This window comes from Clostridium zhoujianii (genome assembly GCF_051590805.1).
Lineage (GTDB): Bacteria > Bacillota > Clostridia > Clostridiales > Clostridiaceae > Clostridium.
In genome coordinates this window covers 57,672-173,014 of the sequence record NZ_JBPUTF010000002.1, presented here as the reverse complement: position 1 = coordinate 173,014, position 115,343 = coordinate 57,672, and the positions used below count along the sequence as shown (strand labels likewise).

The 115,343-nt window shown below is 30.7% G+C and carries 96 protein-coding genes, 1 other RNA gene, 1 pseudogene, 1 riboswitch and 1 other annotated feature (2 of these 100 cut by a window edge); of the genes and pseudogenes, 79 read left to right on the top strand and 19 right to left on the bottom strand.

Annotation, left to right across the window (positions count from 1 at the left end):
* The 3 genes and pseudogenes from ACSYT2_RS14395 to ACSYT2_RS14385 form a co-directional block, all read left to right on the top strand.
* A protein-coding gene (locus ACSYT2_RS14395; protein WP_438385076.1) for a prephenate dehydrogenase crosses the window boundary here: on the top strand, positions 1–779 show its 3' portion. It extends 58 nt beyond the left edge of the window; only the last 779 of its 837 coding nucleotides appear in the window; its start codon lies beyond the left edge, outside the window; the stop codon is at positions 777–779.
* 198 nt (positions 780–977) lie between these two features.
* Positions 978–1,669: pseudogene (locus ACSYT2_RS14390) on the top strand (TIGR01906 family membrane protein).
* Between the two features lie 91 nt (positions 1,670–1,760).
* The gene (locus ACSYT2_RS14385) at positions 1,761–3,101 is read left to right on the top strand and encodes a GTP pyrophosphokinase (RefSeq protein ID WP_438385075.1); all 1,341 of its coding nucleotides are present in this window, start codon (positions 1,761–1,763) and stop codon (positions 3,099–3,101) included.
* Positions 3,102–3,192: 91 nt separating this feature from the next.
* Here ACSYT2_RS14385 and ACSYT2_RS14380 read toward each other — a convergent pair whose 3' ends face one another.
* Positions 3,193–3,735: a class IV adenylate cyclase gene (locus tag ACSYT2_RS14380; RefSeq protein ID WP_430856840.1), complete on the bottom strand. Its 543-nt coding sequence runs from the start codon at positions 3,733–3,735 to the stop codon at positions 3,193–3,195.
* Between the two features lie 214 nt (positions 3,736–3,949).
* Here ACSYT2_RS14380 and deoD point away from each other — a divergent pair, with 214 nt between their 5' ends.
* The 4 genes from deoD (at position 3,950) to ACSYT2_RS14360 (ending at position 8,500) form a co-directional block, all read left to right on the top strand.
* Positions 3,950–4,654, top strand: a complete 705-nt coding sequence (gene deoD / locus ACSYT2_RS14375) for a purine-nucleoside phosphorylase (protein WP_438385074.1) — start codon at positions 3,950–3,952, stop codon at positions 4,652–4,654.
* Positions 4,655–4,767: 113 nt separating this feature from the next.
* Entirely contained in the window at positions 4,768–5,532 is a 765-nt protein-coding gene (gene srtB, locus ACSYT2_RS14370) for a class B sortase (protein ID WP_438385073.1), read from the top strand.
* A 188-nt stretch (positions 5,533–5,720) separates the two neighbouring features.
* The gene (locus ACSYT2_RS14365; protein ID WP_438385103.1) at positions 5,721–7,313 is read left to right on the top strand and encodes a Na/Pi cotransporter family protein; all 1,593 of its coding nucleotides are present in this window, start codon (positions 5,721–5,723) and stop codon (positions 7,311–7,313) included.
* A gap of 131 nt (positions 7,314–7,444) precedes the next feature.
* Entirely contained in the window at positions 7,445–8,500 is a 1,056-nt protein-coding gene (locus ACSYT2_RS14360; RefSeq protein WP_430856837.1) for a nucleoid-associated protein, read from the top strand.
* A gap of 86 nt (positions 8,501–8,586) precedes the next feature.
* On the opposite strand, the gene ACSYT2_RS14355 is transcribed toward ACSYT2_RS14360, so the two are convergent.
* The 9 genes from ACSYT2_RS14355 to ACSYT2_RS14315 form a co-directional block, all read right to left on the bottom strand.
* Positions 8,587–9,057, bottom strand: a complete 471-nt coding sequence (locus ACSYT2_RS14355) for a hypothetical protein (RefSeq protein WP_430856836.1) — start codon at positions 9,055–9,057, stop codon at positions 8,587–8,589.
* 143 nt (positions 9,058–9,200) lie between these two features.
* Positions 9,201–10,064, bottom strand: a complete 864-nt coding sequence (gene fba / locus ACSYT2_RS14350) for a class II fructose-1,6-bisphosphate aldolase (RefSeq protein ID WP_430856835.1) — start codon at positions 10,062–10,064, stop codon at positions 9,201–9,203.
* Positions 10,065–10,192: 128 nt separating this feature from the next.
* Positions 10,193–11,119 carry an ornithine carbamoyltransferase gene (gene argF, locus ACSYT2_RS14345; protein ID WP_430856833.1) on the bottom strand — a complete coding sequence of 309 codons (927 nt, stop codon included), beginning with the start codon at positions 11,117–11,119 and terminating at the stop codon, positions 10,193–10,195.
* 22 nt (positions 11,120–11,141) lie between these two features.
* Entirely contained in the window at positions 11,142–12,293 is a 1,152-nt protein-coding gene (locus ACSYT2_RS14340) for an aspartate aminotransferase family protein (protein ID WP_438385072.1), read from the bottom strand.
* Positions 12,294–12,304: 11 nt separating this feature from the next.
* Entirely contained in the window at positions 12,305–13,159 is an 855-nt protein-coding gene (argB, locus tag ACSYT2_RS14335; RefSeq protein ID WP_430856831.1) for an acetylglutamate kinase, read from the bottom strand.
* A gap of 20 nt (positions 13,160–13,179) precedes the next feature.
* Positions 13,180–14,403, bottom strand: coding sequence for a bifunctional glutamate N-acetyltransferase/amino-acid acetyltransferase ArgJ (gene argJ / locus ACSYT2_RS14330; protein ID WP_430856830.1), 1,224 nt, complete (start codon positions 14,401–14,403; stop codon positions 13,180–13,182).
* Positions 14,404–14,475: 72 nt separating this feature from the next.
* On the bottom strand, positions 14,476–15,516 hold the full coding sequence (argC, locus tag ACSYT2_RS14325; protein ID WP_430856829.1) for an N-acetyl-gamma-glutamyl-phosphate reductase: 1,041 nt from the start codon (positions 15,514–15,516) through the stop codon (positions 14,476–14,478).
* Position 15,517: 1 nt separating this feature from the next.
* A complete protein-coding gene (gene argH, locus ACSYT2_RS14320; RefSeq protein WP_438385071.1) occupies positions 15,518–16,906 on the bottom strand; it encodes an argininosuccinate lyase in 1,389 nt (462 codons plus the stop codon).
* A gap of 1 nt (position 16,907) precedes the next feature.
* Entirely contained in the window at positions 16,908–18,131 is a 1,224-nt protein-coding gene (locus tag ACSYT2_RS14315) for an argininosuccinate synthase (protein ID WP_438385070.1), read from the bottom strand.
* 398 nt (positions 18,132–18,529) lie between these two features.
* On the opposite strand from ACSYT2_RS14315, the gene ACSYT2_RS14310 reads away from it, so the two are divergent.
* The 4 genes from ACSYT2_RS14310 to ACSYT2_RS14295 are packed head-to-tail and all read left to right on the top strand — an operon-like array spanning position 18,530 to position 22,311.
* Positions 18,530–19,252: an ABC transporter ATP-binding protein gene (locus ACSYT2_RS14310; protein WP_430856826.1), complete on the top strand. Its 723-nt coding sequence runs from the start codon at positions 18,530–18,532 to the stop codon at positions 19,250–19,252.
* 25 nt (positions 19,253–19,277) lie between these two features.
* Entirely contained in the window at positions 19,278–20,594 is a 1,317-nt protein-coding gene (locus ACSYT2_RS14305) for an ABC transporter permease (RefSeq protein WP_430856825.1), read from the top strand.
* A 12-nt stretch (positions 20,595–20,606) separates the two neighbouring features.
* Positions 20,607–21,944 (top strand): ABC transporter permease, encoded by a 1,338-nt coding sequence (locus ACSYT2_RS14300; RefSeq protein ID WP_438385069.1) that lies wholly within the window; start codon positions 20,607–20,609, stop codon positions 21,942–21,944.
* Positions 21,945–21,999: 55 nt separating this feature from the next.
* Positions 22,000–22,311 (top strand): DUF1540 domain-containing protein, encoded by a 312-nt coding sequence (locus ACSYT2_RS14295; protein WP_430856823.1) that lies wholly within the window; start codon positions 22,000–22,002, stop codon positions 22,309–22,311.
* Between the two features lie 54 nt (positions 22,312–22,365).
* On the opposite strand, the gene ACSYT2_RS14290 is transcribed toward ACSYT2_RS14295, so the two are convergent.
* On the bottom strand, positions 22,366–22,746 hold the full coding sequence (locus tag ACSYT2_RS14290) for a DUF4363 family protein (protein WP_430856822.1): 381 nt from the start codon (positions 22,744–22,746) through the stop codon (positions 22,366–22,368).
* On the bottom strand, positions 22,731–23,435 hold the full coding sequence (locus tag ACSYT2_RS14285) for a DUF421 domain-containing protein (protein WP_430856821.1): 705 nt from the start codon (positions 23,433–23,435) through the stop codon (positions 22,731–22,733). The genes ACSYT2_RS14290 and ACSYT2_RS14285 overlap by 16 nt, the downstream gene beginning before the upstream one ends.
* A 143-nt stretch (positions 23,436–23,578) precedes the next feature.
* Between ACSYT2_RS14285 and ACSYT2_RS14280 the strand changes: the two genes are divergently transcribed.
* Complete coding sequence (locus tag ACSYT2_RS14280; RefSeq protein WP_430856820.1) at positions 23,579–25,231, top strand: nucleoside kinase; 1,653 nt, start codon at positions 23,579–23,581, stop codon at positions 25,229–25,231.
* A gap of 76 nt (positions 25,232–25,307) precedes the next feature.
* Here the strand turns inward: ACSYT2_RS14280 and ACSYT2_RS14275 are convergent, their stop codons facing one another.
* A complete protein-coding gene (locus ACSYT2_RS14275; protein ID WP_430856819.1) occupies positions 25,308–25,787 on the bottom strand; it encodes a hypothetical protein in 480 nt (159 codons plus the stop codon).
* Between the two features lie 127 nt (positions 25,788–25,914).
* Here ACSYT2_RS14275 and sdaAB point away from each other — a divergent pair, with 127 nt between their 5' ends.
* From sdaAB to ACSYT2_RS14155, 24 genes are all read left to right on the top strand, one after another.
* Positions 25,915–26,595: an L-serine ammonia-lyase, iron-sulfur-dependent subunit beta gene (gene sdaAB / locus ACSYT2_RS14270; RefSeq protein ID WP_430856818.1), complete on the top strand. Its 681-nt coding sequence runs from the start codon at positions 25,915–25,917 to the stop codon at positions 26,593–26,595.
* A 1-nt stretch (position 26,596) separates the two neighbouring features.
* Positions 26,597–27,478 carry an L-serine ammonia-lyase, iron-sulfur-dependent, subunit alpha gene (gene sdaAA, locus ACSYT2_RS14265; protein ID WP_430856817.1) on the top strand — a complete coding sequence of 294 codons (882 nt, stop codon included), beginning with the start codon at positions 26,597–26,599 and terminating at the stop codon, positions 27,476–27,478.
* A 28-nt stretch (positions 27,479–27,506) separates the two neighbouring features.
* A riboswitch (TPP riboswitch) is annotated at positions 27,507–27,617 on the top strand.
* Positions 27,618–27,669: 52 nt separating this feature from the next.
* Positions 27,670–28,173, top strand: coding sequence for an energy coupling factor transporter S component ThiW (thiW, locus tag ACSYT2_RS14260; RefSeq protein WP_438385068.1), 504 nt, complete (start codon positions 27,670–27,672; stop codon positions 28,171–28,173).
* Positions 28,174–28,175: 2 nt separating this feature from the next.
* Positions 28,176–28,982: a bifunctional hydroxymethylpyrimidine kinase/phosphomethylpyrimidine kinase gene (gene thiD / locus ACSYT2_RS14255; protein WP_430856815.1), complete on the top strand. Its 807-nt coding sequence runs from the start codon at positions 28,176–28,178 to the stop codon at positions 28,980–28,982.
* 213 nt (positions 28,983–29,195) lie between these two features.
* Positions 29,196–31,265, top strand: coding sequence for a BglG family transcription antiterminator (locus tag ACSYT2_RS14250; RefSeq protein WP_438385067.1), 2,070 nt, complete (start codon positions 29,196–29,198; stop codon positions 31,263–31,265).
* 48 nt (positions 31,266–31,313) lie between these two features.
* Positions 31,314–31,616: a PTS lactose/cellobiose transporter subunit IIA gene (locus tag ACSYT2_RS14245; RefSeq protein WP_430856813.1), complete on the top strand. Its 303-nt coding sequence runs from the start codon at positions 31,314–31,316 to the stop codon at positions 31,614–31,616.
* A 44-nt stretch (positions 31,617–31,660) separates the two neighbouring features.
* A complete protein-coding gene (locus tag ACSYT2_RS14240) occupies positions 31,661–32,002 on the top strand; it encodes a PTS sugar transporter subunit IIB (protein ID WP_430856812.1) in 342 nt (113 codons plus the stop codon).
* A gap of 26 nt (positions 32,003–32,028) precedes the next feature.
* Entirely contained in the window at positions 32,029–33,348 is a 1,320-nt protein-coding gene (locus ACSYT2_RS14235) for a PTS sugar transporter subunit IIC (RefSeq protein WP_430856811.1), read from the top strand.
* A 153-nt stretch (positions 33,349–33,501) separates the two neighbouring features.
* On the top strand, positions 33,502–34,227 hold the full coding sequence (locus ACSYT2_RS14230; protein ID WP_430856810.1) for a glucosamine-6-phosphate deaminase: 726 nt from the start codon (positions 33,502–33,504) through the stop codon (positions 34,225–34,227).
* A 12-nt stretch (positions 34,228–34,239) separates the two neighbouring features.
* Positions 34,240–35,190 (top strand): aldo/keto reductase, encoded by a 951-nt coding sequence (locus ACSYT2_RS14225; RefSeq protein WP_430856809.1) that lies wholly within the window; start codon positions 34,240–34,242, stop codon positions 35,188–35,190.
* 13 nt (positions 35,191–35,203) lie between these two features.
* Complete coding sequence (locus ACSYT2_RS14220; RefSeq protein WP_438385066.1) at positions 35,204–35,980, top strand: sugar phosphate isomerase/epimerase family protein; 777 nt, start codon at positions 35,204–35,206, stop codon at positions 35,978–35,980.
* A gap of 44 nt (positions 35,981–36,024) precedes the next feature.
* On the top strand, positions 36,025–37,179 hold the full coding sequence (locus ACSYT2_RS14215; protein WP_438385065.1) for an iron-containing alcohol dehydrogenase: 1,155 nt from the start codon (positions 36,025–36,027) through the stop codon (positions 37,177–37,179).
* Between the two features lie 10 nt (positions 37,180–37,189).
* Positions 37,190–38,035, top strand: coding sequence for a class II fructose-bisphosphate aldolase (locus tag ACSYT2_RS14210; RefSeq protein WP_438385064.1), 846 nt, complete (start codon positions 37,190–37,192; stop codon positions 38,033–38,035).
* A 9-nt stretch (positions 38,036–38,044) separates the two neighbouring features.
* Positions 38,045–39,061, top strand: a complete 1,017-nt coding sequence (iolC, locus tag ACSYT2_RS14205) for a 5-dehydro-2-deoxygluconokinase (protein WP_438385063.1) — start codon at positions 38,045–38,047, stop codon at positions 39,059–39,061.
* 4 nt (positions 39,062–39,065) lie between these two features.
* Entirely contained in the window at positions 39,066–39,854 is a 789-nt protein-coding gene (locus ACSYT2_RS14200; protein WP_438385062.1) for a 5-deoxy-glucuronate isomerase, read from the top strand.
* 11 nt (positions 39,855–39,865) lie between these two features.
* Positions 39,866–41,797 carry a 3D-(3,5/4)-trihydroxycyclohexane-1,2-dione acylhydrolase (decyclizing) gene (gene iolD, locus ACSYT2_RS14195; RefSeq protein WP_438385061.1) on the top strand — a complete coding sequence of 644 codons (1,932 nt, stop codon included), beginning with the start codon at positions 39,866–39,868 and terminating at the stop codon, positions 41,795–41,797.
* The gene (locus ACSYT2_RS14190; protein ID WP_438385060.1) at positions 41,797–42,558 is read left to right on the top strand and encodes a formate/nitrite transporter family protein; all 762 of its coding nucleotides are present in this window, start codon (positions 41,797–41,799) and stop codon (positions 42,556–42,558) included. The genes iolD and ACSYT2_RS14190 overlap by 1 nt, the downstream gene beginning before the upstream one ends.
* 218 nt (positions 42,559–42,776) lie before the next feature.
* Positions 42,777–44,549 carry a DNA helicase RecQ gene (gene recQ / locus ACSYT2_RS14185; protein WP_438385059.1) on the top strand — a complete coding sequence of 591 codons (1,773 nt, stop codon included), beginning with the start codon at positions 42,777–42,779 and terminating at the stop codon, positions 44,547–44,549.
* 286 nt (positions 44,550–44,835) lie between these two features.
* Entirely contained in the window at positions 44,836–46,758 is a 1,923-nt protein-coding gene (locus ACSYT2_RS14180) for a PrkA family serine protein kinase (RefSeq protein WP_430856801.1), read from the top strand.
* A 6-nt stretch (positions 46,759–46,764) separates the two neighbouring features.
* Entirely contained in the window at positions 46,765–47,937 is a 1,173-nt protein-coding gene (yhbH, locus tag ACSYT2_RS14175; RefSeq protein ID WP_430856800.1) for a sporulation protein YhbH, read from the top strand.
* 2 nt (positions 47,938–47,939) lie between these two features.
* Complete coding sequence (locus ACSYT2_RS14170) at positions 47,940–49,325, top strand: SpoVR family protein (protein WP_430856799.1); 1,386 nt, start codon at positions 47,940–47,942, stop codon at positions 49,323–49,325.
* 47 nt (positions 49,326–49,372) lie between these two features.
* Entirely contained in the window at positions 49,373–49,909 is a 537-nt protein-coding gene (locus ACSYT2_RS14165; RefSeq protein WP_430856798.1) for a rubrerythrin family protein, read from the top strand.
* A gap of 18 nt (positions 49,910–49,927) precedes the next feature.
* Positions 49,928–50,218 carry a hypothetical protein gene (locus ACSYT2_RS14160; protein ID WP_430856797.1) on the top strand — a complete coding sequence of 97 codons (291 nt, stop codon included), beginning with the start codon at positions 49,928–49,930 and terminating at the stop codon, positions 50,216–50,218.
* Between the two features lie 137 nt (positions 50,219–50,355).
* The gene (locus ACSYT2_RS14155) at positions 50,356–50,715 is read left to right on the top strand and encodes a hypothetical protein (RefSeq protein WP_430856795.1); all 360 of its coding nucleotides are present in this window, start codon (positions 50,356–50,358) and stop codon (positions 50,713–50,715) included.
* A 44-nt stretch (positions 50,716–50,759) separates the two neighbouring features.
* On the opposite strand, the gene ACSYT2_RS14150 is transcribed toward ACSYT2_RS14155, so the two are convergent.
* The gene (locus ACSYT2_RS14150; protein WP_430856794.1) at positions 50,760–51,281 is read right to left on the bottom strand and encodes a CDP-alcohol phosphatidyltransferase family protein; all 522 of its coding nucleotides are present in this window, start codon (positions 51,279–51,281) and stop codon (positions 50,760–50,762) included.
* A 206-nt stretch (positions 51,282–51,487) separates the two neighbouring features.
* Here ACSYT2_RS14150 and ACSYT2_RS14145 point away from each other — a divergent pair, with 206 nt between their 5' ends.
* Together ACSYT2_RS14145 and ACSYT2_RS14140 are read left to right on the top strand one after the other, a co-directional pair.
* Positions 51,488–52,366 (top strand): YegS/Rv2252/BmrU family lipid kinase, encoded by an 879-nt coding sequence (locus ACSYT2_RS14145; RefSeq protein WP_430856793.1) that lies wholly within the window; start codon positions 51,488–51,490, stop codon positions 52,364–52,366.
* A 109-nt stretch (positions 52,367–52,475) separates the two neighbouring features.
* Positions 52,476–53,066: a hypothetical protein gene (locus ACSYT2_RS14140; protein WP_438385058.1), complete on the top strand. Its 591-nt coding sequence runs from the start codon at positions 52,476–52,478 to the stop codon at positions 53,064–53,066.
* Positions 53,067–53,179: 113 nt separating this feature from the next.
* Here the strand turns inward: ACSYT2_RS14140 and ACSYT2_RS14135 are convergent, their stop codons facing one another.
* The gene (locus ACSYT2_RS14135; RefSeq protein WP_438385057.1) at positions 53,180–55,132 is read right to left on the bottom strand and encodes a YgiQ family radical SAM protein; all 1,953 of its coding nucleotides are present in this window, start codon (positions 55,130–55,132) and stop codon (positions 53,180–53,182) included.
* 337 nt (positions 55,133–55,469) lie between these two features.
* Here ACSYT2_RS14135 and ACSYT2_RS14130 point away from each other — a divergent pair, with 337 nt between their 5' ends.
* From ACSYT2_RS14130 to ACSYT2_RS14100, 7 genes are all read left to right on the top strand, one after another.
* Positions 55,470–56,732, top strand: a complete 1,263-nt coding sequence (locus ACSYT2_RS14130; RefSeq protein WP_438385056.1) for a magnesium transporter MgtE N-terminal domain-containing protein — start codon at positions 55,470–55,472, stop codon at positions 56,730–56,732.
* A gap of 202 nt (positions 56,733–56,934) precedes the next feature.
* Positions 56,935–57,166 (top strand) — a binding site (T-box leader).
* 131 nt (positions 57,167–57,297) lie between these two features.
* Positions 57,298–58,200, top strand: a complete 903-nt coding sequence (gene cysK, locus ACSYT2_RS14125; RefSeq protein WP_430856789.1) for a cysteine synthase A — start codon at positions 57,298–57,300, stop codon at positions 58,198–58,200.
* A gap of 32 nt (positions 58,201–58,232) precedes the next feature.
* On the top strand, positions 58,233–58,817 hold the full coding sequence (epsC, locus tag ACSYT2_RS14120) for a serine O-acetyltransferase EpsC (protein WP_430856788.1): 585 nt from the start codon (positions 58,233–58,235) through the stop codon (positions 58,815–58,817).
* Between the two features lie 3 nt (positions 58,818–58,820).
* A complete protein-coding gene (gene queG / locus ACSYT2_RS14115) occupies positions 58,821–59,801 on the top strand; it encodes a tRNA epoxyqueuosine(34) reductase QueG (protein WP_430856787.1) in 981 nt (326 codons plus the stop codon).
* A 58-nt stretch (positions 59,802–59,859) separates the two neighbouring features.
* Positions 59,860–60,564: a lysophospholipid acyltransferase family protein gene (locus ACSYT2_RS14110; protein WP_430856786.1), complete on the top strand. Its 705-nt coding sequence runs from the start codon at positions 59,860–59,862 to the stop codon at positions 60,562–60,564.
* Positions 60,564–61,217, top strand: coding sequence for an endonuclease III (gene nth / locus ACSYT2_RS14105; protein ID WP_430856785.1), 654 nt, complete (start codon positions 60,564–60,566; stop codon positions 61,215–61,217). The genes ACSYT2_RS14110 and nth overlap by 1 nt, the downstream gene beginning before the upstream one ends.
* Positions 61,218–61,663: 446 nt before the next feature.
* The gene (locus tag ACSYT2_RS14100; protein WP_438385055.1) at positions 61,664–62,569 is read left to right on the top strand and encodes a D-alanine--D-alanine ligase; all 906 of its coding nucleotides are present in this window, start codon (positions 61,664–61,666) and stop codon (positions 62,567–62,569) included.
* Positions 62,570–62,678: 109 nt separating this feature from the next.
* On the opposite strand, the gene ACSYT2_RS14095 is transcribed toward ACSYT2_RS14100, so the two are convergent.
* Complete coding sequence (locus ACSYT2_RS14095; RefSeq protein ID WP_438385054.1) at positions 62,679–62,882, bottom strand: hypothetical protein; 204 nt, start codon at positions 62,880–62,882, stop codon at positions 62,679–62,681.
* Positions 62,883–63,034: 152 nt separating this feature from the next.
* Here ACSYT2_RS14095 and ACSYT2_RS14090 point away from each other — a divergent pair, with 152 nt between their 5' ends.
* The 15 genes from ACSYT2_RS14090 (at position 63,035) to gpmI (ending at position 79,399) form a co-directional block, all read left to right on the top strand.
* Complete coding sequence (locus ACSYT2_RS14090) at positions 63,035–63,640, top strand: NUDIX hydrolase (protein WP_430856782.1); 606 nt, start codon at positions 63,035–63,037, stop codon at positions 63,638–63,640.
* Between the two features lie 148 nt (positions 63,641–63,788).
* The gene (locus tag ACSYT2_RS14085; protein ID WP_430856781.1) at positions 63,789–64,496 is read left to right on the top strand and encodes a response regulator transcription factor; all 708 of its coding nucleotides are present in this window, start codon (positions 63,789–63,791) and stop codon (positions 64,494–64,496) included.
* Entirely contained in the window at positions 64,486–66,000 is a 1,515-nt protein-coding gene (locus ACSYT2_RS14080) for a sensor histidine kinase (RefSeq protein WP_430856780.1), read from the top strand. Before ACSYT2_RS14085 ends, ACSYT2_RS14080 begins: the two co-directional genes overlap by 11 nt.
* Before the next feature lie 65 nt (positions 66,001–66,065).
* Entirely contained in the window at positions 66,066–67,016 is a 951-nt protein-coding gene (locus ACSYT2_RS14075) for a glycoside hydrolase family 25 protein (RefSeq protein WP_430856779.1), read from the top strand.
* 205 nt (positions 67,017–67,221) lie between these two features.
* Positions 67,222–68,484 (top strand): VanW family protein, encoded by a 1,263-nt coding sequence (locus ACSYT2_RS14070; protein ID WP_438385053.1) that lies wholly within the window; start codon positions 67,222–67,224, stop codon positions 68,482–68,484.
* A 30-nt stretch (positions 68,485–68,514) separates the two neighbouring features.
* Positions 68,515–69,345 (top strand): Cof-type HAD-IIB family hydrolase, encoded by an 831-nt coding sequence (locus ACSYT2_RS14065; protein WP_430856777.1) that lies wholly within the window; start codon positions 68,515–68,517, stop codon positions 69,343–69,345.
* A 351-nt stretch (positions 69,346–69,696) separates the two neighbouring features.
* A complete protein-coding gene (locus ACSYT2_RS14060; RefSeq protein ID WP_430856776.1) occupies positions 69,697–70,158 on the top strand; it encodes a tRNA (cytidine(34)-2'-O)-methyltransferase in 462 nt (153 codons plus the stop codon).
* Positions 70,159–70,177: 19 nt separating this feature from the next.
* Positions 70,178–71,014 (top strand): DegV family protein, encoded by an 837-nt coding sequence (locus ACSYT2_RS14055; protein WP_430856775.1) that lies wholly within the window; start codon positions 70,178–70,180, stop codon positions 71,012–71,014.
* 139 nt (positions 71,015–71,153) lie between these two features.
* The gene (rpoN, locus tag ACSYT2_RS14050; protein WP_430856774.1) at positions 71,154–72,533 is read left to right on the top strand and encodes an RNA polymerase factor sigma-54; all 1,380 of its coding nucleotides are present in this window, start codon (positions 71,154–71,156) and stop codon (positions 72,531–72,533) included.
* Positions 72,534–72,882: 349 nt separating this feature from the next.
* The gene (locus ACSYT2_RS14045; protein WP_430856773.1) at positions 72,883–73,935 is read left to right on the top strand and encodes a sugar-binding transcriptional regulator; all 1,053 of its coding nucleotides are present in this window, start codon (positions 72,883–72,885) and stop codon (positions 73,933–73,935) included.
* Positions 73,936–73,974: 39 nt separating this feature from the next.
* Entirely contained in the window at positions 73,975–74,973 is a 999-nt protein-coding gene (gene gap, locus ACSYT2_RS14040; RefSeq protein ID WP_430856772.1) for a type I glyceraldehyde-3-phosphate dehydrogenase, read from the top strand.
* A 116-nt stretch (positions 74,974–75,089) separates the two neighbouring features.
* Entirely contained in the window at positions 75,090–76,265 is a 1,176-nt protein-coding gene (locus ACSYT2_RS14035) for a phosphoglycerate kinase (RefSeq protein WP_430856771.1), read from the top strand.
* Positions 76,266–76,356: 91 nt separating this feature from the next.
* A complete protein-coding gene (gene tpiA, locus ACSYT2_RS14030) occupies positions 76,357–77,103 on the top strand; it encodes a triose-phosphate isomerase (protein WP_438385051.1) in 747 nt (248 codons plus the stop codon).
* Positions 77,104–77,302: 199 nt separating this feature from the next.
* A complete protein-coding gene (locus ACSYT2_RS14025; RefSeq protein WP_430856769.1) occupies positions 77,303–77,746 on the top strand; it encodes an RrF2 family transcriptional regulator in 444 nt (147 codons plus the stop codon).
* 117 nt (positions 77,747–77,863) lie between these two features.
* Complete coding sequence (gene gpmI / locus ACSYT2_RS14020; RefSeq protein WP_438385050.1) at positions 77,864–79,399, top strand: 2,3-bisphosphoglycerate-independent phosphoglycerate mutase; 1,536 nt, start codon at positions 77,864–77,866, stop codon at positions 79,397–79,399.
* 129 nt (positions 79,400–79,528) lie between these two features.
* On the opposite strand, the gene ACSYT2_RS14015 is transcribed toward gpmI, so the two are convergent.
* Positions 79,529–80,842 carry a PTS sugar transporter subunit IIC gene (locus ACSYT2_RS14015; RefSeq protein WP_438385049.1) on the bottom strand — a complete coding sequence of 438 codons (1,314 nt, stop codon included), beginning with the start codon at positions 80,840–80,842 and terminating at the stop codon, positions 79,529–79,531.
* Positions 80,843–81,026: 184 nt separating this feature from the next.
* Here ACSYT2_RS14015 and ACSYT2_RS14010 point away from each other — a divergent pair, with 184 nt between their 5' ends.
* The 11 genes from ACSYT2_RS14010 to smpB all read left to right on the top strand — a co-directional run bounded on the left by ACSYT2_RS14010 (position 81,027) and on the right by smpB (position 95,707).
* Positions 81,027–82,379, top strand: coding sequence for a 6-phospho-beta-glucosidase (locus tag ACSYT2_RS14010; protein ID WP_430856766.1), 1,353 nt, complete (start codon positions 81,027–81,029; stop codon positions 82,377–82,379).
* A 168-nt stretch (positions 82,380–82,547) separates the two neighbouring features.
* Positions 82,548–83,213 carry an ABC transporter ATP-binding protein gene (locus ACSYT2_RS14005; RefSeq protein WP_430856765.1) on the top strand — a complete coding sequence of 222 codons (666 nt, stop codon included), beginning with the start codon at positions 82,548–82,550 and terminating at the stop codon, positions 83,211–83,213.
* Positions 83,214–83,223: 10 nt separating this feature from the next.
* On the top strand, positions 83,224–85,794 hold the full coding sequence (locus tag ACSYT2_RS14000) for an ABC transporter permease (RefSeq protein ID WP_438385048.1): 2,571 nt from the start codon (positions 83,224–83,226) through the stop codon (positions 85,792–85,794).
* A gap of 136 nt (positions 85,795–85,930) precedes the next feature.
* Positions 85,931–86,617: a response regulator transcription factor gene (locus ACSYT2_RS13995; RefSeq protein WP_430856763.1), complete on the top strand. Its 687-nt coding sequence runs from the start codon at positions 85,931–85,933 to the stop codon at positions 86,615–86,617.
* A complete protein-coding gene (locus ACSYT2_RS13990) occupies positions 86,618–87,871 on the top strand; it encodes a sensor histidine kinase (RefSeq protein ID WP_438385047.1) in 1,254 nt (417 codons plus the stop codon).
* Positions 87,872–87,957: 86 nt separating this feature from the next.
* Positions 87,958–88,584 (top strand): protein kinase, encoded by a 627-nt coding sequence (locus ACSYT2_RS13985; RefSeq protein WP_430856761.1) that lies wholly within the window; start codon positions 87,958–87,960, stop codon positions 88,582–88,584.
* Positions 88,585–88,822: 238 nt separating this feature from the next.
* Positions 88,823–90,118 (top strand): phosphopyruvate hydratase, encoded by a 1,296-nt coding sequence (eno, locus tag ACSYT2_RS13980; RefSeq protein WP_430856759.1) that lies wholly within the window; start codon positions 88,823–88,825, stop codon positions 90,116–90,118.
* 137 nt (positions 90,119–90,255) lie between these two features.
* A complete protein-coding gene (gene secG, locus ACSYT2_RS13975) occupies positions 90,256–90,489 on the top strand; it encodes a preprotein translocase subunit SecG (protein ID WP_430856758.1) in 234 nt (77 codons plus the stop codon).
* Between the two features lie 126 nt (positions 90,490–90,615).
* Entirely contained in the window at positions 90,616–92,640 is a 2,025-nt protein-coding gene (locus ACSYT2_RS13970; RefSeq protein WP_438385046.1) for a sodium-translocating pyrophosphatase, read from the top strand.
* Between the two features lie 336 nt (positions 92,641–92,976).
* Positions 92,977–95,202 (top strand): ribonuclease R, encoded by a 2,226-nt coding sequence (gene rnr / locus ACSYT2_RS13965; RefSeq protein ID WP_430856756.1) that lies wholly within the window; start codon positions 92,977–92,979, stop codon positions 95,200–95,202.
* A 37-nt stretch (positions 95,203–95,239) separates the two neighbouring features.
* Positions 95,240–95,707 (top strand): SsrA-binding protein SmpB, encoded by a 468-nt coding sequence (smpB, locus tag ACSYT2_RS13960; RefSeq protein WP_430856755.1) that lies wholly within the window; start codon positions 95,240–95,242, stop codon positions 95,705–95,707.
* Positions 95,708–95,869: 162 nt separating this feature from the next.
* Here the strand turns inward: smpB and ACSYT2_RS13955 are convergent, their stop codons facing one another.
* Complete coding sequence (locus ACSYT2_RS13955) at positions 95,870–96,157, bottom strand: hypothetical protein (protein ID WP_430856754.1); 288 nt, start codon at positions 96,155–96,157, stop codon at positions 95,870–95,872.
* 405 nt (positions 96,158–96,562) lie between these two features.
* Between ACSYT2_RS13955 and ssrA the strand changes: the two genes are divergently transcribed.
* The 6 genes from ssrA to ACSYT2_RS13925 all read left to right on the top strand — a co-directional run bounded on the left by ssrA (position 96,563) and on the right by ACSYT2_RS13925 (position 111,156).
* Positions 96,563–96,918, top strand: a transfer-messenger RNA (tmRNA) gene (gene ssrA / locus ACSYT2_RS13950).
* A 267-nt stretch (positions 96,919–97,185) separates the two neighbouring features.
* Positions 97,186–97,344: a hypothetical protein gene (locus ACSYT2_RS13945; RefSeq protein WP_430856753.1), complete on the top strand. Its 159-nt coding sequence runs from the start codon at positions 97,186–97,188 to the stop codon at positions 97,342–97,344.
* 105 nt (positions 97,345–97,449) lie between these two features.
* Positions 97,450–100,515, top strand: coding sequence for a type 2 lanthipeptide synthetase LanM family protein (locus ACSYT2_RS13940; RefSeq protein ID WP_438385045.1), 3,066 nt, complete (start codon positions 97,450–97,452; stop codon positions 100,513–100,515).
* A 768-nt stretch (positions 100,516–101,283) separates the two neighbouring features.
* On the top strand, positions 101,284–107,313 hold the full coding sequence (locus tag ACSYT2_RS13935) for a M60 family metallopeptidase (RefSeq protein WP_438385044.1): 6,030 nt from the start codon (positions 101,284–101,286) through the stop codon (positions 107,311–107,313).
* 63 nt (positions 107,314–107,376) lie between these two features.
* On the top strand, positions 107,377–110,529 hold the full coding sequence (locus ACSYT2_RS13930; protein WP_438385043.1) for an immunoglobulin-like domain-containing protein: 3,153 nt from the start codon (positions 107,377–107,379) through the stop codon (positions 110,527–110,529).
* 306 nt (positions 110,530–110,835) lie between these two features.
* The gene (locus ACSYT2_RS13925; RefSeq protein ID WP_430856749.1) at positions 110,836–111,156 is read left to right on the top strand and encodes a (2Fe-2S)-binding protein; all 321 of its coding nucleotides are present in this window, start codon (positions 110,836–110,838) and stop codon (positions 111,154–111,156) included.
* Positions 111,157–111,385: 229 nt separating this feature from the next.
* Here ACSYT2_RS13925 and ACSYT2_RS13920 read toward each other — a convergent pair whose 3' ends face one another.
* Positions 111,386–112,384 (bottom strand): 3-oxoacyl-[acyl-carrier-protein] synthase III C-terminal domain-containing protein, encoded by a 999-nt coding sequence (locus ACSYT2_RS13920; protein WP_430856748.1) that lies wholly within the window; start codon positions 112,382–112,384, stop codon positions 111,386–111,388.
* A gap of 286 nt (positions 112,385–112,670) precedes the next feature.
* Here ACSYT2_RS13920 and ACSYT2_RS13915 point away from each other — a divergent pair, with 286 nt between their 5' ends.
* Positions 112,671–114,137 carry a methyl-accepting chemotaxis protein gene (locus tag ACSYT2_RS13915; RefSeq protein ID WP_430856747.1) on the top strand — a complete coding sequence of 489 codons (1,467 nt, stop codon included), beginning with the start codon at positions 112,671–112,673 and terminating at the stop codon, positions 114,135–114,137.
* A 144-nt stretch (positions 114,138–114,281) separates the two neighbouring features.
* Positions 114,282–115,343 carry the 5' portion of an Nramp family divalent metal transporter gene (locus ACSYT2_RS13910; protein WP_438385042.1) on the top strand. The gene runs 192 nt beyond the window's last position, so the window shows 1,062 of its 1,254 coding nt (coding positions 1–1,062); it begins with the start codon at positions 114,282–114,284; its stop codon lies beyond the right edge, outside the window.

Genomic DNA, 115,343 nt, shown 5'->3' with positions numbered 1-115,343 from the left:
AAGAAGCAGGATATACCAATGTTTTTGGTGTAGATGTGGATGAGAGTACTTTAATAAAAGCAAAGGATCTTGGTATTATTAAAGACGGTTGTACTACAGGTGAGAAGTTTTTTAGAGAAGCGGACTTAACTATTCTTTCTATATACCCTAAATTAGTTATAGATTTTGTGGAGAGAAATAAAGAAAACTTTAAAAAGGGTTCTGTTATTACTGATGCCACTGGTATAAAGTGTATGTTCATTGAGGATATAGTAAATATATTACCCAAAGACATAGATTTTGTATTTGGCCATCCTATGGCTGGAAGAGAAAAAAAGGGAATTGATTTTGCAACAAATAAAGTATTTAAAGGTGCTAATTATATAATTACTCCTATTGAGGGAAATAAAGAAGAAAATATTAAGATGATTGAAGAAATAGCTCTTAATATAGGTTTTAGAAGAGTTAGGAGGATTACTCCAGAGCTACATGATGAAATGATAGGATTTACATCTCAACTTCCTCATACAATGGCTGTAGCCTTAATAAATAGTGATGAAGAAGGAAGAGATACAGGAAGTTTTATTGGAGATAGCTATAGAGATTTAACTCGTATTGCAAATATTAATGAAGAACTTTGGAGTGAACTTTTCCTGGGAAATAAGCATAATTTGTTGAAAGCAATCAATAATTTTGAGTTAGAACTAGATTTAATAAAAAAAGCAATATATGAAGACGATAAAGAAACTTTAGTGAAGTTTTTTAGAAAGTCTTCAAAGAGAAGAGAGAAATTAGACTAGAAAATATATGGGGTGTCGTATTACGACATCCCATATTTTTTCATATTTCTTTGGAATAGAAGTAGTATGTATATATGATTTAAATATATATGGAGCAAAAAAGTTCTCTATTACTAAAGAAAAATGTTGAAAAATATGTCTAGAATGTATTTTTGGTATAATATAGTATAGAGAAAGTTATTTATTAAGGAGAAGAGAATGAAATTTATATACAAACATAAAATAATGGATAGATGTATACAAATAGCTTTACCAGTAATTTTAGCATTATTTATTATACTAGCATCAGTTAAAATAACATTAGCATTTAAACCACTATATTACTTTGATATAGAATACTTAAATATAGTAGATAAAAGTGGGTATAATAAAGATGAGATAGAAGAAAATTATAATTATATGGTAGATTATCTATTAAGCTATAGTAAAGAGTATAGAGAATTTAAATTACCAACAATCGGATTTTCAGATGAGGGACAAGCCCATTTTGAAGATGTAAAAAAATATTTATTGGAGTGGATATTTTATTAATAATCACAGGGATACTGGGTTTTATTGGAATTATGATGAGCAAAAGAAGAGGGCAAGCTAACTATTTAAAGTATACATCAATATCATTAATAACTTTACCTATAGTAATAATGGGCTTTTTAGCTGTAGATTTTGATAAAGCATTTATATTATTCCATAAAGTATTCTTTAGAAATGATAATTGGTTATTTAATCCAAGGATAGATCCAATTATTAATATACTACCTCAAGATTTCTTTATGCATACTGCATTTATGATATTAATTATTATTGGGTTAAGTAGTATTATTTTTATGGTAATATATAAAATAATATTAAGAAAGCCTATCAAAACAGCATATGAAATACACAATCAATAGAGTTGTAAAGATTTATTTATGTAGGCTATGACACAATGTTGCCATAGTCTTATGTTATAATTTCAAATAATTAAAATCTGAGAGGATGATAATGATGACATTAAAAATGTTTGGATTTATAGATGAAATAATTTCAGAGTTAGAAAAAAATAGGGGATTTTTTGAAGATGTTAGTGAGGAAATTGAAGGATATTTTGAAGGTCTTGTTAAAGGTAAATGCGAAGGATATATAAATATTAGTACTAGGGTTAAATCAAGTAGTAGTTTGAAGGAAAAAATTATAAGGAATAATTATTATAATAAAAATCTATCGCCAAGAGAATTAATTTATGGTCTTTCTGATTTAATTGGGGTTAGAATAGAATGTAGATTTATTAAAGATGAAGAGGACTTATACCAAATAGTAAAGAATCACTTTGAACTAGTTAATAAAAATGATGACAGGATAATTCTTGATGTAAAAGGGATTCAACCTCAAAAACAAAAAAATGGGTACGATATATATAGGATAGATGGGTACTACAAGTATGATAGTATTAAAGTTCCTTTTGAACTTCAAATAAAGTCGTTGGTAGATGTGTTTTGGGGGGAAATAGAGCATAAAATTATATACAAGAATAATTCATATAGATTAATGGACTCATATTTAAAAGATACTATGAATTCAATAAAAAAGAATTTAATCATGATAGATAATCAATTATATGAAACATATAATCAATTTAATGAGAAAGGTAAAAATTTATATTCAGAAAGCAAAAGTAAATTTGAAATGATTTTGTCAAAAATTATTTATGATGCATATGCCTTAAAGATGAAAAATGCAATAGGGTTTGTAGTAGATTTTAAAAAACTTTGCGATACAATAATTAAATATTTTCTTAGAAATGAAGAGGCCTATGGGGATATGTTGATTATGACTCTTGAAAGATTAGATGAAATCAAGGAAATTGATACTAAGTTTGATGAAGAAATTAAATTTGAAAGAGATATAAATTTTAAAGATGATTTTTGTGAGAAAGTTGGTAAAACAATTTTAAAGTCTATAAATGAAGATTTTCAATGGAATTTGTTCTTTAGAATAATATTTGAAATTGAAGTGAAAAATAATGCAGAGGATTTTGAAGCTTTTATTGAATTCTATAGAGATAATTTTTCAAGGAACAGTAGTTTCTTAAAATTAAACTCAACCTTTGGAATTAATGAAGGTATGATGATAAAAAATGAATTTATGAATATAATTTCAACTGCCTTTGTAGATGGAAATTCAATTAATTTTGTTATTGATAATAATATAAAAAATATAAATCATATAATTAGTAATGAAATAGATAAAATTTGTAATAATATAGAATCCTATGAAGAGTGGGAAAGTAAGAAGGATATTTATTTAAAAAAGATTTACTTTGATATTTTAGAAAAAAATAAGTAGTTAAGTTACGTATATAAACAAAAAATATATGTAATAGAATATATGGTTTAAAAAAGCTATCAGTATATACTGATAGCTTTTTTATATGATTTTATACAGAATTTTTATTTTCTTCGATTAATTCATATATTGTTTTAGAAGTAGTATCATCCATAGTGTATCCAAGCAAATTAACTACTCTTTCTAGTTTCTCTTCAGAATCAGTTTCAATTTCTATATAAGGAAATGGACAGAAGTTTGTATCATTTATATCTATTTCTACAAGGCCATCTTCTAGCTGATAACTTTCTCTATATTTCTTTACAGAATGATTAAGTTTTAAGCCAAGGGCTGCAAAAATACCTTCAGCAGCTTTTTTATCATCTACTAAAACTTCATTCTCTTCCATTTCTTTAAATTTCTCTTGAGAAATCATCTTCTTTGTAGTCATATAGATTATTTCTTTATTATGAATTAAATCTTCAATTGTTCTTATTCTAGCATAACCTTTTGCTGATAGAAGTCTGCAATCTTCAAAGTCATATATATCATTTACTTGATTTTCTTCTTTAACTTTTTTGCCACCCTTTTCAATAAGAGTCTTTCTTATGTTAGCAACATCAATTTTAATTATTCGAGTTTCTAATTCCTTCATTTCAATCTCTCCAATTATTTAGTATTTAATTAATTTATTATACCATAGGTAAATATTTTTTGTTTTGTAAATATGTTGTCTAGAATTAATATAATTATACTCAATCAAAGAAAGTATAAATTATAAATCATCAAAAATAATTCAGCTTAATATTCATTTACTAATAGGATATAATATATGTATAAAAGGAAATGATATGAGGAGGCGAATCACAATGGCAAAACATCTACACATAATGGCCGAAGAAGGAGCAATAGCTGAAACAGTTTTATTACCAGGAGATCCACTAAGAGCAAAATTTATTGCAGAAAACTATTTGGAAAAACCAGTCTGCTATAATAATGTAAGAGGAATGTATGGTTATACAGGAACTTACAAGGGAAAAAGAATTTCAGTACAAGGAACAGGTATGGGATTACCATCTCACTCTATCTATGTTAATGAATTGATTAGATTCTATGGGGCAAAAAGATTAATAAGAATTGGATCAGCTGGTTCAATGAATGAAGATGTTAATGTTAGAGATATAGTATTAGCACAAAGCGCATCAACAAATTCAGGAATCAATAAAAGAAGATTCCATGGTATGGATTATGCACCTACAGCTAATTTTGATTTATTATATAAGGCTTATAATATTGCATTAAATAAGGGTTCAAATGTTAAAGTAGGTAGTGTATTATCCTCTGATTTATTCTATGATGATACAGATGTATCAATTAAGTTATGGGCTGACTATGGATGCTTAGCAGTTGAAATGGAGTCAGCGGAGCTATATACATTGGCAGCTAAGTATGGAGTAGAGGCTTTATCAATACTTACTATTTCTGATCATATATTTAAAGGGGAAGAGACCACTCCAGGAGAAAGACAAGAAAGTTTTACTGAAATGATGGAGATTGCGTTAGAATTAGGTTAATAAATAACTATATAGATATTAAAATGAAATTATGTAATATACTAATGGTGTGGAGTAATTCTCCTCACTATTTAAGATGAAAATATGTACAAGGTTAAAAGAGGGAGGTAGGAATGAAGGATAGTAAAGTATCAATAAAGGAGATTATAAGAAGAATTATTTTTGTAGTTGCATTAGTTGTATTTATAGTCTCAGCATTTAAAATACTAACTATTTTTAATGAATATAGAAAGAATTCCAAGAGTTATAAAGAAGTTCAAGAGTTTGCACCAGAGGTTGTAGTTGATGAAGGTACTGGTGAGGAGCAATTTGTATTTAATCAAGAAGACTATGACAAACTGTTTGCTATAAATAATGAGTTTAAGGGATGGATTAGAGTTCCTAATACAAAAGTTAACTACCCTGTAGTACAAGCTGTAGATAATGACTACTATTTAACTCATAATTTCAAAAAAGAAGTGAATGATGGAGGAGCAATTTTCTTAACTTATGAAAATAAAGCTCCATTTGAAGAGAGGAATACAATTATCCATGGTCATCATATGAAGGATGGCAGTATGTTTGCATCCCTTGAAGAGTTAAAGGATGAAACATTTTTCAGAGCAAATAATAGGGTGTATATAAACACAAGAGATGAAGTATTAGAGTATGAGATATTCTCTGTATACGCTGTAACGGCCAATGTAGATCCATATAGAGATGGATTTTCTTCAGATGAAGATTATATTAACTATTTAAACTCATTAAAAGGAAAATCTATGTTTAATGTAGATATGCCAGAGTTTAATAAAGATGATAAGATTATTACCTTATCAACATGTACCTATGAGATAGAAGATGGAAGATTATTAGTACATGGAAGGTTAGTTAAAAAGTAAGAATATAGGAAAAATATAAGAAACTAATGGTTATTATAATCATTAGTTTCTTTTGTTTTAACTTTATTGAAACGTAGTGTTAAAAATATGTTAAAAACCACACAATATGAATAATTCGTTATAAAATTTAAATGCAAGTTAAGATTATGTTACTAAATTGTTATGAAGGAGAGATATTTTTGGATACCATGAACATATTGATTCAAGTTATAGGTGGTTTAGGATTATTCCTATTTGGAATGAAGTTAATGGGAGACGGGTTAGAGAATGCAGCTGGGGATAAACTTAAGGGTATTCTAGAGAAAGTAACTAGTAATAAGTACATAGGAGTTTTGGTAGGAGCAATTGTAACAGCAGTTATCCAAAGTTCAAGTGCTACTACAGTTATGGTTGTTAGCTTTGTAAATGCTGGGCTTATGTCATTGATGCAAGCAGCAGGAGTTATAATGGGAGCTAACATAGGAACTACAATAACAGCACAAATGGTATCATTTAAATTAGATGCTATTGCGCCATTATTTATAGGAATAGGTGCTATTGCGTTATTAATAGTAAAGAAAAAAAGATCTAAAGATATAGCATCTATAGCTTTAGGATTTGGTATATTATTTATGGGTATGGGAGTTATGTCTAGTGCATTACAACCTATATCAGAGTCAGGAGCATTTAAGCAAGTAATTGAAGTAATAGGTGATAATAGAATATTAGGAGTATTAGCAGGTCTTGGAATGACTGCAATAGTTCAAAGTTCATCAGCTACAACTGGTATTTTGGTAGCATTAGCAACTACAGGGTCAATTAATATGGGTGTTGCATTACCAATTATATTTGGATGTAATATAGGTACTTGCGTTACAGCCTTATTAGCTTCAGCAGGAGCTAACAGAACTGCAAAGAAGGCAGCACTAGTACATCTATTCTTTAATGTTATAGGAGTAATTATTTTCTTACCATTTATGAATCCTCTTATATCATTAATAGAAAAGACTAATCCTATAGATGTAGCAAGACAGGTGGCAAATGCACATACAATCTTTAATGTTACTGTTACAATAGTATTGTTACCAGTTGCTAAATATCTTGTATTATTGGTTAATAAGATATTACCGGGTGGAGATGTTGTTGAAACAGAGGGAGCGATGTACCTAGATAAGAAATTATTGGATACTCCAATGATTGCGATTGGACAAGTATTCAAAGAAACTGTGAGAATGGGTGATATAGCTAAGGCTAATATAGAATCAGCTATGAAAGCATTCTTAGAAGATAATGAAGAGGCAATGAAGAGCGTTTTTAATCGTGAGAAGATTATAAATAATTTAGAAAGAGAAATTACAGATTATTTAGTTCAATTATCTGGATATGATTTACCAGATAATGATAGTAAATTATTAAGTGTTACTTTCCATGTTATTAATGATATCGAAAGAATTGGAGATCATGCTAAGAATATTGTAGAGCTTGCAGAAGAGAAGATTAATAATCATTTATCTATTGGAAGTGAAGCTAAAGAAGAATTAATAAACATGTATAATGAAACATTAGATGCCCTTAATCTTGCTTTAGAATGTTATGGAAATAATGATATTGCAGGTGCTAGAAATATAAAAGAAATAGAAATGAAGATAAATAGGTATGAAAAAGAATTAAAAGAAAATAATATTAGAAGGTTAAATGAAAGATCTTGTTCAGCAAATATAAGTACTATATTCTTAGATTTAATTAGTAACTTAGAGAGAATAGGAGACCATGCAACTAATATTGCAGAAACAGTAGTTTAAAATAAATAATGAGCCAATATGTAAAAGTATTGGCTCATTATTTTTTTGCAGAAAACTAAGATAGTTAATCTTGTTAATATAATTATTCATTGTTAGAATGGTATGAGGTAATAATTTTAGAGGTGAAATGAATGGATTATATTAGTGATATAAATGTAAATGAATCAATTATTCATATATTAGACAATAATAGTGCTGAACCAATATTGAATGAATATAAGTTAGATTTAGATGAGGATACATATAAGTTTTTATTTAAACATATGGAAAAATGCTTAAAGGATGAAGAGCTAAAGTATGCTCAGTTTAATTCTGAAAGAAATATAGTTAAGGAAATAGTTCAAGACTATCTAAATGGAATAGATGATGATTTAATAGGTCTTTCTAAGGAATTAGCAAGACAGTTATTTATGATACTTAAAGGAAACGTAAATATACCATCTTGTGATTTGGTAGTATCATCAATAATAACAGATCAGGGCCCAATGATAGCAATTCTAAAAATGGATTATGTAAAGAACTTTACCCATCAAGTTGAGTTTGTTGAAAATAAAATAGATATAGGAATAGTACCACAAGCAGCAGGTCTTCCAGGCAGTAGTCAGAAGATCCAAAAGGCTGCCTTTATAAAGCCGATAAGAGAAGATGATAGCTATAACCTAATGGTCTTAGATAAGCAAAAGAAGAGTAAGGAAGAAGATGAATATGGAGCTAATTACTTTATTAATAGCTTTCTTGGATGTACTATAATAACCAATGAAAGGGATATGACTAAAACTTTCTTAAAGGCTACAGAGAATTGGACTAGGAAAAACTTTGCTAATGATGCTGTAAAAGCTGAGACTATTAGGACAGCAGTTAAAGGTAAACTGAAAGAAGAAGATATGGTTAACATAGATGAACTTTCAGAGGAACTATTTAATCAGGAGCTATTTAGTGGTGAACCTCAAGCTAAGGAAGAGTTTACAAACTTCGTAAAGTCTCATGGTTTAAGTGAAGATGTTCAAGTAGATAAAGCATGGGTAGAAAAAAAGTTAAAGAGAGTAAGATTGAAGATTGATAAAACAATAGATCTTTATATAGATGAAGAAACTTATCATGATGATAGTAAGTTTGAGATCCAACGAAATGGAGATGGAAGTATTAATATGGTAATCAAACATGTTATGAATTATATTGAGAAATAGTTTTGAAATTAAATAAGTATAATTAAATAAGAAAAAATCTTGGGGAATTTACCCCCAAGATTTTTTTGGTATTATGACATGTAATACTAATATATAATTGAATAAAGTATAGTTTGTCCCAAATAGAATAGTACTGGATATAAATAAGTTGTTCCACCAATTGAACCTATTTTAGATAATAAAGCAACTTCATCTAGCCCAGGGTTCTGCATTTTCAACTTAGAGATCTCTCTTTCAGCATTCATAAGGAATATATTTGTACCAAATAGTCCCATTAAAATAAGTATTGATAAAGAGATTATTGGACTAACTAGGAAAGGCACTATAGTCATTAATGCAAAATTAACTGCAAAAAGAATTAATGAAGGAATAATAGCCTTTCTAAACATTAACCAATACATTCCTATAAAGAAAGAAGGCCAACTCCAGTTTGGGGAATTTGGATTCTCCATAAATTTGTTTAGGGTTTTAGTATAGAAAGGAGTATATGCTTTTTCACCAATATAAGCTTCTAACTCCATTCTAGATATGGTTTTATTTCTCTTGAAAATATTCATTATCTTTTGTACCTCCAATTTAGATTGGTATATAAGATGATTATAAAATACATATGCATTAAGAGTCAATCTAAATGAATTAAAATTCATTAAAAATCAAAAAAAGAGAGATGAATTAATCATCTCTCTCTTAAATGCTTAAATTAAGCCTTGTTTACTGAACCGAAAAGTTCCATCTTTTCTTTAACAGTAGCCTTGATAGCTTCGAAACCAGGAGCAAGAAGTTTTCTTGGGTCAAATCCCTTACCTTCTAAATCCTTACCAGCTTCGATGTACTTTCTTGTAGCTTCTGCGAATGATAATTGACATTCAGTGTTAACGTTGATCTTAGCAACTCCTAATGATATAGCCTTTTTGATCATATCTTCAGGAATTCCAGTACCACCGTGAAGTACTAATGGAGTTTCTCCAACAGCGTCTTTGATGCTTGATAAAGCATCAAAAGCTAATCCAGCCCAGTTTTCAGGGTATTGTCCATGGATATTTCCGATACCAGCAGCTAACATTGTAACTCCTAGTTCAGCAATTTGCTTACACTCAGCAGTATCAGCTATTTCACCAGCTCCTACTACTCCGTCTTCTTCTCCACCTATTGAACCAACTTCACATTCAACAGAGATTCCCTTAGCAAAAGCATCTTTGATGATTTGCTTACTCTTTTCAATGTTTTCGTCGATTGCATAGTGTGAACCATCGAACATTACTGATGAGAAACCAGCTTCGATACATTTGTAAGCTCCGTCAAAGCTACCGTGGTCTAAGTGAAGAGCAACAGGAACAGTAATGTTTAATCCTTTGATTAATCCATTAACCATACCAACTACTGCATCGTAGCCACCCATATACTTTCCAGCACCTTCAGATACTCCTAAGATAACTGGTGAATTATTCTCTTGTGCAGTTAATAAAATGGCTTTTGTCCATTCTAAGTTATTGATGTTAAATTGACCAACAGCATATTTACCGTCTCTAGCCTTGTTTAACATTTCTTTAGCTGAAACTAACATAACATGACCTCCAATAATATGAATTTTATAAAACTTAAGGGTGATAAATATACGAATATATATTTCCCCCTCTTATGGATATTATAACTTTTATTTGTACAAAAGGAAACCAATTTATGAAAATTTTCTTAGCCCATTTTCATAAGTTTAACTAAAACAGCTTTTTGCGCATGAAGTCTATTTTCAGATTCATCAAAAATTTCAGCAGCGTGATCCTCTAAAACATCAGCTGTTATTTCCTCACCTCTGTGAGCTGGTAAGCAGTGAAGCACAAGAGCATTAGGTTTAGCTAATGACAGAAGCTCTTTATTTATTTGATATCCTACAAAGGCTTCCTTCCTTTCTTTAGCCTCTTCTTCTTGTCCCATGCTTGCCCAAACATCAGTAATTATTACATCAGCATTCTTAACTGCCTCGGTAGGAGAGTGAGTTATAGTGAAATTAGTTCCTTCTAGAGCAGCAAGTTCATCTCCTCTTTTAAGATAGTTATCTTTAGGCATATAACCTTCAGGACAAGCAACTGAAATATTCATTCCAATCTTAAGTGTTCCTACAATTAATGAATTAGCCATATTGTTACCATCACCAATATATGCAACATTTAATCCTTCAAGGATGTTTTTATATTCTCTAATAGTCATTAGATCAGCAAGAACTTGACAAGGATGCTCATCATCAGTTAAGCCATTAATTATAGGAATAGAAGAATATTTAGCTAAAGTTTCTACTTCTTCTTGAGAGAAGGTTCTAATCATTATACCTTGAATGAATCTAGATAATACTCTAGCAGTATCTTCTATAGGCTCACCACGTCCTATTTGAAGATCTCTACTACTCAAAAATAGAGCATTTCCTCCAAGTTGATACATACCAGCTTCAAAAGAAACTCTAGTTCTGGTAGAACTTTTTTCAAATATCATACCTAGACTTTTTCCTTTTAGAGCTTCATGTGGTATATCGTGTTTTAGTTCATATTTTAATTGGTCAGCAAGATTTAGTATATCTAAAATATCATCTTTAGATAAATCATCCATCTTTAATAAATCCTTTTTCATAAAATAGCCCCCTTGAATTATATTAACTTAAAATTTTTATTAATATATTAATACCTTCTTCGATTTCTTTGTCCCCAATAACAAGTGGTGGAAGAAGTCTAATAACATTTGGGCCAGCAGTTAAAACTAGAAGCCCATTCTCTAAAGCTGATTGTTGTACATCAGCAGAATTACCTTTAATTTGGATACCTAGCATTAAGCCATTACCTCTAACTTCTTCAATATTAGATAAATTAGAGTCATTTAATAGCTTTTTGATAAGCTCACCTTTTTTTGTTATTTCTTTATATGATTTATCATTACATAAGGTATCTAGTACAACTAATCCGCCGACGCAAGAAACGGGATTTCCACCAAAGGTAGAACCATGGTCACCAGGTTTAAATACTGAAGAAAGTTTCTCATTACAAAGGACAGCACCTATTGGAAGACCGGCACCAAGACCTTTTGCCAGTGTTACAATATCTGCTTCAACATCAAAGTGATTATAGCCAAATAACTTACCAGTTCTACATATGCCACATTGAATTTCATCAAAAATAAGAAGAATATCATTATCTTTGCATATAGACTCTACTTCTTTAACAAAGTCCTTATCTATAGGATGAACCCCGCCTTCACCTTGGATAGCTTCCATCATAATTGCACAAACATCATTAGATAGATTATTTTTTAAATCATCTACATTGTTTGCTTCAATATAATCAAAACCTTCTGGGAAAGGGAAGAAGTACTTATGAAATTTTTCTTGACCAGTGGCTTTTAGAGTTGTCATAGTCCTTCCATGGAAGGATTGTTTTAAAGTTAGAATCTTATTTCTACCCTCGCCATATTTTTCAAAACTATATTTTCTAGCTAATTTAATAGCTCCTTCATTAGCTTCAGCACCTGAGTTTGCAAAGAATACCTTGCTCATATTAGCTATCTGAGTAAGCTTATTACTAAGATCAATAGTAATAGGATTTAAAAAGATATTTGAGCAATGTTGTAGATTATGAATTTGATTTGTGATAGCAGTTGTCCATTTATCGTGGTTATAACCTAATGAGTTAACCCCAATACCACTTGTAAAATCTATATATTTTTTACCTTCTGAGTCAAAAAGGTAAGATCCTTCTCCCTTAGTGATAGCAATAGGGAGCTGAGCATAAGAGTTCATGAGTGAATTATTCATATTTATACCTCCTAATAAATCATGGTACCAATACCTTCATGAGAGAATAGTTCTAGAAGTAAAGAATGAGGAACTCTACCATCAATTATATGAGCTCGTTCAACACCCATTCTAATGGCTTCAACACAGCAATTAATCTTAGGAATCATTCCACCTTTAATTACACCTTCGAAGGATAACTTTGGTATCTGGTGTAGCCTTAATACAGATAACAGGGATGATGAATCACTAGGATTTTTTAGTACTCCAGCTACATCTGTTAATAGTACTAGCTTTTCTGCTTTTAATGCAGCAGCTATCTTAGCAGCACAAAGATCTGCATTGATGTTATAAAGTGAATTATCCTCTTCCCCTAGGGCAACACTTCCTACAACAGGAATATATCCAGCAGATAGAGCCATAGTTAACACATCAGTATTAACAGAGGTAATTTCACCTACATATCCTAGGTCAACTTCACTTTGTAGTTTTTTTGCTTTTAGTAAAGAACCATCCATTCCACATAGACCGATAGCTTTACCACCAGCTTTTTCAATTAAAGAAACAAGGTCCTTATTTACCTTTCCACCTAAGACCATTTGAACAACATCTATTGTTGTTTCATCTGTGTAACGTAAGCCGTTAATAAATTCACTTTTTTCCCCTAATCTTTCAAGGAAAGATGATATGTTAGGGCCACCACCATGAACAACTATAGGTTGGAAGCCAACGCATTTCATTAAAACTATGTCATTTATTACAGTTTCTCTTAGTTCTTCACTTATCATAGCGTTACCGCCATATTTAACAACAATAATTTTTCCATTGTATTGTTGTATATATGGTAAAGATTGAACTAAGATGTTAGCACGATCATCAAGATTCATATATTTTTCCCCCTAAACAATTAGCTTCTGTAGTCTCCATTTATTTTCACGTAGTCGTAGCTTAAATCACAACCCCAAGCAGATACTTCAACGTCACCCATAAATAGTTCAACCTTAATTAGTATTTCATCTTGAAGTAAGATTTCTCTAGCCTTGTTTTCATCAAAAGGAACAGAAGCACCCTTATTACAAACTAGTAATGATCCAGAAGAACTTTCAAAATATACATTTATATTTTCAGGATCAAAATCAACGTTAGTATATCCTAAAGAACAAAGTATCCTTCCCCAATTAGCATCAGAGCCAAATAGAGCAGTTTTGACTAAACTTGAATTAATGACACTTTTAGCTAAAGCAACACCATCTTCTTCACTTTTTGCTCCAATAATTTTGCATTCAATTAGTTTGGTAGCACCCTCTCCATCTTTAGCAATTTTTTTTGCTAAAGATATATTAAGAAATTCTAATACTTTAAGGAAAGTGTAGTAGTCCTCATTCTTATCATCAATAATATTATTTTGAGCCATTCCATTTGCTAGGATAAGCACCATATCATTAGTGCTTGTATCGCCATCTACACTAACTCTGTTATAGCTTACTTTTACAGTTGTTTTTAAGGCTTCATCTAAAAGCTCAGGTGTAATAGCAAGGTCAGTAGTTATAAAGGAAAGCATAGTACCCATATTTGGCTCTATCATACCTGAACCTTTAGCAATGGCACCAATAGTAACAGTTTTTCCACCAATAACAAATTCGATAGCACATTCTTTATTAAAAGTATCGGTAGTCATAATAGCAGATGAAGCTTCATGATCACCGTCCTTTGAAAGTTTCTCTGTAAGTAAAGGAATTCCACATTTAATAGCATCTATGTTTAAAGGAACACCTATAACTCCTGTGGAGGCAACCAAGACCTCATCAGTTTTAATATTAAGTTCTTTTGCCTGTAATTGAGCTGTTTTTTTAGCTTTAGCTAGCCCATCTTCGCCATTACAGGTATTAGCGTTACCACTATTGCAAATTATTGCTCTAGCTTTTTTATTAACTAAATGCTCCTTAGTGATATAAAGGGGTGCCCCCTTTACTTTATTTTTAGTGTAAACCCCAGCCCCAATGCTAGGCACTTCAGAATATATTAAAGCTAGATCCTTTTTTAAACTATTCTTTTTAAGACCGCAATGTATTCCGGATGCTAAAAATCCTTTAGCTGCAGTTACACTACCTTTAATTATTTTAAAATCCATAATTGATCCCCCTTTTTACTTATATAAAGGGAAATAGTGTTGAAACACTATTTTCCTCTATATCTACTACTTTTAGAAGGATGGTGAAATAAAAGTTAGTCCCTCTGTTTCATCAAATCCTAGTATTATATTCATATTTTGTATTGCTTGCCCTGCAGCTCCCTTTAGCATGTTATCAATAGCACTAACTACAATAATTTGATCTTTTCTATGATTAAGGTGTAGTGATATGTCACAATAGTTAGAGTATCTTACATTTTTGGTACATGCTACTTCCCCAAGAGGAAGTACATTGACAAAAGGCTTATCTTTATAACAATTAGTATAGAGATTATGAATTTTTTCTAAATCTATAACATCATTGTTAGCTGGTTTACAATATATAGTTGAAATAATGCCCCTGTTTATTGGAAGTAGGTGAGGAGTGAAAGTAATAGTTACTTTATCCTTTGCCATAACTCCTAATATCTCTTCAATTTCAGGTGTATGTCTATGAGCCCCAATCTTATACGGTGCAAAATTTTCGTTCAATTCAGGAAAGTGGCTTGAAAGTGATAATCCACGTCCAGCACCAGTAGCTCCTGATTTAGAATCACAAATTATACCTTTAGTATCAATAATGGAATCTATAAGTAATGGCATAAGTCCTAATTCGATAGAAGTACAGTAACAACCTGGATTAGCAATAAGTTTAGAGTTTTTAATTTTATCCTTATTTAATTCGGGTAATCCATACACACTATCTTTATGTAGTTCAGGGTGAGAGAAACCTCTTTCATACCAGAACTTGTAGTCTTCTTCATTGGAAAGTCTAAAGTCAGCACCAAGGTCTATACATATTTTTCCTTGAGAGATACATTTAGCTGCTATATCCTCACTTAAGCCATGAGGTAGAGCAGTAAATATAACTTCAGAAGCCTTTAGAACATCATCCATTGTCCCACATATTAAATTTGTTTTATTAATAAAGTTTTTATAAATCGAATCTATTTCTTGTCCTTGGAAGGATACAGAACTTATAGCAGATACTTTAATATTTTTATGATTTAAAAGTATTCTAAGAAGTTCTGCACCAACATAGCCAGTAGCCCCAATGATACCGACTTTTATCATTTTAAAGCCCCCCTTTAATTTCCTTTATAAACATATCTAAAGCATCTAATTGAATTCTTACTGATTCCGTAGAAGGTCCCCCTATAACTTTTCTTTCTTCTACACAAGTTAGTAAATTAATTGCATGGTAGATATCTTCTTCAAATATAGGCGAGAAGCCTTTAAACTGTTCTAAAGAAAGTTCTTCTATTAGTTTATTTTCTTTTATACAATAAAGTACTATTTCACCAACGATTTCATGAGCATTTCTAAAGGCTAGGCCATGTTTTACTAGGTAATCAGCAACATCAGTTGCATTAGTAAAGCCACCAGCAGCTCCTTTTCTCATATTTTCCTTATTTACCTTCATAGTATCAAGCATTCCAGTGAAAGTTTTAAGGGAAAGAGTAACCGTATCTAATGCATCAAATAATGCTTCTTTATCCTCTTGCATATCTTTGTTGTATGCTAATGGAATTCCCTTCATTACAGTAAGTAGAGTCATTAGATCTCCATAAACTCTTCCTGTTTTACCTCTAACTAATTCTGCAACATCTGGATTCTTTTTTTGAGGCATTATAGAACTACCAGTACTATATTCATCATCAAGCTCTACAAAACTAAATTCGTTAGTACACCATAATATAATCTCTTCAGAAAATCTTGATAAATGCATCATTATTAATGATAGTGCAGATAGGGTTTCAATTACATAATCTCTATCTGATACTGAATCTAAACTGTTTAAAGTTACTTTTGAGAAGCCAAGTTCCTTTGCAACAAATTCTCTATCGATTGGATAAGTGGAAGTTGCTAAAGCACCTGAACCAAGAGGCATCTCATCAGTTCTTTTATATGCATCTTGTAGACGACCAACATCTCTTTTAAACATTTCAGCATATGCCAGTAAATGATGTGCGAGAGTAATTGGTTGAGCCTTTTGAAGATGAGTATATCCAGGCATTATAGTAGTGGTATTATCTTTAGCTTTCTTATATATAACCTCCTGTAAAGCCAATACATCAGATATAAGTCCTTTAATAGCTTTCTTAAGATAAATCCTTAAGTCCAAAGTAACTTGATCATTTCTACTTCTTCCTGTATGAAGCATTTTTCCACAAGGACCTATATAATAAGTTAATGTTCCCTCAGTAAAACTGTGGATATCTTCAGAAGAAGGGTCAATATCAATGACCCCATTTTCCATGCGAGTTAGAATTTCTTTTAATCCATCCGCTATCTTTTCACTAGATTTTTCAGGGATAATGCCTTGTTTGCCAAGCATTTTCACATGTGCAAGACTTCCTTCTATATCTTCTTTAAACATTCTCGAATCAACACTTATTGAAGAGTTGAAATCATTAACTAGATCATTTGTTCCTTTTTTAAATCTTCCACCCCAAAGTTTCATACTATTTTCCCTCGCTCTTAATTTTCGCATCCATCTTAGCTTTAACTACTAATGGAAGACCATATAGGTTAATGAATCCAGCAGAATCCTTTTGATCATAAACAGCATCTTCACCAAAAGTTGCATATTCTTCACTATATAGTGAGTAAGGAGAAGTCATACCTGCATTAACAATATTACCTTTGTACAATTTTAACTTAATTTCACCAGTTACTGTTTCCTGAGTTTGATCAATAAATGCAGAAAGTGCTTCTCTTAGAGGTGTAAACCACAAACCGTTATATACGATATCTGCAAACTTTAATGCTATTGTTTCTTTATAATGAGCTGTTTCTTTATCTAAACATAACTCTTCAAGATCTTTATGAGCTTTGTAAAGAATAGTTCCACCCGGAGTTTCATATACACCTCTTGATTTCATGCCAACAAGTCTATTTTCAACCATGTCTACTGTTCCTATAGCATTTTCTCCACCAATTTTATTTAATTCTTCTATTAAGGCAACTCCATTCATCTTTTCGCTGTTTAAAGCAACAGGAATACCTTTTTCAAAAGTAAGTGTTATATAAGTTGCCTTATCTGGAGCTGCTTCTAGAGTCTTAGATAGTTCTAATATTTTTTCATAGTTTGGTTCATTAAGTGGATCTTCAAGATCTAAGCCTTCATGGCTTAAGTGCCACAAATTCATATCTTTACTGTAGTTTGTTTCATAGCTAATTTTTATTGGAACTTTCTTATCAATAGCATATTGAATTTCTTCGTCTCTTGATTTGATATCCCAGATTCTCCATGGTGCAATGATAGGCATTTCAGGTGCATAAGCTTTTATTGCAAGTTCAAACCTTACTTGATCATTACCTTTACCAGTACAACCATGACATATAGCATCAGCTCCCTCAGCTTGTGCTATTTCAACCATCCTCTTACCAATTAAAGGTCTTGCAAAGGATGTTCCTAAAAGGTACTTTCCTTCATAAATTGCATTTGCCTTTATAGTTGGAAATACATAATCATTAACGAATTCTTCAGTTAAATCTTCTATATAAATTTTAGAAGCACCAGTGTTTAATGCCTTCTCTTCTAACCCTTCAAGTTCAGCTTTTTGTCCAACATTACCAACAACAGCAATAACTTCACATCCATAAGTGTCTTTAAGCCATGGAATAATAACTGATGTGTCTAATCCCCCTGAATAAGCTAATATAACTTTATTAAATTTTTTCATAATTATAGCCCCCTTAAAATATTAAATCTTCTATATTTTTCTAACTGTTTATAATTATACATGTATTTGAATAAATATGCAACATTTATTCATAAATTTAGGAAAAATATTCATATGCTATGTATAATTAAACTAAAATGAAGGATTTTATTAATTAAGGCAAAAGGATGTTATAGTAAGTGGTAATATAATGAAGTAATTAGCATTGAAAAGGTATATCATTTAACTTATTTGAATGAATATAATGATTTTTGACTATATTAAGGCTTGTTTATATTTTCCAAAGTAGGGCTATAATTATATGTATGATCTTTAAGGTTATTGTAAGAAAAGTGAAACATTAGATTAACTTGAGATGTATAAGATTAGTATAAAGTTTAAAAGAAGGAGAGTATAAGATGATTGAGGTAAGAGGAGTTTCTAAAATCTACAGAATGGGAAGAGAGCAAGTAGTAGCCCTTAATGATGTATCATTAAGTGTAGAAAAAGGCGAATTTGTTGCAATAATAGGACCATCTGGGTCAGGTAAATCAACTTTGATGCATATAGTAGGAGGTCTTGATTCACCTACAATGGGAAGCGTTATTATAGAAGGAAATGATATTAGTAAGCTTAAGGACAAGCAACTATCGAAATATAGAAATGAAAAGATAGGATTTGTATTCCAAGCATTTAATCTTGAAAATAGCCAAACTGCATTAGAAAATGTAATGATGCCACTTATATTCGCAGGTATATCTAAAAAAGAAAGAAAAGAAAGAGCATTAAAGGCATTAGAACAAGTTGGAATAGCTGAACTAGCTAAACATAAGCCAAGTGAAATGTCTGGTGGTCAAAGACAAAGGGTTTCAGTAGCAAGAGCCATAGTTAATAATCCTGAAATAGTTTTTGCGGACGAGCCAACTGGAAATCTTGATTCAAAGAGTGGTGAAAACATAATGGGATTATTTAGAGAGATAAATGCTAAAGGATTTACAGTAATAATGGTAACGCACAATCCTTTAGAAGCTAATAAGGCCAATCGTGTTGTTAAAATCAAGGATGGTAAAATAATTTCAGATGTTACTAAAGAAGAAGTTAATAGTGACGAAATTAGTTCTGATATTTCAATAGAAAAATAATTTGCCCTTAGGAGGAGGAACAAAAATGAAATTTAAAGAATATGCATTAATGGCCCTAAGGGATTTAGGAAAGAGAAAGGGAAGAACAATTCTTACTGCCCTTGGGATTACAATAGGAACATTATTAATTGTAACTATGGTTGGACTTGGAACTGGATTAAAGGACTTTATGGTAAGCACAGTTAATAGTGAAGGAAATTCAAAGAAGATTAGTATTCAACCATATAGGTATTTTACTGAAGAAGATACTATGGATTTTGATATGAATACTTTTGAGGAAGACTATTTTAAAAAGCTTGATGATACTTTAATAAAAGAAGTAAAGGATACTGGCAAAGTAGATACATTATCAGCTTATATCAATTTTACTGCATCTAAGATAAAAATAGATGGAAAAGCCTTTACAGGAATGGCTCAGATTACAGGATATAATACTGGTGCGGATGTTTTTCCAGAATGGTATGTTAAGGAAAAAAAGGATAAAGTAAAGGATGAAAATTTAAAACCAATAAAGTTAGGTAGAGATGTAGAAAAGGAAACTGGAGAGGTTCTAATTGGAGAAAAAATATTAAAGGGTTTAAATATTAATCCTGAAGATATTTTAAATAAGGAATTAGAAATAACAGTAGATAATGCAAATGGAATTACAATTACTCCATTAGTCAAGAAGTTTGCTATAGTAGGAATAATAGATGAGAACTTTAATGAAGGAGAAAAGTTTACTGTATCAGCAAAGGATGCAGCAGAGTTAAAAGGATATAGTTTCTTACAAAAGGATTACCTAAATAATAAAGGTTATGATGCTATTGATGTTATAGCTAAAGAAATTAGCGATGTAGAACCATTGACTAATAAAATTAAAGAGTTAGATTATTTTTCATCATCAACAGTTGATATGGCTAAAGAAGTTGAGGAAAGTTTAGGTGGAATAAGCATTGCATTTGCTGTACTAGGTGTAGTTGTACTAGTAGTTGCAGCTATTGGTATTGTTAATACAATGTCTATGGCAGTTTTAGAAAGAACAAAGAGCATTGGGGTTATGAAATCAGTAGGAGCAAATAGTGAAGCAATAAGATCAATATTCTTAGTACAATCATCAATAATTGGATTTATTGGGGGAGCTGTTGGTATATTATTGGCAACTGGTATAAATGCATTAATACAATTCGGAATTAACGCTTATGTAGAAAAACAAGGATTTACCATGAGCATATCAATTGGATTACCTTGGTTCTGGATTATAGGAATACTAGGTTTTGCAATAGTAATAGCATTAATATCTGGTATAGCACCAGCAATTAGAGCATCAAAATTAGATCCAATAGAAGCACTAAGAAGATAGGAGGGAAGACATATGAAATTAGTAGATAAAATAAAAATTGCATTTAGTGATTTAACACATAGAAAATTTAGAAGTCTCCTTACTATTATTGCTATATCTATAGGATCACTTTTATTAGTGGCTATGATGGGACTTGGAGATGGAATAATAAACCAGAGCAGGAAGATGATTGAAAGCTTCGGTGATACAAATGAAATAAGTATAATGCCAATCGATATAAATAAGAGTAAAGATATGGCAGGGGCAAATTTCAACGGTATGAGTATTGGCTTAAATGGTGAAGGTAGTGGTGATCTTAAAGAAGAGGATACTACAAAAACTGAAGAACCAAAAGATACAGCCAAGAAGTTAATTACAGATGAAGAGCTAGAAAAAATAAAGAATGTTAGTGGAGTAGATAGAGTAACTGCTTATATAAATGGAAAAATAACTGGATTTAAGTTAGAGGGTAATGAGTATATAGATAGAAATGTAACAGCTAAAGGAATAAACTTTACTTACAATAAGGATTTTTCAGAAGAATTAATTGCAGGAACTAATTTAAAAGATGAAAAAAATGATGTTTTAATTGGAGAAAATTATTTAAAGAAATTAGGAATTGAAAATAAGGAAGATGTAATAGGTAAAAAAATTACTATTAAAGCTGAATATCCTGAGATGAATGGTATTGTTATTAAACAACCACTAGAAGTTGAGGGAACAATAGTTGGAGTGCTTCAAAAGAAGACTTATGGAAATGAAATGATAATGAGTTCTAGTAAGTTAGCACCAATATCAAGTTATTTCACTGAATCATCTGATTATATTAAGGATAATGGATATGATAGTGCATCTGCTTTTGCTAAGGAAGGAGAAAAAGCAGGTGATGTTAGCAGTAAAATACAAACAGAAACTGGATTTTTAACAATGTCATTTGATATGATAGATAAAATGTTAGATATGTTATCTACAGTAATTAAAAGTATATTATCAATTGCAGGTATAATTGTACTAGTAGTTGCAGCATTAGGCTTGGTTAATACCATGACTATGACATTGCAAGAAAAGAGAAAAATGATTGGGGTTATGAGGTCAGTAGGTGGCTCAAGAGGAAATATTAGAATGATATTTATATTCCAATCAATATTACTAGGTATAGCTGGTGGAATATTTGGAGTAATATTATCTTCCATAGGTATTTGGTTTGTAAATGAGTATGTAACTAAAGCAAGTGGATTAGTTATAGCAGTAACAGGAAGCAATATAGGCTTTGCTTTAGGAATAACTATAGTTATTTCCGTAATAGCAGGATTAATTCCTTCTGGCAAGGCTGCTAAACTTAATGTGGTAGAGGCAGTAGCAGAGGAATAATAATGATTTAATGAACAAATACTATCCTTGTTAATAAAGAATTAGGAGGGATAGTATGACACATTTAAATTGTTGTGTAGAAAGTTGTGCTCATAATAAAGATGAATATTGTTGTCTAAGTTCTATAGAAGTTGGTGGAAGTAACGCAAGTAAACCTACATCAACTTGTTGTGATAGCTTTGCAGAAAATTCAGGCGGATTTACAAATGCAGCTGAGTCAGTAGAACCACATTTAGATATACAATGTAAAGCTGAGGAATGTGTCCATAATTCTAATTGTTATTGTAGTGCAGAACATGTGGATATAGCAGGAATATCAGCTTGCAATCCTGAAGAAACCCTTTGTGCAACATTTCATTGTGAATAGTAAATAAAGAGATAGGGATATTGAAAAATTTCAATATCCCTATCTCTTTATTTATTAGAATATATTTTCTATAGTAGGTTTATGAAGACTTTTAACATTATCTGCTGAATACTTAAGAAGATGGACGGAAACATGGCTTTCTGAAATATCATTAGACTTAACATATAGAGAGAGCTTTAGAGCTTCGTTAAGTAGATTATCAAAATCGCAATGATTAAGATATACAGAAGCTATAAAGTCTCTCTCTTTAATATTATCTATAAGATCTACAGTAATTAAGTATGCATCTTCCCATTGACTATTATCAATTAAAGCTTCGATTTTTTCACTTTCAATGTAAATAGAGTCACAAAGAGTCATTAATGAATTATTAACATAAGTGACAAAACCTAAAAGTGAGATGAAAATTACTACTGATATTATTGTGTTTCGCATTTATTACACTCCTTTTCATACTCATCATAAAGTTGGTATTTAAAGTTACCCCGAGTGTCGTACATTGCTAAGAGAACTTTGTTAATAGAATCAATATTATGATTCTTAAGTATATTTTCAACCCATTTTATATCCTTCCCTAAAGATGTTAGAGAATTTTTATTAACCTTTCCATCAGTTACTAAAATTTTAGGAATCATTGGTATATTAGGATTGGTTGAAACACTAGTTTTATTATTGTTGATAGAGTTAGCCTGAAGTATAGAAAGTTGACCGTTATTTTCTAATATAGCATATTGGATTTCATCTAAATCAAAATAACCAGCTAGACGAATTTCTTCCATAAGTTCATCTATATTTATTTGTTGTCTTTTCAATGCTTGATAGTTAATTTTACTCTTAAAAACTAAAATGGAAGGTTCACCATCAATGATCCTTCTAGCAATTTGACTTTTTAATTGTAGTTGAGAAAGTATGTTTTTTAAAAATAATAAGGTTACAATTGGAATAACACCAAGTAATAGGGGCAACCTTGTATCCTGCATAGGTAATGCAGCAAGATCAGAGATCATAATAGTTATTACGAATTCATAAGGTTGTAGCTCACCAATTTGGCGTTTTCCCATTAATCTCATTACTATAACTACCAATGTATATAAAATTGCAGTTCTGATAAAAACTATGAACATATTAAACACCCCTTACACATAATATTTGTTAAAATAGATACAAATATTCAATAAAAGATTAAGTTTTCAGGTTAGGTTCATTTCGGAATATAATGGGGTATGATATATAATATATAGTATATAATTGTGAGAGGAGAGAAAAAATGGAGACAATAAAATTAAACTTAATTGATGATAAAGAGATAAATATAAATAGAGGAACTACATTTAAGGAAGTTATTGATAAGTATTATGAAGATACTTCAATTGTCTTGTGCGAATTAGAAGGAAATTATTATGAATTAGGAAAAGAAATACCTTGTAGTGGGAAGCTTAATGTTATTTATGCAAATACTGAGATTGGATGGAAGGTGTACTCTAGAACCCTTCAATTCATATTTATAAAATCAGCATTAGAGTTATTTCCAAATTCAAAAATAATAATAGAACATTCTATATCAAAGGGATTATTTAGCGAAATACATAAGGATGAACCAGTAACAGTAGAAGAAATAAACGAAATTAAAGATAAAATGATTGATTTAATAAATAGAGATTGTAAAATAAACAAAGTTGAAGTCACTAGAAAAAAAGCTATAGAGATATTTGAAGACTATGAAATGAGTGATAAAGTAAAGCTTTTAAAACAAAGCAACTTTGAAACTGTAAAATTATATGAATTAGAAGGAAGATATGATTATTTCTATGGACAGATGGCATATTCAACAGGTGTAATAAAAGCCTTTGATTTAATTCCATATAATCATGGATTGGTTTTAAGAAATCCTACTGAAGAAGATGTTACAGTACTGCCAGAATTTAATGAGCAAAAAAGATTAGCAAGTATATTCTATGAAACAGAAAAATGGCTTAATATTCTAGGGGTAGGGGAAGTAGGTGACTTAAATCAAAAGGTTTTAAACAATGAACTTAGAGATCTTATACTTGTTTCTGAGGCATTACATGAGAAGAAAATTGCATATATTGCAGATAATATTGTGAATAGAGAAGAGGTAAAAGTAGTATTGATAGCTGGACCATCTTCATCTGGAAAAACCACTTTTGCAAATAGATTAGGAATTCAGCTTAGAGTAAATGGAGTAATTCCAATACCAATATCATTAGATGATTATTTTATAAATAGAGATGAAACTCCTAAGGATGAAAATGGAGAATATGATTTTGAATCTATAAATGCAATAGATTTAAAGCAGTTTAATTCAGATTTAAAAGGACTTTTAAATGGAGAAGAAGTAGAGATACCTTCCTACAACTTTAAGACTGGCAAGCGTGAGTGGATAGGACATAAGCTGAAATTACCAAGTAATGGAGTAATTGTAATTGAAGGAATTCATGGATTAAATCCATTACTTACAGGTGAAATATTAGATAAAAATAAATTTAAAATATATATTTCTGCATTAACACAGTTAAATTTAGATAATCATAATAGAATAGCAACTACAGATGTTAGAAAAGTAAGAAGAATAGTAAGAGACTTTCTATCAAGAGATTATGGTGCAGAAGATACACTTTTAATGTGGCCTTCAATAAGAAGAGGGGAAAAGAAAAATATATTTATATTCCAAGAAGAGGCAGATGTAATGTTTAACTCAACATTAGTATATGAGTTATGCGTACTTAAGACATATGCAATAAAAGAATTAGAAAAAATAAAGCCAGGAAGTCCAGTATATAACGAAGCGGTAAGATTAAGAGCATTTTTAAATTTCTTTGAGGAAATTAAATTTGAAGATGTTCCAGGAAATTCTTTACTTAGAGAATTTATTGGGGGAAGCTGTTTCTATAAATACTAGAGTATATAGATATGTAATATCTACCAGGGATGAACTAACTATAAATGTTACATTACATTTATAGTTAGTACATAATTTAAAGAGATTTATAAGACACCTCAAGGTTTTTATTATTAAAGTTAGTTTTCATAAATTCAATATCACTATTCTTAAGATAGTAGGTAAAAGCTTTAGATCTATTCTTAAGGGTTATAGTGAAAAATCTTTTAGACTTATTTTCATTTCCATCAATAGTTATACTATCAATATTCTCATAACTAATTTTATTTCCAAATAAAAGCATGCTATTTTTAGAAAAAATTATAAAGTTGAAATTAAATGAAGAAAATAATACTGTTAAAAAGAAAAGCATTCCAAGGAGATTAGGACCATTTAATACCATATAAATAAGTAATAATACAGCACAGAGGAAAGAAGTTTTATCTCTAAGAGTAATTATTGAGTTATGTTCTTTTTGAATTCTATAGAAATCGTACATATTCATTAAAAAATATATAAGGTATAAAAACCCCATAATAATAGCGAATATAAAAAGTATATTTAATATGTTATCCATTAGTTATCCTCCCATATTTTATGACATTAATTACTACAAGAACAGTATAACAAAATAATCATTGATAATACATAGAAAATTACTTAAACTAATATCAACAAAGTACTAAAGAATAAGGAGATAAATTATGAAGAATCCAGGAGTTTTCGATATATTAGGCCCAATTATGATTGGTCCATCAAGCTCTCATACAGCAGGAGCAGCTAGATTGGGAAAGGTTGCAAGGGCAGTAGCAAATGGTGAAATTGAAAGTGTAAAGTTCTTATTACATGGCTCTTTTGGAAAGACATATAAAGGACATGGAACAGATAGAGCATTAGTTGCTGGGATTTTAGGAATGGAGCCAAGTGATATTAGATTAAGGGATTCCCTTGAAATAGCTAAGGAAGTAGGTCTTAGGATAGAGTTTGAGGAATATGATTTAGGTGATGTACACCCTAATACAGTTAAATTTTTGATGAAAACTAAAAAGGGAAATGAATGTGAAGTCGTTGGTTCATCAATAGGTGGAGGAAGTATACAGATCAACGAGGTAAATGGAAATAAGGTTGAATTTACTGGTGAATACCCTACATTAATTATTTCACATCAAGATATTCCAGGGGCAGTATCAAAGGTAACCTCAACTCTTTACTTTGAGGGAATTAATATAGCATTTATGAAGGTATTTAGAAAGCAAAAAGGTAAGGGTGCTACAATGGTATTTGAAGTGGATAATAAAATTACAGAATCAATAGTAGATCAAATAAAAAATATAGAATCAATAAGTAGAGTAATTAGTATAAATCCAGTTACGGAGGAAGAATAAAATGAATATTGCAAGAAGTGGTGAAGAACTTTTAAAGATTTGTGATGAAGAAAATATTTCTCTAAGTGAATATGCAATAAGGCATGAGATGGAAAAGAGAGAAATAAGTAGGGAAGATCTTTTCAAAAAAATGAGGCATAACTTACATGTAATGATGGAATCGGCAAAGGGTGGAATGGAAAAGGAAGTTTATTCTGTAAGTGGTCTTATAGGCGGTGACGCATATAAGCTGCAAAAGTATATAGAGAAGGGCGAATTTTTAACAGGAGAAACAACAGTTTTAGCAATGGCAATGGCATTATCATCATCAGAAGTAAATGCAGCTATGGGTAAAATAGTAGCGTGTCCTACGGCAGGATCTTGTGGGATATTACCAGCAGTAATACTTTCAGCAGGAGCTAAGCTTAAAAAGAGCGAGGATGAATTAATCCAAGGATTATTCGCATCATCGGCAGTAGGTATGATAATAGGAATGAATGCAACAATGTCAGGGGCAGAAGGTGGATGCCAAGCAGAATGTGGTTCAGCAGCAGCTATGGGAGCAGCAGCAGTAGTTGAGATGATGGGTGGAACACCTAAAATGAGTTTAGATGCAGCGGCAATAGTATTTAAAAATATTCTAGGATTAGTATGTGATCCAGTAGCAGGATTAGTTGAAATACCATGTGCTAAGAGAAATGCTTCAGGGGCAATAAGTGCTTTATGTACAGCTGATTTAGTTATGGCTGGTGTTGATTCTAAAATACCATTTGACGATGCTTTATCAGCAATGTATAAGGTTGGGAAGAGTCTTCCAGCATCATTAAGAGAAACAGCCTTAGGAGGAGTTGCTGTAACTAAAGCTGGTCTTGAATTAAAGAAGAAGGTTTACGGAGAAGAATAAAAGTGGTAGAATAAAATAGAAAATTGTATAAATTTACTAGGGGTGCTAGTGTTTCTAGCTGAGAATGGAATAGTTGAATTCCTAAACTCTTGAACCTGATGTGGTTAGGACCACCGTAGGGAAGTAATAAATTAAAATTTATTAGTGTAGCCCTAGGCTACACTTTTTTGTTTTTAAAAGGGGGAATATATATGAATAAAAAAGATATATCTTATAAGCTTGCAATAAGTGGAATCCTTATTGCAATAGCAACGATATTTGGAACCTTTTCTATTCCTATATTTGGGGCTAAGATGTCACCAGTGCAGCATTTTGTTAATGTAGTTGCAGCAGTAGTATTAGGTCCCATTTATGCTGTAGGAAATGCATTTGTATCATCTTTTCTAAGAAATATTTTAGGAACAGGAAGTTTATTAGCATTTCCAGGAAGTATGATAGGAGCATTATTAGCTGGACTAGCCTATCAGAAGTTCAAGAAAATAGAGATAGCAGTATTAGGTGAGATTATAGGCACTGGATTATTAGGGGCATTAGTAGCTTATCCAATTGCTAAGTTAGTTTTAGGAAAAGAGGTAGCATTATTTGTTTATATAGTACCATTTTCTATTAGTTGTATTGGAGGGGCTATAATAGCCTATATATTACTTAAGGTACCATCAATAAGAAAAACATTACTATTAAGAGGAGGTAGATAGATATGAAAACAGCATTAACTATAGCAGGTTCAGATTGTTCAGGAGGAGCTGGAATTCAAGCAGATATAAAGTCTATGTCTGCAAATGGAGTATTTGCTATGAGCGTCGTAACAGCAATTACTGTACAAAATACAATGGGGGTATTTGGAATACAGGACGTAAACCCAGAGATAATAAGCGGTCAAATTAAAGCCATTTTTGATGATATTAAGGTTGATGCAATAAAAGTAGGTATGGTTTCAAAAATAGAATCAATAAAGGCTATAGGAAAATCTTTAAGGTCAGTTGAAAAATTGCCACCAGTTGTTGTTGATCCAGTTATGATTTCTAAAAGTGGATTTAAACTTTTATCAGATGATGCTAAGGAAACATTAATAGAAGAATTATTCCAAATATCAACACTAATAACACCTAATTTACCAGAGGCAGAGGAGATTTTGGGAATAAAAATTAGCAATCTAGAAGAAATGAAAGAAGCAGCAATCAAGTTAAAGGAGCTTGGACCAAAGTACGTATTAGTAAAGGGTGGACATTTGGAAGATGATGCAACTGATTTATTATATGATGGGAAAAATTTTATTTATTTAAAACAAGAAAGAATAGATACAAAGCATACACATGGGACAGGATGTACACTATCATCAGCTATAGCTGCTAATTTAGCAAAAGGTATGGATATAGAAGATGCTGTTAATGAAGGAAAAAGATATATTACAATAGCTATTGAGCATGGATTTGAACTTGGAAAAGGTGTAGGACCAACTAATCATTTCTATGAACTGTATAAAAGTAGCAAAGTGACAAAATAATAATAAGTTATTAACCGAGTTTATGTTAAGAGGAGTATATTAAAGTATCCTTTTAGTAAACTCGGTTTTGTTTTATTAAAGAAACATAAGATGTAAGATTTCGACATAAATTATTACAATTCTTTAACATGAAAGTTTTCGACAGGTTTTGTTGCGATTATTGATAATTGTTTTATAATTAGTTTAAAAGTAAAATGAAATCAGGTGATAGAGATGTATGTTAATAGTCGATTATTAAAAGTACTAGAGTTCTTAAAGAAGAACAACCAAACCTCCATTAAGGAGATTTCAGAAAAATTGAATATAACAGATAGAGTAATTAGATATGACTTAGATACAATTAATTTTTTGCTTAGAATAAATAAGTTGCCTCTAATAGAAAAAAAATCTAAAGGTAAATTAGCATTTCACAAATCATTAATAGGTAATCAAAAGATTGAAGAATTCTATAAGTTAAATAAACATTCTAAGGAAGAAAGAATAGATCTTATAAAAGCTAAACTTCTAATTGAGGGGAAAATTAACTTATCAGCAACATCAAAGAATTTAGATGTAAGCAGAACCTCTATTAGAAATGATATGAATGTTATTACAGAGGAACTTCAGGATCTTGGAATTAAAATAATTCAAAATTGTGTTTGTGAAGATGAACAATTTATTCGTAGCTACATTATGAAAACCTATTCAAAAAATATGATGAAATTTTATTTAAGAGATGATAATAATCTTGATGAAAACTTATTAGATGATTACTTTACAGAATCCTTTATAGATGTAGATAAAAATAAAGTGAAGAAAGCTATAAGGAAGTTGTTAGAAGAAACAAATAATAAGGAACAAAATTATTATGATGAGATATGGATTTACACTATGGTCTCTTATCTAAGGATAAATCAAGGAAAGTTCATAGATAAAGTAGATAATGAGGAATTTTTGAAAAATAGCGAGTATTACTTAAGTATCAATAGATATCTAGATAATATAGAAATGATATTGAATATAATGTATTCACAAAAAGAAAGATTATATTTAATAGATTATCTACTAGGAATTTTAAATCATAATTACAATGTAGATATTCTAGAAAATTGGGTAGATGTTGTATTACTAGCTAAACAAATGATTAAGGAAGTGTCTAATTATTCAGGTGTTAATATTCAGTCTGATGAGATATTAATTAATGGTCTTTTAAATCATATTAAACCAGCCATAAACAGATTAAAAAACAATATAACCATGGAAAATGATATTTATATGGATGTAATTGAACCCTATCCAGAATTATTTAACCTTATTAAGTCTCTATTGAGGCCACTTGAGGATATAGTTAATAAAGATATACCAAATTCTGAAGTTGCTTTAATAACACTACATTTTCTTGCTTCATTAGAAAGAAATAGAGTAGAAGAAATAGAAAAGAAAAAGGTTTTACTTGTTTGCGGAGGGGGTTATGGAACATCAGCAATAGTATCAAAGCAAATAAGTGAATTATATAATGTTGAAATTAAAGAAATATTATATTATGCAGAATTTGTAGATTACAATTTAGAAGATGTAGATGTTGTTGTAACAACACTAAAATTAAATGAGAGTATACATAGGGACAAGGATATACCAATTATTAAAATAAGTCCTTTTTTAACAATCAAAGATCAAAAGGTATTAGGAAAGCATTTAGCTAAAAGTGGATTAAAGAAAAGTAAATTATATGAAATATTAGATATTGTAAATGAAAGTGTGGAGTTGAAGGATTTAGAACAACTAGTTACTAGGCTAGAATCTGCTTTAATCAATAAACCTACAATGAAAAAAGAAACTATTCAACTTAGATTATTGGATTGGATAAGTGAAGAAAAGATAAGAGTTGTAGATAAAATTGAAAGCTGGCAGGATGCGTTAAGGATATGTGGTGAGCCATTAATAAAAAGTAAAGAAATTAAACCAGAATATATTGATGAAATTATTGAAGTAGCAGAGAATTTTGGAGTTCATTTTTTACTAGATAATGGTGTAGCAATTCCACATGGAGAAGTAGAAAAAAATGTTTACAAATCATCTATAAGTATACTTTATTCCAAGGAGCCTGTAGTCTTTCCAGAAGGAAAGAAAGCAGAATTATTTTTATTAATTGCAGCTAAAACAACTAAGGATCATGTTAAAAGCATTGAGGATATTATTAGTTTCGTTAGTAGCAAAGAGTTTGTAGATGAGGTAAAGAAGGGAAATACACCTTCAGAAATATATTTAAGATTAGAAAATGTGTTTTATAAATACATTTATTAAAATTTAAGATATTTGTAAACGATTTATACAATTTAGGAGGAAAAGGACATGAATATTGAACAAATTAGTTTTGGAATTATATCATTTGCAGGGGATAGTTTTTATCAAATGAAGGAAGCTATTCAAAGTGCAAAGAAAAAAGATTTTGATAAGGCAAATGAATTTATGGCTGAGGCTAAGAAATTATTAAGAGAAGCTCACGACATACATACAAAGATAATTGTAGGTGAAGCTGGTGGAGAGAAGGCAGAATACTCAGTTCTTCTATCACATGCACAAGATACTATGATGAATGCAGTATTATTTGAGACTATAGCTGAGGAATTAATAGATGTATACAAAACTAGATAGTTAAATATTAAGTCATAAAATAAATTTATAGGAGAGTGTTTAAAATGAAATTTGATAGATTACATATTTTATTATGCTGCAACTTAGGTGCATCAACAGGAGTTATGGTTAACAAAATGAGAGAAATAGCAATGAATAGTGAAAAGCTTAAAGGTGTTGATATAAAAATTGAAGCACATCCAGCTAGTGACTTAATTGAATATATTGATGACTTTGATGTAATTATGCTTGGACCACAAATTAAGCACAGATACAATGAATTAAAAGAAATATGTGATTCAAAGAAGAAACCATTAGAGGTTATTGACACAAGAGATTATGGAACAGTAAATGGTGCTAATATTCTTAAATCAGGAATACTTCTTAAAATGAAAACATTAGAATAAAACTAATTTGTTAGGAGGGTAAACAAATGACTAAAGAAAATTCAAAAATGGAGAAATTAGTTAGATTTCTTGAAAAGTATCTTAGTCCTATAGCATCCAAGGTAGAAAAACAAAGACATGTTCAATCTATAAAAAATGGTATGATGGCTCTTATTTCAGTATTAATGGTTGGATCATTTACACTAGTAATATCAGCAATTGGACAACTATTCCCTGAAGGATCAGCAATTAAAGAATTCTTTATTAATAATGGGGAAGTATTAAATTTACCATTTAACTTTACCTTTGGATTATTGGCACTGTATTGTGCAATAACGATATCTTATAACCACTCAAAACAATTACAAATACCATATGCACATGGAATATTAGGTGGGGTTTTAACAACACTTATACTGAATGTGAAAATAGTTGATGGTGTTATGGATACTCAATTCCTAGATTCAAGAGGCTTATTTGTAGCAATAATATCATCTTTAATTACAGTAGAAATAATGGCATTTTTTATAAAGAAAAAAATTACTTTAAGGTTTGAAGGCCTTCCAGAAATGATATCACAAACATTCGAATCAATAATTCCACTTATTACAGTATTACTATTAGCTTTAGGAGTTAGTTTAACAGTTGGTTCTGCAACGGGTGGACAAAACCTTCCAGAAGCATTTACAACATTCTTAGCTCCATCTTTAAGTAGTATTGATACTGTTTGGGCAGTAATGTTAATTTCATTCCTTGAAATGTTATTCTGGTTCGTTGGTCTAAATGGGTATGCAATTTTAGTAGGGTTTGTAATGCCATTTATGACTCAATACTTAGCAGCTAATGCTGCAGCATATCAAGCAGGAGAGATGATACCACATGTATTTGCACCAACATATTGGGATTACTTCTTAGGAGCTACAGGGTCAGGACTTACAGGGTGTCTTGTTATATTAGCAATTATGAGTAAGAGAAAGGACCTAAAAGCTGTAGGTAAAGCATCTATTTTACCGGCTATATTTACAATATCAGAACCAATGGTATTTGGATTACCAATAGCATTCAACCCATATTTATTCATTCCATTTGTTTTTGGAACACCACTAGTTGGAGCATTATCATTCTCAATATTTAAGGCAGGTATAGTTAGACCACCGGTTGTACATGTTGGAGGAACCCCAGTACCATTAGCTCAATATTTAACGACTATGGATTGGAAAGCAGTAGTTTTATTCTTTGCAATTATAGCTATTGGAGTACTAATGTATTATCCATTCTTTAAACTATATGAAAGAAGTCTAGAAAAGAAAGATGCATCAAATGATGAAAGACAAGCTGAATTAGATTCTTTAGATTTAGATTTCTAAAATTAAATAACATATGTAGGTGGCTTCTAAGTTAGAAAATCTAACTTAGAAGTTACCTAAATAGAAAGCGAAGTGCACTTACAGTAGGAAAAACCTTAAATAGTATAAGAAAAATATTTTTAACAATAACAAAAGAATTAAGGAGGCACTTAAATGAAAGTAAATGTGTTAGAAAACTATGAAAAAATGTCAAAAGCAGTAGCAGAATATATTATTGACTATGTGAATAATAAACCGGAGAGCTTATTATGTCTTGCAGGTGGTGATACTCCACTTTTAACTTATCAATATTTAGTAGAAGCAGCAGAAGAAGGTCAAGTAGACTTTTCTAAATGTAAATTTGTTTCTTTAGATGAATGGGTAGGTTTAGGAGAAGATGTAAAAGGAAGTTGTATAGAAACTCTATATAGAACTATATATGGGAAGCTTCCTATAGAAAAGGATCAGGTTTGTTTCTTTAATGGATTAGCTGAAGATCTAGATGAAGAATGTAAAAGAGTAGATAAGTTTATTTTTGAAAGTAATGGAGTAGATATAATGCTACTTGGTATTGGGATGAATGGTCACCTAGGATTTAATGAACCTAATGTTGATACAGATCTTTATTGTACTGTAATTCCATTAGACCCAGTTACTAAAACAGTTGGAGCAAAGTATTTTGACCAAGAGGTTAATGTAACATCAGGAATAACTTTAGGTATGAAACACATTATGGAATCTAAGAGCATTATTTTAATGGCTAATGCATTAAAGAAGGCTGATATAGTTAAGGCAACTGTTGAAGGAGAAATTAGTGTTAAAGTACCATCAAGCTTGGTTAGAGAGATAAATAATTCACAAATATTTTTAGATAAAGAAGCAGCTAGTAAGCTAAGATAGGAGGAAGACAATATGAGACATATTAATGTAAAGGGACATAAAGAAGGAAAGGAAATAGAGATAAAAGTATCATCATTACTTATGGGATCAGGCGATTTCTTAAGGATAGATAATATGGAATTTGCAGCACCAGTATTAGATAAGTTTATAGAACTTGGAGGTAATACATTTGATACTGCAAGACATTATAGACATAGTGAAAAAGCTTTAGGAGCATGGATGAGTGAAAGAAAAAATAGAGATAATGTTGTTATATTCACTAAGGGATGTCATCCAGTAAGAGAATTCCCAAATACCCCAAGAGTAAATCCAGAAGCAATAAATGAAGATGTAGCTACAAGCTTAGAGATGTTAGGAACCGATCATGTTGAAATGTTTGCTTTACATAGGGATGATGTAACTAAGCCAGTTGGTCCGATTATGGAGGCTTTAGACAAGTTAGTTAAAGAAGGAAAAATATATGCAATAGGAGTTTCAAATTGGGAACTAGATAGAATTATTGAAGCCAATGAATATGCAGAGGCACATGGATTAACTAAGTTTACATTTAATAGTCCTAATTTAAGCTTAGCAAAAACTCTAAAGCCAAGATGGCCTGGATGTGTTTCGGCTAATGAAGAAATGATTAAGTGGCATGAAGAAAATAATATGGCTATGATTTCATGGTCATCACAAGCAGGTGGTTTCTTCTCAGGAAGATTTACACCAGAGTATTTAGAAGATCAAGAAATGGTGGATGTTTTCTATTGTAAAGAAAACTGGGAAAGATTTGATAGAGCTAAGAAGATGGCAGAAGAGAAGGGGGTAACTCCGATTCAAATTGCTCTTGCATATGTTGTAAATCAAAAGTTCCCTACAGGTGCAGCTATAGGGCCAGAAAAAATGGAAGAATTATTATCTTCATATGAAGGATCAAATATTGTGTTAACAGAAAAAGAAGTTAATTGGTTAGATTTAAAGTAGGGGGATTAGAAATATGAAAGATAAAATTGCAGTTCAATTATATTCTGTAAGAAAAGAATTTGAAAAAGACTGTGAAGGAACTATTAGGAAACTTAAGGAAATTGGTTTTAATGCTGTTCAAGTGGATGGTATGAGAGGAAATGATCCTAATGTAGTAGCAGAATTATTAAAGAAATACGATATGAAGGTTATAGGGCTACATATAAAACATGACAGATTTTTTGATGATCTAGATGGAATTATAGAAGAGGCGTATCTATTTGACTGTAAGACAATTTATGATAAATATATCGAAGATGAGGATCAAAATGAAGATGGATATAGAAATACAAAGAAAGTTTTAATTGATGCTGCTCAAAAATTAAGTAACTTAGGATTTAGAGTTGGACTACATAATCCTGAGTACGACTTCAATAATGAAGTTGATGGAAGAGTAGTTATGGACTATATTACAGATCCTGTGAATGGGATTTCAGTATATGCAGAAGCTGATACATATTGGATAACTGTAGCAGGAAAAGATCCAGTTGAATTTATAAAGAGATATTCAGGAAGAACTCCAATAATACATATGAAAGATATTGATACTAGCCTTGATCTAAATGATATGGACAATAACTTAAGAGAAGTTGGATGTGGCGATGTTGATTTTGAAAGCATTATTAGATGGGGAGAAAAAAATGGTGTTGAGTATTATTGTATAGAACAAGATAGTTCAAAAATAGGAATGTTTGAGAGCTTAAAGATAGGCTTAGAAAACTTGACTAAGATCTGTGACAAATTAAAATAAAAAAAGTGGCGAAAGCCACTTTTTTAATAGGAGTGAGTAATAGTATGGCAAATTCATTTATAGTACCAAAATATATTGTAGCAGGAGAAGAGGCTTTAAAAGAATCAATTAGTTACTTAAAAGATTGTGGCAAAAAAGCTTTTATTGTAACAGACAAGATGATGGTGGAGTTAGGTTCTGTAACAAAGGTCATTAAAATATTAGATGAGGCAGATATTGAATATAGTATATTTAGTGAAGTTAATAGTGAACCAACAGATAAAATTATAATAGAAGGAATTAATGAATATAAGTTATCAGGCTGCGATTTCTTAATTGGATTAGGAGGGGGTAGCCCAATTGATGCAATGAAAGCAATTGGAGCTATGATAACTAACAATGGAGATATTACAGATTATGTAGGAAAAGTAATAGAAAAAGCACCTCCTAAGTTAGTAGCAATACCAACTACAGCAGGTACTGGATCAGAGGCAACTCAATTTACTATAATTTCTGATACTCAAAATGGTGTGAAGATGCTTTTAAAGGGATCTTATTTAATGCCATCAGTAGCAATTATAGACCCTATATTTACTCTTACAGCACCTAAAAATGTAACAGCTGCAACGGGGGTAGATGCATTAACTCACGCAATAGAGGCCTATACATCTAGAAAGGCACAGCCTCTATCAGATACTATGGCATTATCAGCTATTAAGAGGATATATGGAAATCTTTTGAAAGCATACAGTAATGGATCAGATTTAAAGGCTAGAGGGGAAATGGCTATAGCTGCATTGGAAGCTGGAATAGCATTTAATAATGCTTCTGTAACATTAGTTCATGGAATGAGTAGACCAATTGGAGCATTATTCCACGTTCCTCACGGATTATCAAATGCAATGCTTCTTAAAGAATGTTTAGAATTTGCTAAAGAAGGTGCGGTTGAAAGATTTTGCGATATGGCAAAGGCAATAGGAATTTACAAAAGTAGTATGACTTTAGAAGAGGGAGCAGAAGCTTTTTTAGAAGCAATAAAAGAATTATTAGTATCTTTAAATATAGATACATTAGAGGAGTTTGGAGTAGAGAAGGAAGAGTTTTTTGAAGTTATGGATAAGATGGCTGAGGATGCATTAATAAGCGGAAGTCCTCAAAATACAAGAAGATCACCATCAAAGAAAGAAATCATAGATATATACAAAGCTTTATGGAATTAGAGGTATAGATATGTCATTAGTTAATATGAGAGAGCTTATAAATAAAGCGGATAAAGAAGGATATGCAGTAGGAGCATTTTCAGTAGCTAACTTGGAAATGGTTATGGGTGCTATAAGAGCCGCAGAGGAATTAAATTCGCCAATAATATTGCAAATTGCAGAGGTAAGGTTAAATTATTCACCATTACATTTAATAGGACCCCTTATGATTGGTGCAGCAAAAAAAGCAAAGGTACCAGTTGCAGTTCATTTCGATCATGGTCTAACAGAAGAAAAAATTTCAGAAGCTTTAGAAATAGGCTTTACATCTGTAATGATAGATGGATCAAAGAATAGTTTAGAAGAAAATATTTCTATCACTAAAAAAATAGTAAAAAAAGCAGAAGCATATGGGGCAGCAGTTGAAGCAGAGATTGGAATAGTCGGCGGTAGCGAAGATGGCTCTGAAGATATAAAAATGAAATATACAGATGTATTAGAAGCTAAAAGGTTTTTTGAAGAAACGAAAGTAGATGCTTTAGCAGTTGCTATAGGAAATGCACATGGTCTTTATAAGTTTGAGCCAAAGCTTAATTTACAGAGGCTAAAAGAAATAGATAGCGTCATAGAGGTACCATTAGTTCTTCATGGAGGAACTGGCATAACAGCTGTAGATTTTAAAAATTCTATTAAATATGGAATAAGGAAAATAAATGTAGCAACGGCAACATTTAATTCAGTAGAATCTAAAGTTTATGATTTATACAAATCTAAAGAGAATAGAGATTATTTTAAACTTCATACAACAGAAGTTTTAGGAGCTTATGAAAATGTTAAAAAGCATATTGAAATATTTGGAAGTAAAATGAAAGCATAGGAGGAAAGTATGAATTACGTAAAGTTTGATAATAATAGACCAATGGATATAGTGCCAATAGGAAGAGTTGCAATAGATTTTAATCCGGTAGATATAAATATGCCATTATCAGAAAGTACAACCTTTAAGAAATATCTTGGAGGATCTCCAGCTAATATAGCGGTTGGTATGGCTAGATTAGGTAAGAAAGTTGGATTTATAGGCAAAGTATCAGATGATCAATTTGGAGAGTTTGTTGTTAATTATTTTAAAAATGAATCAATTGATACAACACAGATTTCAGTATGTAAAAATGGAGAATCTTTAGGATTAACCTTTACTGAAATTAAAAGCCCAACAGAAAGTAGTATATTAATGTATAGAACTGGAGTGGCTGATTTACAGCTTTCAGTAGAAGATATAAATGAAGAGTACATAAAAAATACAAAAGCTATAGTTATATCAGGAACAGCTCTTTGCGGAAGTCCTTCAAGAGAAGCAGCTTTAAAAGCTTTAGAGTATGCAAAAAAACATAAAACAGTAGTTATTTTCGATATAGATTATAGAAGCTATACTTGGAAGAATAAAGATGAGATTGCAATTTATTATTCAATGGTAGCTAAAAATAGCGATATTATCATAGGCTCAAGGGAAGAATTTGACTTAACAGAAGGTTTAATGGTAGATAGTTCATCAGATAATGAGACTGCAGAAAGATGGCTTGGCTATGGGAACAAGATAGTTGTAATTAAACATGGTAAGGATGGGTCAACAGCTTATACTAATGATGGAAAATCATTTAATATTAAGCCATTCCCAGTTAAGTTATTAAAGTCATTCGGTGGTGGAGATGCCTATGCTTCAGCTTTTATGTACGGATTATTAGAAGGATGGGATGTTATAGATGCACTTGAATTTGGATCTGCTTCAGCAGCAATGTTAGTAGCTAGCCATAGTTGTTCTGCTGATATGCCAAAATCTGAAGAAGTTAAGGATTTTATAAAGGCAAAGAAGGAAGAATTCGGAGAAATGGTTGCTAGGGGGTAAGGGTATGTTTGATTACTTAAATGAGATTAAATTTGGAGATAATATTATTTCAGAAATTAATGGTAAAAATAAAAACATGTTAATGGATACAAAGGTAGTTAAGATTAGCAAAGAAGATAAAGTTACTTATTTGGATACTAATAAAGAAACTGCAATTCTTCATATAAGTGGATCAATTAAACTTATATGGGAAGATAAGATTTACTTAAATACAAGAAAGTCATTATTTGATGAGGAACCAAGTTGTTTACATATATCTAAGGGTGTAGAAGTTACAATAGTAGCAATAGATGAAGCAGAGATATTAGTACAACAAACAGAAAATGATAGAACTTTTGAATCAAAGCTATACACAGAAAAAAATATTAGAAGTGATGTTTTTGGAGATGGAGTTGCAGGTGGAACATGTAGAAGAATTGTAAGGACAATATTTGATTATAATAACGCTCCTTACTCTAATATGGTGATGGGAGAGGTTATAACCTATCCAGGAAGATGGTCAAGCTATCCTCCACATCATCATCCACAGCCAGAAGTATACTTCTATAGATTTGATAAAGAACAAGGATTTGGAGCATGTTTCATAGGAGAAGATACTTTCAAAATAAAACACAATAGTGTTGCGAATATACCAGGAGGATTAGTTCATCCACAAACATCAGCTCCAGGCTACGGAATGTATTATTGTTGGATGATAAGACATTTAAAAGATAATCCATGGACATCTAGAATAGATGATGAGGCTCATACTTGGATTATGAAAGATGATGCGAAAATTTGGGAAGGTAAATAGGAGGAAGAACTATGGCAACAATTAGATTAACAACAGCACAAGCTTTAGTTAAATTTTTAAATAACCAATATATAAAGTTCGATGGAAAGGAGGAAAAATTTGTAGAAGGAGTCTTTACTATATTTGGACATGGTAATGTAGTTGGTATTGGACAAGCACTACAAGAAAATCCAGGAGAACTTAAGGTTCATCAAGGAAGAAATGAGCAAGGAATGGCTCACGCAGCTATAGCATTTGCAAAGCAAAAGAATAGAAAAAAAATATATGCTTGTACATCATCAGTAGGGCCAGGGTCAGCTAATATGGTAACAGCGGCAGGGACTGCAACTGCAAATAATATTCCTGTTCTTTTATTACCAGGGGATACTTTTGCAACAAGACAACCAGATCCTGTACTTCAGCAAATTGAACAGGTACATGATTTATCAATAAGTACAAATGATGCATTTAGACCGGTTTGTAAGTATTGGGATAGGGTAAATAGACCAGAACAGCTAATGTCAGCAATGATTAATGCTATGAGAGTATTAACTGATATTGATAATACTGGAGCAGTATGTGTAGCACTTCCTCAAGACGTGCAAGGTGAGGCTTATGATTTCCCAGAGTATTTCTTTAAAAAGAGAGTACATACAATTGAAAGAAGAATTGCTACTGAAGAGGCAATAAAGGAAGCAGTAGAATTAATTAAAAGTAAGAAGAAGCCAATAATAGTTTGTGGTGGCGGGGTTAAATATTCTGAGGGGGGTAAAGCATTAAAGGAATTCTGCTCCAAATTTAACATTCCCTTTGGAGAAACTCAGGCAGGAAAAAGTGCAGTTGAAAGTTCATTTGAATATAATTTAGGTGGCATAGGAGTAACTGGTGCATTATCAGCTAATCTTATAGCAGAAAAAGTAGATTTAGTAATTGGAGTAGGAACAAGATTTACAGATTTCACAACAGGATCAAAGAGTCAATTTAGAAATGAAGATGTAGAGTACTTAACTATAAATACTTCAAAATTCCATGCAGATAAAATGGATGCAACTAAGTTAGTTGGAGATGCTAAAGTTGTTTTAGAACAACTTGGGGAAGCTTTAGAAAAGTCAGGATATAAGAGTGAATATACAACTGAGATTAAAGATGCAAAAGAGGCCTGGGCTAAGGAATTGGAAAGATTATATTCAGTAGAATATAAAGAGGAATTTATTCCAGAAGTTAAAGGGCATAATGATAGTGCACCTAGAGAATTCTACGATTTACTTGGAAAGGCAATGCCTCAAACTCAAGTCTTAGGGGAGTTGAATAAATTCTTAGAAAAGGATTATATACTAGTAGGTGCATCAGGAAGCTTACCAGGAGACCTTCAAAGAGTGTGGTCTACAGAAGAGAAGGATAGCTATCATATGGAGTATGGATATTCTTGTATGGGATATGAAATCTCAGGAGGTCTTGGAGTAAAACTCGCAGAGCCTGAAAAGGAAGTTTATGTTATGACTGGTGATGGAAGTTACTTGATGCTTCATTCAGAGCTTATAACTTCGATTCAGGAGAAAAAGAAGATAAATGTAATTCTTTTAGATAATTCAGGATTTGGGTGCATAAATAATCTTCAAATGAATAATGGAATAGGAAGTTTCAATACAGAATTTAGATATAGAAATGAAAAAACTGGTCTATTAGATGGAGAGTATATAAAAATAGATTATGCTATGTGTGCTGCAGGATATGGGGTGAAAACATACAGCGTAAGAACTGTAAAAGAATTAAGAGAAGCACTTGAAGATGCTAAAAAGCAAGAAATATCAACTCTTATAGATATTAAAACCCTTCCAAAAACAATGACTGAAGGATATAACTCATGGTGGCATGTTGGAGTTGCAGAAGTATCTAAGAGTGAAGCTGTACACAATGCTTTTAAAGAAAAAGAAGAAGGATTAAGTAAAGCGAGAAGATACTAATGTATGTTAATGATGTGGTAAGACTTAATGAGCTAGCTAATGAGAAAGAAACATTGGCTAGTAATAATCCAATTAAGTTTATGCTGAGAGCAATGATGGCAGGATTTTATTTGATAGTTGCAATAATATTATCATATTCAATAGGTGCACTAACCCAAAGAATATCTCCAGAGCTTTCAAAAATATTAACTGCCATGACTTTTTCTATTGCTTTAGCACTAATAAGTTTTTTAGGTGGAGAGCTATTTACAGGGAATAATCTTGTAATGGGAATATCATTCTTCGATAAAAAAACAAAGATATTAGGACTATTGAAGGTATGGACATTAAGCTATTTAGGAAATCTTATAGGGAGTATTATTATAGGATTTATATTTATCAAAAGTGGTTCTGGCAAAGAAATATTTCCAGAATATTTAGCTACCATTGTGAATACAAAAGTTTCAATGACAGTAGTAGAACTTTTATTTAAAGGAATTTTGTGCAACTTTATTGTTTGTATTGCTGTTATGTGTAGCGTAAAGATGGAGTCAGAGATAGGAAAGATGGTGGCAATGTTTTGGTTAATCTTCGCTTTTGTATTAGCTGGTTTTGAGCACAGTATAGCCAATATGGGTATTTTTACACTAAGTTACTTTACTTTGGGGTCCTTACCCTGGGGAGGAGTCTTATTTAATATGTTTTGGGTGACTATTGGAAATATAATAGGTGGAACAATCCTTTATGGAGGAACTTTATATTTAATGAAAGTTGAAAAGTAATCTGACAATATTAAAGTAGTATAAGTAAGTTTAAAACTTTGAGTAGATAAAGTTAAGTTACAAGTCGTTATGACTTATAGCTTAACTTTATTTTATTTGAGTTAGTATGAAAAAGTTATAAACAATGAAAATTATATCTACAAGTCATTTCCATAAGTGATTAAAATATTGTAAAATAGATAAGAGTTATAGGTATTGAGTATAAAGAGGTGATGAAGTTGAATTATAGAGATAAGGCATTATATGCATTAAAAAAGTTTTATGGATATGATAATTTTAGAAATGGACAGCTTAATATTATTTTAAATATTTTATCTAATAGAGATGTATTTTGTATAATGCCAACAGGGGCAGGGAAGTCAGTGTGTTATCAGATTCCAGCATTGATAATGCAAGGAATAACAATAGTAATTTCACCACTAATATCTTTAATGAAAGACCAAGTAGATGGGTTAAAGGAAAATGGAATTAAAGCTGCTTATATAAATAGTACTCAAAATATGAATGAGATAAGAGAAATATTAAAGGATGCAAGTTTAGGATTATATAAACTTATATATATTGCACCAGAAAGGCTTGAGTCTAAGATTTTTGTGGAAATGATAAGAGAATTACATATTTCCCAGGTAGCAGTAGATGAAGCCCACTGTGTATCTGAATGGGGGCATGATTTTAGAATTAGCTATAGATATATTAAACCCTTCATAGAATCATTACCTAATAGACCTGTTTTATCTGCATTTACAGGAACTGCAACAGAAGAGGTAAAAGATGATTCAATGAAACTCTTAAACCTTAAAAGTCCATATATTTTTACAGGGGGTATTAATAGGGATAATCTAGCTATTAACATAATAAAAGAAGATGATAAGCTTGAGGGGATAAAGGATATTATAAAGAGTCATGAAGATGAATCTGGTATAATATATTGCCTATCTAGGAAAGAGGTAGAGAATTTATATCAATATCTAAGAGAATTAGGCTATAGCGTTGGTATGTATCATGGGGGATTATCAGATGAGGCAAAGGAAGTAGCACAAGAGGATTTCTTATTTGAAAGAATAAATGTTATGATTGCTACTAATGCCTTTGGAATGGGAATAGATAAGTCAAATGTAAGATATGTAGTTCACTGCACAATGCCTAAAAATCTTGAAAGTTACTATCAAGAAATTGGTAGAGGTGGTAGAGATGGAGAAGTATGTGACTGTTATTTATTTTATAATAGGGAAGATATAAGAAGAGTTGAATTTATTATAAATAAAAGTAGTAGTTTTAGTAGAAAAGAAATAGCTCTAAGAAAGCTTCAAGGGATAATAGATTTTTGTGAGGAAGCAGGATGCTATAGAAATAATCTAATAAAGTATTTCGATAAGAATTGGTCTAAGGAATACTGTGCAAATTGCAGTAATTGTTTAAATAATGAGGAACTTAGAGATTTTACAAGAGAAGCTCAAATGATCTTATCAACTGTATACAGGACTAGAGAGGCATTTGGAATATCAGTACTATGTGATGTATTAAGGGGGATAAGAGGTCCTAAAATTATTGACAATAAGTTGGATAAGGTGACAACTTTCGGATTAATGAAAGAATATAGCACTACTTTTATAAAAGGCCTAATCAAAGAGATGATTAATCAAGAGTTTGTAGCCTTAAAGGAAGGAACATATTCTATGCTTAGACTTAATCCAAAGTCAATGGATATACTATATGGAAGACAAAATGTATTATTATTTGTAAGAGAAGAAGAGCAGGCTATAAATAAAGAGTTATTTGCTATTCTTAAAAATTGGAGAAGGGAAGCTGCTAATAAAGAAGGAATAAAGCCATATATTATTTTTTCAGATGCAACTTTAATTGAGATAGTAAATAAATTACCAGATAAAAAAGAAGCACTATTAGATATAAGAGGTGTTGGAGAAAAGAAAGTTGATAAATATGGTGATGAGATATTAAAAATTTTACAGCTAAATAAGTTAGCCAACTAGGTTAAATTAGAAGACTATATCAAAATGGATATTAATTTATTTTGATATAGTCTTCTTTTTTATATAGAAAATAAGGAATATTACTGTGAGAGTTAGAATAAGAAAATAATAGAAATTATATTCTTAGAGTAAATAGCAACTTCTAAGAAAAACAAAATTAAATGGTTGTAACCTATTTACCATAGTTATAGATTATAGAGCCTATTAAAAAAACAACAAAATTATATTTAAAGTCATACTCTATAACTCAAGGTGAATATATTTTAAGTAAAAGGAGGGAGTATATATGAACTTCAAGGAATTTATAGAAAATGATAGAGAGAATAGAAATAAGGAGAAGTTTGAGGGTACTTTTTTAGAGTATTTAGAAATCGTAAAGCAAAACCCAGATGTAGTAAAACTAGCTCATAAGAGAATGCACGATATGATTTTAAGTAAGGGTGTAGAAATATTAAGAGCAGAGGATAATCCTAGAGTAAGAAAGATATATGGAAATGATGCAATAAGAAAGTATGGATTTTTCAAAAATGACTTTTATGGAATTGACAAGGTAGTTATGAAGCTTGTTAATTATTTTAACTCAGCAGCTATGAAAGGTGAAGAAGCTAGGCAAGTATTATATCTTGTAGGTCCTGTTGGTGCAGGTAAATCATCTTTAGTTGAAAGCTTAAAGAAGGCTTTACAAGGATGTGAAGCTATTTATTCAATTAAGGGATGTCCTATGCATGAAGAGCCATTACATCTTATACCTAAACATTTAAGACCTCAGTTTGAAGAATTATTAGGTGTTCAAATTGAAGGGGACCTTTGTCCAGTATGTAGATATAAACTTACTCATGATTATGAGGGGAAATATGAAGAATTCCCAGTAGAGAAAAAGACATTCTCAATTAGATCTAGAAAAGGTATAGGGGTAGTACCTCCTGTTGACCCTAATAATCAGGATACATCAATACTAACTGGATCAATTGATATTTCAAAGATGGATATGTATTCAGAGGATGATCCAAGAATATTCTCACTTAATGGAGCATTCAATGTAGGTAATAGAGGTTTAGTTGAATTTATAGAGGTATTCAAAAATGATGTTGAATATCTTCATACAATTATAACAGCAACTCAAGAGAAATCAGTTCCATCTCCAGGTAAGGGATCTATGATTTACTTTGATGGAGTAATAGTTGCCCACTCAAATGAGGCAGAATGGAATAAGTTTAAATCAGATCATACAAATGAAGCTATTCTAGATAGAATAGTTAAAATTGAGGTTCCATACTGCTTAGAACTTGATGAAGAAAAGAAAATTTATGAAAAGATAATTAATAGAAGTAATTTTAAAGCACATATAGCACCACATACAATAGAAGTTGCTGCTATGTTTGCAATTCTATCAAGATTAACACCTTCAGCTAAAGTTGACCCTATGACTAAGTTGAAAATTTATAATGGGGATGAAATAGTTGAAAAGGGCACTACAAAGAGATTAGATATTATGGAGCTTAGAGAGGAATCTGGAAGTTATGAAGGTATGAAGGGTATCTCTACAAGATTCATAATTAAAGCTATAGATAATGCTTTATCAAATTCTGAATATGATTGTATTAATCCATTAAGCATAATGGAAAGTATTATTAGATCCATTAAGGAAATGGATATTGGAGCAGAGGATAAGAAGAAATATCTTGGATTTATTCAAGATACTATTAGAAAAGAATATAATAAGATTCTTGAAAAGGAAATTACAAAGGCATTTATTCATTCATTTAGAGAACAAGCTGAAAGTTTATTTAATAATTATATTGATAATGCAGAGGCATTTGTTAATAAGTGTAAGATTAAAGATAGCTCAACTGGTGAGGAATTAAATCCAGATGAGGAATTCATGAGAAATATAGAAGAGCAAATTGGTGTTTCTGAATCTTCAAGTAAGGGATTTAGAGCTGATGTTACATCTTATATGTTCTATTTAGTTAGAAATGGCGGAAAGATAGACTATACATCTTATGAACCAATAAAGGAAGCTATTGAAAAGAAGTTAATTACATCTGTTAAGGATCTTTCTAGAATAATAACTAAGTCTAGGGTTCGCGATAAAGAACAAACTGAAAAATATAATGCTATGGTTGATGAGATGAAAAATCAAGGATACTGCTTACATTGCTGTGATGTTATTCTAAAATATGCCGCAAATAATTTGTGGAAGGATTGATATTAAATGGCCATCTTTAGGGATAATAGTGAAAATCAAGTAGATCACGATAGATCCATTGAAGATAGAAGAAGGCATAGGCAGTTAGTAGAGAAATCTATTAAAGAAAACTTAGGAGACATTTTATCAGAAGAAAGCATTATTGGTGAAGGTAAGAATAAGAAGTTTAAAATTCCTATTAGGGGAATTAAAGAATATCAGTTTGTTTATGGTAAGAACTCTAAGGGAGTTGCAACAGGAACAGGAGAAGAAAAGAGGGGAGATAAGATAAGCTCTGGAAGTCCTCAAAGTGGAAATGGAAAAGGCGGAGCAGGTAATAGAGAGGGAGAAGACATATATGAAACGGAGATTACATTAGAGGAACTCTTGGACTATATTACTGAAGATTTAGATCTTCCTAACTTAGATAGAAAAAAGTATTCGGAAATTGTAACTGAAAGTGCTGGTAAGAAACAAGGATATCAAAGATATGGAATAAATCCAAGACTAGCAAAAAAGAAAACAGTAATGTCCAAGATTGCAAGAAAGCAAGGAAAGAAAAGGGCCTTACTTGAAGAAGGTGTAGATGAGGGATTAGAGAGGTTCCCATTTAGAGAAGAGGATTTAAGATACTATAGAGTAAAACAAAAACCAAAGAGGGAAAGTAATGCAGTTATGATATTTATTATGGATGTATCTGGTTCAATGGATAGTTCTAAGAAATATCTAGCAAGGTCATTTTTCTTTGTTTTATCAAAGTTCCTAAGAAGAAAGTATAATAACATTGCTTTTGAATTTATATCTCATACTACAGTATCTAAAAAAGTTGATGAGTATGAATTTTTCCATAAAGCGGAATCAGGTGGTACCTATATTTCTAGTGGATTAAATCTAGCCTTAGACTTAATAAAGGAAAGTTATCCACCGGAAATGTGGAATATTTATCCTGTTTATGCTTCAGATGGGGATAATTGGACAGAAGACAATGAAAGAGCAATGAAAGCAGTAAATGAATTATGTGATGTAAGTAATATGTTTGGATATGCTGAATTATTACCATCAACTTATTCAACTACTATGTTCTATAGATTTAATAAAGAGATTAAAGCAGATAATTTTATACCAGTTATAGTTAAGGAGAAAAAAGACTTGTGGGAAGCATTGAAAATAATGCTTAGCAAGGAGATGAAGGAGGAGTAAAGGTGGATTATAATTTAAGTGATTTACAAGATTGGAACAAAAAAATAGAAGCAAAGGCTATTGAGCTTGGTTTAGACTTTTACCCTCAAGAGTATGAAATAATAGGATTTAATGAAATGTTAGGATATGAGGCATACGTTGGTATGCCTTCAAAATATCCTCATTGGAGTTATGGTAAGGCATATGAAAAAAATAAAACCTTATATTCATTAAATCTAACTGGATTACCATATGAGATGGTTATAAATTCAGATCCTTGTTTAGCCTATTTAATGAGAGAAAACACGTTGCTTTTGCAAATTCTGACTATGGCCCATGTATATGGCCATAATGATTTCTTTAAAAATAATAGATTATTTAAAGAAGGAACAAGAGCTAAATATACACTTGAAATGTTTAAGTTAGATGGAGAAATTATAAGAGAATATATTAATTCTCCAAGTATTGGATATGAAAAGGTAGAGAGAGTATTAGATGCTGCTCATGCAGTTAGATATAATATATCTCGTGTAGTTGGTAGAAAAGAAAAGACTGATGCAGAGATAAAAAAGGGTTTAATAGAAGATTATAAAAAAGCTATTGAGGATAAAGGTATATTAGATGTGGATAAAAAAATAGAACCACCTAATTTAGATAAGATTCCTTTAGAGCCTTATGATGATGTAGTTGAGTTTATAATAGAGTATGGAAATCTACAAGAATGGGAAAAAAACATTCTCAAAATAGTTAAAAGAGAAACAGAGTATTTTATACCTCAAATAGAAACTAAAATAATGAATGAGGGTTGGGCTAGTTATTGGCATTATAATATTCTTAAAGAGTTACATCTTAAGGAAGGTCTTCATTTTGAGTTTTTAAAGAGGCATAATGATGTTGTAGCACCAATGGTTGGAGGATTAAATCCTTATTATATAGGTTTTAAGATATTTGAAGATTTAGAGAAGAAGTATGGTAGAGATAAGATATTTGAGGTTAGATCTTTAGATAGGGATGCTTCATTTATTAGGAGATACCTTACAAGAGAGTTATGTGAAGAGTTAAATTTATTCCAATACGGAAAAAGAAGCTTTGACTTTGTGATAGAAGAAGTATCTGATGAAATAGGATGGGAAGAGATTAGGGACAATTTATCTTTTACTTGTGGAATAGGATCAATTCCTTATATCAGAGTAATAGATTTAAATAAAAAGGATAATACCCTTACATTAGAGCATATATACGACGGAAGAGAATTAGAATTAGTATATGCAAAGGAAACTCTTAAGTATATTCAAGCATTATGGGGACATAAAGTTAGGATGATAACTAAGTCTAAGGATGGCAAAGAGTTTGCAATTAATTGTGATGATGAAGGTAAAATTACTGTAACAGATAGTAACAAAAGTTAGTATTTCTGAATATTTTATAGATGAGAAGTAATACTTAGGAGAACATGATGGATATTAAGGGCAGTAAGACAGAAAAAAACCTTTATAAAACATTTGCAGGAGAATCAAGAGCTAATACAAAATATACTCTATATGCAGAAAAAGCAAGATGTGATGGGTATAGATGGGTAGGAGAAATATTTGATGAAACTGCAGGTAATGAAAGGGCTCATGCAAGAGAAGCATTTAGTAGATTTCTAAAGAAAATTAATGGAACGGAAGAAAATCTAATAGATGCAGCAATGGGGGAAGCAGAGGAAAGTAAAAAAATATATAAAGAGTTTGAAGAAATAGCTAGAAAAGAAGGTTTTGTAGAAATAGCTGATTTTTATAAAGAATTGCAAGAAGTTGAGGAAAGTCACGGAAAACGCTTTATAAAACTAGCAGACAAGATAAAAAATGATAGAATTTTTAAATCATTGGATACAATGTTGTGGCAGTGTATGAATTGTGGATATATACATGAAGGTAAAGAAGCACCAATATATTGTCCTCTATGTAAGTATCCAAGAGATTATTTCAAACCTTATTGCCAGGTTAATTAATTACTAGGGAGGATAGTTATGTATTATCAATTTCCAGAGGAATACTTCTTCCCAGTAGTTAAAAAAGATGATTTAGACTTTTTAGATGCTGGATATAGACAAGAAGAAGTAGTAGAAGGTCCTAATAGTATAACAGTAAATGAAGATGAAGTTCAGGGAAATGAAGAGAATATTGAAATAAATGAATTTACAGAGGATGAGGATACTAGATTAGTTGAATCAGAAAAGGATGAAGAAGTATTTGAAGAAGTAGATGAAGAATATGTTGAAGCAGAAGTTGAACAACATATAACCAGTGATTTGATTTAATATAGGGTGGATATATTCATAAGACTATTAGAGGATATAGTCTTTCATGAAGTATCCACCCTACTTAATATCTTCGTTCATACTTTTTACTTTTATAAATATACTATTATATATAAATAATTTTGAGGGATGTTTAAATGGGATATAACAAGGTTATACATGGTCATTATGAAGATTTAAATAACTTGAGTAATTTACTTAGAAACTACATAGAGATTTATAGGTTATTAATTAGTAGTACTGCTGAATTAAATTCAACTTCTATTGTGAAAAAAGGAGAACTTAAACATGCTCTAGAAAGGATAGATAGTGTAGGTGACACAATTGATGATCTACTGAGGGCTATTAAAAAATGTGAAGGCTCTTATATAAAATATTGCTTTATTAAGAATGAAGTCATTCAAGCGAATACGGTAAAAGAGAGTATTTTAACAGAAATACATAATGAATTAGACTATCATAATGATAGAGAAGAAGAGGAAGAGGAGGATGAATAATTAAGTGAAAAAGAGACGAACTCAATGAGTTCGTCTCTTTTTGTTTAAAGCTTTTTAAGATGAATTGTACTTACCATCAAATAAGAGCCTAATATCATCAATACTACAGCAACTAATAGAGGAATCTTAGTGTATACTGCAATTATTGCAAATAATCCCAAGAAACATCCAGTAATTGTAATTGGTACTCCGGTGAAAACACCATCAAAAGTTGATGTATTATATCTTGCTAATCTAAATGCTCCACAAATTGGGAAAGTAATTAATAGTATAATTCCGAATAATCCTTTTGGACCAAATCCATTTAGGCCAAAAAGAAGATATATTAATATTGAAGGTGACACCCCAAATGATACTAAATCAGCTAAAGAATCTAACTCCTTACCAAGTTCACTTGAAACTTGAAGATATCTAGCGATTCTTCCGTCATATCTATCGACTAAACCAGCTATAAGTATGAAAATACCAGCTAAAACATATTCTTTATTAAATGTTGAAAGTAGCGAAAATATACCACATGACAAATTTATAAAAGTAAATATGTTAGGAATACAGCTTTTTCTCATATAATCACTCCTAAAAATACTTTTGACTTACAATGAATAATTATAGCACAGAAATTAGTATAATATAAGGGTGAAATTTTATTTAAGATAATCTTAATGTAAAATTTATTAAACCTTAAATTTTTATTAATAGAGGCATAGTTCCTCGACAATATTTGGAATTGGTGATATAATCCTTTTTAGTACTAATAGAGCGGAGGTATACTATGAAAAAGGTTAGGTTCATATATAACCCATATTCAGGTGAGAATGCTATATTACATGAACTAGACGAAGTAATGAGATTACATCAAGAAAAAGGCTATCAGATTGTACCATATAGAATACAAAGGGACACTAATATATCTGAAGCATTAGATATTATAGATAAAGATTACAAGTATATATTGATTGCAGGTGGAGATGGAACAGTAGATTCAGTAGTTAATGCAATGATGGATAGAGGTATAGATATTCCAATAGCTATTCTTCCAGTAGGAACAGCTAATGACTTTGGTAAGTTTATAGAGATGCCTCATAATATAAAGGATGCTTGTAAGAGAATTTTATCAACAAAGCCAAAAGCTGTTGATATTGGGAAAATAAATGATAAGTACTTTATCAATGTAGCAAGCTCAGGATTATTTACAGATGTTTCACAAAAAACGGATGTAAATTTGAAAAATACTATTGGAAAATTAGCTTATTATTTAAAGGGATTAGAAGAGCTCCCTAACTTCAGGAAATTAAATGTAAAGCTAAAATCAAAAGAGATAAACTACGATGGGCAAATGTATCTAATATTAGTTTTTAATGGTCAGACTGCTGGTAACTTTAAATTAGCTAATAGGGCTGATGTTATGGATGGTTATTTAGATGTCATAATGATAAAAGCAGTACAAGTATTTGAAATTCTTCCTTTATTTATAAAGATATTAAGGGGAGAACACTTAGATTCAGATAAAGTAATTTACTTTAAAACTGATGATATAGTTATTGAATCAGATGAAGATATTGTAACTGATATAGATGGAGAAAAAGGTCCAGATTTTCCCCTTCATATAAAATGTATAAAGGGTGGAATAAAAGTTTTAGGTATAAAATAGAATAGACAATAATAATTATAAGTAACAGTAGAGTATGTTGGGAGTGTTTGGAGTGAATCTAGCCTATTATATTTTTTTGTTACTTATTATTTTTTTGCTTATTTTTCTAATGAAAAAAAATCAGAAACTATCACCTAAAAAGATAAAGGTATATATGAGTATAGTAATATCGTTATTCCTATTAAGATACATAGCCCTGTTTGTATTATGTATAGTTAAGAGTGGTAGATTTGTATATTTATTTAAGCCTATATTATTTTTAAATCAGTTGGCGATTCCATTAATGGTTCTAGCATTAGCTTATGTTTATTTAAGGTGGGATAAGCTAAATTTTAGTATAAATTATGTGATTGCAGCATTTTTAAGTGTAGCATATATTTTTAGTATGTTTTTTATAAAAGGCAAAATAGTATTCAATTCGAACTATGGATATTTAATAAGTATAAAAGAAGAAACAATATTTTATTTAGTATCTTTAGTATTGGTAGGGTCATTACTAGTATTCTGTGTGTATTTTGTTGATAAGCCTAATAACAATAAATGGGGAATGATTTATTTAATAATAGCATTAGTATTTGTTATTATAGAGAATATTTTATATTTAGGAGGAATTAGATTATTTCCATATCCAATATTAGGAGATGGAATATTTATCTTCATTATGAATCTTGCCGTAAATACATTTAAAAAAAGATTTTAAGGATGGATTAGATAATAAGAAAAGGATTTTCATAGTTAATATAAGCTTGTATTTCTTCGAAATAGCAGACTTAGAAACTAAGAAAATCCTTTTTATTTAAGTGATATTTAAAATTATTTACCTTTTCCTTTACCTCTAGAAGATTTGCTATGATTAGATTTTCTCTTATCATTAGAATTAGAAGTACTATTTTTAATATTTGAATTACCTTTAAATTTACCTTTATTATTACCTTGATATTTTTTCTTATTATCACCAAGTTTTGGTGGATTAGAAGGAATTAAACAATCCTTACCATTTCCTATTAAATCTTCTCTTCCAGCCTTAATAAGAGCCTTTTTAACTATTTCATAGTTCTTTGGAACAGCAAATTGAATTAAAGCCCTTTGCATATTCTTTTCTTCTTGAGTTTTAGGAGTATATACCTTTTCACCAGTTAATGGATTAAATCCAATGTGGTAAATCGTTGTAGATAAACTTCCAGGCGTTGGGTAGAAGTCTTGTACTTGTTCAGGTGTATATCCCATACTCTTTACATATTGTGCCAATTCAATGGCAGCATCTAAATCAGATCCTGGATGAGATGACATTAAATAAGGAACTAAGAATTGTTTCTTACCAAGTTTATTATTAATATCAAAATACTTATCTACAAACCTATCATAAACCTCTCTTGTAGGTTTACCCATTTGAGCTAACACTCTTGGAGTAACGTGTTCAGGAGCAACCTTTAATTGACCGCTTATATGATGTTCACATAATTCCTTAAAGAAAGTTGAATCTCTATCATGAATCATATAATCATATCTAAGTCCTGAACGAACAAAAACTTTCTTAACCCCATCAAGAGCTCTAACTTTTCTTAAAACAGAAAGATATTCTTTATGATCAATTATTAGATTCTTACAAGGCTTAGGGAACATACATTGCTTATGCTTACATGCTCCGTGATCAGCTTGGATTTTACAAGCCCTATGTCTAAAGTCAGCAGTTGGACCACCAACATCATGTATATAGCCTTTAAAGCCAGGTAAAGTTGTAAGAAGTTTTGCTTCATCTACAATAGAATCAGCATCTCTTGTTTGAATAATTCTTCCTTGGTGGAATGTCAATGCGCAGAAAGAACATGAACCATAACATCCTCTATGACTTGTAATTGAGAATTTAACTTCTTGTATAGCAGGGATTCCACCATCTGCTTCATATATAGGGTGATAAGTTCTCATAAAAGGTAAGTCATATGTTAGATCCATTTCTTCATTAGTAAGGGGTAATTGAGGTGGATTTTGCACTAGATATCTATCACCATGTTTTTGAATTATCCCCTTACCTCTGATAGGATCCTGTTCATAATATTCAATTTTATAAGCTTCATCGTAAGCAAATTTATCAGTTGATACTTCTTCAAATGAAGGTATATTAATATAATGGTTTAATCCATCAATATCTTTTGTTAAGTAACAAGTACCTTTAATGCTAGTCATATTTTGAATTTTACCACCATACTTAAACATTTCAGCTATTTGAATAATTGTTTTTTCTCCCATTCCATAGATTAGAAGGTCAGCTTTAGAGTCTGCTAAAATACTTCGTCTAACTTTATTATCCCAATAATCATAATGTGCAAATCTTCGTAAACTTGCTTCGATTCCACCAATAACTATAGGAATATCTTTGTATGCTTCTCTAATTCTATTACAATAAACAATAACAGCTCTATCAGGTCTATAGCCACCTTTACCACCAGGAGAGTAAAGATCATCATGTCTTTTCTTTTTAGCCGCAGTATAGTGATTAACCATTGAATCAATATTACCTGAATTAACTAGGAAACCATATTTAGGCTCACCTAATCTTTTGAAATCATTTGTATTTTGCCAATTTGGTTGAGCAATTACCCCAACTGTGAAACCTTGAGATTCTAAAGTTCTGCCGATAATAGCTGTACCAAAAGATGGGTGATCTACGTAGGCGTCACCTGTGACTATAATAAAGTCTAGTTGATCTATATTTTGCTTTTTTAAATCTTCTTTACAAATAGGTAAAAAATATTTAGCTAATTTCATCATGTTAACTCCAATTCATTAAAATTATTCAGAAAAGTTTTATTTTATATTAACACAGAGAATTTTACTAATCAAATGTCAAAAAGTTGTTTACTTTTTGACTTCATATAATATAATAATTATATAAAGAACAAGAAGATTATTAGGCTGGCTATAGAGTCAGCCATTTTTAAGGTGTTAATTAAAATTGTTTTTAAATAAAGGTGGTGTAAATAATGGAGGCTGGACCTCAGAAACCAGAAGAACCAAAACTGAATAATAATCTTTCAAGAGGAAACCATACATTATTTATTCTTTAAAAATAGTTTCCTCTTAGAAGAATGAGGAGGAAGCATATATGAATAGACTATCAGTATTTCTATATACTCAAATTTTAGGGAAGAAGATACTAGATGAATTTGGTGATGCACTAGGCGAACTTAAAGATGTATATGTAACTACAGATGAAGGATATCCAAGAGTTATTGGATATAAACTTAGGAAAGACGGTGCTACATTTCACTATGAATTTAGAAATATTAGTATTTATGATGATAATGGGAAAATAGTAATTAAAACCATAGGAAGTAGAGAGATACTTCCTAGAACTTACACATATCTTTTGTCTCAACATCTACTAGACAAAAAAATTGTAGATATTAACGGTAAGAAGGTTGTAAGAGTTAATGACCTACGAATTGCAGAAATAACAGGTGAGTATAGGGTAGTAGCTGTGGAAACAGGTCCATTAGCTAGATTTAGAAGGGCAGGAATGGCTGGCTTTGGAAAGATGTTGTATAAGATAATTAGAAAAGATTACGAAGATAAGATATTAATGTGGGATGATGTTGAATCAGTTGAAATGGTTAATGATAATCTTCAACTATCTGATTCTTATAAAAAATTATCAGCATTACACCCAGCGGATCTTGCAGATATTTTGGAGGACTTGGATGAAAGTTCAAGAAAGCAATTATTCGAATCTTTAGATGAAGATTTAGCAGCAGATACATTCGAGGAGATTGAAGATGAATATAAGGGAAGTCTTATAAAAGAACTTTCAGAAACAAAAACAGCTGAGTTGCTTGAAAATATGGGTAATGATGAAATTGCAGACCTTTTAGATGAGCTAGATGAAGAAGAGAAAGAAAAAATATTAGTGAACTTAGAGAAAGATGATGCAGAAGAAGTTCAAGAACTTTTACAATATGAAGATGAATCAGTAGGTAGTATGATGTCAAAGGACTTTATATCTTTTGGATTAAATTTGACTGTAGAAGAAACAATAGATATTTTAAAGGAAATGCAACCAGATGAAGATGTTATGTATTATATTTATGTAACAGATGAAGAAGATAGGGTAAAAGGAATAGTGATATTAAGAGATTTATTACTTAGTAATGGAAGCGTGAAACTTGAAGAGATTATGGAAGATAATATAACAACTGTAAGACATGATGAGCCTATTGAAGAGGTTATAGAGCAGACTTCAAAATATGATCTTTTATCTACAGCAGTTGTTGACGAAAATGAAAGGCTAGTTGGTATAGTTCAGCTACATGATATAGTTGATGAAATACTTTATCCATTATGGAGAAAGAAAAATAGGAAAAAAGAATAGTTAATAGGGATAATTTAAGTAGGAGTATAATAATATAATTATTAGTACTATTATTATAATTATCCCTATTATTATAATAAGTCATAGTTAGCATAGTGGAAAAATAATTAAATTTACTAAATTTATTGAAAATCTGTTGACAATTTAAGGAGATGGAATATAATAAATATATAAAGATAATTCATACTAAACTACTCAGAATTTAAAAACTATGAAAAAGGAAAGTAACATTAATGAAGATTACAGAGAGAAGAGGATGTTGAGAACTTTTCATCAAGATTTTTTGTGAAGTGCCCTTTGGAGTTGAGGTCTGAAACTAAGTAAGGCTTTCCGGATTCACCCGTTATAGTGATAAGGTATTTAGAGTACCAGATTAAAGAGTGGGATTTTTAATCCAATTAGAGTGGAACCGCGAATGTTACTTCGTCTCTATAAGTTATATAGAGCCGGAGTTTTTTTTATCAAAAATATTAATAATGGATTGGGATAAAAGTCATGTTAAATAATTGATCGTATTTTTAGACTAATCAACAAAAAATAATAAAAATATTAAGGGGGATTATAAATGATTTATAATGATGTATTAGAGTTAGTAGGAAAGACACCAATATTAAAGGTGAGAAATTTAGTAGATGAGAATAGTGCAGAGGTATATGTAAAATTAGAAAAGTTCAATCCAGGTGGAAGTGTAAAAGATAGAGCAGCACTAGGAATGATAGAAAGAGCAGAAAAAGAAGGGATATTAAAAAAAGGAGATATAATAGTTGAGCCAACTAGTGGAAATACTGGAATAGCACTTGCTATGATTGGAAGTCTTAAAGGATACAAGGTTATAATAGTTATGCCTGAAACAATGAGTAAGGAAAGAAGAGATTTAATTAAAGCTTATGGTGCAGAACTTGTATTGACAGAAGGTAGTAAAGGAATGAAAGGTGCTATAGAAAAAGCATTAGAATATGGGGAAGGTTATTTTGTACCTCAACAATTTGAGAATATAGCAAACCCTGAAAAGCATTTTGAAACTACTGCTGAGGAGATACTTGAAGATATAAATGATTTAGATTACTTAGTAGCTGGAGTTGGAACTGGTGGATCAATTACAGGTATAGCAAAAAATCTTAAAAATAAGATACCAAATCTAAAATCAGTAGCAGTAGAACCATCATCATCACCAGTACTAAGTGGTGGTAAACCAGGACCACATAAGATTCAAGGAATAGGAGCAGGATTTGTACCTGGAAATTATGACGGAAGTGTGGTAGATGAAATAATTAAGGTAGAAGATGGAGAGGCATTTAAGACAGCTAAGGACTTTGCAGAAAAAGAGGGGGTTTTAGTTGGAATATCATCAGGAGCAGCAATATATGCAGCAATAGAATTAGCTAAAAAATTAGGTAAGGGTAAAAAAGTGCTAGCAATAGCTCCAGATGGTGGGGAAAAATATATTTCAATGGGATTATATGACTAAGAGTATTAAGTAATAAAAAGGAGTTGTAGGATTTGTTCAAAGACTTTAGATATGGACTGCAAAGGGTTGTTGATAATGACCCAGCAGCAAGAAGTAAAATTGAAGTATTTCTCTTATATCCATGTGTTCATGCACAAATTGCATATAGAATAGCACATTTTCTTTATGGTCATAAATGGTTCTTTCTAGCAAGATTAGTATCCCAGATAGCTAGATTATTTACAGGAATAGAAATCCACCCAGGAGCAAAAATTGGGAGAGGATTATGTATAGATCATGGCATGGGAGTAGTTATAGGTGAAACGGCAGAAATTGGTGACGATGTTTTAATTTATCATGGAGTAACACTTGGTGGTACAGGGAAAGATAAAGGAAAGAGACACCCAACAATAGGTAATAATGTTACAATAGGAGCGGGTGCTAAAGTATTAGGACCAATACTAGTATCAGATGGTGCAAAGATTGGTGCAAACTCAGTAGTTCTTAAAGATGTTCCAGCAGGAGCAACAGCAGTTGGAATTCCAGCTAAGAATATAGTCAGAACTTATGCGACTATTATAGAGATAAAAGATATAAGAGGAATGAAGAAAAAAATATACAATGACATGGTGATTTAATTTATGGATTTAAAAGAAGAAATTTTAGTCTACTGCTCTAAACTAGGGATAACTAATGTAGGATTAATAAAAAGCAGAAGATTTGATGAACTAAGAGATTTTTATGAGAATAGGAAAGCTTTAAATTTACAAAATGAATTTGAAGAGGATGATATAGAGAAAAGAATAAATCCGAATCATTATATGGAAGAGGGAAAGACTATAGTTTCTATAGCTTTCCCTTATCTCAGTGGTGAAGAATATAAAGAAAATGGATTTTCGGTTTATACTAGAGGATATGATTATCATAAGGTTGTCAGAGGATACTTAGATAAGATATGTGATTTTATAATAAGTAAAGGCGGAAAGGCATTAGCTTTTGTAGATAGTAATACTCTTCCTGAAAGATATATTGCTTATTTATCGGGAATTGGATTTATAGGGAAAAATAATATGCTTATAACTAAGGAATATGGCTCATATGTATTTTTAGGTGAAATAATTACTGACTTAGAAATATATGATGAAGATAAGGGAGATTTTAATTCTCTTATAGACTATAAAGAGTGTGGAGATTGCACTATTTGTTATGAGGAATGTCCAACAAAATCAATTAATAAGAATAGGAAAAATAGTAATATCTGCCTGTCATATTTAACTCAAAAAAAAGATTTAATGGATTGGGAAATGAAAGCATTAGATGGAAGGATATTCGGTTGTGATAGTTGTCAGAAGGAGTGTCCTTTCAATAAAGGAAGAAAATTATCTTCAATAGAATCATTTAAGCCACTTGAGTTTATGAATGATGATAATCTAGACTACATAATTAATATGGGAAATAGTGACTTTAAAGAGTCTTTGAAGAATACATCTTGCGGATGGAGAGGGAAGAATGTTCTTAAAAGAAATGCAATAATAAGAAAAGCCCTATATAAGAAAGAAAATATAGAAGATATTAAATCTGAATCTGACTACATTAAGAAGTATATAGATAGACTTTTATAATCAACTGGAATATAATATACATGGTTAAAATTTTATAAGAGGTAGGTGGAGAACAAATATGTTATCACCATTAATGACGAAAATACTTAAGGTATTACCAGAAAGCCTACTAGTGGCAGTTGCAAAAAAAATATCAAAAACTTATATAAAGAAATATGCTAGGTTACATATAGAAGGATTTGATGAATTAGATGAGGTAGAAGGGCCAATAATATTTATTTGTAATCATCTAAGTAACTCAGACGGACTTATTTTAAATGAATTATTAAAAGAAAAGTATGATCCATATTTTGTTGCGGGGGTTAAACTTACAGATGATCCAATAACAAATGCAGGAACAAAAATGGTTAAGAATATACCTGTTAAGCCTAATACAGCAGATAAGGAAGCTATAACAACTATGGTTAAGACGGTTAAGAGTGGTGAAAATCTTTTAATATTCCCAGAAGGTACTAGAAGTAGAACTGGTGCAATGATTGAAGGAAAAAAGGGTATACTATTATTAGCAAGATTGACTAAAGCAAAGATTATACCAATTGGTATGAGCGGAACGGACAAACTTCTTCCAATTGATGAATCAGGTAACATGGGGAGTGAAACTTGGCATGAGGCAGATGTATATGTTAAGTTTGGTAAACCAGTAGAAATCACAAAGAGAGAAAAAGAAGAAGAGAAGCATGCTTATGATGATAGATGCATGAATACATTAATGAAGTCAATTGCTGAATTGTTGCCAGAAAGCTATAGAGGAGTATATAAATAATGAAGCAAAAGACAAAGAAGATTTTAGATATTCTAAAGGAAACTTATCCAGATGCAAAATGTGAATTGAATCATGAAAGCCCATTTCAACTTTTAGTTGCTACTATTTTATCTGCTCAAACAACAGATAAGAAGGTTAATGAGGTTACAGAAACATTATTTAGAGATTATCCAGACTTAGAGGCATTCTTAACATTAAGTAATGAAGAACTTGAAAAAAGAATTAAACAAATAGGTCTTTATAGGAGTAAGGCAAAAAATCTTATAATGATGTGTAATCAATTAAAAGAAAACTTTAATGGAGAAGTTCCAGATACAATGGAAGAATTAACTTCACTAGCAGGAGCAGGAAGAAAAACAGCTAATGTTGTATTATCTAACGCTTTTGGTGTGCCATCAATTGCAGTGGACACTCATGTTTTTAGGGTGGCAAATTTGTTGGGACTAGCAGATTCTGAAAATGTATTAGAAGTTGAAAAGCAGCTTCAAAAGGAACTACCTAAAAGAGAATGGTCACTTGCTCATCATTTGCTAATATTCCATGGAAGAAGATGTTGTATAGCAAGAAGACCAAGGTGCGGAGAATGTCCATTAGCTGAATTATGTAAGTATAATAAAAAGGTTAATAAGAAAAAGGCAGTAAGAAAGTCTTAGAGGCTTTCTTACTTTTTTATTAAATAAATAAGAATCATAACTAAAATCATTGTCAAAATTTCACTTTTGATAGTATAATATAAGAAGTGATGAAAATGTTTAAATAGTAATTATCTTAATTTATATGATACCTCTTATAGTAGCACTTACATTTGATGTAGGTGCTACTGTTTTATCCCATAGCTACCATTGCAAGTACTTCTATCTTCTACAGGTAGGAGTTAACCACTGCTAGGGGCCAAGGAGGGGTTACCCTTGAGGGTATTAGTTCTTCTAAGCTTCAGATTGAGTGAGGTATTCATTTTAAGAAAACTCCATAGGAAGCTAAGAATAACTTTATCCAATGAAATCAATAGTAAGTAAATATACAAAATAATAATAGATAATGATATAATAAAAACGGTTTATATTTATTTAATAGTTAGTAACTAATTTGGAGGGATACTATGAAGGTCGGAGTAATTATGGGCGGAATTTCATCTGAAAGAGAAATTTCATTAAAAAGTGGGGAATCTATAGTTAAAAATATAGACAGAAATAAGTATGAAGTTATTCCTGTTGTAATAGATAAAAAGGAAGATATATTAAATAAAGTTCAGGGTATTGATTTTGCATTACTAGCATTACATGGGCAGTTTGGTGAAGATGGAACAGTTCAAGCAGTACTACAAACTTTGGGTATACCATATTCAGGTTGTGGTCCTTTAAGTAGTGCAGCTTGTATGGATAAGGATATGACTAAGAGTTTACTTAAGGCAGCTGGTATTAGAACGGCTCCTTGGATTAACCTTAGAGAAGGAGATAAAATAGATTACGAGAAAATAAATGAGTTAGGGTATCCAGTAGTTGTTAAGCCAACTCATGGAGGTTCAAGTGTTGCTACATTTATAGTTAAAGAGGAAAAAGATATAGAATACTCTGTTGCAGAGGCATTCAAGTGGGATAATGAGGTAATGATTGAGAAGTTCATTAAGGGCGATGAAATAACGTGTCCAATACTAGGTAATGAGATGTTCCCAGTAGTTGCAATAAAGCCAAATGCAGAATTTTTTGATTACACAGCTAAGTATCAAGATGGTGGAGCAGATGAGTTTGTAATAGAGCTTGAAGAAAAGCTTCATAAGGAAGTAGAAAAGATGGCATTAGAGACTTATCATGCTCTAAAATGTGCAGTGTATTCAAGAGTAGATATGATAATTACAGAAGAGGGTGTACCTTACATTCTTGAGGTTAATACATTACCAGGTATGACACAGGCAAGTTTATTCCCTAAGAGTGCAGCAGGTAAGAATATTGAATTTAGTGAATTGATAGATTTAATTATTCAAGGATCATTAAAAGAAAAAAGGTAGTTATAGAAGTTATTTATATTGATAAAATAAGAATTATGTAAGTTTAGGATGTGATAATTTACTAGTTATATGTCCTAGACTATATAATTCTTTTTTTATAAAAGCAAACTTAATCATTTTGGCTTTTATTTTTATGTTTTTCTAGATAAGAGTATAATAAGGCACCAAGTATTCCTAAGACGCCACCAGCAGAGAAAGTCAACTCGATATATCCTATTATAGATCCTAGAAAGGTACCAATACCAACACCAATAGCTATACCTTTTGATAAGTTTTCACATTCCTTATCACTTAGCATTAATTTATTAAACATTTGCCTTACCTCCTATCCCTTATATTAATTAGATAGCTTTGTATAGGAAAAAGTTTCAGTAAATATTAAATAATTTAAATGAAGTTTAGTATAATAGAATAATAAGGTCTGATAATATTTATATAAATAAATGTAAGAGAGTGATATGAGATATGAATATAGATAATATTAAAGATAGGATTAAGGAAATGTCTCCATATATTAATGGTTGGGAAAATATGAAAAGGGCATCTATAGTTATACCATTGGTAGAAAAAGGTGGGGAAGTATGTATATTATTTGAAGTCAGGGCGAAAAGGCTAAACAGCCAACCTGGTGATATATGTTTTCCGGGAGGTAAGATTGATAAAGGTGAGGTTCCTAAGGAGACAGCAATAAGAGAGTTTGAAGAAGAGCTAGGTACTAAAGATATAGAAATAGTAAATGAATTAGATTTATTAATTAGGCATGACGGTATGATAATTCATCCCTTTCTTGGTATAGTGAATGATATAAATAATATTAAAATAAGTGAAAGTGAAGTAGATCATATTTTTTATGTTCCATTAAATTATTTATTAAGTCATGATCCATTAGAGGTGGACAGTAAAATAAAGATAGAAAGATCTGATAACTTTCCCTATCACCTAATAGTTAATGGGGAAAATTATAAATTTAAAGATGGAACCTATAAGTCATTATTCTATAGATATGAAGATTATGTGATTTGGGGAATTACAGCTCAGATGTTACGGAATTTTATAAATATGATTAAGTAAAAGTGGTATATGCCACTTTTTTTACATTAAGAAATTATTAAGATGTTATCTACTTTTATATTAAGATGTGGATAGTAGAATAATAGTATATAATCTGATAATATTTAGGCATATAGAATAAATAGGTGGAGTGGAGGTCAGAGAATAGATGGAAAAGATATTAATTGTTGACGATGAAAAAGAAATAAGGGATTTAGTTGAGATATATTTAAAAGGTGAGGGATATGAAACTGTAAAGGCAGGAGATGGTGAAGAAGCATTAGAAATTCTAAAAGAAGATGAGGGAATAGATTTAGTTATTTTAGATATAATGATGCCTAAGTTAAATGGAATAGAAGCTTGTTTAAAGATTAGAGAAGAAAGGGAAATGCCAATAATAATGTTATCAGCTAAGTCAGAAGATATGGATAAGATTTTAGGTCTAAATATGGGTGCAGATGACTATCTTACAAAACCATTTAATCCACTAGAGCTAGTAGCAAGGGTTAAATCTCAACTTAGAAGATTCTATAGATTTAATCCAAAGGTAAAAACACAAGAAAAAGAGGAAGATACTAATAATATTATCCTTGATGAATTGGAAATAAATCTTGATACTCATGAGATTTTTATCGAAGGTAAGGAAATTAAGCTAACACCTACAGAATTTGATATCTTAGTATTATTAGCAAAGAATAGGGGTAAAGTGTTTTCTATAGCTAATATTTATGAAAGTGTTTGGAATCAAGAATTTATGGAATCAGATAATACAGTAATGGTTCATATAAGAAAGATTAGAGAAAAGACTGAGGAAAACCCTAGAAAGCCTAGATTTATAAAAACTGTGTGGGGGGTAGGCTATAAAATTGATAAGTAATAAAGATAATTTTATAAAAAGAAGATTAAGAGGAATATATAATAGCAGATTATTTAATCCTGTAAGAAAATACTTAGAAGTATTAAAAATAAAAATAGAGAAAAGTATAAGATTTGAGCTTATGGTTGTTGTAGCTATATGCTTTATATCAGCATTTATGTTTTATGCTTTTGCAAATGACTTTATGAGGCAGGAGAGACGACAGGCTAATATAGTATATAACTATCAATCTATTGAGAGTGAGGCAAGAAATTATGTAAATCAGATAGCTAATGGTGGAGAAGGGGTAACATTAAAGAATGACGCATTCTTTAGAGATATGTTTAATGAGCAAATATATGGTGGTACTAAGGCATATATTACTGATTTAGATGGGAATGTAATTCATAAATCATCAAATGTTGTGGAAGATAAAATTGATATATTCTCTGTGATAGCTAGTTCAACAAGTAAAGACTATAATAATAAAGAAGGTGTGGAAAGAAAATATGTATTTCCATTGAATATTGCTGGAGATAGATGCTATTTCATATATTCAGATACCCCAACAGCACGTATAGAATATGACGTATATGAAGTTAGTAATTCATTTCTTGCACTGATGTTATCATGTATAGTTTTTATAATAATATTTATTATAATCACAAATAAAAAAATGAAGTATTTAGATGAGATAGCAGTAGGTCTTAGAACTATTGCAAATGGGCAACTGGATTATCAAATTGAAGAAAGAGGTAATGATGAAATAAGAAACTTAGCCTCTAACATTAATAATATGGCAAAAGAAATAAATAGAAAGATTGTAGCGGAAAGAAGAGCAGAGAAAACAAAGGCAGATTTAATAACAAATGTTTCTCATGATTTAAGGACACCATTAACTTCAATAATGGGGTATATAGGCCTTGTTAAAGATGGTAGATACGAAGGCGAAGAAACAATGAGGGAATACTTAGGTATAGCTTTTAATAAAGCTGAAAAACTTAAAGTATTGATAGAAGATTTATTTGAATATACAAAGCTAAATAATAATGGAATTCAAATAAATAAAACAGAGGTTAATTTAACTGAATTTATATTTCAATTAACAGAAGAACTAACTCCTCTTTTTGAAGATAATGGATTATCTATTATAAAAAGTTCTGCAGAAGAAAAGATGCTAGTAGAATTAGATCCAGATAAGATGCTTAGGGTTTTTGAAAATCTTTTAACTAATGCAATAAAATATTCATTTAAGCCAGGAAAAATAGTTATTGGAGTTTATGAAAGTGAGGGTTATGCTACAGTTGCTATAAGAAATAAAGGGAATAATATTCCACAGGAAAAGGTAGCTAAATTATTTGAAAGATTTTATAGATTAGATGAATCAAGAAATGCTCAGACAGGTGGGTCAGGATTAGGTCTTGCAATATCAAAAAATATAGTAGAGCTACATGAAGGACAAATTTGGGCAGAATGTTATGGTGAAGATATTAGCTTCTATGTAAAATTAAAAACTTCAAGATAAAGGTAACTTTTTCTCTGTTAGATAAATATTCTAATAGGGAGAAATATTTTATCCTTGGAGGGAGTATGCAAAACAAAAATCCCAACAGTCTGTTTGGTATAGATATTAATGAATATACTCAGGATGTTAATTTTACAGTACTAGCAACTAAAATTGATTTTTTATACTTAAGATCGTCAGGGTCAGGAACTGGAAGGTTTAGAGTAGATAAAAAGTTTATAGCATTTGCAAAAGAATCTAGAAATTATGGGATACCAGTAGGAGCTTATCATTTTGGTGTTCCATCATATGATTTGACTGATGCTGATAGGCAATGTGATGATTTCATAAATATTTTGCAAGAAGGTTTTGGACCTAAAGACTATGGAGACTTATTCCCAGTGCTAGATGTAGAGACTCCAGTAGATAATCCTTTACCAACAAAAACACTAATTGATTGGATTGATAGATTTAGAAAGAGATTTGAAAAAAAGACTAGAAGGAGGTTAATGCTCTATACAGGCGCATTTTTTATAGACTTATATAAAAATTTCTATATTCCTGGTAGGGGATATCCTTTAAAGAACATGCCATTATGGATAGCTATGTATACGAAAATACCAGGAAATCCACCATATCCAAAAGATCAAGGTGGATGGACTAGATGGAGAATATGGCAATTTAGCGAAGATTTAAAGGTTCAAGGTGTAGGTAATCCAGTTGATGCAAACTGGGGTCCTAATAATATTGCTCTATTAACTCAGCCAAGTAATATTACTGGATTAAGAGCTACAAGAAGAGGTAATGATATTGTTGTTACTTGGAATAGGGTTCCTGATGTAGACTTGTTAGGATATAATATATTTGTAGATAATTATTGGGTAGGTACAGTTGATGAAGATGATACAGAATTTATAATAAAAAGAAATAAAATTCCAGTTTCAGGCAATAAGCCTCTAACAGTATCTATAGAGGCCTTTGATTATGACGGAGAAACCTCTAAAAAGAGAACACAGGTTGTAGTACAGCCGAGATAGATTAATTGTAGAAATTAAGCTAGTGAGTTAACACTAGCTTAATTTTTGCAGAAAAATAATTTTTGAATAAATAACTATTTTGTAACTGTTATTTTATGGGATAGTTATGTAAAATAGATATAGTTAGTTATACGCTTATAGTATTCAATATATTATAGAGGTAATGTTATATAATTATTATCAGCATTTGAAAGGAGAGAATAGGATGAAGAGCGTAAAGAAAAAAAAGGGCATTATTTATAGTATTTATTTTAAGATAGCAGCATTAGCTATAGTTGCTATTTCAGCATTTTTAGCTTATTCCATTTCTATAAATGGATCAGTAAAGAAATGGGAGGATAAAGTATATCCAGGAGTCAATATTAAAGGAATTGATTTAAGTGGAAAGACAAGGGAAGAAGTGGTAAGTATATTAAATCAAGAGCTTGTAGCAAAGATTGGAGAAAAAAAGCTTAATGTCACTGTTGGGAATAATAAATTAGTTTATAAATATGAGGACTTATCAGGAAATTATAATATAGAAAAGGCAGTGGATGAAGCAATAGGATTTGGGAAAAAGCTTAATTTATTCAAAAAGGATTCATTAATTAGAAATAAGGACAATAGTAGTCATGAAATTAATTTAGATTTCAACTACGAAGAAGGTAAAATAAAAGCAGTTGAAGAAGATATTAAAAAGAATGTAAATATTACTCCAACAAAAGCTAAAATGGTAATAAAAAATGGAAGTATCGAAATAACTCCTGATAAGATTGGTTACAAGGTAAATACTGAAAATTTAGATGAGACAATTAAAGGGGCTATAAATGGTGATTTAGATGAAGATACAAATGTATCTTTTGAATTAGAAGAAGAAAAATCAAATGTAACAAAAGAGGAGTTACAAAAGATAAAGGCAGAACCAATGTCTTCATTTACAACTAGCTTTATTGGTTCTGATGCAAATAGATCATACAATATAGAGTTGGTTACAGAATTAGTAAATGGAACAATTCTAATGCCAGGTGAAGAGTTTAGTTATAGTACAATTTCACAAAAGGGTAGAGGAAAGTATGCTATGGGAATTGCATATGAGAATGATAAACCAGTACCATCAGAAGGTGGAGGAATATGTCAAGGATCAACAACTTTATATAGGGCTGTTATGAGAGCTAATATAAGATCAACTGAAAGGTATAATCACTCATTACCAGTTGGATATTCAAGACTAGGACTAGATGCAACAGTTGCTTGGGGATATTTAGATTATAAGTTTAAGAATCCTTATGATTTTCCTATATATATTGAGGGAATAACTTCTAACCAAACAGTAACATTTAAAATATATGGAGATCCGGCTGTGTTAGGAAATAAAACATACGACATGGTAAGTGAAATATCAGGTAAAGAAGCAATTTCATATCAAGTAACTTATGAAAATGGACAAGAGGTTAAGAGAGAGCGTGTTGCTAAGGATATCTACAAATAAAAGTGTAGTAATAGTTTAGGAGACGAGAAAATGAATTACAAAATGGTCTGTATAGATTTAGATGGAACTCTTTTTGGGGAAAATAGGAGGATATCAGAAAGTACTATAGAGGTGATTTCAGAGGTTTATAAAAAAGGAATAGAGGTAGTTGTAACAACGGGAAGGTTGTATAGCAATGCAGCACAAATTTCAAAGCAAATAGGAGTATCATCTCCAGTTATTGCAGCTAATGGGGCAATAATTAGGGATGAAGGTTCTGATAAGGAAATATACAATTCAAGCTTTAGCTATAATCAATGTAATGTAATATTAGACTTGATAAAAAAGCATAGATTATTTGCCCACTTTTATACGACAGATAGAGTAATTGCAAGTAGTCCAATAGCAAATCTTGCAGCTTTATACTATCGTTATAGAAATAATGGAAGTGATTATAAAATAAATGTTGATTCTTGCATTAGTTCATGGACTCTAAAAAAAAGATTTAAAGATTATGAAGAAAAAATTGTTAAGTGTGTGGTATATTCTAGTGATTCAAGGAGAATTAAGGCATTCAAAAAAGAGGTTATGGAAATAGATGATCTTACTGTATTTGGTGCAGGTAGATACTCAGCAGAAGTAAATGCAAGGGATGTATCCAAGGGTAATGCTATAGAAATACTAGCAGATTATATGAATATACCTAGAGGTAAAATAATCTGTATTGGAGATAATGAAAATGATATATCAATGATAAAATATGCAGGTGTGGGAGTAGCTATGGGAAATGCTATACCAGAACTAAAAGAGATAGCAGATTATGTTACAGATACAAATATAAATGATGGAGTGGCTAAAGCGATAAAAAAATTTATTTTATAAAAATATAAGAATCATATAGATTAGGAAGAGGAAATACCACCATCCTAGTTTATATGATTTTTTTATTGCCTACATAACATAATATAAAAAATATCATACTAAAAGAAGAGAGGATAAAATATTTGTTACTAAGAATTTATGTTGTAAGAGAAACTAGGTAAATTAAAAAATTTTAAAGAAAACATTTAAAGAAATTTTGGGATAAGTAGTATAAATTACATAATATGAATATAAATATATTAGATTAAGGATTATGAGGTGAATTGCCCTTCAAAAAGTTTTGACTAAAGGTGTAGCAGTGTAGTATTATTTGAATTATAGCGTAAAAATGCTTTAATGGAGGGTAGAGTTTTGAATTTAAATATAGTTTTATATCAACCAGAAATACCACAAAATACCGGTAATATAGCAAGAACTTGTGTGTTAACAGATTCAAAATTACATCTAATTAAGCCACTTGGATTTGATTTAGATGAGAAACATTTGAGAAGAGCAGGGTTGGATTATTGGAAAGATTTAGACTTAGAAGTTCATGAAAGTTACGAAGCTTTTATGGAGAAGTATGGAGATAAAAGAATATTCTTGTCTACGACACATGGAGGAAATCATTATGATGATGTTTCTTTCAAAGAGGGTGATTTTATAATGTTTGGTAAGGAATCAGCAGGGGTGCCGGAAAATGTTCATGTCGCCCATGAAAATATTAGAATCCCAATGGTTAAGAGTAGTACAAGAAGCTTAAATTTATCTAATACAGTTGCCATAGTTGCATATGAAGCACTAAGACAAATTGGATTTCCTAATATGAAATAAATAGAGGGGAATGAGGGAAATGGATAAAATAAAAATTATTACAGATACAACTTGTGATTTGCCAAAAGAAGTTTTAGAAAAATTTGATGTTGAAGTAATACCTGTTTTAATAAACTTTGGTGAAGAGAGTTACCTTGACGGAGTAGAAATAACTAGAGATGATGTATTTAGAAGAATAGATGCGGGGGATGTATTCCCAACTACAGCGCAAATAACACCAAATAGGTTTGAAGAATACTTTAATAAGTATTTAAATGAAGGATATAAAGTATTAGCAATACTTATGTCATCAGGAATGAGTGGTACATATCAATCCGCATGTTTAGCTAAAAACATGCTAGATAATGATGATATCCATATAGTTGATTCACAGAGTATATGCTCTGGTTTAGGGCTTTTAGTAATTAGAGCAGCTAAATTAAGAGAACAAGGGGTGGCTGTAGAGGATATCGTTAGAGATTTAGAAGAGACAAAATATAAAATAAGTTCATCTTTAAGTTTTGATTCACTAGATAACCTTGTAAAAGGTGGTAGAATATCTAAGACTGTGGGAGTGGTTACAGGAATTCTAGGTATAAAGCTAATCCTAGAAATAAAAGATGGAACTATGACTGTTAAGGATAAGGTTAGAGGAAGTAAGAAAGCAATTAAGAGAATAATTGCTGATTTAGATCAACTTGGGCATAATCCAGAAGTACCAGTAGTACTTGTAAACTTAGATATGGATGAAATATGCCAACCAATAAGAGATTATTTAAACGAAAATAATATAGAATACATTGAAGGGCCAGTAGGATCTTCAGTAGGAATACATTCTGGAAATAAGGTATCAGGAATATTCTTTATATCAGAATAGAAAGAGCACAAAGGTGCTCTTTTTTCTTTTGTATTTTAATAGAATAATGAAAATGTATACATTATTCTTGAAATTTTCCTGTTTAAAATATAAACTATAGAAAAGGATACTTATATAAATTGATAAGTAGGTGAGAAGGATGAGACTAGATTATACATATAATCTTACACAGGAACAAAAGCTAATATTAACTCAAGAGATGCAACTATCAATAAAGGTACTTCAGCTCTCAGTTAATGATTTAAGAGAATATATTAACACTGAGTTTTCAGAAAATCCTATTTTAGATATAAAAGAAGATATTACCAATACAGCTACTGATAGTAACAAGGAGTTGGACAAATATAATTACAAGGAAATGATAAAGTATCTTGAGTTTGATAATTATGGAGCTCAAAGTTATGGAACATATGAAGATGAGGTATCGCCTTTTAATTTTATCTCGGAAAAAAAGTCTCTGAAGGAGTTTTTACATGAGCAACTTATGGAAGTAGAAGAAGATATTTTTCTAAAAAAAATAGCTGATTACATAATTGAAAGCCTTGATAATAGGGGATATCTAGAAATAAGTGTAGAAGAAATAGCTAGCGAACTAAATATTGAAGAGAAGTTAGTAGAAGAGGCCTTAGAAGTGGTACAAGACCTAGAACCTTATGGAATAGGGGCGAGGAATTTAAAAGAATGTTTGAAGCTACAATTAATCAATTTAGGATTAATTGATGATAATTTAGAAAAAATAGTTGAGGAGCACTTAACTGATATTGCAGATAGTAAATATAGTAATATAGCAAAAAAAATTGGTATATCTCCAAGGGAAGCTCAAAGATACGGGGATGTTATAAAGAAGCTTGAGCCAAAACCCTCTAGGGGATTTTACACTGGGGAAGATGTGAAGTTCATAATTCCAGATGCGGAAGTGAGAAGTATACAAGGGGAAACTTTTATTATAATGAATGATAAAATGGTACCTAGATTATCCATAAACAGTGCTTATAAAAAGGTTATAAATAATGGAGAAAATACTGAAACTAGTGATTATGTTAAAGAAAAACTTGATAAAGCAATGTTCTTAATAAAGAGTATCGAACAAAGAAGGTCTACTCTCTATAATGTGTTAGAAAAGGTTGTTGATAAACAAAAAGACTTTTTCGAAAAGGGAATTAACTATCTAAAACCAATGACATTAAAAGAGATCGCAGAAACAATAGATATGCATGAATCTACTGTTAGTAGGGCAATAAAAGATAAATATATTCTTACTAGTTTTGGAACAATAAAGATAAAAGACCTATTTGCTACAGGAATTTCAACGAAGGCAAATGAAGAAGATATTGCTGTTGTACACATTAAGAATAAAATAAAATATTTAATAGATAATGAAGATAAAAAGAAACCATTATCTGATCAATATATATGTGATGAACTTAATAAAGGAAATGTGAATATATCGAGAAGAACAGTGGCAAAGTACAGGGAGGAGTTGGGGATTAAAGCATCAAGTAAGAGAAAGCGAATTTAAATAATATATAGAGGATGAAACCAAGTAATATAAAAAGGTGGCTTAGCCATCTTTTTTTGTATAGGTTGAATATATTTAAAAAAGCTTGGTGTACACACTTTTTTATATTAATAAAAATTAAGTTATAGGATGCTAGGTAATAGTGAGTATAATTAAGGTTTAAAATGAAAAAGATATTAAAGTGGTATAGATATAGAAGGGATAAATCATAGTTGATATGGAAAGTATTAATAATTTGCAAAAAAATTTCTAGAAACTCTTTTAAATTTCAAACTTCTGTTTTATAATAATATATGTGGGACGCGAAAAAAGAGTGTGGGACATTTATTGCCCAAAGGAGTGTTTGAAGTTGCAGGAAATATTAAGATTACAAAAGAAAATAGTTCCTGAACTTGTAGAAGTACTCGAAAAAAGGTACAATATACTAAGAACTATATACTATAATCAACCTATAGGTAGAAGGATTTTAGCAAATCAACTAAATTTAGGGGAAAGAATAGTACGAACTGAAATAAACTTTCTAAAGTCACAGGGGTTAATAGAGATAAATACCCCAGGAATGACAGTAACAGAAAGTGGTGGAGAAGTTGTTAATAATCTTAAGGATTTCATTCATGAGATAAAGGGATTATCAGATATAGAGAATGAAATTAAGTCTCTATTACATTTAAGAAAAGTGATAATCGTTCCTGGAGATGTAGATGAGAACCCCACTATATTAAAAGATCTTGGAAAAGCGTGTTCAAATTATGTTAAGGATATTATTAAAGATAATGACATAATTGCTTTAACAGGAGGAAGTACGTTGAAAGAAGTTATTGAAGCCTTTCCTAGGTTAAATAATTTTTCAAATATTTTAGTAGTTCCAGCAAGAGGTGGAATGGGAAGAAAAGTTGAAACCCAAGCTAATACTTTAGCAGCATCTTTTGCACAAAAACTTAATGGAACTTACAAAATGCTCCATATTCCAGAAAATCTATCACTTGAAATATTAGATACCTTATTAAAGGAAAAAGAAATTAAAGAAGTAATAGATTGCATTCATAAAGCAGATATACTGATTTACGGTATAGGTAATGCAATGCATATGGCTAAGAAAAGAGGAGCATCTGAGGAAGAAATAATAAGACTTGATAAGTTAGGTGCAATAGGAGAAGCTTTTGGATGTTATTTTAACAAAGATTCCCAAGTTGTTTCCCAAACTACTGCAATTGGAATTAATATTAATGAATCTAGAAAAATTAATACGCATATTGCTGTTGCAGGTGGAAAAAATAAAGTAGAGTCGATTATTGCAACTCAGTTTAATAACACAAATGGTATTCTTGTAACAGATGAGGCTGCTGGAAAAGAAATTCTAGAAAGGCTAAAGAATACTAAAGCAAATTTAAACAGTTTATAAAAATAATTTTTATAAATACATTTTAGGAGGTAATTGCAAATGGTAAACGTAGCAATTAATGGTTTTGGAAGAATAGGTAGATTAGCTCTAAGAGTAATGATGAACAACCCTGAATTTAACGTGGTTGCAATCAATGACTTAACTGATGCTAAGACTTTAGCTCACTTATTTAAGTATGATTCAGCTCAAGGTAGATTCAACGGAGAAATCGCAGTTGAAGAAGGTGGATTCGTTGTTAACGGACATAAGATCAAAGTTACAGCTGAGAGAAATCCAGCAGACTTACCTTGGAAAGAATTAAACGTAGATGTTGTATTAGAATGTACAGGATTCTTCACTTCACAAGAAAAGGCTGGCTTACATTTAGAAGCTGGTGCTAAGAAGGTTGTTATTTCTGCACCTGCAACTGGAGATATAAAGACAGTTGTATTCAACACTAACAACGAAATATTAGATGGAACTGAAACAGTTATCTCAGGTGCTTCATGTACTACTAACTGCTTAGCTCCAATGGCTAAAGTATTAAATGATAAGTTCGGAATTCAAAAAGGATTCATGACAACTATCCATGCTTACACTAATGACCAAAACACTTTAGATGGTCCTCACGGTAAGAATGATTTAAGAAGAGGAAGAGCTGCTGCAGCTTCAATCGTTCCTAACTCAACTGGTGCTGCTAAGGCTATCGGATTAGTTATTCCTGAATTAAAGGGTAAATTAGATGGAGGAGCTCAAAGAGTTCCAGTTATAACTGGTTCATTAACTGAATTAGTTTGTAACTTAGACAAGAATGTAACTGTTGATGAAATTAACGCTGCTATGAAGGCTGCTGCTAATGAATCATTCGGATACACTGAAGATGAAATAGTTTCTTCAGACGTTATCGGAATCACTTACGGTTCATTATTCGATGCTACTCAAACTAAGGTTATGGAAGTTAACGGAACTCAATTAGTTAAAGTTGCTGCTTGGTACGACAATGAAATGTCATACACTAACCAATTAATCAGAACTTTAAACTACTTCGTTACTAGATAATTTAATAGTTTAAATAACATTTTTAAGACATAGTTATGGGTCTGGTTTTATAGTTAAAGCTATGAGGCCAGACCTATTTTAAATAAGAGAAAAAATAATTTTATGAGGTGAAGAGAATGAACTTTAACAAGAAAACTATCGAAGATATCCAAGTTAAGGGTAAAAAGGTTTTAGTAAGATGCGATTTCAACGTACCATTAAAAGATGGTGTTATCACTGATGAAAACAGATTAAATGGTGCATTACCAACTATAAAGTATTTAGTTGAAAATGGAGCTAAGGTTATACTTTGCTCACATTTAGGAAAAGATGCTTCTAAGTCATTAGCACCAGTTGCTACAAGATTAAGTGAATTACTTGGTCAAGAAGTAGTATTTGCTAGAGATGAAGAAGTTGTAGGACCTAATGCTAAGGCTGCAGTTGCTGCAATGAAGGACGGAGACGTTGTATTATTAGAAAACACTAGATGTAGAAAAGAAGAAACTAAGAATGTTGAAGAATTCTCAAAAGAATTAGCTTCATTAGCTGATATTTTTGTTAATGATGCATTTGGGACAGCTCACAGAGCACACTGCTCAACTGTAGGTGTTACAGAATTCTTAGATACAGCTGTATGTGGATATTTAATTCAAAAGGAATTGAAGTTCTTAGGAGAAGCAGTAAATGCTCCAGTTAGACCATTTGTTGCTATCTTAGGTGGAGCTAAGGTTTCAGATAAGATTGCTGTTATCAATAACTTATTAGATAAGGTTGATACATTAATCATTGGTGGAGGAATGGCTTATACATTCTTAAAGGCTCAAGGATACGAAATCGGAACTTCATTAGTTGAAGCTGATAGAGTTGACTATGCTAAGGAAATGATTGAAAAGGCTGCTGCTAAGGGTGTTAAGTTCTTATTACCAGTAGACCATAGAGTTGCTACAGAATTTAAGGATGTTGAAGCTGTAGTTACAGAAGATCAAAACATTCCAGAAGGACATATGGGATTAGATATCGGACCTAAGACAGAAGCTCTTTATGCAGATGCTATAAAAGATGCTAAGACTGTTATCTGGAACGGACCAATGGGAGTATTCGAATTTGAAAACTTCAATAAGGGTACAGTTGCAGTTGCTAAGGCTATGGCTGATGCAGATGCTACAACAGTTATCGGTGGAGGAGACTCAGCTGCTGCTGTTAATATCTTAGGATTTGGAGATAAGATGACTCACATCTCAACAGGTGGTGGAGCTTCTTTAGAATTCTTAGAAGGTAAAGTTCTTCCTGGTATAGCTGCTCTTAACGATTAGTAAGATTAGTTTACAATAGGAGATTAAATATTATGGTGAAGGTCCTTTAGGACTTTTACCTAATACAAATTTTAATATGAGGTGATTATTAATGAGAAAAGCTGTTATTGCTGGAAACTGGAAGATGCATTATACTCCAGAAGAAGCTACTAACGTAATAAATGAATTAAAGCCATTAGTAAAGGATGCTACTTGTGAAGTAGTAATATGTCCAACTTTTGTTTGTCTAGATGCTGCATTAAAAGCTGCTGCTGGTTCAAACATAAAGATAGCTGCACAAAACATGCACTTTGAAGAAAAGGGTGCTTTCACAGGGGAAGTTGCTCCAGGAATGCTTGAAGCTATGGGAGTTAGCTATGTTGTTTTAGGACATAGTGAAAGAAGAGAATACTTCAATGAAACTGATGAGGCTTTAAACAAGAAGGTTAAGGCTGCATTTGCTCACAATTTAACTCCAATTCTTTGCTGTGGTGAAACATTAGAACAAAGAGAAAATGGAACAACTAATGAAGTTGTTGGAGCTCAAATTAAGGCTGATCTAGAAGGTCTTTCTAAGGATTTAGCTGAAAAAGTTATTATAGCTTATGAACCAATATGGGCTATAGGAACTGGTAAGACTGCTACAAAGGAACAAGCTAACGAAACAATAGCTGCAATCAGAGATGTTGTTGCTGAAATGTTTGGTAAAGAAGTTGCTGATAAGGTTAGAATCCAATACGGTGGATCAGTTAAACCAAACACAATTAAAGAACAAATGGCTATGTCTGACATAGATGGTGCTTTAGTTGGTGGAGCTAGCTTAGTAGCTACAGATTTTTCACAAATCGTTAATTACTAAGAGAGTAAAGAGGATGTCAAAATAGATGAGAGTTTATTTTGGTATCCTCTTTTTCATAATTATTATATAAATATATAGTGTACAGATAGTACTCATAAAGAACTTCGTTGAGAAAATTAACCAGTTCATGATATACTGTAGTAGAAGATAAAGGAGATTACAAAATATATTTTCCTTTAAGACGAAAATGGAGGTAGTTATGAAGATTTCTACAAAGGTTGAGTATGGGATTGTAGCATTAATTGATATTGCGGTAAATTCAGAGAATAAAGAGGTTGTAACTGTAATTAGTATTGCAGAAAGACAGGGGATTTCTAAAAATTATTTAGAACAAATTTTAACTCCACTTCGTCAAGCAGGTATAATAAGTGGAACTAAAGGATCTCAGGGAGGATATACTTTAATAGATAAGCCAGATAGACTTAAAGTATCAACTATTTTAAATGCACTAGATAGTTCCCTATTAAATGTTTCTTTTGAAAATAGTATGAAGTGTGAACCTAGCATAATTGAAGCAATAAAGAATTCTATATGGGATGAATTAGATAAGAAATTTAATGAGTTAGCTAATAGTCTTACTCTTTCGGACTTAGTTGAAGAATATAAGAGAGGAAATCAAAATGCTGCAATGTTTTATATATAAGCTAATATAGCAAGTTGCATTGAATATAAAAAAATAATATAATTAAGGTGTAAAAATATACAAAATAAAAGATAATAATAGTATATAATACGAATGAAATTAAATGGAGGTATAGGCATGGCAAAGAAACCAGTTATGTTAATGATATTAGATGGTTTTGGTATTGCTCCAAAATCAGAAGGAAATGCTGTAGAAATAGCTAAGAAACCAAATTTTGATAGATTAGTAAAGGAATATCCAAGCACTGAGCTACAAGCAAGCGGAATGGCAGTTGGTCTTCCAGAAGGACAAATGGGTAACTCAGAAGTAGGACACTTAAATATAGGTGCAGGAAGAATAGTATATCAAGAATTAACAAGAATCACTAAGTCTATTGCAGATGGAGATTTCTTTACAAATGAAGCTTTATTAAAGGCTATGAAAAATGCTAAGGAAAATAATTCTGCTTTACACTTGATGGGACTATTATCAGACGGTGGGGTTCACTCACATATAGATCACTTAAAGGGTCTTTTAGAATTTGCTAAGAAGGAAGGACTTCAAAAAGTTTATGTTCATGCATTTATGGACGGAAGAGATGTTCCACCATCATCAGGTAAGGATTTTATAATTAAGGCTGAAGAAATGATGAAGGAAGTTGGCGTAGGTCAAATTGCTACAGTAAACGGTAGATACTATGCTATGGATAGAGACAATAGATGGGAAAGAGTTGAACTTGCATATAATGCAATGGTATTAGGTAAGGGTGAAACTGCAAACTCTGCTGTAGAAGTTATGGAAAAGTCATACAATGACAATAAGACTGATGAATTCGTATTACCATGCGTAGTATTAGAAGATGGTCATCCAGTAGCTACTATAAAGAATGGGGATTCAGTTATATTCTTCAACTTTAGACCAGATAGAGCTAGAGAATTAACTAGAGCTATAAATGATAAAACTTTTGAAGGATTTGAAAGAGAAACTTTAGATCTTACATTTGTAACAATGACTCAATATGATAAAACTCTAGAAGGGGTCAATGTAGCCTTCACTCCTCAAACACTTACAAATACTTTAGGAGAATATGTTTCAAGCAAGGGATTACAACAATTAAGAATTGCTGAAACTGAAAAATATGCACATGTTACATTCTTCTTCAATGGTGGAGTTGAAAAGGAAAACCCAGGTGAAGTTAGAAAGGTTATACCATCACCTAAGGTTGCTACTTATGATCTTAAGCCAGAAATGTCAGCTTACGAAGTAACTGATGAATTAATAGCAAAGATTGATGAAGATAAATATGACATGATTATCTTAAACTATGCTAACCCAGATATGGTTGGACATACAGGAATTGTTGAGGCTGCTGTTAAGGCTGTTGAAACTGTAGATACATGTTTAGGAAGAGTTGCTGAGAAGATTCTTGAAAAAGATGGAACTTTATTCATAACTGCAGACCACGGTAATGCAGAAACAGAAATAGATTTCTCAACAGGAAATCCATTTACAGCACATACTACAAATCCAGTTCCTTTTATATGGGTAGCTAATGATGTTAATGGAAGACACTTAAATCCAGGTAAGCTAGCTGATATAGCACCAACTATGCTTAATGTAATGGGAGTAGAAGTACCAGAAGAGATGACAGGAGAATGTTTAATAACTAAATAGTTAGTTTAAACAAAAGAGAACAGCTGAAAAGCTGTTCTCTTTTGTTTATGTCAAGAATTTTAATGTTTAGGAAAGTATATAGGTATTTATTTTATTAACTCTTCACTTTTAACTACTATCTATTAGCTATTAAAGGGTATTAGCATCATTTACATCAACCTTACTATGCATTTTTAAGAATGGTAAATAAATTAGCACAGAGATTGCTAATAGTATTATTTGTAGTATACTAGCCTTTATATCTCCACCTGTTCCTAAGTAACCGCTGATAATTGGTGGTGTCGACCAAGGTAAATCTACTACAATAGGTGCTACCAGTCCGATTTTTGTAACAAAATATGCAATAGTGAAAGTAACCATTGGTGCTACTAAAAATGGGATAGCTAAAATAGGATTTAATACTATAGGTAATCCAAATATTAATGGTTCATTAATATTAAACATAGATGGAGTAGCTCCAACCTTTACAATAGCAGAATCACGAGATTTTTTTAGTATGAAAAGAGCTATTATTACTATTGCAAGAGTATTACCTGATCCACCTAAACGGCTATATGAAACAACAAATGGATTCCCTGAGAAAAAGTGAGGTATAGCTTCTCCAGCTACATAAGCATTACTATTCTCAATAATTAAATTCTTCCATAATGCATCAGTAATAGCATTAGTTAAATTAGGCCCGTGAATACCAAATATCCAAGCTAAGTTAATGATAAATACCATTAATAAAATAGTAAAGAAATTACTTCCTAAATGTGAAAGTGGAGCTTGAAGTACATCGTAGACTAAGTTAAATGCAGAAGCCTCATCCATAACATTTTTTATAATAAAGTTAATACCACCAAATAGCACAACAGTTATAAATGCTGGAATCATTACTTGGAATGATTTAAAAACAGCAGGTGGTACAGATTCAGGTAAAGTTATGACTAATTTTTTTGTTTTTAATAAAAGAGACAAAAGTTCAGGAACTAAAAATCCTAAAATAAGTGACATAAATAATCCCTTTGAACCCATAAATTCATTGCTGAACATATTAGGTAAGACAATTATATTTCCAGTCTCAGTAACTACATTTGCAGTAGGAAGCATCATTAAGAAAATAATTGAAGTAACAAGTATTGTAACAGTAACTTCAGTTTCTCTTCGTCTAGCCATCTGGTAAGAAAGAGAAATAACTAATAAAAATGCTGTTAAAGGAATAGTTAAATTATAAATCGATTCTAAAAATGTTTTCCATAATGAAGACCCAAATAGGTTATTTAGGAAATCCTCATATCCTGTAATAGGCATTTTAAGAAGTATAAGTGCAAATGATCCCATAAGGGTTATTGGTAGTATTAAAGCAAATGCATCCTTTAAAGCGGACATATGTAGTTGACTACCAACCTTTTGACCGATAATCATAATTTTTTCTTGAAGTTTTTCATAAAATTTATTCATATTTTTCTCCTTTGTTATTTATATTTATCATCACAATTGACTTTGAAAAATGAAGATAAATAAATCAGACCTTTTTACTCATATATAATATATTGAATTTAAATTAATTTCAATATATAATTCTATATAAGAATAATTATTAGCTACTAAAGAAAAGTTATATATTGATATACGGAGGATGAATATGAGTAAAAAAGGGATTAAGATAGTAACAATTGGTGGAGGATCTAGCTATACGCCAGAACTTATAGAGGGATTTATAAAAAGAAAAGATGAACTTCCAATAAGAGAAATATGGTTAGTAGATGTTGAAGCTGGAAAAGAAAAATTAAATATAGTAGGTAATCTAGCAAAAAGAATGGTTAAGAAGGCAGGGCTAGATTGGGAAATACATTTAACTTTAGATAGAAAAGAAGCCCTTAAAGATGCAGATTTTGTTTCAACTCAATTAAGAGTAGGACTATTAGATGCAAGAATTAAGGATGAAAGAATTCCATTAAGTCATGGAATATTAGGTCAAGAAACTAATGGTGCAGGAGGAATTTTCAAGGCTTTTAGAACTATACCAGTAATATTAGATATAGTTGAAGAGATGAAGGAGTTATGTCCTGATGCTTGGCTTGTAAATTTTGCAAATCCAGCTGGGATGGTTACAGAAGCTGTAATTAAGTATGGTAAGTTTAACAAAGTAGTTGGATTATGTAATGTTCCAATAAATCATATGTATGCAGAGTCAGAACTTATGGGAGTGGATAGAGAGGAACTATTTTTCCACTTTGCAGGGCTAAATCACTTTCATTGGCATAGAGTATTTGATAAAAAGGGAAATGATCTTACAGATATAGTTTCAGAAAAAATTCAAAATATTGATAAGAAGATAGTGCAAAATATTGCAACAGTACCATTTGTACAAGAACAGTTTGAGGATTTAGATATGTTACCATGTATGTACCACAAGTACTATTATTTAACTGATGATATACTAAAGACTGAAATTGAAGAATTCAACAGAAATGAAACAAGAGCAGAGCAGGTAAAAGCAATGGAAGATAATCTATTTGAGATGTATAAGAATCCAGAACTAGCTGAAAAGCCTGAGGAACTAAGCAAAAGAGGTGGAACTCATTATTCTGATGCAGCTTGTGAGTTAATAGCTTCAATTTATAATGATAAGAGAAATATAATGGTTGTAAACACAGTAAATAATGGTGCTATAGATGATCTACCATATGACTGTACAATAGAAATAAGCTCATATATTACAGCAAGTGGACCAAAGCCAATAAACTTTGGAGCATATAAGCATCCAGCTCAAAGAGGAATGATTCAGAATCTTAAGGCTATGGAAGAGTTAACAATAGAAGCAGCTGTTACAGGAAATTACGGTAGAGCGTTACAAGCATTTATGACTAATCCACTTATACCAAGTGGAAATATTTCCAAGGAATTATTAGATGAAATGCTAGTAGCACATAAAGATTATTTACCACAGTTTAAAGAAAGTATAGACAGAATTTTAGAAAGTAACAAAAAATAAAAGTATATTTTTGAGTAAGCTAGGAATCCGTTGTTTTAAACAACGGATCTTTTTATTACAAAATAGTAATATTACAATTAACCTTACAGTAATATTTCATCTGTATTATAAAGGTATAGTAATTAATGGTCATTGAACTTTAGATCAGAGTGAGGGGAGAAATTTAAGATGGTTGTTATAAAAACAGAAAATTTAAGTAAGGTTTATGGAAAAAATGATAATAAGGTAATAGCTTTAGATAATGTAAGCATTTCAGTAGAAAAAGGTGAATTTGTAGCTATTATAGGAGCAAGTGGTTCAGGTAAAAGTACATTACTTCATCAAATAGGGGGAGTAGATAGACCAACTAGTGGGAAGGTAATTATTGATAATGAAGATATATATAAGCTAAAGGAAAGTAGCTTAGCTGTATTTAGAAGAAGGAAGATAGGCTTTGTATTCCAATCATTTAACTTAATTCCTGTATTATCAGTTGAAGAAAACATAACTATGCCAGCTCTTTTAGATCACCAAAAGATTGATGAGGAGTATTTTAAAGATTTAGTTAAAACTTTAGGATTAGAAAATAGATTAAATCATTTACCATCAGAGCTTTCAGGTGGGCAACAACAAAGAGTTGCCATAGCAAGAGCATTAATTAACAAGCCAGCAATAATACTTGCTGATGAACCAACTGGTAATTTAGATAGTGAGACATCAAAGGAAATAATGGAGATGTTAAAGCTATCAATAAGAAAATATAATCAAACAGCAATAGTTATTACACATGATTTAGCAATAGCAGAGAATACAGATAGAATTATTAAAATAAAAGACGGTAAAGTAGTTGAATAGGAGGGTAACAATGAAAAGTTATAGTGAAATATCTACGAGATATATGAAACAAAATAAGAAAAGAACCACTTTAACCATTGTAGGAATAGCCCTAGCAACTATTTTAATATTTGCTGTTGGAACATTTTTATTGAGTTTTAAAGATTCAATGATTTCCTATGAAAGAGCAACACAAGGGGATTATGAATTTAAATTAAATAAGATAAGTGCAGATAAAGTTGAAAAGGTTATTAATCATGTAGAGGTTAAGGATAGCACTATATCAGAAGAATCTACTCTATATAATATTAAAGGAATAGATAAAGAAGTTTATTTAGATAAAGGTAATAAAGGTTATTTTGATAAATTATTTACTAGTAAGATATTAGAAGGGAGAAAACCATCTAAAGAAGGGGAAGTAGTAATTAATTCAAGTGCAAAGAATGTCTTAAAAGTAAATTTGAATGATGAAATAAGTTTACTTAATGAAAGAGGAGAAGAATATAAAGTAAATGTAGTTGGAATATATGAATCAAATATATATTCAAGTAATGGGGCATTAGATTTTACAACTTACTTTACTGGGAATGACTTAAATCCTAGTAAGAGTTATTATGTATCATTAAACTTAAAATCAGCTAAGAATAAGCAAAATATAGTTAAGAAGGTTATAAATGATTCAGGTATAGAAGTAGTAGAGGGAACAAAGTCTGATAATAGTCAGCTACTTTACTTGACTGGAAATGGTGGAAATGATGGAATATCAGGTGCAATACAAAATATGGCTATATTTGTAGTGGTAATAATTATGTTATGTACTATTACAGTAATATATAATTCCTTTAATATATCGGTTATTGAAAGAATTAGATATTTTGGGATACTTAAAGCTATAGGAGCTACTCCGAAGCAAATTAAGAGAATTATATATAAGGAAGGACTTTTAATGGGGCTTATAGCTCTTCCAGTTGGCTGTGTTATAGGATTTCTTGCATTAAAGTTTGGAATAAAAATATTTATTGGTGATACATTAATGTTTGTTGAAGATTTCAAGGTAGGCTTCTATCCAATAATAGTTCTAGTTACAACAGTCCTTGTTGCAATCACAATATTATTATCAGTTATGGGACCAGCTAGAAAGGCAAAAAAGGTATCAGCAGTTGATGCAATGAGAAATAAAAATGAAATAAAGATAGGTAAGCTTAAGAGAAGAAAGGGAAGAATTGTAGGGAAAATATTTGGAATAGAAGGAAGTGTAGCTTATAAAAATATAAGAAGAACTCCATTTAGATTTATAGTAACAGTATTGGCATTAACAATTTCAATAGTTATGTTTAATGTATTTTATGGATTTATAGACTTTGCAAAGCAATCAGTTCTTCAGCAATTTATGTATAGTCCTTTTGATTCATATTCAAGTAAGATTAATGTGGAAGAAAGTTTTACTGAAAATGAATTAAATGAGTTAACTAATAAGGAATTTATGAGAGATGTATATAAATATAGGAACGAAAAGTTAAGATTATTAATACCAAATAGTGATATAAATAAGGAGTATGGAAATAAAACTGGAAGAGGAGCCTTAGGCGGAACATTATATGAGGACTTAGGGTTTAACGATTTAGGATATGTTGATACCTATATTGCTGGGGATAAAGAATTACAGATATCAGAGAGAAATATAGTTGAGGGTAGTTTTGATATTGAAGCTATAAAAAAAGGTGGAGTAATACTTATAGATGGAACAATGACAACAAACTCTGATAAGAAGAAAGAGATTGTAAGGGCTACAAATTATAAGGTTGGGGATAAAATTAAGATACCAAAAGTTAAGGACTATAGTACTTCACATTCAGCAGGGAGTGAAGAGGAATTAAAGAAATTGGTTGAATCACAGGAAAAATCATTCAGAGATGCTATAAGTAATGGAGAATTCTATGAATTAGAGGTTGTAGCAATAGCAAATAAAGAACCATTTATGGGCATGTACGTCAATAACGGGATAAAATTAATGCTACATGAAGATTATTATAATAATATCTTTGTAGGAGATGGATATAATGAGTTATGTTTTGATTTTAATGGTGATAATGAAGCAAGGCAAGATGCTATAAAATATTTTGATGATATAAATCCAGAAGGAGTATATAACTACGAGGATATTGGAGACCAATTAAAGGAAATAGAAGGATTATATAAGCAAATAGAATTCTTTGTATATTGCTTTATATCAATAGTAACTGTTATATCTATAGTTAATATATTTAATACAATTTCTACAAATCTATTGCTAAGAAGAAAGGAATTTTCAACTATGAAGGCAATAGGAATGACAGAAAAGCAACTTAAAAAGAGTGTCATGTTAGAAGGTACATTATATGGAATACTAGCAGCATTAATAGGTGGAATAGTATCAGCAATATTATTAGTACTTTTAATAAATGTTGGTGGAGGATTAGCAGATGTTGAATATAAATTTGATTTAATTGCCTTTACAGCCTCAATAGTATGTGCAATAGGAATAACTTATATTTCTACACTAGTACCACTTAAAAAGTTAAAAAAGCTAAGCATAGTTGAAGGAATAAGTGAGGAAGAATAATTTGATATACAATTAGTAAAAAAGCTCCAAGTAATATATGAAAAATATTACCTGGAGTTTTTTACATTGTTAAAGGGGGAAAATTGTGAAATAATATACATATAATTGGAAAATGCTAATATAAAGGGGGATTTATATGCATATTTTATTAGTTGAGGATGATACAACTTTAGCAATGGGGATAGAGTACTCATTAAAAAATGATGGATTTCAAGTCAGTCATGCTAGTTCAGTTAAAGAGGCTAGGGAGGGATTTTGTAATTTAAATATTGACATGATTTTATTAGATGTTACCTTACCAGATGGAAATGGATATGATTTTTGTAAAGAAGTTAGAGGGCAAAGTGAAGTGCCAGTAATATTCTTAACAGCTTGTGATGAAGAGGTTAATGTAGTTTTAGGCCTTGATATGGGAGCTGATGATTACTTAACTAAACCTGTACGAGTTAGAGAACTTATTGCAAGGATTAATGCTGTTGCAAGACGAAGAGGTGTAAAAAAGGTTGAAAGTAGTGCAGAAAAGATTGTTTATAGAGACTTAACTATACATCCATTAAGGTACGAGGTATATAAAGGTGCAGAGAAAATATTATTAACATCTGTTGAGTATAAGCTTTTACTCTTGCTTTTTGAGAATAAGGGAAATGTATTAACTAGAAAGCAATTATTAGAAAAGCTTTGGGATGTGGAAGGTGACTTTATAGAAGAGAAGACCTTAACAGTTTATATAAAGAGGTTAAGAGAAAAACTTGGTGAAGATAAAGACATACCTTATATAGAAACAGTTAGGGGTATAGGTTATAAGTGGATAGGTGAAGCATAGATGAATTTAAAAAAGTTCTATAGGAATCCAGAGGCAAAGAGAATAACAATAAAATTTATAATAATTTTATTAGTTGGAATAATTGGGGTATTTATTTTTTCATTTGGAATAGTAAAAAGAATTAATAAAACATTAGTAGGTCAAAACACAGTGATATTGGCAAATGTAATTGAAGAGAGAAGCAGATCTGAAATTATTAAGAATTTTTATGATTTAAAGTCAGATACTGAAATAGAGGAAGCTAAAAAAATATTAGAAAGTTATGGCTATGATGAAAATCTATCATTAGCAAGCAATGAAATAAATATTATATTTTTTAAAGAGGTAGTGAAAATATTCTTACCTATGATAATAATATTTATATCAATATTATATTTATTATTTTTAAGAGAGCTAGATAGAATATATATACAAATAGAGGAGATAGTATTAAAAACTAGTGCTATGTCAAAGGGAGAATATAAAAGAATAGAAAGTGCATTTGAAGAAGGAGAAATGTCTATCTTAATAACATCATTAAATTATATGGGAGACAGGGTTAATAATTCTATAAGGTTATTAAAAGAAGAGAAGGAATATTTAAAGGATTTTCTTTCAGATATATCCCATCAGTTAAAAACTCCATTAGCATCTTTAATTATGTTTAATGATTTACTTAAGGAGAATATAAATATGCCTTATGAGGATAGAGTTAAATTCATAGAGGGTTCAGAAGAACAGCTAGGTAGAATGGATTGGCTTATAATGAACCTTCTAAAGGTAGGAAGATTAGAAGCAGGTGTCATTAAATTTGAAGAAGATAGCCAGTGTTTAAGGGATACAATAGAGCTTGCTCTTTCATCATTAAGGGAAAAAGCTATTAGGAAGAAACAGGATTTAATAGTTAATGGGGAGTTAGATATAGTTTTAAAGCATGATAAAGAGTGGCTTGCTGAAGCTATATCAAATATTGTTAAAAATGCTATTGAACATACCCAAGAAGAGGGATTAATTCAAGTTGAAGTATCAAGGGGACCTTTGATAACTAAAATATATATAAAAGATAATGGACCTGGGATACCAAAAGATATGCAGAAGAAAATATTTAAAAGATTTTATAAGGGTACAAGTAAAAGAAACCCTAAGAGTATAGGAATTGGTCTTTCATTATCAAAGAGTATAGTGGAGGAACAAGGGGGGGAAATAAAATTATTAAGTGAAGAAGGAAAGGGTAGTACTTTTATTATTAGTTTTATGGATTCATTAAAAAATTAGGGTGAAGCAATAAGATAGTTTATAATTTGCATAATCTATAGGAAATTTTCATATAGATATATCAAAGCAATTATAGGGAAGATAGGATGAAGAGGTATCATTGTTATTCAGCATGCTTTGATGAGAAGACAGAGGAACTTTTTAGGAAAGCTAAATTTTTAGGACAAGGCAATAATGGGGTAGTCTATAGTTTACCGGAACATAAGGTAATTAAGATTTTCGTAGAGGAAAAAGTGTGTAGTGATGAAGGGTATACTCTTTTAAGGGCAAGAAGCTCTAAATTTTTTCCTAAAATATATAAGAGCGGTAAACTATATATAGTTAGAGAGATGGTGGAGGGTATACAACTTGATAAGTACATAAAGAAACATGGTATGAATAAGGAACTTACTAAAAATATTTGTAAGATAATAAAAGAATTTAAATCCTTACAATTCTCAAAATTAGATACTAGGTGCAAAGATTTATACGTAGGTGATAATAATACAATAATGTTAATAGACCCAAAGAAGTGCTTTAAAAGAAAAGTAAATTTTCCAAGGCACTTGATGAAAGGATTTTTAAAGTTAGGTGTATTAGATGAATTTTTAAGCTATGTTAAAGAAATAGATAAGAAAAAGGCTAGAGAATGGAAAAATAAATTTGATAAGTATTGGGAAAAAGAAAGGCTTAAGGAAAAGTATTTAAGAGATAATGATGATGATTATCTATAAAGAATAAATTAAGGGTAACAGTTTTAATTAGAATTGTTACCTTTAATTATTGATTAGAATAAAATATATATTAATTTAAATAAATCTGATAATCATTATCAATACAGTTGATTTTTTAGAAAAATAAGGTATAATTATATATATAAGATGTATATTAAAAGGTACATTGTAAATACTAGTATTGTTATATTGAGTAGAAATATTAAATAAATATATAAAAAAACAGGGAGGTAAGAAAATGAAAAATTACGTTGAAATTATTGATGTGGTGGGAAGACAAATATTAGATTCTAGATGTTTTCCAACAGTAGAGGTTGAGGTTTATCTAGACGATGGTACTGTAGGAAGAGCAGCCGTTCCATCAGGAGCATCAACAGGTATGTATGAAGCAGTAGAACTTAGAGATGGAGATAAGGATAATTATCTTGGTAAGGGTGTATTAAAGGCAGTAAAGAATATTAATGACACTATTGCAGAAGAATTAGTAGGATGTAATGTATTTGATCAAACTTACATAGATAAGACTCTTATAGAATTAGATGGAACACACAATAAAGGAAACTTAGGAGCAAATGCTATATTAGGAGTTTCACTTGCTTGTGCTAATGCAGCAGCAGCATCACTAGGATTACCTTTATATCAATATATAGGTGGAGTTAATGCAAAGGTATTACCAGTTCCTATGATGAATATCATTAACGGTGGTTCTCATGCTGATAACTCAGTAGATTTACAAGAATTTATGGTTATGCCAGCTGGAGCGCCAACATTCTCAGAAGCCTTAAGAATGTGTGCGACTGTATACCACACTCTTAAGAAAATACTTCATGATAAGGGATATTCAACTGCAATAGGTGATGAAGGTGGATTTGCACCGAACTTAAAGTCAAATGAAGAGGCGATAGAAGTTATCATAGAAGCAATTACTAAGGCAGGATTTAAGCCAGGAGAAGATATCTTTATAGCAATTGATGCGGCATCATCTGAGTACTACAAAGATGGTAAGTATATATTGGAAAATGAAGGTAAGACTTTAAGCGCAGAAGAAATGGTTTCATTCTTTGAAGATTGGGTAAGCAAATATCCTATAATTTCTATCGAAGATGGTATGGCAGAAGAAGATTGGGAAGGCTGGAAGCTAATGACTGAAAAGTTAGGCAAGAAGGTTCAATTAGTTGGTGATGATTTATTTGTTACTAATACTGAAAGACTAGAAACTGGTATTGAAAAGGGTGTTGCTAACTCAATACTTATTAAGTTAAATCAAATTGGTACTTTAACAGAAACTTTAAATGCTATAGAAATGGCAAACAGAGCTGGTTACACAGCAGTTGTTTCTCATAGATCTGGTGAAACAGAAGATACTACTATAGCAGATTTAGTTGTAGCTACAAATGCTGGTCAAATAAAGACTGGTGCTCCAGCTAGAAGTGAAAGAGTTGCTAAATACAACCAATTAATTAGAATTGAAGAAGAATTAGAGGATGTAGCTGAATACAGAGGAATAAAAGCATTCTTTAACATTAAAAAGTAATATTATAAGGTCAACTTAGTTTTATTCTAAGTTGACCTTATTTTTATTTTTATTTATTGAAAATATATACAGTATATGCTATGATAATATTAATAAATTATGTAGATTTGATGCTTTAAAAAGCAGGAGGTGTTCCTATGAAAACTGCACTTTTAGTTGTAGAAGTAATCTTAGGATTAGTAGTAATTGTATCAATATTAATGCAACCAAGTAAGTCAGATGCATTAAGTGGATTAGTACAAGGAAGTAAGAATGAAACTTTCTATTCAAAGAACAAGGCAAGAACAAAAGAAGTTATGCTTGGAAGAATTACTATGATAGGTATGGCATTATTCGCAGTAGTTACAATCGCATTAAACATAATGAAATAGAAGAAAAGATAACAGCTATTTATAGCTGTTTATTTTTTTGGACTTTTTAATACCTTCATGAATATCATAGCTATTAAGGTAGATAAACAATAACCTACTTATAAAAAGTGAAGGGGATGGGTTTAAGTGAATTTATTATTAATACCTTTGATTTGTGGCATAACTGCATTAGTTGTAACTATTTTTATTTCCAGGGGCATAATTAAAAAGAATCCAGGTAATGAAAGTATGAAAGAAATTGCAGGGCATATTGAAGAGGGAGCAATGGCTTTTCTAAAGAAGGAATATAGGTATTTAGCTGTATTTATAATTGTTGTAGTATTAGCTATAGGAATTTTTTTAAGTACACAAACAGCTATTTCATTTTTGGTAGGATCAGTATTTTCAATAATTGCCGGATATATTGGTATGAGAATAGCTGTAAAAGCAAATGTTAGAACTGCACAGGCAGCAAAGAGTGGTATAAAAGAAGCACTTTCAGTTGCTTTTTCAGGTGGTACAGTTATGGGCCTTTGTGTAGTTGGCTTAGGACTATTTGGACTAGGAGTACTTACGATAGTTTTTGATTTGAATACGGAATATATAACTGGGTTTGGATTAGGGGCATCATCTATAGCATTATTTGCAAGAGTTGGTGGTGGTATATATACTAAGGCTGCGGATGTAGGAGCAGATCTAGTAGGTAAAGTAGAAGCTGGAATACCAGAGGATGATCCGAGAAATCCAGCAGTTATTGCTGACAATGTTGGAGATAACGTAGGGGATGTAGCTGGAATGGGAGCTGATTTATTTGAATCCTATGTAGGTTCAATAATTTCAGCTATAACATTAGGATCTGTTATTACAGGGATATCATCTAGAGATGGAGCAATATATCCAATGTTATTATCAGGAATAGGAATTGTAGCATCATTAATAGGAATTTTTGTTGTGAGGAATAGTAAGGGAAATGATCCTCAAAAAGCTTTGAATTTAGGAAGTACAATTTCAAGTGTTTTAGTAATTATATTTGGTGCAGTAGTATGCTATTCAGTATTTGGAGAACTAAAATTATTTATACCTGTAATTGCAGGGTTAGTTGTTGGTATGATTATAGGTAAAGTAACTGAAGTGTATACATCATCAGATTATAAGTCAGTTAAATTAATAGCAGATGAATCTGAAACAGGTCCTGCTACTAATATAATTGCTGGACTTTCTGTAGGAATGAAGTCAACAGTGGTTCCTGTAATATTAATAGTAATTGGGATTATCCTTGCCTATTATGGGGTAGGTGGAGGTAGTAATCCATCAATTGGATTATATGGAATAGCACTTTCAGCAGTAGGAATGCTATCAACTACAGCAATAACAGTTGCGGTTGATGCATATGGACCAATTGCAGACAATGCCGGTGGAATAGCAGAAATGAGTGGGTTAGATCCAGAGGTTAGGGAGGTCACTGACAAGCTTGACTCAGTAGGAAATACTACAGCAGCTATTGGAAAGGGCTTTGCAATAGGTTCAGCAGCTCTTACAGCATTAGCTTTATTTGCATCCTATGCACAAGCTATTAATTTAACAACAATAGACTTATTAAACCCATTAACATTAGTAGGAGTATTTATTGGAGGAATGTTACCATTCTTATTTTCAGCTTTAACTATGGCATCAGTAGGTAAGGCCGCCACAGAAATGGTTGAAGAGGTAAGGAGACAGTTTAAAGATAAGAAGGGAATATTAGAGGGAACAGAAAAACCTGATTATTCAAGATGTGTTGAAATATCAACGAAAGCAGCATTAAATGAAATGATATTGCCAGGAATATTAGCTATAGTAGTACCTATAGGAATCGGTATGCTTTTAGGGGGAGAGGCTCTAGCTGGATTAATAGGTGGAGGGGTAGTTACTGGTGTTCTTATGGCAATAATGATGGCTAATTCTGGTGGTGCTTGGGATAATGCTAAAAAGTATATAGAAGGTGGAGCTCATGGTGGTAAAGGTAGTTATGCTCATAAGGCAGGGGTGGTAGGAGATACTGTTGGTGATCCATTTAAAGATACTTCTGGGCCATCTATGAATATATTAATTAAGCTCATGACTATTGTATCTCTTGTATTTGCGCCGATTATAGTTCAGTATGGCGGAATATTATTAAATTGGTTGAAATAATAGTTTTGAGATAAATTAGATAATTTTAGGGAAGCAATGGGCTTCCCTAAAATATTTTAATGCAGTTATTAGTAACCTATACAAATAAAGAGAAAAAGAAAAAATAACTATGAAACAAACTCATAGTTATTTTAGTTTCAAATAGCTATAATAAATAAAAAAAATGCCAAATGGAATAATATAATAAAGAACTTAGAATTATAAGGATATCACTTAAGTAACTATTAAAGTATCACTATTAATGCCTTTGTGGTAATATATAAGTGAGTATTAGTTGGAATTTTTGGGTATTATATATATGGTTATGTAATTATTTTATAGGCAGGAGGAAATTAAATGGGAATTAAAAATACACTACTTGAGTTTATGCGCGAAGAAGCATATAGACCAATGGATATTCAGGAACTAGTAGTAGTTTTTGACATAGATGTGGATGAATATAAGCCTTTTAAGAAGGCACTTAGAACAATGGAAAAAGAAGGACTTATTATAAGAACAAAGAAAGATAAATTTGCATTACCTGAAAGGCTAGGTTTAGTTAAAGGTAAGTTACAAGCACATTCAAAAGGTTTTGGTTTTCTTATTCCAGAAACAGAAGGAGAGACGGATGTATTTATACCTAGCTCATTTATAAATGGAGCCATGAATGGGGATAGAATACTTGTACAAGTTACTAGGGAAGATAAGAATGGAAAGAAGCGTGAAGGAGAAGTAGTTCAAGTACTTGAAAGAAATAACACAAAAATTATTGGTGTTTATGAAGATAGTAGGAATTTTGGATTTGTAGTATCAGAGGATAGTAGGATAAATCAAGATATTTTCGTTTCTAAGAAAGATAGGAATGGAGCAGAACATGGAGATATTGTAATAGTTGAGATAACAAAATGGCCAGAAAAGAGAAGAAGCCCTGAAGGAAAGGTAGTTGAGGTATTAGGACAGAAGGGTGATAAAGGATTAGATATATTAACTATAATTAAAAAGTTTGGATTACCAGAAGAATTTAGTCCAAAGGTATTAAATTTTGCACAATCTATACCTGAAGAAATAGAAGCAAGGGAATATAAGAGAAGAACAGACCTTAGAGATGTTAGAATGGTAACTATTGATGGAGAAGATGCTAAGGATTTAGATGATGCTGTTTCTATAGAAAGATTATCTAATGGAAGATATAAGCTGGGAGTTCATATTGCAGATGTTTCTCATTATGTTAGAGAAAAAAATCCACTAGATAAGGAAGCTTTAAACAGGGGTACATCAGTATACTTAATTGATAGAGTTATTCCGATGTTGCCTAAAGAATTATCAAATGGAATATGTTCATTAAACCCTAAGGTAGATAGACTTGCATTAACTTGTTTTATGACAATAGATAACAATGGTAAGGTATTAAATCATGAAATAGTTGAGTCTATAATTAAAACTAATGAAAGAATGACATATACTGATGTTACAAAGATATTAAAGGATAATGATGAAGAGTTAATTAAAAAGTATGATTATTTAATAGATGACTTTAAAGCTATGGAAGAGTTATGTAATATTCTTTTCAACAAGAGGATGAAGAGAGGAGCTATTGACTTTGATTTTGATGAAGCTAAAATAACATTGAATGAAGTTGGTAAGCCAATTGAAATTAAACCTTATGAAAGAGAAATTTCAAATAGAATGATAGAAGAATTCATGCTTGTTTGTAATGAAACCGTAGCTGAATATATGTATTGGACTAACTTACCATTTGTATATAGAATTCATGAAGATCCAGATGAAGAAAAGTTAGAAAAATTTAAAGAGTTTATTTATAATCTTGGATACTTTGTAAAATGGAATGGAGATATTAAGCCAAGAAATCTTCAGGAAATTTTAGAAAAGGTTAAGGGGAAGAAGGAAGAAACAGTTGTAAGTACTTTATTATTAAGAAGTATGATGAAGGCAAAATATTCACCAGAATGTGTGGGTCACTTTGGATTAGCAGCTAAATATTACTGTCATTTCACTTCTCCAATTAGAAGATATCCTGATTTACAAATCCATAGGATAATCAAGGAACATCTAAATGGAAAAATTGATGAGGGAAGAGGAAAGAAATTAGTAGGGCTTGTAGAGTATGCAGCTAAGCAATCATCGGAAACAGAAAGAATTGCAACAGAAGCAGAAAGAGAAGTTGATGACCTTAAGAAGGCAGAATACATGTTAGATAGAATTGGAGAAGAGTTTGAAGGGATTATATCTTCAGTTACATCGTTCGGAATGTTTGTAGAGCTTCCTAGTACTATAGAAGGATTAGTTCATATAACAGCTCTAGATGATGACTACTATATCTATGATGAAAATCATCTTTGCTTACTAGGGGAAAGAACTAAGAAGGTTTATAGGCTTGGAGATTCAGTAAAAGTTAAGTGTAGTAAAGTTGATATCCCTAATAGAGAAATATTCTTTGATATGATAGAGGATGAATATACTAGACAGGAAATTAAAGCAACTAAGGAATTATTAGAGAAATTACCTGAAGTAAAGCAAGGACTAAAGGAAGAAGTTGAAGAGTCAGGGGATAATATATTATAATTTATAGTAAATAAATAAACCTAAGTGGGTGAGATGGATGGCAAGAAAGAAAGATATTAATTCATTAGCTGAAAATAGAAAAGCTAGACATGACTATTTTATCGAGGAGGCTATGGAGGCTGGTTTAGCCTTAGTAGGAACGGAAGTTAAATCAATAAGGCTTGGTAAATGCAATCTAAAGGATAGTTATGCAGACATATATAATGGGGAAGTTTATATAAAGCAAATGCATATTAGTCCTTATGAACAAGGAAATATATTTAATGTAGATCCTATGAGAGAAAGAAAGCTTTTACTCCATAAGGAAGAGATATTTAGACTTATGGGATTAGTTCAAAGAGATGGATATGCACTTATACCATTATCTCTATATCTTAAAAATGGCAGAGTTAAAGTAGCCCTTGGAGTTTGTAAGGGTAAGAAGAATTATGATAAGAGAGATTCTATGCTTGAAAAAGCAGCTAAGAGAGACATGGATAGGGCTATGAAGGAAAGAAATAGATAAAGTAGTTATTAGCAATGGTAATAATGGAATGGACAAAAAATAAAAGCAACTAAGAACAAACTTAGTTGCTTTTATTTTTACAATTTCTTGGGTGGAAATGTAAAGATGTATATAAAAAAATTGTTGGGCAAATTGATATCTTTATTTAAGTTTATAATAAATTTAGAAAGTTGTCCACAGTGGAAGGACAATATTAAATAGATTGTGTGGATTAAATAATAGAAAATGGGATGGAAGCCCTTTGGCCTCCGCATCTCCATTTCTATAAGAAATTAGAGTTGTAAAACTCTTTTCACTTATATCCCCATTAGTAATTACTGAATAATCCTTTGTTATAAGGATTAAGGCATTAGCAAATAGGGAAAGTAGGATTATTAGGAATATTAGAATTTTTAATGTTAGTCGCTTTTCTTGGATAAAACTTTTAAAATCATTTAGCCAAAGTGACATTACATTTCCTCCTTAGTTGTTATTAATGATATTTATAAATAATAACCAAAGTTAGTATTTACAGTTTCATGAACATTTATCCGATGGCTACCATTGCTAAGGCTCCAACTTTCTATAAGTGTGGGAACTAAGCACTGCTATGCCCCTGGATTGGTTCTTCTAAGCTTCAGGTGGGGTAGAGTATTCCTATTAAGAAAAATCCACCTGAAGCTAAGAACACTTTATTTAACTAAGGTAGAATATATTATTGGATATTAATTAAATTAATCCAAAATATGAAGAAGATACATGGTTTTATTATGAATATCATAAATTGACATTGTAAATTATATATTATATAATGAGGTACTGAAGATAATAAAAACTAAATAGCAATATTTGTTTAGAAAATCTTCTTACAAACATGGGGGCGTTATGGCTTCGACGGGGGTAAGATGGGTTTGATAAGCGGGCCGAGGAAAGCATGGTGCCTCGTTAATCAAGTATGCACTTAAAGATAAACGCAGAAGATAATTTTGCATTAGCAGCTTAATATAAGCTACTCATCAGCCCAGGTTGCCTACGGCTTGGATAACTGGTGTCATTGAAGTAGGAAACGAAGTCTAGCAAAGCTTTGAGCTAGAGGGGTATTTATGAAGCTAGTGAATTATGTGCCTGTCTGTAGGCGTCATAAGGAGCGAATTTTAATATACAGACTACGCTCGTAGAAAGTCAGGCTGGTCTGCTTTCGGACACGGGTTCGACACCCGTCGCCTCCACCATGAAACCCACGAAAATCTTAATTTAGGATTTTCGTGGGTTATTTTAGTTTGCAAAATAAGTTTAAAGAGTTGTTTCAAAATAATTTTAATTAAATTTTGAGAGAACTCTTTTTTGATAGAAAAGATAAATATTAATACATATAATTCCAAAAATAGAATAAAAATGGTAATATATGATGGTCATAGGAATGAGATGAACTGATTATAAAAATAATAAATACATTTTATTATTTTAACAGAATGTATAAAGAAAGGGGTAGGAATTTTATGGATATTAAAGTAGAAAAGGATTTGATGAGAGAAATCCATCAAGAAGAAATCGAAGGATCAATTATAGGGGAAACAAAGTCTTTATTTCCAACACTAACATTAAACACAATAAACTCTACTGGGGTTTTGGATTGTTTTTGGTGTATTTTTTGTTAGATAGTATTTACTAGAAGAATAAAAATGTGAGTTAGTGGAGAAGGCTTTGTCATTTTATATTTTGAGGAAGCCTTTTCAATAATAGATTTTAAAAAGGAGAATAATGTGGGTAAAATAGAGGTAAAGAGAAGAGATTATTGGATAAAGCTGTTTCCTAAGTTGAAACATCAAGGTGAATTAAATGATTTAATTATGAAATGTTCTAGTAAAAATTTAGAATCTTTAGAGAATGAATTTAATAAATCTTTGAAAGAAAAAATAAAATTTAGTTTTTTAGAAGAATGTAATGATGAAAGTTATGAAGAAATAGTTAATAATGTATTAGATAGAATAGAACTGAATTTTAGATGGGCACATTTTTTTAAACCTTTAATTTTAGCTCATACTAAGGAATTATATAAGTTAGTAAAAGAAATTAGAATAATAGAAAATAAAGAAGAGTTTTTTTACATATCGATTTTTGAAATTGTAAAAAAGATGCAGAGAACATCTTATAGGGTATTAATATCTCAAATAAATACTTTAAGTAAGGAAAATAAACTTGTTGGTAACTCGCCCAAAGAAAGAGGAGATTACTTTAAAAATGTAGTTTTAAGGGATAAGAATTATTTAAATAGTGTTTATGAATCTTATCCTGAATTATCTAGATTACTGATGATATTAGTAAAAAATGAAGTTAATTTTATTTCTAATATATTAGTATCTACTGATAAAGAATTTATAAACTTAGTAGATATTTTTAACATAGATAACAAGGATAGATTAAAAGGTTTTTCTTTATCTTCAGGAGATACGCATAATGATGGTAAAAGTGTGACTATATTAAATTTTACTTCAGGAAAGAAACTTTTATATAAGCCAAGAAATATAGAAATAGATTATGGATATAAGAAGTTTATAAAATGGCTCAATAGTAAAAATATAGATGGATACTATAATTTATATTCACCTAAAGTATATAGTAATAGTAAAAAAAATGAAGGTTGGGTAGAATTTATAGAGTATAAAGAATGTAGAGATGATGAAGGGGTAAAAAGATTTTATAAAAGAATAGGGGAAATTTTATGTTTATTTCACCTATTTAATTCCACAGATTTTCATTATGAAAATCTTATAGCAGGAGGAGAATATCCAATATTAATTGATCTGGAAACTGTACTAAATCCAAAGGTATATGAAAAAGTTGATGAATATACTGCCTTAATGATGGTTAATAAAACTATAAATGATTCTATATATTCCTGCGGGCTTCTTCCTAGAAATATAATAAGCAATAAGAATGAAAAATATATAGATATTTCAGGTTTATCTGTAGATAAGGAGCAGGAAGACAGAATAAAAAGCAATGTTATAGAAAATTATGATACTGATGAGGTAAGATTAGTAAGAAAATATATGAATTGGATGCCTAAAAATAATAACCCTAAATTAGGTGGCCAAATAATTGAATCTAAAAATTATGTTGAGGAGATAAAGGAGGGATTTATTAATTTATATAGATGGGTAATGAAGAATAGGTCAATGTCAAAAGAAAAGGTAATAGAAATTTTTAACAAAATAAGGTGCAGGGTTGTAATTAGAACAACAAATGTATATGATCAGATATTAAATACAAGTTATCATCCCCAGCTACTAGAAAATACAGTAGATAGAAAAGTTTATCTATCTAGAATAGCTTTAAGCTTGAATAGTATTGTAGAACAATTTGTTGAAGAGGAATATAAACAATTATTAAATGGAGATATACCTTATTTTGTGGCCGATACGGATAAAAAAGATATTTGTTATGGAGAAGAAGGAGAATGTAAAAATATTTATGAAAATTGTATATTGGATGATATATGTAATAATATTGATTCTTGCAATGAACTGGATTTGGAAAAACAAGTATCTATGATTAATATGTCATTTGAAGATAAATTAATAAATAGTAGATTTAACATTACAAATAATAAATTTATACAGAAGGATGAGTATAAAAAATATAACAGAAAGGATGCTCTAAAAATAGCTGAAGATGTAGGAAATTATATTCTTAGAAAGTCTATTAAAGGGAAAAAAGATGGTCGTGAAGAGTTAATGTGGATTGGAGTAAGGGCTGTTATAAAAGGAAATGTCAGTTCAATTTGGGCAAGTGGGACAGATTTATATAATGGCAATGCTGGAATAGGATTGTTTTTAGCTTATCTTGGAGAACTTACTAACAATGAAAAATTCAAAAATGCAGCATTAGAAGTATTAAATCCTATTATAAATCCTGATGAAGAAGAACAAAATATAGGAGCATTTAATGGATTGGCTGGGAATATATATATATTGTATAATGTTGGGAAATTCATGAATAAGCAGGAGTTTATTGATTTTGCATATAAAGAAATAAGTTTATTAGTAAAGCTTATAGATAGTGAAGATAATTATGATGTAATAGGAGGTCAAGCAGGTATTATTTTGGTGGCAACATCTCTTTATAAAGTAATTGATGATGAAAAAGTAAAAAAAGATCTTTTAAATATAATGAATGTAGCTTATGAACAAATTAAGAGACAAGCAATTACAAAGAAAGAAGGACATACATGGAGTGAAAATGGACTTTTAGGATTTGCTCATGGAAATGCAGGAGTGGAAGCTGCGCTAATTAAATTTTTTAATATTACTGAAAGGGAGGATGCTTTAGACCTTTTAAAATCAGCCATTAAATTTGATAGAAGATTTTTTAATAAAGAAAAGGGAGGATGGCCTAGAGCAGCTGAGAATTATGAAGTTTATTCCAATTTCTGGTGCAATGGAAATGCCGGAATGTTATTAAGTAGACTTATTTTAATTGAAGAGGGGTATAAGGATAAATTAATTAATGAAGAAATAAGGTTTTGTATAAAAAGGATATGTACAAAAGGTATTGGTAACGACTTCTCTTTATGTCATGGAGATTTAGGAAATTTATTAGTTTTATATAGAGCTGCAGAAGTTCTAAAAGATGAAGTTTTAAAGGGTAAGGTTATATCAACTTTTAACAATTATCTTGAGAATTTTGAAAAAGAAAAAATAATGGAAAAGGAATTTAAGTATATAGAAAAAAATGGTGTTATGATAGGTATTAGTGGTATTGGATATTCAATTTTAAAATTTTTATATTATGATGTAGTACCAGATATTTTATGTTTTGAACAATAAAATTTTTATAAATATTAGAGGGGTATAACAAAATGTAGTGGATTTTAATATTAGGAGTAATGCTGGTGATTATGAAATCTAATATAAAAAAGAAAAAATAACTGAAATGAAGTTAGATGCTAATTATATAAAGTCTTATTTTAAAATTGAGTAATACTATATTGTGAAATAAGCATATTAAAGAGAGTTGATAAATTTAAAGTTAGAATTAAGAAGAATATATTATGACTGTTGCTAAGGGATTTTAATCTGCTGATGTGACAGTCTATTTTTATATGAAAATATAGTGAGAAAGTTTTAGCAACATCATAATATGTCGTAAAATGCATATGTGAAATCTAGGTGGCATTTGAAAAAATAAATCTAATTAGAAATGTATTTAATAAAAAAAGTAGATTGCCTATCAAATTAGAAGATTTTAGATTGGAAAGATATTTAAAAATGAGTGTATAAGCGGGATAAAAGATAAAAACTATAAAATTAAAATAGAATAGAATTTTATTTTATAAAAATATTTAATTAAAAATAAAGGCATTTATAAGTATAAACTTAGTAAATAGTAATTATTAAATAAAAAAAAATAATAAAATAATAAAAATAATTAAATATAATAAAAAAGGATTATAAAGTAAATAAAATAGATGAAAAAAGAAAAAAACCAAGTTATAATAATAAATGCTGAAATAATATGTAAAAAAAAGTTATTAAATTTAATTAAATTTAAATTTAATTACATAAATCATTAAACTTGAAAAGGAGACCTGAAGAATGAAACGAAAAATATCAACTACACTTGCTGCAACCTTGATAGCAAGTCAAATGCAGAGTGTTGCATTTGCAAAGGATATTAATAGCATTCAAGAAGCTAATGTTATTAATGAAGATACGTCGCATGAAATGAATAATATCAATAAGGATATTGTAAAAGAAACAGAAAAAAATGAATTAGAAGAAAATTCGACAATAGAAAAAGAAGAAGTTATTAAGACAGAAAAAGAAAGTACAGTGGCTGTTAAAGATAACTATACACCAACTGGTAAGTTAGAGTTAGATTTAAACTTCTCTATGCCTATAAGGGTTACTGATATGAATACAACAAATATATCAGTAGAGTTAACAAATGAAGATGGCGTTACTGAAACTGTTAAACTTGGAAGTGATAATACATCTGGTGAGTTAAATTCAAATATAAAATATACTTTAGAAGCACTAGATCATAAAAGAAGTAAATTAGAAGACGGAGCAGAAAATTTAGACTTCTATCACTTAACTTTCAATAATCTTCCCCTAGGAATATACTCGTTGAAAATAAAAGGGGCAGGATATGATACTGCAAATGTAGATGGTATAGAAATTCTGAAGTCATCAAAAAGAATTTTAATGGGAACTAGTGAAAAGAAAATAGCTATTGATAATAAGGGAACAAAAGATGCTTCTGATGATATTACAGAGGTTTATCCAGGAGTATTCTTAGCAGGTAATATAAATGATGAAGCTGCTGTAAATGAGCTAGATTACGAAGCTTTAAAAAATGAAATAAAGAGTAGTTCTGTAGAAGCTAAAGTTGGTAGTAACTTTGATTTAAATAGAGATGGACAAGTTGACATTACAGATTTAACTTATGTACATCAAAATATGAATAAGGAAAAGAAGGAAGCAATAATTCAAGATACAGATGTTATTATAAATCCTGAGAATGTATCTATAGAAGTTGCAGATACTGTAGAAGTTAAGGGTGCAGACATAAAGGATATATTAAAAGATAATGGTAATACTGTAACCTTTGAAACTAAAGATGGAGTAGCCTTAAGTAAGGATAATCCAATATCAGTACCAATTGACTTAACAGGTTCAGCTACATATTCTTCTGGAGAAGGTGGAAAGGTAGAAAAGGTAGTAATAAAAGCCCCAAGTGAAACGGCACCAGGAACAGGAAATGTTGTTATTCCTAAGGCTGGGGAAAGTGGTCAAGACATAGTTGTTGAATTTAATGAGAAGAATTCAACAAGAACAAAGTATAGAACTGCTGATGGTCAAGCTATAGATGAAATAGTAATAGACCTAGGAAAGCAAGTGGCAGTAAGTCAAATTACTTTAAATGTAACAAGTGGCAGAAATAACAAGAACCTAGCTGAAATAGCACAAGTAGATTTTTTAAATAATGTTTACAGTGAAATGCCAAAGCCTAAGATGAATATTCCAGTAATAAGTAAATTTACTAGTGCAACAGCCGTTGGTAATGAACATATGTATTTAGAGTGGGAGCATCAACCAAATGTAACAGGATATGAAATAAAGGTTGAAGAAGTAAAAGCTAATGGTAAAGTAAGCTACTATAAGACAAGTGAAAATAGTTTTAAAATCGAAAAAGTTGATCCATACGGTATATATAGAATAAGTATTCAATCCTTAAGTGGAGACGAATGGAAGAGTGGATACAAGGATGAACAAGATGATTATATTGCTGATGCAAAAGGAAGCACTAACTTAACAAATAATTCAAATGATAAAGATGGAATTCCAGATAACGTGGATAAGAATTATAATCCACAAGGGTGGGATTCAAAGTCAGGAATATTATCAGATAGTGCAGCTGAAGGTGTTGAAAATGCAAACGCTTATGGAGCTGACTCTATTATAGAAGTTCAGGTAGTTCCAGAAACAGCACCAGAAGGACCAGAGGGAGTTAAAATAACAGGAAAGTATAAAAGTCTTGAGGTTAGTTGGAAAGCACATAAAAAAGCAAAAGACTATGATCTTTACTACAGGAAAGTTGGATCTGGGGCATGGATAAAGGCTAATGATAATAATAAGGATTATGTAGATACTGATCCTAATAATGATATACCAGATGGAGTAAAGGATCTATCTCCAGAAGAAAAGAAAGATCATGATGAGTTAATAAGAGGTACAAGTTACAGAATCAATGGTTTAGAAGATAAAGCAACATATGAAATAATGATGACAGCAACAAACCATCATGGAACTGGTGGATTATCTAAAACTTATATAGGATCTACAGAGGGAATTAATCCTCCTAAAATGACAAATTATAAGTTGATAAATAAACCAACAGAAGGTGAGATACCATCTTCACATATAGTAGATATTGAATATGGTAGAGTTGATCCTACAGAACATCCAAATGGAATGGAAAACAAATATGCCATTGTAGATAATGATCATACTACATATTGGACATCCTTCACCTGGAACTCAAGTCATAGTTCAGGGCCACTAGTTACTTTTGATAAAGAATATACAATGGATACTATAAGGATAGTGACGCGTCTTGATGGAGGATATGCAGTAGGAGATGTATTTGACTACGTACCAGTAAGATATTTTGATTCTGGGAAAAATGAGTTTGTTAATGTAAATGCTACATATATTCAAAAAGTAGACAATGGATCAAAGTACTATGAAGTTAAACTTCCAGAACCTGTAACAACAAGTAAGATTCAAACTGCCTTAAGAATTAATCCGTCATATGGAAATGTAGCTCGTTCAAGTATAAGTGAGATTAAATTCTATGAATATGATAGTTTAGAAAATGATGTAGATAACTTATTTGCAGATGATTTAATGCTAGAGTTAAAAGAAGATGTTACTCAAGAGAGGATAGATGAGCTTCGAACTCGTGCAAATACAATTGACTCAGGATCTATGGAATATCATCCAAATAGAGAAATCCTTCTTGAAAATATTGAGAGAGCTCAGAATTTATATGAAGATGTTAACATAAAAGATAGGATAGTAAGCCTTGATTCACAAATAAGAAACCAAGGAAATACAATAGGTCAAAGCAATAACTGGCAAGCTTTAGGTGTTGCAGCAAGACCTGGTGATGAAGTAACTATTTATGTGGGATCAAATAGGAAGGATACAACATTCAACCTTGGTGTAACTCAGCATTATGGTGAATCAGGAACCTATATGATAGCTAACAATATACCATTAAAAGTAGGTAAAAATGTTATAACTATTCCAGAATCACCATTTGATATGAATTATGAAAAAGGTGGAAACTTATATATCAATTTCGCATCAAATTATAATGAAGTACAAGATGTAAGAGTTAGGGTAAGTGGAGGAACTGAAATACCACACTTAAATCTTAATAACATGATAGATGATGCTTCTAAGGAAATTGAAGTTAAGGATGCTATTAGAACCTATATAAGAGAATTAAAAACTTATGTAGGCACTTTACCTGATAGATATCCAGAAACAGTAACTTCAGAAGATAAAGCTAATAACATTTATTCATATGATCCAGAAACTTCAATATTGAACAGTACAGAAATAGAAGGTGAAAGAATTACACTTTCACTTGCTGCAAATCAAGTACTTAATGGTATTGAATCAGGTATAGTTGGAAATGAAGAGGCACAAGTAAATAGAGTATATGATACATTACTTGCTTGGGAACAATTAATGAAGGTATCTTATGCACAACAAGGATTACTTGAAAATCCAATAGATTTTGATGGTAATGGAATAATAGATAATACTCCTCAAGAAAAGCTAGGTGGAAAGGGTGAAAGTACATATTTCAATGAAAACAGAGCACCTAGAAATAGAATCAATATTAAATATCAAAGAATGTTTACAGGGGCATTTATGTATGCGTCAGGGCATCATGTTGGTATAGGATATGGATCAGTTCCAGGAATGATGACAGGAGTTCCATTTAAATTTGATGATAATGGAAACTTATTAAATCCAGAAGAAGGAAATCTATTTGGCTGGGGTATTAACCATGAAATTGGACATGTTCATGATAGGGATGGTTTAACTTATGCAGAAACTACAAACAATATTTTAGCATTAATAAGCCAGACTTTTAATGATACTAGTGAGTCAAGAGTTGAACCTGTTATGGATAAAGCCTATAAGAAAGTAACTTCAGGAAGTGAAGGTTTAGCCAGTGACGGCCTAGCAAGACTTGCGATGTTCTGGCAATTACATTTAGCTTACGATGATGATAATACTTACAAAATGTTAGAAATAAATAATTATGAGGATTTAGAGAATGATACTATCTACGCTAAGTTATACAGGGAAGCAAGATATAAAAAAGCAGCAGATAGCGAGGTAGGACATGATAGAACTGCTCAAACATTTATTATGAGAGCATCTGATGCAGCTGGTAAGGATTTAAGAGAATTCTTTAAGAAATGGGGATTGGTTGCTAGTCCTAAGACTAATGCATACTTAGACAGCAAGAACTATCCTAAGGAAACTAGAGCAATCTATTACTTAAATGACTACGCTAGAAGAAGAAGAATAGATGCTATACAAAATAATGATATGAGTAGAGTAACTATGAATGAAGGTACAAAGGTTAATGCTACTTTTGGAACAGATAAGAAGGGAAATGAGATAGGTAATGGAAGTTACTTAAATCAAAAAGAAGTGCCATTAAGCCTAGGGGTAAATCAAGATTCTGATAAGATTTTAGGATATGAAATCATAAGAACAATAGAAACAACTGATGGTGTTGAAACAACTGAATCTGGGTTTGTTGAAAGAGATAGAGAAAATGATATTACTGAATATGTAGATGTATTAGATACATTAAATAACAGAACAATAGGATACAAAGTAAAAGCATATGATTATAACTTAAATGTTACTAGTATAACTGAAATTGGAACAGTTAAGGTTACTCATGATGGAAGTATCGCTAAAGATGAATGGAAGTTTGATACAAATACAAGAAGTAATGATGATGTTTCAAATGAAAATACTGGGCATGGACAAGTACAAAGCGGATCAATAAACAATATAAAAGATAATGATTCATCAACAGTGTACAATGGGTCAAAAACAACTGATATGAATGGTAACATAGTAAATGGAAATCCTTATGTTACAGTTGATATGGGAAGAAATAAGCAGGTTGTAGGACTTAAGTATACTCCAGCTAAGTCACAAGCTAAGAAGTTCTCATTAAAGAACTTATTCAAGAAGGGTGATGAAACTACTTATGAACCAATTAGCAATTACGAAGTTCATGTAAGTAAAGATGGTAAGAATTGGACTAAAGCTCATTCAGGGAAATTTGATATTACAAAGGAAAATACAATATACTTCAATGAAGCAGGAAGTTCTGATAATAGCCAATTATGGTCATACGATGCTCAATATGTAAGATTAACTTCAACAACTAGAGGGGTTGATACTATATCTATAGCAGAACTTGATATATTAGGACCACAAGGTGACAATATCGAAATTGGATCAGACAATGGTGATCAAGTTTATAGAAATGGAGTAGGAAGATTAAAGACTAGTTATGAATATGCTGAGGGTAAATCAATTCCAGCAGGTTCAATTATAGTAACTGGAGAATACAAAGGGGATCCTGCTTTTAATGTACCATTAATAATAAATGAAAATGGCGGAAACTTTGCACTACAAGCTCAAGCTGTATTATTAGCTAATTTACCAGAAAACTCAGAACTTGGTGAAGTTGCAGAAGGAACTTGGATATATTGGATTACTCCAGAACAGCAAGGTACGATTTCAGGTGGAGAATTTGATGGAGAAAACAACATTGAAGGGACTTTAATAAAAGCTGAGTTAAAGAGATTTAACAAATTAGATGCACAAGGAAGACCTGTAGGTGAAAGATTGGTAAGTGATACATTCTATGTAGAGCTACCAACTGATCTTAAGGATTTACCATCTATAGATTTAAAGGGTGGTACTGGAAGAACTCTAGGATCTTCTTATGACAAAGTATTTGAAATAGATAGTAACATGATGGGACATATGATAAAGAATAGATAATTAAGTTAACAAAGGTGCTGTCTCTTTAGGGAGGCAGTGGCCAATAAAGGAAAGGAGAAGTATATGAAAAAGATGAAAAAATCAGTAAAGACTGCAGTAGTATCTACTTTGGTATTATCATCAACAGCAGCTATTGCTTATGCAGGATCTTCAATTTCTAATAAAAAAAATACTGATTTAGAAAATAGTTTAAAGTTATTAGTAGAACAAAAGGATAGTGATACAGTTAAGGTTGCTATCGATAATGTAAAAGATATAGCAAAATCTATGCAATTTAGTATTAAGCTAGATGGAGCAAAGTTAATAGATGGTGAAAATAGTATTACAGATCTAGTTAAGCCAGAAGTAGAATCAAGAGTAAATGGTATAAATGGAACTAGCAATGTAATTACAGATTACACATATAATGAAGAGAAAAATACTATTGATGTTCTTATAACATCAGATAGCTCTTTACCTAAGATCGGTGATAAGATTGATATATTTGAATTAGATGTTAAGGCTAATGAGAATACTGAAAAAGCTGATGGTGATGCACCAACATTTAAAGTAATTCCAAATAATGAAAATAGCTATAAGTATGTAACTAACACAAATAAGGAATATAATAAGATTGGTGTAACTTATGATAAAGATCACACAATTGTTATGAATGCAGCTCCAACTATAAGCTCAAATGGTAAGTACATAGAGATATTAGAGGGAGAAACACTAAAGTTAACTGCTGATGAATTAGGTTTGACTTTAAATGATAATGATGGAACTGATGGACTAAGATTAGAAGTTAAACTTGATAATAAAGGTGAGGCAATTGCTGAATTTGTTGGAACTATACCAGGTATTTATCAATTAAGTTGTGTTGCAGTTGATAAGTATAATGCTAAGTCTGAAGCTATAGAAGTTCAAGTAAATGTTAAGGAAGATGCTGTTACAGATGCACCAAGAATCACTAAAAAAGATGGTTCTGATTTAGAAGACATAATATTAAGATCAGGAGAAGAATTTAAACCTCTTGATGATGTTAAGGCAATGGATGCAAAGGGTAGAAACATAGAGGTTGAGGTATCAGCGAATGAAGAAATTAACTTTGATCCAGAAGAAGATACTGATTATGTCTTAACATATAAAGCTACAGATAGATATGGAAATATAGGTAAAAAAGAAGTAAAGTTAACTATATTAGCAAATTCAGCTCCAGTTATTACAGGGGTTAAAGATCATAAGTTAGCTGTTGGAGATTTCTTTGATCCAAGGGCAGGAGTTGAGGTAAAGGATGAAGATGAAAATATTGAATTAAGAGTTGAAAGTAATGTTAATACAAAAATTGTAGGAACATACCAAGTTTCTTATAGTGCAACTGACAGTGCAGGTAAAACTACTAGAGCTATAAGTAAGGTAGTTGTAAATCCGAAGTTTAGTATTATAAATAGAGCGCCAGAAATTCATGCAGAAGATAAAACTATAACAGTAGGAGATTCATTTGATCCAAGAGAAGGTGTAACTGCAACTGATAAAGAGGAGCTTGAATTAACACATGCAATAGAGGTTGTACAAAATAATGTTGATACTAAAACACCAGGAAGATATACAGTGACTTATAGTGTAACAGATAGTAAGGGAGCTAAAGTAACAAAAACAATAACAGTAACTGTAAATCCAAAGTCAGAAATAATAAATAGTATACCAAAAATAAATGCTACTGATAAAACTATAAAAGTAGGTGATAATTTCGATCCACTAGATGGAGTTACTGCAACTGATAAGGAAGATGATGATTCAACATTAAAAATTGAAGTAGTTGAAAACAATGTAAAGACAGATAAAGCAGGAGTATATACAGTTACATATATGGTAGTGGATAGTCAAGGTGCTAAGGCTATAAAGACAATAACAGTAACTGTAAATCCGAAGTTTAGTTTAATAAATAGTGCGCCAAAGATAGAAGCAAATAATAAGACTATATTTGTTGGAGACAAATTCGATGATACTGTGGCCTTAAAAGATGTAACTGCTGAGGATAAAGAAGATGGTAACTTAACATCAGAAATAAAGGTTATAGAGAATAATGTTGATACATCAAAAGCAGGAGTATATACAGTTAAATATAGTGTTACAGATAGTAAAGGTGCAACTACAACTAAAGAAATAACTGTAGTAGTACTTCAAAAGATGGAGCAAATAAATCATGTTCCAGAAATAAAAGCAAATGATAAGATTATCAGATTAGGGGATGAATTTAATCCTCTAGAAGGGGTATCGGCATATGATTACGAAGATGAGAATATAACATCGAGTATTAAAGTTGTATACAATAATGTTAATTCAAATAAAGAAGGCCAATATAAGGTTAAATATAGTGTATCTGATAGTGAAGGAGCAACAGTAACTAAGGAGATAACCGTAACTGTTAAAAAAGATATAGTATTAGCAGAAAGTATAACTATAAATAATAAAAATAATAATAAAATGTATTTGGAAAATACAAAGATTATAAGCGCAACAATAAATGAACAAGCTGATATAAAAGATATAGATTGGACTATAGATAATGAAAGTCTAGCATCCTTAGAGATAGTTGGAAATGAAGCGAAGATAGTTGCAAAAGCTGAAGGTAAAGTTACTGTAACAGCATCAACTAAAGATGGAAGTAACAAAACAGATAGCATAACAATAGATATAATAGACTTTGCAAAAGATGATAAATTACCATCATACATTAAGGATGTAATTGATACTAACCTATTATTACCAATAGCTGGTACTGGAACAGGTGAAGAAAATTCACCGCTAGAGTTTGAGGTTAAGAATGTAACTGCTAGTGAAGTAGAAAGATTATTAGAAGGTCTAAAAGATTTATCACCTGTATTAGAAGAGATTCGTGAAGAAAATAATTCTAAAATATATAAGATAAAGCTTACAAAAAAGGCAGGATTATTTAGATATAATGATGAGACTTATATAGAAATAAGAGTAAGTAATAAGTTAGATAATTCAGCTGAAATAAATAAGATATTAGCTCAACTAGCATCTGAAGAAACAGATAAACCAGGAACAGAAGATGGATCAGGTTCTGAAGAAACAGAAAACTCAGATGAAGAAGATTCAGTAACAGAAGGAAACTTAAAGACTGGTGATACAGGGGTATTAGGTTACCTTGGAGTAGCAGCTGTAGCAGGCGTTGCATTATTATTTGGTAAGAAAAAAAAGAATAGGTAAGCTAGAGGATTTATTAGTAATTAGATAGGCTAGATAAGTTTAAATATCCTATGGTAGACTCTTTGAAGAGACTACTATAGGATATTTATATAGGTTAAAATAAAGACTATTACATTAAGTAAACAAATCCACGAAAAAGAGGATTAGTTAATGAGTCAAGATGTGCATCTTATTGACTAGGTAATAAAGAGCAAAATAGAAGATCAGTTTATAATATTATAAACTGATCATAAATTAATTGATTTATGATAATAAATACTATAGAATAATCATTATAAATTAATAGATAAACGGAGGAAATTAATAATGTCAGGTAATAGAATAGTATGTCATTGTAAAAATGTTGATTATGTAACAATAAGAAAGGCTATGATTTCAGGAGCACGTACATTAGAGGAAATAAAAGAGATGACAGGAGCTTCTACTGGCTGTGGAAGATGTGAATTAGAAATAGAAAAAATATTAGCATCTGTATGTGGATGTAAGAATGTTTCTCTTGAGGATGTAGTTAGTGCAGTGAAAAATGGAGCAGATACAGCAGAAGAGGTTGGAGAAATCACTGGAGCTGGAACTGTTTGTGGAAGATGCAAAGCTCTTATAAATAATGTGATAGAAATAAAAAAATAGAGGATTTTCTAAGAATATAAAGATAAGGTTTTATTCTTATTTAATAAAGAGACTTATTAGAATTCTATAAGATTATAGAAAGGGATAATTTTAGATTATTATAAAGCTGTAGATAAAACTACAGCTTTTTTGCGATATTTAAACATTAAAAATATTATGGCACAAATCTATATAGAAAGGCTAGTACACCATTTAGAATTATGACTATGTGAGATGATTTATTTTGATATTAATATCTAAGTAGTACACATGAAGCAACTACTCCAGCTCCAACAGTCCATAAAATTACATGGTCTCCTCGTTTTAATTCACCTTTTGATACAGAATCTGCTAAAGCCATAAATGGGCTTGTAACACCTGTATACCCAAATCTATCACCTACGAAAGGAAATTTGTGTTCTGGCTCTTCTAATGATTCTCTTATCATATCAATATTTTTCTTTGCAAATTGAGATAAACAATATAATTTCACATCATTTTTTGTTAGGTTGTTTCTACCTAATATTTCATTTATTGAATCAACTGAACTTGCGAATGCTTCATCAGTATTAAAATCTATCCATTCTATTATTCTATTATCTTTTGCAGTCTCTTCATCTATTGGCAATACCTTAGAGAAACCAGCAGGAGGGAAGTTTATATAGCAGCTTAATGAGCTATCAACGTAGGATGAGCTATCTATGAAATTTGATTGGTCATCTTCAGTATTCTCAAGTAAAACAGCACATGCAGATTCACCAAAATTAGCATAAGTAATAGCTTCTGATCTTCTTGAATATCTTATCAATAAATCAGAGCCTACAAGTAAACTATACTTAATCCTATTATTACTTTGCATAGTTCTACAAACTTGATCCATTGCTATTATCATTCCTGCACAATTACCATTCATATCATATGCATTTGCATTTTGAGCTAAACCTAGAGCCTCATGAATTTTAACAGCATTTGTTGGAGAAAGATATTCAGGTGTGGTAGATACAAATACAACTTGATTTATATCTTTAACATCGATATCTGCATTTTGTATAACTTTTTTACAAGCTTCTATAGCCATAGTTAAGGAATTTTCATGATAATCTTCAGAAATATAACGTTGATCTCTTCCAGTGACATTTAATAATCCGGAAATATCTATTCCTTGATTAGAAAAATGCTTTAAAAAATGGTCGTTAGAATAGTTTGTCTCCGGAGTATAATACCCAATCTCTTTGATTTTTACGTTCATTAGTTGTCCACCTTATCTTCTTATTAAATATATAGATAGTTATAATTATTCATAAAAAGTTAATATAATTATATATATATATACATTTATAGATAACTATACCATAAAGGGTAAGTATTTGTATATCAATATTCAATAAAAAGTATATAAATATGTAATAAAAAGTATATTTACAAGTGGAAAAAATATATCATATAAGATATAGAAGAATATTGTTGAAAGTGGTAAAGTTATACATATATATTACGAATAATATATAGTATTGAATGAACAAGGGGGAGCAGTAATGGACTATAAAAAAAATGTAGAATTAAAGAATAAAATAATGTTGTTAGGCTTCATATTATCAGTAGTGTTAAGGGTGATTTTTGATATAATTTTAAAGGTTGATCAGAAAGCTATATTAATACTAATTGGGGTTTCAATTCCTTTGATTGTAATTGATTTCATTATAATAAAAAAGAAATTCATTATTCAAACTATGTATTACACAATATTAATGTATACAGTTGTTATAGGGATAATGTTTGTATCAGATCCAAGTTGGGCTAACTTTATTTTGATATACTATGGAGTTATAGTATTGTCAGTATACCAAGATTTAAAGGTATTAGTGATTGAAGCAGTTTTGGCTATAGGACTTATAGTATGTATTTTTATAAGCTATAAAGATTCTCTATTTAATTATGTGGGGTACTATGAATTAGCATTTTATATTCTATATGTAATAGCTGGATCAATTATATTATCAATAAATGCTATTACAACAAAAAGCATTTATAAAGATTTAGAGGAGAATCATAAGGCTACTGAAGAAGCGAAATTCAAGGCCGAGCTATTACTTGAAAAAATATATAATACTATAAAAGTTTTAACCTTGACTAATGAAAAAATAAAAAGTGGAATTTCTGTAACAGGGCAAATAGCAGAAGAGATAACTAGCTCTACAAGTGATGTTGCAAATAATGCAACCAAAGAAGTGGATGTAATGATGGAAATGAAAGCTTCAATAGAAAATGGAGTGGAAAAGGTAGAGGAAGTTACGAATGCTATTAAAACAATGGAAGAACTATCGAAATCAACTGAAAGTGTTGTTTTAAAGGGTAATAATAAAGTGGATGTATTATCATCAGAAATGAATAAAGTTAATACAAATATTATGAGTGTAGTATCATTGATAAATGAACTAAGTGATGAAAATACAAAAATTGTTCAGATAATTAATAGTATTACAAAAATATCGGAACAAACAAATTTACTAGCTCTTAATGCATCAATAGAAGCCGCAAGAGCGGGGGAACATGGAAGAGGCTTTGCTATTGTTGCAGAAGAAGTGAGAAAATTAGCTGAAGATTCAAAAATGTCAACTGATAAAGTTGAATCAATATTAAATAATATATCTAATAAGACAAAGATAGTGGCAGAAGAGATATTAAGAGAGGAAAAGACAATAGAGATATGTAATGAGCATACAAAGGACGTCAAAGAATTATTTAAAGATGTTAATAAGAATACTTCAAATGTATTAAATTATTCAAAAAATGTTGGATCACAATCAACAATGCTAGAAACAACTATGAAGAATACACTAAGTTCAGTGAATAATATCAGTGAAAATGTAGAGGCAACGGCAACTGCTATGGAAGAAATTTTTGCTGCAATAGATGAACTTAATAATAGTATTATAGATATAACGAGTAGTTACAACGAAATAGATGATATATGTAATGAGTTAAATGGCATAAAATTATAAAAGAAATTATATAGAAAGATGGTTATTGCAAATTAGCAGTGACCATCTTTTTTGCATATTATACTTGTAAAGGAAAATTAATAAAGGAAGACTAATGAATAATTATTGTTGTATAATAATAGTAACAAGGAGATGTATACAATAATGAAGAAAAATATATTATTAAAATCAAAGAAAAAAAAGTCGGAATTTAATGGTAAAGAATTTTTAAAATATCTTGGACCAGGAATTTTAGTTACTGTAGGATTTATAGATCCAGGAAATTGGGCATCAAATATTGCAGCTGGATCTACATTTGGATATAAATTACTTTGGATGGTTACTTTATCAACAATAATGCTAATTGTGCTACAACATAATGCAGCTCATTTAGGGATAGTTACAGGCTTGTGTATATCAGAAGGGATAACAGAGTATATCCAGCCAAAACTAGGAAGAATAATAACTTGTACAGCAATTTTAGCAGCTATAAGTACTGCTATGGTAGAGATTTTAGGATCAGCAATTGCCTTACAAATGTTATTTAATATTCCTATTAAAATTGGGGCATTACTTTCATCAGTTGTTATAGTATTTATGTTACTTTCAAACTCATATAAGAAAATAGAAAAAGTAATTATAGGATTTGTTTCAATAGTGGGTTTAGCATTTATATTTGAAGTGGCATTAGTAAATGTTAATTGGGGTGAGGCAGCAAGAAGTTTTGTAATACCATCAATTCCAACAGGATCTTTGGTAATAATAATGAGTGTATTAGGGGCAGTTGTTATGCCACATAACTTATTTTTACATTCAGAAGTAATTCAAAGTAGACAATGGAACTTAGAAGATAAGTCTGTAATAGAGAGACAATTAAAGTATGAATTTTTAGATACAATATTATCTATGGCAATAGGATTTGTTATAAATAGCGCTATGGTTATTGTAGCAATAACATTTTATAATAATAATATCGAAGTTACAGAGCTTCAGCAAGCACAAGAAATGTTAAGACCAATGCTAGGAAATGGAGCAGCGGTAGTATTTGCATTAGCTTTGTTATTTGCAGGAATCGCATCAAGTATTACAGCAGGAATGGCAGGCGGATCAATATTTGCAGGATTATTTGGAGAATCCTATAATGTAAAGAATAAAAAAACAAGAACAGGAATTCTAATAACGATAATTAGTGCATTAGTAGTAATATTTTTTGTTAGTGATCCATTT

What these genes read in the sequence shown, in the direction of transcription:
- ACSYT2_RS14385 (WP_438385075.1), top strand. Translation starts at nt 1,761, where the DNA reads ATGATGACATTAAAAATGTTTGGATTTATAGATGAAATAATTTCAGAG.
- ACSYT2_RS14380 (WP_430856840.1), bottom strand. Translation starts at nt 3,735, where the DNA reads ATGAAGGAATTAGAAACTCGAATAATTAAAATTGATGTTGCTAACATA.
- deoD (WP_438385074.1), top strand. Translation starts at nt 3,950, where the DNA reads ATGGCAAAACATCTACACATAATGGCCGAAGAAGGAGCAATAGCTGAA.
- srtB (WP_438385073.1), top strand. Translation starts at nt 4,768, where the DNA reads ATGAAGGATAGTAAAGTATCAATAAAGGAGATTATAAGAAGAATTATT.
- ACSYT2_RS14365 (WP_438385103.1), top strand. Translation starts at nt 5,721, where the DNA reads ATGAACATATTGATTCAAGTTATAGGTGGTTTAGGATTATTCCTATTT.
- ACSYT2_RS14360 (WP_430856837.1), top strand. Translation starts at nt 7,445, where the DNA reads ATGGATTATATTAGTGATATAAATGTAAATGAATCAATTATTCATATA.
- ACSYT2_RS14355 (WP_430856836.1), bottom strand. Translation starts at nt 9,057, where the DNA reads ATGAATATTTTCAAGAGAAATAAAACCATATCTAGAATGGAGTTAGAA.
- fba (WP_430856835.1), bottom strand. Translation starts at nt 10,064, where the DNA reads ATGTTAGTTTCAGCTAAAGAAATGTTAAACAAGGCTAGAGACGGTAAA.
- argF (WP_430856833.1), bottom strand. Translation starts at nt 11,119, where the DNA reads ATGAAAAAGGATTTATTAAAGATGGATGATTTATCTAAAGATGATATT.
- ACSYT2_RS14340 (WP_438385072.1), bottom strand. Translation starts at nt 12,293, where the DNA reads ATGAATAATTCACTCATGAACTCTTATGCTCAGCTCCCTATTGCTATC.
- argB (WP_430856831.1), bottom strand. Translation starts at nt 13,159, where the DNA reads ATGAATCTTGATGATCGTGCTAACATCTTAGTTCAATCTTTACCATAT.
- argJ (WP_430856830.1), bottom strand. Translation starts at nt 14,403, where the DNA reads ATGGATTTTAAAATAATTAAAGGTAGTGTAACTGCAGCTAAAGGATTT.
- argC (WP_430856829.1), bottom strand. Translation starts at nt 15,516, where the DNA reads ATGATAAAAGTCGGTATCATTGGGGCTACTGGCTATGTTGGTGCAGAA.
- argH (WP_438385071.1), bottom strand. Translation starts at nt 16,906, where the DNA reads ATGAAACTTTGGGGTGGAAGATTTAAAAAAGGAACAAATGATCTAGTT.
- ACSYT2_RS14315 (WP_438385070.1), bottom strand. Translation starts at nt 18,131, where the DNA reads ATGAAAAAATTTAATAAAGTTATATTAGCTTATTCAGGGGGATTAGAC.
- ACSYT2_RS14310 (WP_430856826.1), top strand. Translation starts at nt 18,530, where the DNA reads ATGATTGAGGTAAGAGGAGTTTCTAAAATCTACAGAATGGGAAGAGAG.
- ACSYT2_RS14305 (WP_430856825.1), top strand. Translation starts at nt 19,278, where the DNA reads ATGAAATTTAAAGAATATGCATTAATGGCCCTAAGGGATTTAGGAAAG.
- ACSYT2_RS14300 (WP_438385069.1), top strand. Translation starts at nt 20,607, where the DNA reads ATGAAATTAGTAGATAAAATAAAAATTGCATTTAGTGATTTAACACAT.
- ACSYT2_RS14295 (WP_430856823.1), top strand. Translation starts at nt 22,000, where the DNA reads ATGACACATTTAAATTGTTGTGTAGAAAGTTGTGCTCATAATAAAGAT.
- ACSYT2_RS14290 (WP_430856822.1), bottom strand. Translation starts at nt 22,746, where the DNA reads ATGCGAAACACAATAATATCAGTAGTAATTTTCATCTCACTTTTAGGT.
- ACSYT2_RS14285 (WP_430856821.1), bottom strand. Translation starts at nt 23,435, where the DNA reads ATGTTCATAGTTTTTATCAGAACTGCAATTTTATATACATTGGTAGTT.
- ACSYT2_RS14280 (WP_430856820.1), top strand. Translation starts at nt 23,579, where the DNA reads ATGGAGACAATAAAATTAAACTTAATTGATGATAAAGAGATAAATATA.
- ACSYT2_RS14275 (WP_430856819.1), bottom strand. Translation starts at nt 25,787, where the DNA reads ATGGATAACATATTAAATATACTTTTTATATTCGCTATTATTATGGGG.
- sdaAB (WP_430856818.1), top strand. Translation starts at nt 25,915, where the DNA reads ATGAAGAATCCAGGAGTTTTCGATATATTAGGCCCAATTATGATTGGT.
- sdaAA (WP_430856817.1), top strand. Translation starts at nt 26,597, where the DNA reads ATGAATATTGCAAGAAGTGGTGAAGAACTTTTAAAGATTTGTGATGAA.
- thiW (WP_438385068.1), top strand. Translation starts at nt 27,670, where the DNA reads ATGAATAAAAAAGATATATCTTATAAGCTTGCAATAAGTGGAATCCTT.
- thiD (WP_430856815.1), top strand. Translation starts at nt 28,176, where the DNA reads ATGAAAACAGCATTAACTATAGCAGGTTCAGATTGTTCAGGAGGAGCT.
- ACSYT2_RS14250 (WP_438385067.1), top strand. Translation starts at nt 29,196, where the DNA reads ATGTATGTTAATAGTCGATTATTAAAAGTACTAGAGTTCTTAAAGAAG.
- ACSYT2_RS14245 (WP_430856813.1), top strand. Translation starts at nt 31,314, where the DNA reads ATGAATATTGAACAAATTAGTTTTGGAATTATATCATTTGCAGGGGAT.
- ACSYT2_RS14240 (WP_430856812.1), top strand. Translation starts at nt 31,661, where the DNA reads ATGAAATTTGATAGATTACATATTTTATTATGCTGCAACTTAGGTGCA.
- ACSYT2_RS14235 (WP_430856811.1), top strand. Translation starts at nt 32,029, where the DNA reads ATGACTAAAGAAAATTCAAAAATGGAGAAATTAGTTAGATTTCTTGAA.
- ACSYT2_RS14230 (WP_430856810.1), top strand. Translation starts at nt 33,502, where the DNA reads ATGAAAGTAAATGTGTTAGAAAACTATGAAAAAATGTCAAAAGCAGTA.
- ACSYT2_RS14225 (WP_430856809.1), top strand. Translation starts at nt 34,240, where the DNA reads ATGAGACATATTAATGTAAAGGGACATAAAGAAGGAAAGGAAATAGAG.
- ACSYT2_RS14220 (WP_438385066.1), top strand. Translation starts at nt 35,204, where the DNA reads ATGAAAGATAAAATTGCAGTTCAATTATATTCTGTAAGAAAAGAATTT.
- ACSYT2_RS14215 (WP_438385065.1), top strand. Translation starts at nt 36,025, where the DNA reads ATGGCAAATTCATTTATAGTACCAAAATATATTGTAGCAGGAGAAGAG.
- ACSYT2_RS14210 (WP_438385064.1), top strand. Translation starts at nt 37,190, where the DNA reads ATGTCATTAGTTAATATGAGAGAGCTTATAAATAAAGCGGATAAAGAA.
- iolC (WP_438385063.1), top strand. Translation starts at nt 38,045, where the DNA reads ATGAATTACGTAAAGTTTGATAATAATAGACCAATGGATATAGTGCCA.
- ACSYT2_RS14200 (WP_438385062.1), top strand. Translation starts at nt 39,066, where the DNA reads ATGTTTGATTACTTAAATGAGATTAAATTTGGAGATAATATTATTTCA.
- iolD (WP_438385061.1), top strand. Translation starts at nt 39,866, where the DNA reads ATGGCAACAATTAGATTAACAACAGCACAAGCTTTAGTTAAATTTTTA.
- ACSYT2_RS14190 (WP_438385060.1), top strand. Translation starts at nt 41,797, where the DNA reads ATGTATGTTAATGATGTGGTAAGACTTAATGAGCTAGCTAATGAGAAA.
- ACSYT2_RS14180 (WP_430856801.1), top strand. Translation starts at nt 44,836, where the DNA reads ATGAACTTCAAGGAATTTATAGAAAATGATAGAGAGAATAGAAATAAG.
- yhbH (WP_430856800.1), top strand. Translation starts at nt 46,765, where the DNA reads ATGGCCATCTTTAGGGATAATAGTGAAAATCAAGTAGATCACGATAGA.
- ACSYT2_RS14165 (WP_430856798.1), top strand. Translation starts at nt 49,373, where the DNA reads ATGGATATTAAGGGCAGTAAGACAGAAAAAAACCTTTATAAAACATTT.
- ACSYT2_RS14160 (WP_430856797.1), top strand. Translation starts at nt 49,928, where the DNA reads ATGTATTATCAATTTCCAGAGGAATACTTCTTCCCAGTAGTTAAAAAA.
- ACSYT2_RS14155 (WP_430856795.1), top strand. Translation starts at nt 50,356, where the DNA reads ATGGGATATAACAAGGTTATACATGGTCATTATGAAGATTTAAATAAC.
- ACSYT2_RS14150 (WP_430856794.1), bottom strand. Translation starts at nt 51,281, where the DNA reads ATGAGAAAAAGCTGTATTCCTAACATATTTACTTTTATAAATTTGTCA.
- ACSYT2_RS14145 (WP_430856793.1), top strand. Translation starts at nt 51,488, where the DNA reads ATGAAAAAGGTTAGGTTCATATATAACCCATATTCAGGTGAGAATGCT.
- ACSYT2_RS14140 (WP_438385058.1), top strand. Translation starts at nt 52,476, where the DNA reads ATGAAAAAAAATCAGAAACTATCACCTAAAAAGATAAAGGTATATATG.
- ACSYT2_RS14135 (WP_438385057.1), bottom strand. Translation starts at nt 55,132, where the DNA reads ATGAAATTAGCTAAATATTTTTTACCTATTTGTAAAGAAGATTTAAAA.
- ACSYT2_RS14130 (WP_438385056.1), top strand. Translation starts at nt 55,470, where the DNA reads ATGAATAGACTATCAGTATTTCTATATACTCAAATTTTAGGGAAGAAG.
- cysK (WP_430856789.1), top strand. Translation starts at nt 57,298, where the DNA reads ATGATTTATAATGATGTATTAGAGTTAGTAGGAAAGACACCAATATTA.
- queG (WP_430856787.1), top strand. Translation starts at nt 58,821, where the DNA reads ATGGATTTAAAAGAAGAAATTTTAGTCTACTGCTCTAAACTAGGGATA.
- ACSYT2_RS14110 (WP_430856786.1), top strand. Translation starts at nt 59,860, where the DNA reads ATGTTATCACCATTAATGACGAAAATACTTAAGGTATTACCAGAAAGC.
- nth (WP_430856785.1), top strand. Translation starts at nt 60,564, where the DNA reads ATGAAGCAAAAGACAAAGAAGATTTTAGATATTCTAAAGGAAACTTAT.
- ACSYT2_RS14100 (WP_438385055.1), top strand. Translation starts at nt 61,664, where the DNA reads ATGAAGGTCGGAGTAATTATGGGCGGAATTTCATCTGAAAGAGAAATT.
- ACSYT2_RS14095 (WP_438385054.1), bottom strand. Translation starts at nt 62,882, where the DNA reads ATGTTTAATAAATTAATGCTAAGTGATAAGGAATGTGAAAACTTATCA.
- ACSYT2_RS14090 (WP_430856782.1), top strand. Translation starts at nt 63,035, where the DNA reads ATGAATATAGATAATATTAAAGATAGGATTAAGGAAATGTCTCCATAT.
- ACSYT2_RS14085 (WP_430856781.1), top strand. Translation starts at nt 63,789, where the DNA reads ATGGAAAAGATATTAATTGTTGACGATGAAAAAGAAATAAGGGATTTA.
- ACSYT2_RS14075 (WP_430856779.1), top strand. Translation starts at nt 66,066, where the DNA reads ATGCAAAACAAAAATCCCAACAGTCTGTTTGGTATAGATATTAATGAA.
- ACSYT2_RS14070 (WP_438385053.1), top strand. Translation starts at nt 67,222, where the DNA reads ATGAAGAGCGTAAAGAAAAAAAAGGGCATTATTTATAGTATTTATTTT.
- ACSYT2_RS14065 (WP_430856777.1), top strand. Translation starts at nt 68,515, where the DNA reads ATGAATTACAAAATGGTCTGTATAGATTTAGATGGAACTCTTTTTGGG.
- ACSYT2_RS14055 (WP_430856775.1), top strand. Translation starts at nt 70,178, where the DNA reads ATGGATAAAATAAAAATTATTACAGATACAACTTGTGATTTGCCAAAA.
- rpoN (WP_430856774.1), top strand. Translation starts at nt 71,154, where the DNA reads ATGAGACTAGATTATACATATAATCTTACACAGGAACAAAAGCTAATA.
- gap (WP_430856772.1), top strand. Translation starts at nt 73,975, where the DNA reads ATGGTAAACGTAGCAATTAATGGTTTTGGAAGAATAGGTAGATTAGCT.
- ACSYT2_RS14035 (WP_430856771.1), top strand. Translation starts at nt 75,090, where the DNA reads ATGAACTTTAACAAGAAAACTATCGAAGATATCCAAGTTAAGGGTAAA.
- tpiA (WP_438385051.1), top strand. Translation starts at nt 76,357, where the DNA reads ATGAGAAAAGCTGTTATTGCTGGAAACTGGAAGATGCATTATACTCCA.
- ACSYT2_RS14025 (WP_430856769.1), top strand. Translation starts at nt 77,303, where the DNA reads ATGAAGATTTCTACAAAGGTTGAGTATGGGATTGTAGCATTAATTGAT.
- gpmI (WP_438385050.1), top strand. Translation starts at nt 77,864, where the DNA reads ATGGCAAAGAAACCAGTTATGTTAATGATATTAGATGGTTTTGGTATT.
- ACSYT2_RS14015 (WP_438385049.1), bottom strand. Translation starts at nt 80,842, where the DNA reads ATGAATAAATTTTATGAAAAACTTCAAGAAAAAATTATGATTATCGGT.
- ACSYT2_RS14010 (WP_430856766.1), top strand. Translation starts at nt 81,027, where the DNA reads ATGAGTAAAAAAGGGATTAAGATAGTAACAATTGGTGGAGGATCTAGC.
- ACSYT2_RS14005 (WP_430856765.1), top strand. Translation starts at nt 82,548, where the DNA reads ATGGTTGTTATAAAAACAGAAAATTTAAGTAAGGTTTATGGAAAAAAT.
- ACSYT2_RS14000 (WP_438385048.1), top strand. Translation starts at nt 83,224, where the DNA reads ATGAAAAGTTATAGTGAAATATCTACGAGATATATGAAACAAAATAAG.
- ACSYT2_RS13995 (WP_430856763.1), top strand. Translation starts at nt 85,931, where the DNA reads ATGCATATTTTATTAGTTGAGGATGATACAACTTTAGCAATGGGGATA.
- ACSYT2_RS13990 (WP_438385047.1), top strand. Translation starts at nt 86,618, where the DNA reads ATGAATTTAAAAAAGTTCTATAGGAATCCAGAGGCAAAGAGAATAACA.
- ACSYT2_RS13985 (WP_430856761.1), top strand. Translation starts at nt 87,958, where the DNA reads ATGAAGAGGTATCATTGTTATTCAGCATGCTTTGATGAGAAGACAGAG.
- eno (WP_430856759.1), top strand. Translation starts at nt 88,823, where the DNA reads ATGAAAAATTACGTTGAAATTATTGATGTGGTGGGAAGACAAATATTA.
- secG (WP_430856758.1), top strand. Translation starts at nt 90,256, where the DNA reads ATGAAAACTGCACTTTTAGTTGTAGAAGTAATCTTAGGATTAGTAGTA.
- rnr (WP_430856756.1), top strand. Translation starts at nt 92,977, where the DNA reads ATGGGAATTAAAAATACACTACTTGAGTTTATGCGCGAAGAAGCATAT.
- smpB (WP_430856755.1), top strand. Translation starts at nt 95,240, where the DNA reads ATGGCAAGAAAGAAAGATATTAATTCATTAGCTGAAAATAGAAAAGCT.
- ACSYT2_RS13955 (WP_430856754.1), bottom strand. Translation starts at nt 96,157, where the DNA reads ATGTCACTTTGGCTAAATGATTTTAAAAGTTTTATCCAAGAAAAGCGA.
- ACSYT2_RS13945 (WP_430856753.1), top strand. Translation starts at nt 97,186, where the DNA reads ATGGATATTAAAGTAGAAAAGGATTTGATGAGAGAAATCCATCAAGAA.
- ACSYT2_RS13935 (WP_438385044.1), top strand. Translation starts at nt 101,284, where the DNA reads ATGAAACGAAAAATATCAACTACACTTGCTGCAACCTTGATAGCAAGT.
- ACSYT2_RS13930 (WP_438385043.1), top strand. Translation starts at nt 107,377, where the DNA reads ATGAAAAAGATGAAAAAATCAGTAAAGACTGCAGTAGTATCTACTTTG.
- ACSYT2_RS13925 (WP_430856749.1), top strand. Translation starts at nt 110,836, where the DNA reads ATGTCAGGTAATAGAATAGTATGTCATTGTAAAAATGTTGATTATGTA.
- ACSYT2_RS13920 (WP_430856748.1), bottom strand. Translation starts at nt 112,384, where the DNA reads ATGAACGTAAAAATCAAAGAGATTGGGTATTATACTCCGGAGACAAAC.
- ACSYT2_RS13915 (WP_430856747.1), top strand. Translation starts at nt 112,671, where the DNA reads ATGGACTATAAAAAAAATGTAGAATTAAAGAATAAAATAATGTTGTTA.